This is a genomic window from Amycolatopsis halotolerans, assembly GCF_042647905.1.
GTDB lineage: Bacteria > Actinomycetota > Actinomycetes > Mycobacteriales > Pseudonocardiaceae > Amycolatopsis > Amycolatopsis halotolerans.
On record NZ_JBHRWI010000070.1, the window covers coordinates 170,231 to 252,293 of the forward strand.

General features: G+C 66.5%; 96 protein-coding genes, 5 tRNA genes and 2 pseudogenes (1 of these 103 only partly in view). 65 read left to right on the top strand and 38 right to left on the bottom strand.

Annotated elements, in window-relative coordinates:
* From ffh to ACFORO_RS42430, 17 genes and pseudogenes are all read left to right on the top strand, one after another.
* A protein-coding gene (gene ffh, locus ACFORO_RS42350) for a signal recognition particle protein (RefSeq protein ID WP_354737598.1) crosses the window boundary here: on the top strand, positions 1 to 1,135 show its 3' portion. The gene continues 407 nt to the left of window position 1, outside the view; only the last 1,135 of its 1,542 coding nucleotides appear in the window; the start codon falls outside the window, past its left edge; its stop codon occupies positions 1,133 to 1,135.
* Entirely contained in the window at positions 1,132 to 2,205 is a 1,074-nt protein-coding gene (locus ACFORO_RS42355) for an amidohydrolase family protein (protein ID WP_377870264.1), read from the top strand. The genes ffh and ACFORO_RS42355 overlap by 4 nt, the downstream gene beginning before the upstream one ends.
* Before the next feature lie 300 nt (positions 2,206 to 2,505).
* On the top strand, positions 2,506 to 3,228 hold the full coding sequence (locus tag ACFORO_RS42360; RefSeq protein WP_354737594.1) for a CPBP family intramembrane glutamic endopeptidase: 723 nt from the start codon (positions 2,506 to 2,508) through the stop codon (positions 3,226 to 3,228).
* A 105-nt stretch (positions 3,229 to 3,333) separates the two neighbouring features.
* The gene (locus ACFORO_RS42365) at positions 3,334 to 4,125 is read left to right on the top strand and encodes a CPBP family intramembrane glutamic endopeptidase (RefSeq protein ID WP_377870263.1); all 792 of its coding nucleotides are present in this window, start codon (positions 3,334 to 3,336) and stop codon (positions 4,123 to 4,125) included.
* Positions 4,126 to 4,315: 190 nt separating this feature from the next.
* Positions 4,316 to 4,759, top strand: coding sequence for a 30S ribosomal protein S16 (gene rpsP, locus ACFORO_RS42370; RefSeq protein WP_116205654.1), 444 nt, complete (start codon positions 4,316 to 4,318; stop codon positions 4,757 to 4,759).
* Entirely contained in the window at positions 4,756 to 4,995 is a 240-nt protein-coding gene (locus ACFORO_RS42375) for an RNA-binding protein (RefSeq protein ID WP_003103110.1), read from the top strand. The genes rpsP and ACFORO_RS42375 overlap by 4 nt, the downstream gene beginning before the upstream one ends.
* Before the next feature lie 27 nt (positions 4,996 to 5,022).
* The gene (gene rimM / locus ACFORO_RS42380; RefSeq protein WP_354737589.1) at positions 5,023 to 5,538 is read left to right on the top strand and encodes a ribosome maturation factor RimM; all 516 of its coding nucleotides are present in this window, start codon (positions 5,023 to 5,025) and stop codon (positions 5,536 to 5,538) included.
* A gap of 10 nt (positions 5,539 to 5,548) precedes the next feature.
* Positions 5,549 to 6,256, top strand: coding sequence for a hypothetical protein (locus ACFORO_RS42385; protein ID WP_377870262.1), 708 nt, complete (start codon positions 5,549 to 5,551; stop codon positions 6,254 to 6,256).
* Between the two features lie 4 nt (positions 6,257 to 6,260).
* Positions 6,261 to 7,007 carry a tRNA (guanosine(37)-N1)-methyltransferase TrmD gene (gene trmD / locus ACFORO_RS42390; RefSeq protein WP_377870261.1) on the top strand — a complete coding sequence of 249 codons (747 nt, stop codon included), beginning with the start codon at positions 6,261 to 6,263 and terminating at the stop codon, positions 7,005 to 7,007.
* A gap of 195 nt (positions 7,008 to 7,202) precedes the next feature.
* Positions 7,203 to 7,571 (top strand): 50S ribosomal protein L19, encoded by a 369-nt coding sequence (gene rplS / locus ACFORO_RS42395; RefSeq protein WP_067589193.1) that lies wholly within the window; start codon positions 7,203 to 7,205, stop codon positions 7,569 to 7,571.
* 31 nt (positions 7,572 to 7,602) lie between these two features.
* The gene (gene lepB / locus ACFORO_RS42400) at positions 7,603 to 8,529 is read left to right on the top strand and encodes a signal peptidase I (RefSeq protein WP_354737583.1); all 927 of its coding nucleotides are present in this window, start codon (positions 7,603 to 7,605) and stop codon (positions 8,527 to 8,529) included.
* Between the two features lie 92 nt (positions 8,530 to 8,621).
* Positions 8,622 to 9,410: a ribonuclease HII gene (locus tag ACFORO_RS42405; protein ID WP_377870417.1), complete on the top strand. Its 789-nt coding sequence runs from the start codon at positions 8,622 to 8,624 to the stop codon at positions 9,408 to 9,410.
* On the top strand, positions 9,407 to 9,730 hold the full coding sequence (locus tag ACFORO_RS42410; RefSeq protein WP_003096226.1) for a DUF2469 domain-containing protein: 324 nt from the start codon (positions 9,407 to 9,409) through the stop codon (positions 9,728 to 9,730). Before ACFORO_RS42405 ends, ACFORO_RS42410 begins: the two co-directional genes overlap by 4 nt.
* Before the next feature lie 238 nt (positions 9,731 to 9,968).
* On the top strand, positions 9,969 to 10,349 hold the full coding sequence (locus ACFORO_RS42415; protein ID WP_377870416.1) for a YraN family protein: 381 nt from the start codon (positions 9,969 to 9,971) through the stop codon (positions 10,347 to 10,349).
* Positions 10,349 to 11,287, top strand: a pseudogene (locus ACFORO_RS42420) (YifB family Mg chelatase-like AAA ATPase); the annotation flags it as partial. The gene ACFORO_RS42415 and the pseudogene ACFORO_RS42420, both read left to right, overlap by 1 nt.
* A gap of 16 nt (positions 11,288 to 11,303) precedes the next feature.
* The gene (locus ACFORO_RS42425) at positions 11,304 to 12,878 is read left to right on the top strand and encodes a recombinase family protein (RefSeq protein WP_377870260.1); all 1,575 of its coding nucleotides are present in this window, start codon (positions 11,304 to 11,306) and stop codon (positions 12,876 to 12,878) included.
* Positions 12,875 to 13,180: a recombinase family protein gene (locus tag ACFORO_RS42430; RefSeq protein ID WP_377870259.1), complete on the top strand. Its 306-nt coding sequence runs from the start codon at positions 12,875 to 12,877 to the stop codon at positions 13,178 to 13,180. The genes ACFORO_RS42425 and ACFORO_RS42430 overlap by 4 nt, the downstream gene beginning before the upstream one ends.
* A gap of 62 nt (positions 13,181 to 13,242) precedes the next feature.
* On the opposite strand, the gene ACFORO_RS42435 is transcribed toward ACFORO_RS42430, so the two are convergent.
* The 7 genes from ACFORO_RS42435 to ACFORO_RS42465 form a co-directional block, all read right to left on the bottom strand.
* Positions 13,243 to 13,401 (bottom strand): hypothetical protein, encoded by a 159-nt coding sequence (locus ACFORO_RS42435; protein ID WP_377870258.1) that lies wholly within the window; start codon positions 13,399 to 13,401, stop codon positions 13,243 to 13,245.
* Positions 13,401 to 14,369 carry a glycoside hydrolase family 25 protein gene (locus tag ACFORO_RS42440; protein WP_377870257.1) on the bottom strand — a complete coding sequence of 323 codons (969 nt, stop codon included), beginning with the start codon at positions 14,367 to 14,369 and terminating at the stop codon, positions 13,401 to 13,403. Before ACFORO_RS42440 ends, ACFORO_RS42435 begins: the two co-directional genes overlap by 1 nt.
* An 8-nt stretch (positions 14,370 to 14,377) precedes the next feature.
* Positions 14,378 to 14,641: a hypothetical protein gene (locus tag ACFORO_RS42445; protein ID WP_377870256.1), complete on the bottom strand. Its 264-nt coding sequence runs from the start codon at positions 14,639 to 14,641 to the stop codon at positions 14,378 to 14,380.
* Positions 14,642 to 14,658: 17 nt separating this feature from the next.
* On the bottom strand, positions 14,659 to 14,901 hold the full coding sequence (locus tag ACFORO_RS42450; protein WP_377870255.1) for a hypothetical protein: 243 nt from the start codon (positions 14,899 to 14,901) through the stop codon (positions 14,659 to 14,661).
* A 12-nt stretch (positions 14,902 to 14,913) separates the two neighbouring features.
* A complete protein-coding gene (locus tag ACFORO_RS42455; RefSeq protein ID WP_377870254.1) occupies positions 14,914 to 15,732 on the bottom strand; it encodes a hypothetical protein in 819 nt (272 codons plus the stop codon).
* A gap of 104 nt (positions 15,733 to 15,836) precedes the next feature.
* The gene (locus tag ACFORO_RS42460) at positions 15,837 to 18,281 is read right to left on the bottom strand and encodes a hypothetical protein (RefSeq protein WP_377870253.1); all 2,445 of its coding nucleotides are present in this window, start codon (positions 18,279 to 18,281) and stop codon (positions 15,837 to 15,839) included.
* Positions 18,281 to 19,090: a hypothetical protein gene (locus ACFORO_RS42465; RefSeq protein WP_377870252.1), complete on the bottom strand. Its 810-nt coding sequence runs from the start codon at positions 19,088 to 19,090 to the stop codon at positions 18,281 to 18,283. The genes ACFORO_RS42460 and ACFORO_RS42465 overlap by 1 nt, the downstream gene beginning before the upstream one ends.
* 61 nt (positions 19,091 to 19,151) lie before the next feature.
* Here ACFORO_RS42465 and ACFORO_RS42470 point away from each other — a divergent pair, with 61 nt between their 5' ends.
* Positions 19,152 to 19,535 (top strand): hypothetical protein, encoded by a 384-nt coding sequence (locus ACFORO_RS42470; protein WP_377870251.1) that lies wholly within the window; start codon positions 19,152 to 19,154, stop codon positions 19,533 to 19,535.
* Here ACFORO_RS42470 and ACFORO_RS42475 read toward each other — a convergent pair whose 3' ends face one another.
* From ACFORO_RS42475 to ACFORO_RS42565, 19 genes are all read right to left on the bottom strand, one after another.
* Positions 19,536 to 22,991 (bottom strand): hypothetical protein, encoded by a 3,456-nt coding sequence (locus ACFORO_RS42475; protein ID WP_377870250.1) that lies wholly within the window; start codon positions 22,989 to 22,991, stop codon positions 19,536 to 19,538.
* Positions 22,992 to 23,358: 367 nt separating this feature from the next.
* A complete protein-coding gene (locus ACFORO_RS42480; protein WP_377870249.1) occupies positions 23,359 to 23,883 on the bottom strand; it encodes a hypothetical protein in 525 nt (174 codons plus the stop codon).
* A 79-nt stretch (positions 23,884 to 23,962) separates the two neighbouring features.
* Positions 23,963 to 24,451 (bottom strand): phage tail tube protein, encoded by a 489-nt coding sequence (locus ACFORO_RS42485; RefSeq protein ID WP_377870248.1) that lies wholly within the window; start codon positions 24,449 to 24,451, stop codon positions 23,963 to 23,965.
* A gap of 198 nt (positions 24,452 to 24,649) precedes the next feature.
* On the bottom strand, positions 24,650 to 25,048 hold the full coding sequence (gp17, locus tag ACFORO_RS42490) for a tail completion protein gp17 (RefSeq protein ID WP_377870247.1): 399 nt from the start codon (positions 25,046 to 25,048) through the stop codon (positions 24,650 to 24,652).
* Positions 25,048 to 25,416 carry a hypothetical protein gene (locus ACFORO_RS42495; protein WP_377870246.1) on the bottom strand — a complete coding sequence of 123 codons (369 nt, stop codon included), beginning with the start codon at positions 25,414 to 25,416 and terminating at the stop codon, positions 25,048 to 25,050. The genes gp17 and ACFORO_RS42495 overlap by 1 nt, the downstream gene beginning before the upstream one ends.
* Entirely contained in the window at positions 25,413 to 25,814 is a 402-nt protein-coding gene (locus ACFORO_RS42500) for a DUF6093 family protein (protein ID WP_377870245.1), read from the bottom strand. The genes ACFORO_RS42495 and ACFORO_RS42500 overlap by 4 nt, the downstream gene beginning before the upstream one ends.
* On the bottom strand, positions 25,811 to 26,341 hold the full coding sequence (locus ACFORO_RS42505) for a hypothetical protein (protein WP_377870244.1): 531 nt from the start codon (positions 26,339 to 26,341) through the stop codon (positions 25,811 to 25,813). The genes ACFORO_RS42500 and ACFORO_RS42505 overlap by 4 nt, the downstream gene beginning before the upstream one ends.
* 239 nt (positions 26,342 to 26,580) lie before the next feature.
* Positions 26,581 to 27,405 (bottom strand): phage major capsid protein, encoded by an 825-nt coding sequence (locus ACFORO_RS42510; RefSeq protein WP_377870243.1) that lies wholly within the window; start codon positions 27,403 to 27,405, stop codon positions 26,581 to 26,583.
* A gap of 41 nt (positions 27,406 to 27,446) precedes the next feature.
* A complete protein-coding gene (locus ACFORO_RS42515) occupies positions 27,447 to 28,067 on the bottom strand; it encodes a hypothetical protein (protein WP_377870242.1) in 621 nt (206 codons plus the stop codon).
* A gap of 20 nt (positions 28,068 to 28,087) precedes the next feature.
* Positions 28,088 to 28,999: a VG15 protein gene (locus ACFORO_RS42520; RefSeq protein WP_446681597.1), complete on the bottom strand. Its 912-nt coding sequence runs from the start codon at positions 28,997 to 28,999 to the stop codon at positions 28,088 to 28,090.
* Positions 28,899 to 30,422: a phage portal protein gene (locus ACFORO_RS42525; protein ID WP_377870240.1), complete on the bottom strand. Its 1,524-nt coding sequence runs from the start codon at positions 30,420 to 30,422 to the stop codon at positions 28,899 to 28,901. Before ACFORO_RS42525 ends, ACFORO_RS42520 begins: the two co-directional genes overlap by 101 nt.
* A 7-nt stretch (positions 30,423 to 30,429) precedes the next feature.
* Positions 30,430 to 32,034 (bottom strand): hypothetical protein, encoded by a 1,605-nt coding sequence (locus tag ACFORO_RS42530; RefSeq protein WP_377870239.1) that lies wholly within the window; start codon positions 32,032 to 32,034, stop codon positions 30,430 to 30,432.
* A 14-nt stretch (positions 32,035 to 32,048) separates the two neighbouring features.
* Entirely contained in the window at positions 32,049 to 32,507 is a 459-nt protein-coding gene (locus tag ACFORO_RS42535; RefSeq protein WP_377870238.1) for a phage terminase small subunit, read from the bottom strand.
* A 24-nt stretch (positions 32,508 to 32,531) separates the two neighbouring features.
* Positions 32,532 to 32,637 (bottom strand) — tRNA-OTHER (locus ACFORO_RS42540).
* Between the two features lie 191 nt (positions 32,638 to 32,828).
* Positions 32,829 to 32,901 (bottom strand) — tRNA-Trp (locus tag ACFORO_RS42545).
* A gap of 81 nt (positions 32,902 to 32,982) precedes the next feature.
* A tRNA-Asn gene (locus tag ACFORO_RS42550) sits at positions 32,983 to 33,055 on the bottom strand.
* Between the two features lie 73 nt (positions 33,056 to 33,128).
* Positions 33,129 to 33,202, bottom strand: a tRNA-Lys gene (locus ACFORO_RS42555).
* Positions 33,203 to 33,206: 4 nt separating this feature from the next.
* Positions 33,207 to 33,279 (bottom strand) — tRNA-Asp (locus ACFORO_RS42560).
* 767 nt (positions 33,280 to 34,046) lie between these two features.
* Entirely contained in the window at positions 34,047 to 34,202 is a 156-nt protein-coding gene (locus ACFORO_RS42565) for a hypothetical protein (protein ID WP_377870237.1), read from the bottom strand.
* A 979-nt stretch (positions 34,203 to 35,181) separates the two neighbouring features.
* On the opposite strand from ACFORO_RS42565, the gene ACFORO_RS42570 reads away from it, so the two are divergent.
* From ACFORO_RS42570 to ACFORO_RS42700, 28 genes are all read left to right on the top strand, one after another.
* Entirely contained in the window at positions 35,182 to 35,562 is a 381-nt protein-coding gene (locus ACFORO_RS42570; protein ID WP_377870236.1) for a hypothetical protein, read from the top strand.
* 22 nt (positions 35,563 to 35,584) lie between these two features.
* Entirely contained in the window at positions 35,585 to 36,001 is a 417-nt protein-coding gene (locus ACFORO_RS42575; RefSeq protein ID WP_377870235.1) for a hypothetical protein, read from the top strand.
* Between the two features lie 67 nt (positions 36,002 to 36,068).
* A complete protein-coding gene (locus ACFORO_RS42580) occupies positions 36,069 to 36,443 on the top strand; it encodes a hypothetical protein (protein WP_377870234.1) in 375 nt (124 codons plus the stop codon).
* Positions 36,440 to 36,868: a hypothetical protein gene (locus ACFORO_RS42585; RefSeq protein WP_377870232.1), complete on the top strand. Its 429-nt coding sequence runs from the start codon at positions 36,440 to 36,442 to the stop codon at positions 36,866 to 36,868. The genes ACFORO_RS42580 and ACFORO_RS42585 overlap by 4 nt, the downstream gene beginning before the upstream one ends.
* Positions 36,865 to 37,305: a hypothetical protein gene (locus ACFORO_RS42590; RefSeq protein WP_377870231.1), complete on the top strand. Its 441-nt coding sequence runs from the start codon at positions 36,865 to 36,867 to the stop codon at positions 37,303 to 37,305. Before ACFORO_RS42585 ends, ACFORO_RS42590 begins: the two co-directional genes overlap by 4 nt.
* Positions 37,306 to 37,720: 415 nt before the next feature.
* On the top strand, positions 37,721 to 38,233 hold the full coding sequence (locus ACFORO_RS42595) for a winged helix-turn-helix transcriptional regulator (protein ID WP_377870230.1): 513 nt from the start codon (positions 37,721 to 37,723) through the stop codon (positions 38,231 to 38,233).
* Between the two features lie 309 nt (positions 38,234 to 38,542).
* A complete protein-coding gene (locus tag ACFORO_RS42600; protein ID WP_377870229.1) occupies positions 38,543 to 39,328 on the top strand; it encodes a RecB family exonuclease in 786 nt (261 codons plus the stop codon).
* 109 nt (positions 39,329 to 39,437) lie between these two features.
* Entirely contained in the window at positions 39,438 to 39,653 is a 216-nt protein-coding gene (locus ACFORO_RS42605; RefSeq protein ID WP_377870228.1) for a hypothetical protein, read from the top strand.
* 81 nt (positions 39,654 to 39,734) lie between these two features.
* Complete coding sequence (locus tag ACFORO_RS42610; RefSeq protein WP_377870227.1) at positions 39,735 to 40,643, top strand: hypothetical protein; 909 nt, start codon at positions 39,735 to 39,737, stop codon at positions 40,641 to 40,643.
* 15 nt (positions 40,644 to 40,658) lie between these two features.
* Positions 40,659 to 41,018: a hypothetical protein gene (locus ACFORO_RS42615; RefSeq protein WP_377870226.1), complete on the top strand. Its 360-nt coding sequence runs from the start codon at positions 40,659 to 40,661 to the stop codon at positions 41,016 to 41,018.
* Positions 40,999 to 41,439, top strand: a complete 441-nt coding sequence (locus ACFORO_RS42620; RefSeq protein ID WP_377870225.1) for an endonuclease VII domain-containing protein — start codon at positions 40,999 to 41,001, stop codon at positions 41,437 to 41,439. The genes ACFORO_RS42615 and ACFORO_RS42620 overlap by 20 nt, the downstream gene beginning before the upstream one ends.
* A 10-nt stretch (positions 41,440 to 41,449) precedes the next feature.
* Positions 41,450 to 41,626: a hypothetical protein gene (locus ACFORO_RS42625; protein ID WP_377870224.1), complete on the top strand. Its 177-nt coding sequence runs from the start codon at positions 41,450 to 41,452 to the stop codon at positions 41,624 to 41,626.
* Between the two features lie 12 nt (positions 41,627 to 41,638).
* Positions 41,639 to 42,034, top strand: coding sequence for a hypothetical protein (locus tag ACFORO_RS42630; RefSeq protein ID WP_377870223.1), 396 nt, complete (start codon positions 41,639 to 41,641; stop codon positions 42,032 to 42,034).
* Positions 42,035 to 42,045: 11 nt separating this feature from the next.
* Positions 42,046 to 43,701, top strand: a complete 1,656-nt coding sequence (locus tag ACFORO_RS42635; RefSeq protein WP_377870222.1) for an AAA family ATPase — start codon at positions 42,046 to 42,048, stop codon at positions 43,699 to 43,701.
* Positions 43,702 to 43,713: 12 nt separating this feature from the next.
* Positions 43,714 to 44,487 carry a hypothetical protein gene (locus tag ACFORO_RS42640; RefSeq protein ID WP_377870221.1) on the top strand — a complete coding sequence of 258 codons (774 nt, stop codon included), beginning with the start codon at positions 43,714 to 43,716 and terminating at the stop codon, positions 44,485 to 44,487.
* Between the two features lie 28 nt (positions 44,488 to 44,515).
* Positions 44,516 to 45,127, top strand: a complete 612-nt coding sequence (locus tag ACFORO_RS42645) for a hypothetical protein (protein WP_377870220.1) — start codon at positions 44,516 to 44,518, stop codon at positions 45,125 to 45,127.
* Positions 45,124 to 45,462, top strand: a complete 339-nt coding sequence (locus tag ACFORO_RS42650) for a hypothetical protein (protein WP_377870219.1) — start codon at positions 45,124 to 45,126, stop codon at positions 45,460 to 45,462. The genes ACFORO_RS42645 and ACFORO_RS42650 overlap by 4 nt, the downstream gene beginning before the upstream one ends.
* Positions 45,463 to 45,485: 23 nt before the next feature.
* Positions 45,486 to 45,671: a hypothetical protein gene (locus tag ACFORO_RS46690; protein ID WP_446681596.1), complete on the top strand. Its 186-nt coding sequence runs from the start codon at positions 45,486 to 45,488 to the stop codon at positions 45,669 to 45,671.
* Positions 45,672 to 46,103: a hypothetical protein gene (locus ACFORO_RS42655; RefSeq protein ID WP_377870218.1), complete on the top strand. Its 432-nt coding sequence runs from the start codon at positions 45,672 to 45,674 to the stop codon at positions 46,101 to 46,103.
* Between the two features lie 96 nt (positions 46,104 to 46,199).
* Positions 46,200 to 46,379, top strand: a complete 180-nt coding sequence (locus ACFORO_RS42660; protein ID WP_377870217.1) for a hypothetical protein — start codon at positions 46,200 to 46,202, stop codon at positions 46,377 to 46,379.
* Positions 46,376 to 46,618 (top strand): hypothetical protein, encoded by a 243-nt coding sequence (locus tag ACFORO_RS42665; protein ID WP_377870216.1) that lies wholly within the window; start codon positions 46,376 to 46,378, stop codon positions 46,616 to 46,618. The genes ACFORO_RS42660 and ACFORO_RS42665 overlap by 4 nt, the downstream gene beginning before the upstream one ends.
* Positions 46,619 to 46,633: 15 nt before the next feature.
* A complete protein-coding gene (locus ACFORO_RS42670; RefSeq protein WP_377870215.1) occupies positions 46,634 to 48,691 on the top strand; it encodes a DNA polymerase in 2,058 nt (685 codons plus the stop codon).
* A gap of 15 nt (positions 48,692 to 48,706) precedes the next feature.
* Positions 48,707 to 49,069 carry a hypothetical protein gene (locus tag ACFORO_RS42675; protein ID WP_377870213.1) on the top strand — a complete coding sequence of 121 codons (363 nt, stop codon included), beginning with the start codon at positions 48,707 to 48,709 and terminating at the stop codon, positions 49,067 to 49,069.
* Positions 49,066 to 49,575, top strand: a complete 510-nt coding sequence (locus ACFORO_RS42680) for a DNA cytosine methyltransferase (RefSeq protein ID WP_377870212.1) — start codon at positions 49,066 to 49,068, stop codon at positions 49,573 to 49,575. The genes ACFORO_RS42675 and ACFORO_RS42680 overlap by 4 nt, the downstream gene beginning before the upstream one ends.
* A 305-nt stretch (positions 49,576 to 49,880) precedes the next feature.
* A complete protein-coding gene (locus tag ACFORO_RS42685; RefSeq protein WP_377870211.1) occupies positions 49,881 to 50,069 on the top strand; it encodes a hypothetical protein in 189 nt (62 codons plus the stop codon).
* Between the two features lie 436 nt (positions 50,070 to 50,505).
* The gene (locus ACFORO_RS42690; RefSeq protein ID WP_377870210.1) at positions 50,506 to 51,084 is read left to right on the top strand and encodes a DUF6378 domain-containing protein; all 579 of its coding nucleotides are present in this window, start codon (positions 50,506 to 50,508) and stop codon (positions 51,082 to 51,084) included.
* 81 nt (positions 51,085 to 51,165) lie between these two features.
* Positions 51,166 to 51,405 carry a hypothetical protein gene (locus ACFORO_RS42695; RefSeq protein ID WP_377870209.1) on the top strand — a complete coding sequence of 80 codons (240 nt, stop codon included), beginning with the start codon at positions 51,166 to 51,168 and terminating at the stop codon, positions 51,403 to 51,405.
* A gap of 74 nt (positions 51,406 to 51,479) precedes the next feature.
* On the top strand, positions 51,480 to 51,710 hold the full coding sequence (locus ACFORO_RS42700) for a hypothetical protein (protein ID WP_377896761.1): 231 nt from the start codon (positions 51,480 to 51,482) through the stop codon (positions 51,708 to 51,710).
* A 62-nt stretch (positions 51,711 to 51,772) separates the two neighbouring features.
* On the opposite strand, the gene ACFORO_RS42705 is transcribed toward ACFORO_RS42700, so the two are convergent.
* The 3 genes from ACFORO_RS42705 to ACFORO_RS42715 all read right to left on the bottom strand — a co-directional run bounded on the left by ACFORO_RS42705 (position 51,773) and on the right by ACFORO_RS42715 (position 52,897).
* Positions 51,773 to 52,192, bottom strand: a complete 420-nt coding sequence (locus ACFORO_RS42705; protein WP_377870208.1) for a hypothetical protein — start codon at positions 52,190 to 52,192, stop codon at positions 51,773 to 51,775.
* Positions 52,189 to 52,533 carry a DddA-like double-stranded DNA deaminase toxin gene (locus tag ACFORO_RS42710; RefSeq protein WP_377896762.1) on the bottom strand — a complete coding sequence of 115 codons (345 nt, stop codon included), beginning with the start codon at positions 52,531 to 52,533 and terminating at the stop codon, positions 52,189 to 52,191. The genes ACFORO_RS42705 and ACFORO_RS42710 overlap by 4 nt, the downstream gene beginning before the upstream one ends.
* Positions 52,534 to 52,657: 124 nt before the next feature.
* Positions 52,658 to 52,897 carry a hypothetical protein gene (locus ACFORO_RS42715; RefSeq protein WP_377870207.1) on the bottom strand — a complete coding sequence of 80 codons (240 nt, stop codon included), beginning with the start codon at positions 52,895 to 52,897 and terminating at the stop codon, positions 52,658 to 52,660.
* Between the two features lie 693 nt (positions 52,898 to 53,590).
* Here ACFORO_RS42715 and ACFORO_RS42720 point away from each other — a divergent pair.
* From ACFORO_RS42720 to ACFORO_RS42745, 6 genes and pseudogenes are all read left to right on the top strand, one after another.
* A complete protein-coding gene (locus tag ACFORO_RS42720) occupies positions 53,591 to 54,610 on the top strand; it encodes an XRE family transcriptional regulator (protein ID WP_377870206.1) in 1,020 nt (339 codons plus the stop codon).
* Positions 54,611 to 54,696: 86 nt separating this feature from the next.
* Positions 54,697 to 55,299 (top strand): annotated as a pseudogene (locus tag ACFORO_RS42725) (ATP-binding protein); the annotation flags it as partial.
* 527 nt (positions 55,300 to 55,826) lie between these two features.
* Positions 55,827 to 56,042: a hypothetical protein gene (locus ACFORO_RS42730; protein WP_354737577.1), complete on the top strand. Its 216-nt coding sequence runs from the start codon at positions 55,827 to 55,829 to the stop codon at positions 56,040 to 56,042.
* Positions 56,039 to 57,208 (top strand): DNA-processing protein DprA, encoded by a 1,170-nt coding sequence (gene dprA / locus ACFORO_RS42735; protein ID WP_377870205.1) that lies wholly within the window; start codon positions 56,039 to 56,041, stop codon positions 57,206 to 57,208. The genes ACFORO_RS42730 and dprA overlap by 4 nt, the downstream gene beginning before the upstream one ends.
* Before the next feature lie 51 nt (positions 57,209 to 57,259).
* A complete protein-coding gene (locus tag ACFORO_RS42740; RefSeq protein ID WP_377870204.1) occupies positions 57,260 to 58,279 on the top strand; it encodes a tyrosine recombinase XerC in 1,020 nt (339 codons plus the stop codon).
* Positions 58,254 to 59,237, top strand: a complete 984-nt coding sequence (locus ACFORO_RS42745; RefSeq protein ID WP_354737571.1) for a FliA/WhiG family RNA polymerase sigma factor — start codon at positions 58,254 to 58,256, stop codon at positions 59,235 to 59,237. The genes ACFORO_RS42740 and ACFORO_RS42745 overlap by 26 nt, the downstream gene beginning before the upstream one ends.
* Positions 59,238 to 59,295: 58 nt before the next feature.
* Here the strand turns inward: ACFORO_RS42745 and ACFORO_RS42750 are convergent, their stop codons facing one another.
* On the bottom strand, positions 59,296 to 59,790 hold the full coding sequence (locus ACFORO_RS42750) for a murein hydrolase activator EnvC family protein (protein ID WP_377870203.1): 495 nt from the start codon (positions 59,788 to 59,790) through the stop codon (positions 59,296 to 59,298).
* A 968-nt stretch (positions 59,791 to 60,758) separates the two neighbouring features.
* On the opposite strand from ACFORO_RS42750, the gene rpsB reads away from it, so the two are divergent.
* From rpsB to ACFORO_RS42775, 5 genes are all read left to right on the top strand, one after another.
* On the top strand, positions 60,759 to 61,682 hold the full coding sequence (gene rpsB / locus ACFORO_RS42755) for a 30S ribosomal protein S2 (protein ID WP_354737567.1): 924 nt from the start codon (positions 60,759 to 60,761) through the stop codon (positions 61,680 to 61,682).
* A gap of 82 nt (positions 61,683 to 61,764) precedes the next feature.
* A complete protein-coding gene (gene tsf / locus ACFORO_RS42760; RefSeq protein ID WP_354737565.1) occupies positions 61,765 to 62,580 on the top strand; it encodes a translation elongation factor Ts in 816 nt (271 codons plus the stop codon).
* A gap of 96 nt (positions 62,581 to 62,676) precedes the next feature.
* Entirely contained in the window at positions 62,677 to 63,423 is a 747-nt protein-coding gene (pyrH, locus tag ACFORO_RS42765; RefSeq protein WP_037810316.1) for a UMP kinase, read from the top strand.
* Between the two features lie 49 nt (positions 63,424 to 63,472).
* Entirely contained in the window at positions 63,473 to 64,030 is a 558-nt protein-coding gene (frr, locus tag ACFORO_RS42770; RefSeq protein WP_344286019.1) for a ribosome recycling factor, read from the top strand.
* A 215-nt stretch (positions 64,031 to 64,245) separates the two neighbouring features.
* On the top strand, positions 64,246 to 65,175 hold the full coding sequence (locus ACFORO_RS42775; protein WP_377870413.1) for a phosphatidate cytidylyltransferase: 930 nt from the start codon (positions 64,246 to 64,248) through the stop codon (positions 65,173 to 65,175).
* A gap of 81 nt (positions 65,176 to 65,256) precedes the next feature.
* On the opposite strand, the gene ACFORO_RS42780 is transcribed toward ACFORO_RS42775, so the two are convergent.
* A complete protein-coding gene (locus tag ACFORO_RS42780; protein ID WP_377870202.1) occupies positions 65,257 to 66,099 on the bottom strand; it encodes a VOC family protein in 843 nt (280 codons plus the stop codon).
* A 102-nt stretch (positions 66,100 to 66,201) separates the two neighbouring features.
* Between ACFORO_RS42780 and ACFORO_RS42785 the strand changes: the two genes are divergently transcribed.
* A complete protein-coding gene (locus tag ACFORO_RS42785; protein WP_354737558.1) occupies positions 66,202 to 67,026 on the top strand; it encodes a class I SAM-dependent methyltransferase in 825 nt (274 codons plus the stop codon).
* Here the strand turns inward: ACFORO_RS42785 and ACFORO_RS42790 are convergent.
* Positions 66,960 to 67,631: a PadR family transcriptional regulator gene (locus ACFORO_RS42790; RefSeq protein ID WP_377870201.1), complete on the bottom strand. Its 672-nt coding sequence runs from the start codon at positions 67,629 to 67,631 to the stop codon at positions 66,960 to 66,962. The genes ACFORO_RS42785 and ACFORO_RS42790 overlap by 67 nt on opposite strands.
* Positions 67,632 to 67,802: 171 nt before the next feature.
* Here ACFORO_RS42790 and ACFORO_RS42795 point away from each other — a divergent pair, with 171 nt between their 5' ends.
* The gene (locus ACFORO_RS42795; protein WP_377870200.1) at positions 67,803 to 69,455 is read left to right on the top strand and encodes a glutamate--tRNA ligase; all 1,653 of its coding nucleotides are present in this window, start codon (positions 67,803 to 67,805) and stop codon (positions 69,453 to 69,455) included.
* Between the two features lie 262 nt (positions 69,456 to 69,717).
* Here the strand turns inward: ACFORO_RS42795 and ACFORO_RS42800 are convergent, their stop codons facing one another.
* Positions 69,718 to 70,362 (bottom strand): response regulator transcription factor, encoded by a 645-nt coding sequence (locus ACFORO_RS42800; protein WP_354737552.1) that lies wholly within the window; start codon positions 70,360 to 70,362, stop codon positions 69,718 to 69,720.
* Positions 70,347 to 71,522: a sensor histidine kinase gene (locus ACFORO_RS42805; protein ID WP_377870199.1), complete on the bottom strand. Its 1,176-nt coding sequence runs from the start codon at positions 71,520 to 71,522 to the stop codon at positions 70,347 to 70,349. Before ACFORO_RS42805 ends, ACFORO_RS42800 begins: the two co-directional genes overlap by 16 nt.
* A gap of 253 nt (positions 71,523 to 71,775) precedes the next feature.
* On the opposite strand from ACFORO_RS42805, the gene ACFORO_RS42810 reads away from it, so the two are divergent.
* Positions 71,776 to 72,183, top strand: coding sequence for a hypothetical protein (locus ACFORO_RS42810; RefSeq protein ID WP_377870198.1), 408 nt, complete (start codon positions 71,776 to 71,778; stop codon positions 72,181 to 72,183).
* Here ACFORO_RS42810 and ACFORO_RS42815 read toward each other — a convergent pair.
* Complete coding sequence (locus ACFORO_RS42815) at positions 72,167 to 74,527, bottom strand: penicillin acylase family protein (RefSeq protein ID WP_377870197.1); 2,361 nt, start codon at positions 74,525 to 74,527, stop codon at positions 72,167 to 72,169. The genes ACFORO_RS42810 and ACFORO_RS42815 overlap by 17 nt on opposite strands.
* A 177-nt stretch (positions 74,528 to 74,704) precedes the next feature.
* Between ACFORO_RS42815 and ACFORO_RS42820 the strand changes: the two genes are divergently transcribed.
* Positions 74,705 to 75,220 (top strand): DUF3558 family protein, encoded by a 516-nt coding sequence (locus ACFORO_RS42820; protein ID WP_377870196.1) that lies wholly within the window; start codon positions 74,705 to 74,707, stop codon positions 75,218 to 75,220.
* A 1-nt stretch (position 75,221) separates the two neighbouring features.
* Here the strand turns inward: ACFORO_RS42820 and ACFORO_RS42825 are convergent, their stop codons facing one another.
* Positions 75,222 to 76,478, bottom strand: a complete 1,257-nt coding sequence (locus tag ACFORO_RS42825) for an aspartate aminotransferase family protein (protein ID WP_377870195.1) — start codon at positions 76,476 to 76,478, stop codon at positions 75,222 to 75,224.
* Between the two features lie 87 nt (positions 76,479 to 76,565).
* Between ACFORO_RS42825 and ACFORO_RS42830 the strand changes: the two genes are divergently transcribed.
* The gene (locus tag ACFORO_RS42830) at positions 76,566 to 77,468 is read left to right on the top strand and encodes a LysR family transcriptional regulator (protein WP_377870194.1); all 903 of its coding nucleotides are present in this window, start codon (positions 76,566 to 76,568) and stop codon (positions 77,466 to 77,468) included.
* Between the two features lie 118 nt (positions 77,469 to 77,586).
* Here the strand turns inward: ACFORO_RS42830 and ACFORO_RS42835 are convergent, their stop codons facing one another.
* Positions 77,587 to 78,354 carry an LPXTG cell wall anchor domain-containing protein gene (locus ACFORO_RS42835; protein WP_377870193.1) on the bottom strand — a complete coding sequence of 256 codons (768 nt, stop codon included), beginning with the start codon at positions 78,352 to 78,354 and terminating at the stop codon, positions 77,587 to 77,589.
* A gap of 4 nt (positions 78,355 to 78,358) precedes the next feature.
* Positions 78,359 to 78,928 (bottom strand): papain-like cysteine protease family protein, encoded by a 570-nt coding sequence (locus ACFORO_RS42840; RefSeq protein WP_377870192.1) that lies wholly within the window; start codon positions 78,926 to 78,928, stop codon positions 78,359 to 78,361.
* A 387-nt stretch (positions 78,929 to 79,315) separates the two neighbouring features.
* Here ACFORO_RS42840 and rlmN point away from each other — a divergent pair, with 387 nt between their 5' ends.
* The 3 genes from rlmN (at position 79,316) to ACFORO_RS42855 (ending at position 81,722) form a co-directional block, all read left to right on the top strand.
* Positions 79,316 to 80,422: a 23S rRNA (adenine(2503)-C(2))-methyltransferase RlmN gene (rlmN, locus tag ACFORO_RS42845; protein ID WP_370939420.1), complete on the top strand. Its 1,107-nt coding sequence runs from the start codon at positions 79,316 to 79,318 to the stop codon at positions 80,420 to 80,422.
* A 30-nt stretch (positions 80,423 to 80,452) separates the two neighbouring features.
* A complete protein-coding gene (locus tag ACFORO_RS42850) occupies positions 80,453 to 80,728 on the top strand; it encodes a hypothetical protein (RefSeq protein ID WP_312872254.1) in 276 nt (91 codons plus the stop codon).
* A gap of 556 nt (positions 80,729 to 81,284) precedes the next feature.
* The gene (locus ACFORO_RS42855; RefSeq protein WP_377870191.1) at positions 81,285 to 81,722 is read left to right on the top strand and encodes a hypothetical protein; all 438 of its coding nucleotides are present in this window, start codon (positions 81,285 to 81,287) and stop codon (positions 81,720 to 81,722) included.
* The last annotated feature ends 341 nt before the right edge of the window (positions 81,723 to 82,063 follow it).

The following is an 82,063-nucleotide window of genomic DNA, read 5'->3' on the forward strand; positions in this document are numbered from 1 at the left end:
CGACCTCCAGCGGCCGAACGCGGTCAACCAGCTGCAGATCGTCGGCGAGCGCGCGGGCGTCACCACGTTCGCGCCGGAGCCGGGCAACGGCGTCGGCGACCCGGTCGACGTCGCCCGCCGCGCGATCGAAGAGGCCAAGCACGCGCAGTACGACATCGTCGTGGTCGACACCGCCGGTCGTCTCGGTGTCGACGAAGAGCTGATGAAGCAGGCCGCGGACATCCGCGAGGCCGTGCAGCCGGACGAAGTCCTGTTCGTGGTCGACGCCATGATCGGTCAGGACGCGGTCACCACGGCCGAGGCGTTCCGCGACGGCGTCGGCTTCACCGGCGTGGTGCTCACGAAGCTCGACGGCGACGCCCGCGGTGGCGCCGCGCTGTCCGTCCGCGAGGTCACCGGCCAGCCGATCCTCTTCGCGTCCAACGGCGAGAAGCTCGAGGACTTCGACACGTTCCACCCGGACCGGATGGCCTCGCGCATCCTGGGCATGGGCGACGTGCTGACCCTGATCGAGCAGGCTGAACAGCACTTCGACCAGGAACAGGCCGAACAGGCCGCGCAGAAGCTCACCAGCGGGCAGCTCACGCTGGAGGACTTCCTCGAGCAGATGCTCGCCGTGCGCAAGATGGGCCCGATCGGCAACCTGCTCGGCATGCTGCCCGGCGCGGGCCAGATGAAAGACCAGCTCGCCTCGGTCGACGACAAGCAGCTCGACCGGCTGCAGGCGATCATCCGCGGCATGACGCCCGCCGAGCGCGCCGACCCGAAGATGATCAACGGCTCGCGCAGGCTGCGCATCGCGAACGGCTCCGGCGTGACCGTCCGCGAGGTCAACGACCTGGTCAACCGCTTCTTCGAGGCGCGCAAGATGATGGCGCAGATGGCGGGCCGGTTCGGCTTCGGCGGCGGAGGCGGCGGAAGCAAGAACCGCAAGGGCAAGAAGGGGAAGAAGGGCAAGAAGGGACCCACGCAGCCGAGGATGCGCGGCGGGATGCCCGGCGGCATGCCGATGCTGCCCCCCGGCGGCGGGATGCCCGGCGGGATGCCGGACCTGTCCCAGCTCGGCGGCATGAACGACGTGCCCGGCTTCGACCCGTCCAAGTTCAAGCTGCCGAAGGACCCGAAGAACAATTGAGCCCGCTGCACCTTTCCGGCACCGTCCTGCCCGGCGGCGAACCGCGTGACCTCTGGATCCAGGACGGAAAGCTGTCGTTCGAGCCGGTTCCCGGCGCGGAAACGCTGTCCGCCGGCGGATTCGTGGTCCCGGGACTCGTCGACGCGCACTGCCACCCGGGCCTCGGCCCGCACGGCGGACTGTCGGCGGAGGAGGCCGCGGACCAGGCCGCGACCGACCGCGACGCGGGCACGCTGCTGATCCGCGACTGCGGCCTGCCGCTCGACGTCCGGCCGCTGCAATCGCGCGCGGACCTGCCCACGATCATCCGCTGCGGACGGCATCTGGCGCTGCCCAAGCGGTACATCCCCGGGTTCGCGATCGAGCTGGACGACCCGGCGCTGCTGCCCGAAGCGGTAGCCGAACAGGCCCGCGACGGCGACGGCTGGGTCAAACTCGTCGGCGACTGGATCGACCGCGGCGAAGGCGACCTCGCACCGCTGTGGCCGGACGACGTGCTCGCCGAAGCCATCCGCGTCGCCCACGACCTCGGCGCGCGCGTCACCGCACACGTGTTCGGCGAAGCCGCGTTGCCGGGCCTGATCGGCGCGGGCATCGACTGTCTCGAACACGGCACCGCGCTGTCGCCAGACCAGCTGGCCGAACTCGCGCGCCGCGACGTCGCGTTGGTGCCCACGCTCATCAACATCGAGAACTTCCCGGGCATCGCGGACAAGGCAGGCAAGTACCCGACGTACGCGGCACACATGCGCGCGCTGCACGCCGGTGTCGGCGAAATGGTGTCCTCGGCGGTTGAAGCGGGCGTAAGCGTCTTCGCGGGCACGGACGCCGGCGGCATGGTCGCGCACGGCCGTATCGCCGACGAGGTCGAAGCGCTCCATCGCGCCGGGATGTCGCGTACGCAGGCACTCGCGAGCGCGTCCTGGGAAGCCCGCGAATGGCTCGGCCACCCCGGCATCGAGCACGGCGCCCCGGCCGACCTGATCGTTTACGCGGACGACCCGCGCGCCGACCTCGCCGCCCTGCACCACCCGACCCACATCGTCTTGGGCGGCACGGTCTTCCACTGACCGCCCCAATGCCACATTGGGTGCGTCAGACGCACCCAATGCGGCGTTCGGTGCGTCACATGCACCCAACGCCACATTGGGGTTTTCCCGCAGTGCGCGGGTTCTCGTCCCTCCCTGCAGACCCGGCACGCGATGCCGAGGTCCGGCGCGGTTGAAGTCCGTGAGGGGAACCCTGCGGGAATCAGATTCCCTTAGGGTTCCCCTCACGGACGCGAGCAACGAGCAGTGAGCCACGGCTACGAGCGAGTGCGACGCGACCCCGCCTCGATGCGCCACAGCACAGGCACATAGCGTGAACCCGTGGCCGAAGACGGTGGGGGAAAGCGAATTCTGGGCGCCCATTGGGCCTTTGCCGCGTTCTTCTTCGGAGTCGCCGGCTACTACCTCGTCACCCTCCTCACCGCGGCCGCGTTCAACCGCCACGTCGGCGACGACGACCCGGTCGAGGCATACGCGGGACCGTTGCTGCTGCTGGCCTTCCTGCCGAACCTGATCCTCGGCCTGGGCCCGGCGATCGCCTCCCTGCGCTACGGCTCCGGGCTCGAACGCGACTTCGGGCTCCGCACGAGAGGCCGCGACCTCCGCATCGGCCTTGCCTGCGGCCTGCTCGCCCTCGTTGTCGGCTTCGTGCTGAACGCCGCCGAAATCGCCGTATTCGGCGGCGACGAGGTGTCCGACAGCCCGCTCACCGACCTGCCCGACGTGTCCGGCGGCAGCCCGGTCTGGCTCGTCACGACCGCGCTCGTGCTGGTGATCGCCGTCCCGCTCACCGAGGAACTGCTGCTGCGCGGGGCACTGTGGAACGCGCTGGCGCACTACAAGATCCCGCCGTGGGTGGTGCTCGTGCTCACCTCGCTGGTGTTCGCACTGCTGCACGGCGAGACCACGCGCACGATCGCGCTGTTCGGCCAGGGCCTCGTCCTCGGGCTGGCGCGGCATTACTCCGGCCGGACCTCGGCGAGCGTGCTCGCGCACGCGGCCAACAACCTGCCGCCCGCCGTCCTGCTCTTCACCGGGCACTGAGCGCGGGCGGGAAAACGCGGAAACCGGTGACCGGTCGAGTACTGTGCGAAACCATTTCGGCCGCTAGGCTCGACCGGTGAGCAGAGCGAGCACGGGGAGGCGGGCGTGACCACATCACAGCCCCGTGAACCCCTCCCCAGTGCGCTCTCCCCGGAGGACTTCGTGGCCGAACCGACCGCGTTCCCGCCACATCGCTGGGGATTCGGGGCGTTCCTGCTGGTCGAGGCGGTGTTGCTGGCGTCGGCCGCGTTCATCGGCGCGCTCGCCGGGCCGACGGCTCCCGGCCGGCCGCTGCCGATCAGCACGGTGCTGCTCGGCACGATGCTGCCCACCATGATCGCCGCCGGCGTCGCGGTGCTGGTCACCGTCGTCCGCGGCAACGGCCCGAAGCTCGACCTGCGGCTCGAATGGCGCTGGGCGGACGTCTGGACCGGGCTCAAATTCGGCATGCTCGGCCTCGTGCTCACCTCGCTGAGCGCCTACGTGTGGACCGAGCTGGTCGGCTCGGCGGACGCGACGTCGGCGATCAGCGCGCTGGTCGACGACCGCAAGATGTCCGTGCCCGCCGCCGCGGTGATGTTCGGCTACCTGTGGCTGCTCGGGCCGATCTGCGAGGAGATCATCTACCGCGGCCTGCTCTGGGGCGCGGTGGAACGGCTGCAGTGGCGCAGCGAGCGGTGGGGCCGCTTCGCCGCGTTCCTGCTCTCGACCGCGGTGTTCGCGGCCAGCCACCTGGAACCGCTGCGCACCACGCTCCTGCTGGTGATCTCGATCCCGATCGGGCTGGCCCGGCTGTCCACCGGGAGGCTGGCGGGCAGCATCGTCGCGCACGCGGTCAACAACTTCCTGCCCGCGGTCGCGATCCTGCTCGGGGCGCTCGGGCTCGCGTCGTTCTGACGCTGGTCGCGCACGCGTAACCGGGGCCTTGTGCGGGCTCGGCGACGGGCGTCTGGCAGAATGTTCGCTTGCCCGCTTCCGCCGGACCCTCTCGCCGTGTGGAAGCTCCTGACCTCCGGGCACCGCGAGCCTGTCCCCACGGGTTCCGCGCGCGCCCTGCACCACACAGCACTGAGGAGTACCCACACCCGTGGCCGTCAAGATCAAGCTGCAGCGCCTCGGCAAGATCCGTGCGCCGTACTACCGCATCATCATCGCCGACGCGCGCACCCGCCGGGACGGCAAGGCCATCGAGACGATCGGCAAGTACCACCCGAAGGAAGAGCCGAGCTTCATCGAGGTCGACACCGAGCGGGCGCAGTACTGGCTGGGCGTCGGCGCGCAGCCGACCGAGCCGGTCCAGCGCATCCTCGAGATCACCGGCGACTGGCAGAAGTTCAAGGGCCTGCCGGGCGCCGAGGGCACCCTGAAGGTGGCCGAGCCGAAGCCGTCCAAGCAGGACCTGTTCAACGCGGCGCTGGCCGCGGCCGGCGAGGAGCCCTCCACCGAGGCCACCACGCCGAAGAAGAAGTCGGCCCCGAAGAAGGCCGAGGCCGAGAAGGCAGAAGCCGCTGAGGGCGAGAAGTCCGAGTGAGCTTCCTCGCCGACTCCCTCGAGCACCTGGTGCGCGGGATCGTCGACAACCCGGACGAGGTCCGGGTCGAGCTGCTGACCACGCGTCGTGGCCGCACGCTCGAGGTGCACGTCCACCCCGACGATCTCGGCAAGGTGATCGGCCGGGGCGGGCGCACCGCGACCGCTCTGCGCACCGTGATGGGCGGCATCGGCGGCCGCGGCGTCCGCGTGGACGTCGTCGACACCGATCGCTGACCCCGAGATTCTCGGAAACGGTCAGGTATGGACGTCGTAGTCGGCCGCATCGCGAAAGCGCACGGCATCCGCGGCGAGCTCGCGGTCGACGTGCGCACCGATTCGCCGCAGCAGCGGTTCGCGATCGGTGCGGTCGTCACGACGAAGCTGCGCGACGGCAGCACGAGAGAACTCACCATCGCAGCCGCCCGCGAACACAGCGGGCGGCTGCTGGTGCGTTTCGAGCAGGTGCTCACCCGCGATGTCGCGGAAACCCTGCGCGGAGCCCTGCTCCTGGCGGACACGGACACGCTGCCGCCCACCGGCGACCCGGAGGAGTTCTACGACCACGAGCTGGCCGGCCTGAGCGCCGAGCTGGCCGACGGGACGGTCGTGGGCAAGGTCGTCGAGGTGGTCCATTCGCCGGCCGGGGAACTGCTCGAACTCGATCACGACGGGCGCTCGGTGTTGGTACCTTTCGTCCGCGCCATCGTCCCGGTGGTGGATGTCGCTGGAGGCCGGGTCGTGCTCGATCCGCCCGAAGGCCTCCTCGACGCTGATTGAGGGGGAGTTCGTGAAGTTCTGGACGAAGGCTGTCTTCGCAGCCGTTCTGGCCACCGCTTTCGCCGCGCCGCCCGCGCAGGCCGCTTCGCCGGTGTACGGCGACTTTTCGCTGATGTTCCAGCGCAGCGCGGGCCAGTACGCGCCGCCGGGGGAGAAGGCGTTCCAGTGGGCTTGGTCGCCGCAGTCGGCCACCGAATCGCAGATCACCTGGGGCGACCCGGTCACGTGGCCGCCGGCGACCGCTGAGCACTTCGTCCGCTCGGGCGACTGGGTGCTGCTCGACGGCTGGGACGGCAACGGCACGTACTACTCGCAGCGGGTCACCGAAGAGTCCGCCTGCGACGGCGCGACGTGCACGCCGATCCCGTCCGACGGCGGCCGCCAGCACTACGTGCGCTGGACCGTTCCGTCCACCGACTACCGGCTCGTCGCGCGCGGCACGATCACCGAGAAGAGCTCGGGCAAGGTCGTCCATTTCGAACATCTGCAGACCTGGGGCGCGCCCGCTCCGTGCTCGAACGCCCGCTTCGGGGCGCGCACCTGCGTCACGCAGACCGAGACGTGGTCGGACGACAACGGGCTGCCCGCCGGGTCGCCGATCCGCCAGACCCTGCACCGCAGCATCAAGATCGCGCAGGGGCTCGGCATGGCCTTCGCGATCGACCAGGACGTCCCGAGCCCGTGGCACGCCGAGGCCACCGAGTACTGGAACTGGTAACCGCTTGCGCATCGACGTCGTCACCATTTTCCCCGAGTACCTGGACCCGCTGCGCGCCGCGCTGCTGGGCCGGGCGATCGACCGCGGCCTCATCGAGGTCGGCGTGCACGACCTGCGCGACTGGACCCACGACGTCCACCGCGCGGTCGACGACGCCCCGTACGGCGGCGGTCCCGGCATGGTCATGAAGCCGCAGATCTGGGGCCCGGCCCTGGACGACGTGTGCGGCGAAGGGACCCGGCTCGTGGTCCCGACCCCCGCGGGCAGGCCGTTCACCCAGGAGCTGGCGCATTCCTACGCCGAGGAAAAGCACCTGGTGTTCGCCTGCGGCCGCTACGAGGGCATCGACCAGCGGGTCGTGGACGACGCGGCCCGCCGGATGCCGGTCGACGAGGTCTCGATCGGCGACTACGTGCTGGTCGGCGGCGAGGCCGCGGTGCTGGTGATCGTCGAGGCCGTGGTCCGGCTGCTGCCGGGCGTGCTCGGCAACGCGCGGTCGGCGGCCGAGGACTCGTTCTCCGACGGCCTGCTCGAGGGTCCCAGCTACACCCGCCCGGAGGTGTGGCGCGACCTGGCGGTGCCGGACGTGCTGCGCTCGGGCAACCACGCGCTCATCGACCGCTGGCGGCGCGACCAGGCGCTCGAACGGACGGCGTCGCGTCGCCCCGACCTGCTGGCCCAACTGCCGGAAGGCAGCCTGGACAAGCGGGACCGCGCGGTGCTCGAAGGGCTGGACGACCAGCCCGGATAGGCCCCGTGCGAGGTCCCCGGGGGCCTCTGCCATAATGGATTGGTTGGCGTGACGCGTAGTACTTGACAAGCGCTCACAGCGGCTGTCAAGCCGCGACGCCAGCCGTGAATGCCATCAGCCCCGGGCTAGTCGCAGTGAACTCCACTGCGCGCTCAAGCTGTACGTAAGCCACACGAATACGAGGACGGACCACCGATGAACACCCTGGACGCGCTGGACGCGCAGTCACTGCGTTCCGACATCCCGGCCTTCCGCCCCGGCGACACGCTCAAGGTGCACGTCCGCGTCATCGAGGGCAACCGCGAGCGCAACCAGGTCTTCCAGGGCGTCGTGATCCGCCGGCACGGCGGCGGCGTCCGGGAGACCTTCACCGTCCGCAAGGTCTCGTTCGGCGTCGGCGTCGAGCGCACCTTCCCGGTGCACTCGCCGAACGTGGCCGAGATCGAGGTCTTCAAGCGCGGCGACGTGCGCCGGGCGAAGCTGTACTACCTGCGCGAGCTCCGCGGCAAGAAGGCCAAGATCAAGGAGCGCCGCGAGAACCGCGAGACCACCTCTGCCCGCTGAGTGGCGAGTCGGTTACCGGTAGCCTGGCGACGTGGTCGAACCTGTGTCGCGGAACGCCGATGAGGACGGCCCCGAACGCCCGGAGGAGGACCAGGAACGGTCCGGCGGGCGTCGGGGGTCGCACCGGCGAGGCAAGTCCTCGAAAAAGCGGTCGTTCTGGAAGGAACTGCCGATCCTGATCGTGATCGCCCTGGTGCTCACGATCGTGATCCAGGCGTTCCTGGCGAAGGTCTACATGATCCCCTCGGGATCGATGGAGGCCACGCTGCACGGCTGCCCCGGCTGCACCGGCGACCGGATCCTGGTCGACCGCGTCACCTACGACTTCACCGACCCCTCCCCGGGGGACGTGATCGTGTTCAAGGGCCCGCCCGCGTGGACCGAGAACGAGATCGCGCCGCAGGAGTCGAGCAACATCGTCGTGCGCGCGCTGCGCGGTCTCGGTTCGCTGGTCGGCTTCGCGCCGCCGGACGAGCGGGACTTCGTCAAGCGCGTCATCGCCACCGGCGGCCAGACCGTCCAGTGCTGCGACGACCGCAACCGGGTGATAGTCGACGGCAAGGCCCTCGACGAGCCCTACATCCACTGGGAAGACAAGAACCACCCCGTTCAGGAGTCGTTCGCCCCGGTGAAGGTCCCGCAGGGCGCGCTCTGGGTGATGGGCGACAACCGCAACAACTCCGCCGACTCGCGCTACCAGGGCGGCGGCGGGCCCAACGGTGCCGTTCCCGTGGATGACGTCATCGGCAAGGCCCGCATCATCGTGCTGCCGCCGAGCCGCTGGGGCGGGATCTCGGACCACAATCCGCAGCAGAACGCTCAGCCGGTCGCGCTCGGCGCTCCCGCGTGGCAGCAAGGGCTGCCGCTCGGCATCGGCTTCGCCACCGCGGTGCCGACGCTCTTCGTCGGACGCCGGTTGAAGGCAGGCCTCCGCAAGGCGGCCGGCCGGAGACGGTAAGCGGTGCGCTCCGTCCGCGACTTCCGGGTGGTGCTTCGGTGACTCTCCCTCCTCCCCGCACTCCGGCGGAACCGCTGCGTCCGCCGCGCGCTGTGGTGCGCGGCGAGCTGTTCTGGGGTTTGCAAGGCGCTCTCGAACGACGTGGCCTCGGCCCGGTCGCCGGTGTCGACGAAGCTGGTGCCGGAGCCTGCGCAGGCCCGCTCGTAGTGGCTTCCTGCGTGCTCCGTCCGGGCGACGGTGCGCGATTGCCCGAGCTGACCGATTCGAAGATGCTCACCGCGAAAGCCCGGGACCGGGTGTACGACCGGGTCCTGCAACGCGCGCTCGACTACTCGGTGATCGTCATCCCTTCCGAGCAGGTGGACCTGTTCGGCATCCGGGTGATGAACCTGGAAGGCATGCGCCGCGCCGTCGCCGGCCTGCGCACCCATCCCGGGTACGTCCTCACCGACGGCTTTCCGATTCCCGGCATCCCCGCGCCGAATGTCGCGGTGATCAAGGGGGACCGCAGCGTCGCGAGCATCGCGGCGGCGTCGGTCCTGGCGAAGGTGACGAGGGACCGGATCATGGCCGGCCTGCACGAAGAGTTGCCGGCGTACGGCTTCGACGTGCACAAGGGCTACAGCACCTCGGACCATCTGGCTGCGCTGAGTGAGCACGGCCCGAGCCCGGTGCACCGCTGGTCCTACACGAATGTCGCCACCGTTGCCCTCGCGCACGGACTCACTGCCCCGCATCCGGTCGTGCTCACCTACGCTGCACTGGAGAATGCCCTGGAAAAAGCGGGCGGGCCGGTCCGTGCCCCGGGCCGCTCGGTGGGTAAGAATGAACGCTCCGCCGCCGGAGCAGGACGAACGCGAGGAGGGGCGCGGATTTCATGAGCGCAGAGGATCTCGAGAAGTACGAGACCGAGATGGAGCTCTCGCTGTACCGCGAGTACCGCGACATAGTGGGCCAGTTCTCGTACGTGGTGGAGACCGAGCGGCGGTTCTACCTGGCCAACGCAGTGGACGTGCAGGTGCGCGACGGCGGCGGCGAGGTGTACTTCGAGGTGCGCATGTCGGACGCCTGGGTGTGGGACATGTACCGCCCCGCCCGGTTCGTGAAGCACGTCCGGGTCATCACCTTCAAGGACGTCAACGTCGAGGAACTCGACAAACCCGACCTGCGGCTCCCCGAGGACGGCCCGTTCTCAGGCTGACCCCCGCTTCACCCACGAGGCCACCCGGCACCTGCCCGGGTGGCCTTCGTCGTCTCCGCCCCCGCACACCGCCCCGACAATTCCGCCGCGGTGTGCCTTCGCGGACCGGCCTCGATCCACAACCCCCCGGTTATCCACAGCTGACCGAAATCCCCCTGGCGCGGCTTCCGATCACGTTGCGATCGTGAAAGCACACGCACCGTGACCGACGGTGCTCACGCTGTCCGAGGGGGACACCATGAACGACGGCCCGCACCCCGGCGCGGCCTGGCGCCGGACGTTCGGCCGCTGGGGCGAGGACCTCGCCGCCCGGCACCTGCAGGCCGCCGGGATGGTCCTGCTCAGCCGGAACTGGCACTGCCGCGAAGGCGAACTGGACCTCGTCCTGTCCGAGGGCGACCGGGTGATCTTCTGCGAGGTCAAAACCCGCTCCAGCACCGAATACGGCAGCCCAGCCGAGTCGGTGACTCCCGAGAAGATCGACCGCGTCCACCGGGCCGCCATGCGCTGGCTGAAAGAGCATCGAGTCGGCTGGTGCCGCATCCGCTACGACGTAGTGACCGTCTACGCCCCAGCCGGCGAAGACCCGGTCGTGCGCCACCTGGTGGGAGCTTTCTGATGCCCCACGCCAAAACCTGGTCCGTCGCGCTGCTGGGCATAGAAGGCCGAGTAGTGGAAATCGAAGCCGACCTAGGCGGCGGCCTCAGCCGAGTCACCCTGGTAGGCCTTCCCGACGCCGGCCTGCGCGAGGCAAAAGACCGAGTCCGCTCCGCCGTCCGCAACTCCGGCCAATCCTGGCCGGACGGCAAAATCACGCTGGCCCTGTCGCCCGCCAACCTGCCCAAAATGGGCTCCGGCTACGACCTGGGCATCGCCGCCGCCGTCCTGGCCGCCATCGGCGCCGTCCCAGCCCGGAAACTCCTGCACACCATCCTCCTGGGAGAACTGGCCCTGGACGGCAGAATCCGCCCCGTCCGAGGCGTCCTCCCCGGCCTGCTGGCAGCCAAAGCCGCAGGCCACGAACGAGCCGTAGTACCCACGGAATCGTTGGTAGAAGCCGCCCTAGTGGACGGCCTGGAAGTCTCCGGCGTAACCCGCCTAGCCGAACTGATCGCCTGGCTAAAAGACGAAGCCGACCTAGAACCACCCGCCGCGCCGGTTCCGGCTGCCCCGATGGCAGTCCCCGACCTAGCCGACGTAGTAGGCCAACCGGAAGCCCGCTGGGCCCTGGAAGTAGCCGCAGCGGGCGGCCACCACCTCCTGCTGACCGGCCCGCCCGGGGTAGGCAAAAGCATGCTGGCCAAACGCCTCCCCGGCCTGCTCCCGGATTTGTCCCCGGCTGAATCCCTGGAAGTAACCGCCATCCACTCAGTAGACGGCTCCCTGTCGAAGTCATCGCCCCTGGTCACCGTCCCGCCCTTCGTCGCCCCACACCACTCGATCAGCCCACCAGCCCTCATCGGCGGAGGCACCGGCCTGGCGGCTCCAGGTGCCATCAGCCGCGCCCACCGAGGCGTCCTTTTCCTGGACGAGTCCAGAGAGCTGAATTCACACCGGAGGTATCGTGGTCAACATGACCCGCGTCTTGATCGTAGTCCGTCTGTCGAACCTGACAGACGAGACGACGAGCCCTGAACGTCAGCTAGGGGTCTGCGAGCGCTATTGCGCGGATCGTGACTGGACCGTAGTGGGGGTCGCCGAAGACCTAGACGTCTCGGCTAGCACTACGTCGCCGTTCGAGCGGCCGAGCCTCAAGAAGTGGCTGGATCGAGCGGACGAATACGACGTCATTGTCTTCTGGCGGGTCGATCGCCTGGTCCGTCGAGTGGTCCATCTGGCACAGATGATTGAGTGGTCCGAGCGGAACAGCGTCAACCTGATATCCGCGACCGAAGCTCACTTCGACCTGTCCACCTCGATCGGGCAGGCGTTGGCGATCTTCGTAGGCGTGTTCGCTCAGATGGAGTCTGACGCAACGTCCGAGCGGACCACGCAGACCTTTGCGCACAACATCCGGGCGGGCAAATACCGGGGCGGCTACCCGCCCTTCGGGTACCGCCCGGAGAAGGTCGACGGCGAGTGGAGGTACGTACACGACCCGGTTACCTCGGAACTGGCTCGATCTCTCGTCACCCGGGTTCTCGACGGCGAATTGCCGACGACGATTTGCCGGGATCTCAATGAGCGCAAGGTGCCGACCCCGCAGGACCACTTCAGGGCGCAGCAGGGCAAGCCGACGACCGGGGCCCTGTGGAGGACCAGCAACCTCGTGCGCGCCCTGCAGTCGCCGACGCTGCTTGGTCATGTCGTTCTCTCGGAGTCCGAGAAGAAGGGCGGGAAGAAGGTCTACACGGACCGCTCAGTCCTCCGGGGCGACGACGGCGCACCCGTGGTGCGTTCTGCCCCTCTAATCGACGCTGGGACGTTCGCACGGCTACAGCAGGCCCTGTCTGACCGGGCGGGCCAACGGACGCCGTACAAGAAGTCCAGGGCGTTGCTTCTCCGCGTCCTGTACTGCGGGGTCTGCGGCGGTCGGATGTACCAGAACAAGGGGCGAGCCCACGTCTACTACCGGTGCGTCTCAGCGTCGCTGGGGACCGCGTGTGGCAACGCCTCGATCGAGGTCGGGCAGGCGGACGACTTCGTCACCGGCCAGCTTATGGACGACTTCGGCGACGTGCAGATGACGCGGAAGATCTTCGACCCGGGCGAAGATCACGCGGTTGAGCTGGCGGACTTGGAGGCGGAGCTCATCGACGTGGCTGGGCTCATCGGGACCGGGGCGTTCCGTTCGGGCCCGGCGCGAGTCAGGCTGGAGGTACGGGCGATGGCGCTGGAGGACCGGAGGCAGGCGCTTGCCGCGTTGCCTTACCGGCCCGCGGGTTACAGGTTCGAGGCAACCGGCAAGACGTTCCGCGAGCACTGGGACTCATTGACAGGGCAAGGAAAAAACATGTTCCTCCGGGAACACTCGGTTCGCGCGGAAGCGCGGAAGCCAGAGGGGGAGGGGCTTTCATTGAGCGTGACGTTTGGGGAACTGCCGGAGTTAATTCGGGCGATCAATCCCGACTTGGCACCGCGCATTAAAGACGGCATGTCTTACCATGAAGTGCAAGCGGTCCTCGGGTCGACGGGTGGCGCGGAATGACAACCTACGGGTACGCGCGGGACACCGGTTCACCGCTGGCGACGGCCTACTTTTTCCGGCTCAGGAGAGCGCTGGAGGCCGTGGGATGCACGGAGATATTCTCCGAAGTGGACGTACGGTCAACCGGGATGCCAGGCCCCGAGTTCCGGCGGCTTGTCGACATGGTGCAGCGCGGTGACAAAGTGGTCATTCCAGACGCCACAAGGCTAACGCGGAAGCCTGAGACGCTGGACTTCATCGTCGGCGCGCTCAACGATTTGGGCGTAGGGGTCGAGTTCTTGCAAGCCCACTGGATGATCTGACCGCGCTGAAACGACGAAAAGCCCCCTCCCGGCCATGACGGCTAGGAGGGGGCTTCTTTGCGTTACGGGGTGTTCTTCGGCGCGACGCACGCGCCTACGGCTGCGAGCACGCCAGTGATGACGGTTGCCCACGCGGCCGGGAGACCGGGGACGAGGGTAGTAATCGGGACAGAGGTCAGAGCGCCGACGATCGCGCCGACGAGCTTGGAGTACTTGGACATCACGCGCACCACGCAGTGAACTCGTGATCTGCCGCGTACCGAAGACTCACGGTGCGGATGCCGCTGGGGAGCCCCACCGGACCCGGCTTGTCCGGGTCAATGTAGTTGGCGATCTTGATTTCCTTGTACTGCGGGCTGGCACCGGTGTCACAGATGCCCGTGACGCCAAGGATCTTGACCCGGCGGCCGTAGTGGGTGCCGATGAACAAACCCCCCTTCCCGTTGCACGGAACCGAGACAAAGTCGTCGCCCGTAAGGGTTCCGTGTCCGTCCGGCTCACAAGTGGCCTTAGCCTGTACTGCCATGTCGTCATCCTCGGTTTCTTGGGTGAGCGGGGCGGCGGAGCCGCCGATGAGCGCTGCGAGCTGCGCGCGCGTGCCGCGGAACGCGGAGGCGTCCAGCGGGGCGTAGCCGCCGATACGGGCGGAGCTGGTGAACTGGAGTAGGCCGACTTCCGCTCCGCCGTAGCCGTTCCAGTAGGACGCTGGAACCTGCGACCACTCGCTAGAGAGCGTGCCGACGAGGTTGTCTGGGTAGCGGCTGGACCAGAGCGGCGGAAGGCCGGCGAGCGAAGGGGAACCGAGCTGCTGCCAGTACCACCGCGGGATGTACACGAACGGAGTGCGGTACCCCTCCGCCTGGAGAAGGCGGAGAATCTCGCGAGTCAGCACGACGTTTCCGCCGTTGGCTTCTACGTCCATGATGACCGCGACGTCGCGCGGGACAACGGCCTTGATCTTTGCTACGTGCTGCGCGGCGCTCGCATTGGCGCGCTGGTACCAGTAGGCGGCAATCAGTTGTCCGGCGTCGCGCGCTTCTTGGAGGTTCGAGGCGAAGTCAGGGTCTACAAAGGACGAACCCTCGCCCGCCTTCAAGATTGCCAGCTCGCAACCGTCCGCGCGGGTGCGTGCGAGACTCAGCGACTTGTCTTGGTGGTGGCTGATGTCAACCGCGAAAGTGATGTCCACGGGACTCCTTAGGGCTTGACGATTGGCAAGACGACCGCGGCGATAGCGATAACCGTGGTAAGCACGAACATCGCGTTTGCCCGACGTAGCGCCCGTCCGGATTCGTCGTCGGCCTTCAGCTCATCGACTTCTTTGCGAAGCTGGGTGATCTCGGCACGGTGGGAAACGAGTTCTTCCGCGTGCCCGTCGAGCTTCTTTGAAATGCCGTCCACGGCCTCGAACAATCGGCGCAGCCAGTAGCTGGGTTCGTCTGGGAACTGGGGGAGAGTCACGTTGGTGTCCGTTCGTGTCAAGGCGTAGTGCCGTAGCCCTGGAGAAAATCGGATTCCGATGGGAAATCCGCGCGGGTTGCACCGCGGACAAAGTGAGCCCCGATCGGGAACGGCCCCCAGTACATTTCGCCCTGAGCGCCGTAGTACATGCCTGCGTCGGTGGTCCAGGTGTCTACGCCGAGGAACTCGGCGAGTTCCGGGAGGTTAGTGCCGTCCCACACCTCAAACCAGTTCAGCGGATAGCAAGGCGTCTTAGCCATTCGTGCTCTTTCTTAGGCTCGGTTGACGGTCACCTGGCACCAGTTGCGGGTACTCTTGGCCAAGGTTCCGGGAGTATTGGAAATGCCGCGCATGTACACGGTGGTTGCACCGGTTCGCGAGGTCGTATCGGTTACCTGGGGGATCTGGAACGCGGTCCAGGATTCCGGCATATAGCCCACGTCGAAAATGAAGGACGGCGTGTTGGTGGCTGCGCCCACCACAAACGAAATGTACCCGTATCGGGCCGTAGTGCCGCCGAATTGGATCGGGAAACCCGCGTTCATCGTGAGGGTGTACGCGTACCCCGGGTCGGGAATGGTCACGGTGTAGCACGTGACGTAGCTGGAGTAAGCGTTGAAAGCGCCGACGCCGAGTGTGACGTCCGTAGTCGAGGTCGCCCCCGCCCACGCCCCGGTGTAGAGCTTCGGGGCGACGCCGCGGGATTCGAGCGTGGAAACCCGCGAACCGAGCGCGCTGTTTCCGATGGTCCCGTCCTGCGTCACCGCGATCCGGGCGTCGTTGCCCTGGGCGATCGTGTTGGCCGCGGTGCCGTAGACCGGGGAAATCGTGCGGTTGGCGGAGAGGTCCCCGCCGCCCTGAAGGCCGGCCGAGGTCGCCACGGTGCGCGTGGTCGGGACCTTGCCCGACTCCACTGCGGACACTCGGGAACCGAGCGCCGCGTTTCCCGTTGTGCCGTCAAGGGTTCGGCCCTCAAGAACAATGGCGCGGGTGTTCAAATCGTTGAGGTTGTCCACAGTGGGATAGCCGTACGCCTCCCGGGAAACCTCGGGCCGGTCTACGGCCGTGTGGTCAATTGCCTTCCACGTCACTGGGTTCCTCCGGGTAAGGCCGACCCGGGATAAGCAGGTATCCCGGGTCGCCGTAGGTTTCTGGGGGTTGCGGGTCGCCCGGAGCTAGCTCCGCGGCAGCGGTATCAGGCATTCCAATTCGATTCCCATCCCTGGAGTACCGAGTCCCACAGAGCCGAACCGGGCGCAGCAAGGACGATCAAAGTCAGCGAGTCGCGGAAGCCCGCGGTAGAAAGCGTCGTGTCGATACCGACGATTTGCGCCGTGATGGTGCCGGTCAGCGTTGCGTCTCCGGTCAGCCCGATGACGTCGAACAGTTCGCGCGAAGGATCGTGTGGGAGCGTGATATTCGAGATCTGGATAAGCCCGTGCGTGTACGAGGTCACGAGGTTGAGCGCGAGCGCGGCGCACGACGCGTACGTCTGCCGCCAATCGGACTCGGGGAGCTTGTACGACTTGGTGCCGTAAATATCCGCGTCGGCTTGGGCTGTCTGCGTCTTCTGGATTAGCTGGACGTCGGAGTACTGCCGCCCGGCTACGCGGATGCTGGCTTGCTGCCCGCCCGCGTACGACCCGATGAAGACGGCTTCAGTGGTGTTTCCCTGCCCGAACAACGTAAAGCCGCGCTGTCCGTCGTACCCGCGAACGTTGAACGCCCAGCCGGGCCAAGCGGCTTGGCTGTTGTCCGATTGCTTGACGGCCGAAGCCGTCGAGAGCCGGACGTCCACGATGTCGGTGTTGGACGGGGGCGTGACGCCGACGGTCGAGAGCTTCTGGACAACCGCGGTGACGTTCGACAGCGGGTACGACGTGTTCCAGGACTGGTTAATCCCGGTCGGGTAGTCAAGCGCGCCTTGCGACCGCCACACGACGGTTTCAACCGCGTTGCGGAAGCGACCGGGCACGGTCACTGAGTTTCGCTTGGTGTCTGCCCGCGGAGTCAGCTCGATCTCACCGACTACGGAATCGTCGTACTGCGGGGTGTTCGGGCCGATCGAGTTGGACGCGGTCGCGGAGATTGTTGCCCGCGAGGCGACGTGAACCGTGCCGTTGCAATCCATCCAGAGCCCGCCGTACTCCGCGCCTACCTGTTCTTTCAGCGACTCCCACGCGCCGACCGAATGGACATCGGGAATCCAGGACAGCTCAGTCAGCGACCGGGTTAGCTGGACCATCGGGAAACCGTTGGGCAGCTTCGGCAACGTGATCTGCGAGGGCTGGACGAACCGGGCCGCACCGACTGAAGTCGGTGCCGACCAGATGGAAACGTGGTGCGACGGAAGCGAACCGACGAACCGGGCGAGGTTCGTACGGGCGTCGTCCGGATAGCCGCCTGAGCCCGACGCCGCGAAGTCCAACGTGTTCGCGGTGCCGCCCGTTGACGTCGGGGACACGGTGACGCCGTCGATCTGGATCGTGATGGCGATCGTGGTGGACAGGTCGAACACCGCGGCGTAGTGGTGCCAGCCGGCGGTGAGCGCCTTGGTGGACCGGTCCGCGCGGCGGAACGTCGGACTACCGCTAGCGGGCTGACCGGAGACCGCGGCAGCGGCCATAGAGCCATCCTGTCCGACCGCGAGCGCGAGCCGCATCCGGTTGTCCTGCTGGTTGACGTTGTCCAAGAGGTTCGTCTTTTCCAGGTACAGCAGGACATTCGACACGGTACCGGCGTCGCCGGTGGGGCTTACTTTGAACCAGCCGGACAGCCCGACAGATGTCGGAGTGTTGCCGGGGTTGGCCGACGTCGGGGCGACGATCGCGCTCTTGGTGGTGCACAAGGCGGTTGAAACGTCGCCCGGGGTGAGCGCGGTTCCCCAACCGAACGGCGCAGTGCCCTCGTAGAACTCCGGCTCGAACGCGGGCAGGTTGACGAACGGACCGGTTGCCCAGCCGTCCACCAGGCGGCCGACAGACGGCAGAAGCGAACCGGACATAGACCAGTGCGCCTGAGCGTCCGTGCGAATCGGCGGGGCGATCAGACGGCCCGCCTGGCGCAACGTTTCCTCCCAGCACCAGGACAGCAGAATGGAGCGCGCGGCCTTGGCGTTGCCGGAATCCCAAGTCGCGTAGGGGGAGTTGGTCCCGACGGCCCACAGGGGGAGCGTGACGTTGTCGTCCGAGATGTCGAGGTGATCGTTGGCAACGAGGGTTACCGTCCGCGCCTTGCGGCGCACGGTGAACTCCCGAACGAAGCCAGAGAAGATCCGCTGTTCCTGTGCGCCCGCCGAGGTAGCGAAGACCGCGAACGCCTCGATACGGCGATTCGTCAAGTCCTTGCCGTACAGGGGAGAGGTCGGCCCGGCGAACAGTTCGTACGCAGTGAAGCCGTCCCCGCCACCGAGTTCGAGCGTCAGTTCCCCGCTGCTGTAACCGTTTCCGCCTGCGTTGAGGTCTTCCGGGGAATACGTCGACGTGCCGCGGTTGAGCTTGACACTGGCCACCATCGAAGTGATGTCGGACTCCGGGTGGTCGTACTGGCCTGTGCCATTCCAGTCGCACACCACGCGGACCGATGGGGAGCGTTCGAGGCTGTCAACCGCCGCGCGGAAAGATGCGGGCAGGGTGAGCATTAGACCTCCGAGATGGTGACCGCGTTATCGCGGTAGGGCCATAGAAAAGAAGAGCGGTCCATTGAGGACACGTAGACCCGACAGACTCCGCCGCCCGGCCGCCACGGGGTAGCGGTCGCGCCCGCCTCAAGCTGAAGCGCCGCGGCCTGGAGCGTCGCGCCGACGGGCACAGAGAACATCGGGACGAGTGCGCCGGAGGACGACGTAGCAGACACCGTGACCCGCGTCCACGCGGACGGAGTTCCCGTGCTGCCCGCGCCGATCACAGAGGTTCCATCGGAGAGCAGGACCGACGCGTTCGCCGATGCCTTGACGTACACAGAAAACGTGTGGACGACGGGCCGCACCGGAACGGACGGAGACGACAGGATCTGTGTCGAGCCGGAGGCGTTCACCGACGTGAGCTGGTTCCGGTGACCCGGCATGACTGCGAACGGCGCAGCCGCGGCGACGATGTCCGCGCTGAGCCCGGGTGCCGAAGTCGTGAACGGATTCCGCCCGGGGGCGGATCCGGTCGTGGCGACAATGGGGGAGAGAAGATTGGTAGTCAGCGGGTCCACCAGATAAAGCGGACCGGCGAGAGCGCCGGAGAGCGCCATGGTGAGCATCGATTCCAGGTCCTCCGTCAGGCCCTTGTAATCGAGTTTCCAGGATCGCTTAGTGCCGAATCGCTCGACCGTCGCCGTTCCGTCAATGGACGAATTGACCGCCTGTACCGGAATGATGTCCGGGGTAACGGACTCCGCCAGCGGGATAGCCGTAAGCGCCCCTGCCGGGCCGAGGTAGTACGGGTGGTACGGAGCCGTCACGGCTATCTCCTCGTGATGGATGCGGGGTAACGTCTCCGGGCGGGAGTGCGAAGGGGGAGACATGGAACGAGTGCGCGTGCGGGCGCTGGCTGGCCTGGCGGCCGGCGCGGTGATGTTCGGCGGGACGGCCGTCATGGTCGTGGCGACGCTGATTGCCGCCCCGGGCAAACCGGCAACGGTCGAGGCCGTAGCGACCGGGCGGGACTACCAGGGGTATGCCGAGGCAAACGAGTTGCTGCGCCCCGGCTTCGGCGAGTACAGCGCCGCAATCGTCAACTCGGCCGGTTTCGCCGACGAGATGTGCGCGAGCATCAAGGGCACGGACAACCCGATCGGAGCGGCCCGCGGCTTGATGGCGGGCTATCACGTTGCCTACGACCGGCTCAGCGAGGCCGAGCTGTCGGGGATCGTAGGCAACGCGAAGGCGTTCGTTTGCTACCGCTGACTAGCGGACCGAGTTCAGCGCCGCGCCCCGGGTCTCGAGAGTCGAGATTCCGCGCGGGTCCAGGTTGATGGTCACCTGGGAGAATCCGGTCACCACTGCCGCCTGAAGCTGCGCGGAGAACGCTGCGAGCACCTGCGCCGGGACGTCGCTCGACCCCGAGGACTGCATTGGGATCACGATCCGCGGTGCCATCGAGCCCACCCACGCCCGGCCGCTGGTGACGTCCGACTGTAGGGCCGGGTCCGCCATGGCTTGCGCCAGGATCGCCCGGGAGCGAGCGGACCCGTTCGCGGGGATGTAGTACTCCGGATACCGGAGGTTGTCGCCCACGATGCGCCACGTGGCCGGGGCGACCCGCTGAGCGATGGGGCTCATCGGGCTGAGCTGCTGCCCGCTCGCGAGCCCGAGCACGCCACCGGACGCCATCGGCACGGCGACACCGCCCGCGGCGAAGTCCGCCCGGTTGGCTCCGCGCGGAAGCGTCGGAGCGCCGCGGACGTCGTACTTGACGGTAATCGTGGTGCTGCGCGGACGCGCGGCGTCGTTGATGGCGGCTTCAGCCGCGGCCGTGTGCGCGTCGAGGGTGGTCCATCCCCACGTGCCTTCGGCTGTCCGGACCCACGCCTGAACCTTCCCGGTAGCCGGGTCGATCCGGGTGTCTAGCGTGCTGTAGGCGTGGGTGCCGTCGGCTTGGCGAGTCCAGTACTGGAGCTTGCCGCTAGCCGGGTCTACCCGGCAGTCCAGGGTGGTGTACCCCGTGGTGCCGTTCGTGCGCTTCTGCCAGACAGTGACCGTCGTCTCCGCGGGTTCGTCTTCCGCCTGAATGTGCACGGTCCCGAACGTCGTGTCGATCGTCTTCTTGAAATCCGTAAGGCCCTTTCGGCCCTCGTCGGTATTCGCGAAAACCTGAAACTTCCCGTTCGGCAACTGGACGATTTGATACCCGAGGTCGAGCAACGTCTTCCGTGCGACGTCGGACATTACGTCAACCTGGATACCCTTGCTGTCCGGGAATTCCTTCAGCTTCCCGAGCAATCCCGAAAGCTCGGTTGAGGCGTCGTTATTGCCCTCTAGCCGGAGCTGAGTAACGATGTCCTTCGGGATCATCCCGTAGTGCTGGGTCAGGCTGCTGATTTGAGCTTCGGTGAGCCCGGCCGCCTTGAGCTGCTTAGCAAACTCGTCGTTCATCCCCGACAAGCGGGTCTGAATCTGGTCCGCCGGAACGCCCGCGTCCTGCCACGCCTGAGCCTGAGTCGCCCACGCGCGCGCCGTCTTCTGAACGGTGTCGTACAGCTTCGAGCCCGCTTCGGTTTGCGTCCGGATAGCGCCCGTGGCGTCTACAACGCCATCCTTGACCCCCTTGAGGTTCAGCCCCTTGAGGCTGGATTCAACCTCGCGGACAGCGTCGTTCCACCCCTTGGTGGCCTCTTCGACGCTCGGTGTCTCGCCGCGCAGCAGCCGAACCGCCAGGAGCAAGTCATTCGCCTTGGACGCTGCGTCTCCACCAGACTTGGCCAACGTGCCGAACGCGTCGGCCAGCGATCGAGTGGTCGTGTCCGCCGCTCGCTGTCCGTCGGAAAGCGTCTTGTGAGCGTCCGCCGCGCCTTGCATGGCAGCAGATTCCGCCCGCGCGGCGTCCGCGGCGTTCGCGAAGGTTCCGGCGTTGTCCTGCATGATGTTCAGCAGGTCCTGAGCGTTCTTCGCGGCGTTCGTCATGTGCTTCTCAGTCGAGCCGAGAGCCTGACCGTACGAGCCATAGGCGGCCTTGCCGGTGTCGGTACCGTCCCGGACGATCGCCTGAAGTGTCGCCTTCAGCTTGTCGCCGGCCGCCGCGTTGCCCAGGAACGCGTCCGTAAGCTGTTGTGCCCCTTGGGGGCCCGCGAGGTGGGTAACGTCCTGGATCAGGTTCCGGGTGCCTTCGTCCAAGACCTGGTACGCGCTGAGCGTCTTGACCGCAGAGGAACGCACGCTTTCGTCAATGACCCCGTTGGACGCCCGGAGGGCGTCGGTCAAGGTATTGACGCGGTTAGCTGCGTTCTGCGCGTTGAGCGCCATTTCCCTTTGGTGCTGGCCAAGGAGATCCAGGCCGACGCTAAGGATTCCGACCGCCAGAGCCGCCGGGTGCACCGCGCCGGAGGCGAGCCCACCAAGAGCGGACTTAGCCTGAGCGCTGGCTTTCGCGGTACCGGTCAGGTCGGTACCGGCCGCCCGGACCTTGTCGCCCAGTCCCCGCCACCCCTCGCCGATGTCGAGCCCGAACTTCGACGCGACCATAGCGGTAGAGGTGAGCGAACCGGCGAACTGCGTCACGCCGGAGGGCAGCAAGTTCAACACGGACACAACGCTATTGAGAATGGCGAGCATCCCGCTGGCAGACGAGGTGAAGCCGGAGAGGAACCCGGTTCCCGCCGCGCCCTGCTGAGTCAGCTTGATAAGCGCACTCGTGACGTTGTCCACCATGGCGCGGAGGTCGCCGAGCGGGCCGCCGCTGATGTTGGAAAGGTTGGCGAGCAAGGTGCCGAGACGGCCTAGGAGAAGCTGAACGACGCCACCGAGCTGGCTCATGCCCTGAGCCGAACTAACGGAACCGTTAGTCAGCTCAGAGAAAAAATCAGAGAGCCCGGAACCGGTCTGCGACAGCAGGGAAGCAAGACCTTCGACGGGCGGACCGGCCGCGGCCGTCGCCTTGGCGAACCCGGGCATCGCGTTCTCTGCAAGGTCGAGCACGCCCCGCGTCAGCGGAGCGACGTACGCAGTCGCGGTGCTCATGGAATTCTGAATGAGCGGGTTCACCCGCTCGAACGAATGCCCGATTTCGTCGATCGCGTCGGAAACCGGAGCCTCGAACTTCTGCCCGACGTCGTCGAACGACGATTCGATGTTGTTCACCATGCGGGTGAACTCGTTCGCGATATCGTCGTTCCGCGCGGCGAGGTAAACACCGAGTCCGGCGAACGCGGTAGCAATGCCGCCGATAGCAACGGCGGTGCCCGCCGCACCAATGGCAGCGGCGGCCGGGAGCCCGACAGAAAGCGCGGTGAACTTCAGCGCGTCGAACTGGGCATTGGCCCGCGAGGCGACGCGGTCTAGCTCGTCCCGGGTCTTCTTGCCGCCCTTTTGCTGTTCCTCGTACGACTTGCGGAGCGCTTCCTGGAACCGCTTCTCGGCCTGGGTCGAGTTCTCTAGCGCGGCGTCGAGCTTGCGGAGGTTGGTGTTGTGGTCCTCTTCGGCCGCGGCTAGCTGCGCCACGGTCGCCTTGGAGTTGTTGCGAACCTCTGCCAGCTTGGCTTCCGAAACCCGGGCCCGACCGGCGGCATCCTCGGCGGCGTCAATGGAGTTCTTAAGGTCGCGCTCCGCCTTTTCGAGGTCGCGGGTGACCTTCCCCGCTTCCTTCATTTTCGCGAAGTATTTAGCGATCTCCGCGTCGAGGATGACCTTTACTGTCCGGTCGGTCATTCGTGCTACTCCTTCAAGTGAACCGGCCAGAACATGAGCGCGCTTCGTTGCGGGGCATCGGCGTACGCCTCTTGCTGCTTGCCCAGGGCGTCACACCGGTGGCAACGGTGGGGCAGGTCGGCTTCGTATTTGCCTTCGTTGCCCGGGTCCGTGGTTTCCGGGATGAACCCGCCGCAACCACGACACGTAAGAGCCTCGTATTCGAGGAAAGCCTTGACCAGGGAACGGTCTTCGTTCGTCCACTCGGGACTACGAGTAGTGACCGAGCGGACCAGCCGACCGGATTTGTTGTACTCGTACTCGGTGACCTCGGCCGGTTCCTCGCCCGCGTAGCGCGAGGGCGAGATACCGAGTCGTACAGCCGCTTCTACTTCTCGTCTGAGCCGGGCATCAGTCGAGAGGCGGCCTGGCTGAAAACCGGGCCGTCCGCGTCCTTGCGGTTGAGGTTCCACGCAGCATCGGCCAAGAGGTCGAACTGTTTGGACGTCAACACATCCAGGAACGCGTCAAGCTGACCGCCGTCGAGTTCCGGCGACACCATGGATTCCCGTACCAGGGCCTCAAACATGCTGTCTGTGTTAAAGCCCATGATCTGGTCCGCGGGGCGATCCTTGCGCGGGGCGTTGTCGGCAACCAGCTTGAGCCACGGCTTACGGGTCAGCGCGCGGAAACGCACCTCAACGGTACTCTCCGTCATCTCAGCCTCAAGCGCCTTGATTCGCCGTGCCAGCTCCATATCCGCGTCTGACGGCGCGAGGGTTTCGCCCGCGGCCTGGTGCGCGGAAAGCTCGCGGTCGAGCGTTTCCCATTCGGACTGAAGGTCACTTCGGAGACACAGACGAACGGTGGTCTCAGGCAGCTTTGCCGCGGCCAAAAGGCTGTCAATACTCATTGGTCTTCTCTCGACTCGGGCTCGACTCGGAGGGGGAATGCGCCCGCCCGGGAGTCGAGGACCAGGCGGGCGCAAGCAATCACGCCCCGGCGACGACCGCGGCGTCATACGCCGGGGGAGCGGAGACAAACCACTTGCTCGCGAACTTCACAGCGTTGTTCGCTTCCGGCTTCTGGAGCTTCCGCTCACCAGCCGCACCCGGGAAGATGACGGGCTTGTCGCCGACCGCAAAAGCGGTCTTGGACGCAACGCCATACCGGATGACGAGATAACCCTTGGTGCCACGCAGAAGCGTGGACCACGCCTTGTCTTCCGCGACGTCGGTCTTCCGAACGCACGTCAGCTCGACACCGTAAGTCGCCCGGCCCGGGGCCTCGGCATTGCTGGTGTCGCAGAGCTTCGGGATCGAAATCTTCTCCTCGTCCACTGAGACGTCAAGGCCATCCGCGGTGATGAGGCAGGAAAGGTCAACGCCCGCGTTGAGCTCCGCAACGGTCGGCGCGGACGGGTCCGCAACGGTCGGAACGAACTGCACGCGGATCTGACCATCGGTGAGCATGTCAGACATAGGTCATTCACTTTCTTTTCTGCGGGGTCGCGCGGCTTTCCGGGGGAAAGCGGCGGGCTTAGGGCTGTCGGGAACGGGGCCGTCCACGGCAACCCATCCCTCGATATGGCCGAGTTCTAGTGCCGCTTTGGGAAGGGCAGCAATGTGCCCGGTCTCCGGACAGCGGGCACGAACGAAATCGCTGCCCATGGTTTCCTTTCAGTCCGCAAAAGAAGAGAAGTGGTACGTGTCAACCGCGTACATCGGATGCAAATCCGTGTTCGGGTTGGTGACCTCTTCCTGTGCGCGGACGGGAATCGCGGTCTCATGATCGATGCGGGTGCACACGCGGCCGGGCACGGCCGGGGCAACGTCGATTAGCTTTTTCCTCGCGGCGTCGGCGACAATCGCGACGCCTGTAGGCGACTCAGCAACCGAGGTGATCTGAAACCGGAACTCGGCGCGGTCGGACGAGCCCTCAAGTTTCGTAGCCGTCTCGGTGCCCGTGTCGAAATAGACGACCCGATACGGGTACGTCGGCTTGGGCGGCACCTGACCGTCGTAGAACGGAAGCGGCGCGAGAAGCGCGCGGATGGCGTCGTGGTGTTCGAGGATCATTAGAGGATGTCCTCCGCGACGTCGGCTAGAGCCCGCTCGAAACGCGGAGCCTCTTTGTCTAATGGCGGGTTGATGTTGAGAACACCGTTGGTGTCCTCCCGCCCGAAATACAGCAGGTTGCCAAGCGCACCCTGAATCAGGTCCTTGTCCGGGCCGATCTCCGCCCCGAGCCCGCCCTTGATCTCGCCATACGTGATCGACCGGGGGAAATGGCGATACGTCGGGTGGCCGGTCGCGTCGCGCCGCATGTCGTTCTTGATGTTCACCGCGCCCCGGCGGACGACCGGGGCGACATTTTTGCGGATGTCTTCCGCGGCTACGTCGAAATCTTCGGCGAGCTTTTCCACGTCGGACCAATCGACGCTCACCCGGTCACCTCTTCCACCTGTAGGCGGATAGCCGACTGAAGCGATTTCCGGTCGTCGGACTTGACCCGGAAAACCCTGCCGACGTTGTCCGACTCGATAGACGCGGTGATCCGGACGCGATGGTCCACGCTGATAGCCGCCGTGCCGTTGACCGGCACGTGAAGCTCAAGGCTTTCCAGCGTCCACAGGTGCTCGCCAGCGATCGGCGTCTGCGGGAAGCTGCCGCGCAGCCGCTGAATCTTGCACTTGCCCGCGTAGACCGGCGGGCCGTACGTCGGCGACACCGAGCCGTCCGGATTGGTGGTTCTCCCAGTGACGGCAACTACTTCGCACGTATCGGGCATCAGCGATTCAGCCGCGCGGCGAGCGCGGGCGACAAGCCCGCGGGTGTTCCTCATCGGAACCCCACGAACCCGGCCGCACTGCCGAAGCGCGCGCGGAGCCGGTTGCGGGTGGCGTCGGGGAGCTCGATAACCCCGGCCAGTCGGCCGGAAGCGGACGAGTTGTAACCCTCGCTGTAGTCGTCAATCCGAAGCTGCGTCAGGTCGCCCCGGGAGCTGTAGCCGCCGTCTTCGGCGTTCGCCATTGCCAGACCCACCAGTGAGCAAACCAAGTCCACGATGTCGGCGGGAACCGTTTCCAGACCACAGGTCTGGGTCACCGTGATGACGGACGGCTCACAACTGTGCGACCAGCCGAGCCGACGCCACAGACGGCCGTCAATCAGCTTGTAGTCCGTCACCGATACGCCGTCGATCGCCGCGGCGTCAACGGAAACGATCGGCTGAGCCGGGAGCGTGAGGTACTGCTCCGGCGTGCCCCCGCCGTCGAACGTGAACGTCCCGCGCGTGATCGGGACACCCGCGGCGTCCCGCACCGCCGCGGACACGGCGGTCAGAAAGGCGGCTGCGCCGTCGGTGCTCATCTTGCGGGCTTCGAGGTCTGCCGTGGTTGCCAAGTCAGGGAGCACGGCTCACCTCCGCTAGTTCTATTCGGTCTTGCGGGGACGGCCCGGCCGGCGCGGAGCGGGCTTGCCGCCCGGCGTCTCTGCGGGCGTTTCGTCTTCGGGCACAAGGGAGTAGCCCCGGGAGCCATCACCAACCAGACCGGTAGCGATGGCGTCCGGGACATCAACCACAAGCCCGTTAGGACCCGTGATCTTCATCAGGCGTTCGTCCAAACCGCGACGGCCTCCGGGAGGATGACCTTGCCGCCGTAGACGTGCAGGCCGCGGAGTCGGTCCGCAAACTTATTCTGAGCGCGAAGACCTTCGGTCTTCTCGATCTGCGACACGTACGCGATGGCGGGCTGATAGAAGGCCAGCGCCTGAGCCTTGTCGGTGTTCGGCAGGTTCTCAGTGCTGTAAATGTCGAAGTTCAGAAGGCGGCCGATGTGGGCGCTACGCAACGTCTGAGTGTCGCCCGCGGTGTTCGCGGCCATCAGCTTCGAGGACGCATCTTCCAGAAGCGCCTCAAACTCCGCATTGATCAGTAGAACTCGCTGAGTCTGCGGGATGTGCGCCTTGTTAAACGTCTTGCGAAGGTCGCGAATGACGTTGAAAGCTCCGTCACCGGTGCTGACAGCGGTAGTCGGAGTCGGGAGCACGTGGCCTGCGCCGGTCGCGCCCGTAGCCAAAATGAACTTGTCCGCGTCCTCCGCCATGCCGACGGACGCACTCCGGGTGTAGGCGTCCATCGAACCGGCGGCCTGCGCCTTGTCGATGTCGTCTACGAAAAAGTCGAAGTTCTTTTCCTGGTCGATCAGCAGATCGACCCGGGTGTCGGCGACCTCGTCCGCGGACGTGGTTCGACCGTTCGCCTTGTAGTCCTTGACCTTGACGTCCACAACGCCGGTGATGTGCACCGTGTTGCCCGAGGTCGCGTTACCCTCGTACTGGCGATTCACCAGGCCAGCCGCAATAACGGACTCGTGGAAATTCTCGAGCATCTGAGCGTTCCAGATCTCGGGAATAAAGTTCTTGATAGCCATTTACGGCCCTTTCTGAAAAACCGGCGACCGCCGGGTAAAGGTCAGTTGATCCCGAGAATCTTGTTAAGCCGACCGTCGGCGCGCGCCTTGTTGATCTCGGCGGCCGTCATCTTTTTCAGGTCGTCTCGGGTGAGTTGTGCCGTTGCCTTGCCGGGACGTGCTCCCTGGTCGGCAGTGCCCTCGAACCTCTTCCCCGTTGCGGTTGCGAGATAGGGCTTATCGCGGATGAGCTTTTCAATAGCCCCGGCGACCTCTTCCGCATCAACGTTGCCGTTGTCGTCAACGTCGAACTCGGAGATGTCGAGGTGGAGCAAGGCGTCAGCCGGATCGGTGAGCTTGCCCGCCGCCGCGGCCTTGATCTCCGCCTTCACGATCCGCGCGTTAGCGCGGGCGGTAGCGGCCTTGTCGGCTTCAGCGCGGATTGCCTCGGCGGTCGGCTCTTCGCCTTCGGCGGGAGCGGTCGCCTTCGCTAGCTGGTCTTCCAGTTCGCGCGCCCGCTTCTGCTCCGCCTTCCACTTGGCCTTCATGCTGTCGAGCGCTTTCTTGCCCGCGTCCCCGAGAGATTCGGCACCCTCCGGAGTGGCGTCGGTTCCCTCTTCGGTGCCCGCGGTGTTCTCTTCGCCTTCCGGCGAGGTGTTTTCCTGAGTGGTCGTGTCGGCCATTGCGGTCCGTATTCCTTTGCTCAGACTAGATATCCGTGCAACCGCAAAAGGCGGATTGCGTCCTCGCGCGACGTTGCGTCGCGGTAGATTTGCTCGGGCATAAGGCGGGGAGCGCCCTTGAGGCGTATCCCGGCGAGCCCGTGGCGGGTCGTGCCAATGCGGGTGAACTTTTGCCCACCCGCGACGTACATCCCGTTTTTCTTGTGGGCGTTGATCACCTGGGCGATATCCGCGCCGTCCCGGATTGCCCGGGTGTCGGCTTCGCTTAGCCCTTCGATCCGCCCGGCATCGAAAGCGATCCGGGGGTCGGTGGTTAGGTCGCCCGCGACGTCTTCCGTCGAAGGGATCATCGTGCAATCGCACTGCGGGTGACGCTTAAAGCCGGTGCTGTACTTGTAGAAACGGCCCGCGAGGATGGCGCAGCGGGGACACGAATCGCCCACCAGCATCCGCACGTAGCCCGTGCGCGGGCGGGCCGCGATGGCGATTCCGTCCGCCACGCGGCCGGCATCGGCAACTTGCGTCCGCGTGAGCATCTGGAGAGACGCACGGCCCGCGGCGTGTTGTTCGGCCCGAGTGCGCCCGTTTCTGGCGGCAATGCGGGCATGGGCCGCGGGCGTCCAGAGCAGACCAGCGAGCGAGCGCCCGTCGGACGCAACGCCGGACAGAGATCTCGGGTTGACCGTGCCCGCCGGTTCAGGCGAAACGCCCTGCGCCGACAGGACCTTAGAGGCGTAGGCGTCCGCGCCCTTCGCCGCTGTCATCTGTGCGGCCGAGAGGATCGCGAACGCCCGAGGCAAATGGTCCGCCCAAGCCTCTACGTAGCGCGGGTCAACCTGCGACCACAGGCCGAGCAGGGACCGAGTTACCCGGAGCCCGAACGCTTGCCGGGCCGCGGCCTGACGGCGAGCTATCTCCAGAGGCGTACGCATTCGAGCTGTCCTCCGGGGTCAAGCCGCGCGCCAAATCGGCGATCGGGTCCATAGCGGCCTGGCGCTTCTTCATCTCCAGAACGTCATCGATCTCTTGGGGCGTAAGCCCCTTCTGCGCCGCGAGCCACTCGAACGGGAAGCCCATCTGAGCGTCCTTGAGCAGCGAGTCAGAGAGTTGAGCTTCCGAGCGGAATTGCGGGTTGGTCCACAAGGTTCGACCTGCGCGGAGCGCCTTCGCCTTCGCGATGTTGTTCTGCGCCAACGCAATAAGCGCGTACATCTCGCGGAGACCCTGACCAAACCAGAGCTGTTTCTCCCGCGTGCGCTGGACAAGACCGGTTTCGGCAGCAATCAGGGCGTCCCCGGAAAGGTTCGCCATCTTGCCGATGAGATAATGCTGGGGCGTCCGCGTCTGCGCGGCGATGTGGCCTACGGCCACCTCGATAATGTCCGTGAACGCGTTCAGGTTCGCCGCGGACCACTCATCGATCTTGGCGCTTTCGCCCTCGAAAACCAGGACCTTGTCAACCGCGAGCTTGGCGAGATCGACAGCCTTTTCGCCGACAACCTGACCGTTGTGGTCGAGGATGGGGACAACCGGGCGCTCCGCGCCGAGCAACACCTTTTGCGGGAAGGCCGCGGAGTCGGACGCGGTGAACAAATGCGCCCAAAGCATGTTTATCGCGTCTTGCATCGCGATAACCCCGGCGACGTCCGATATCGGATCGCCGGTGAGCATCGGACGGTTACGCAGCTCGACCATGGGCACAACGCCCAACGGATTCGGGAAGACGCCCTTCTCAGTCGCGGTCTCCCGGAGAGACCAGCCGTCGAAAGCCTCGTCTACCGAGGACTCCTGAGGGCTCTTGGTCATCCGGGTAAACGGGCGCTCGAACTTCCACACCTCGTCAGGCAGGTACAGCGTCGCGAAAACCGAGTCGCCATCCTGCCAACGCTTGAGCGCCGCGCGGCGCTTGGTGCGGCTGCCCGGTTCGTAAGCGACGATGGCCTGCCCGGCGTCCTCAAAAGACACGATGGGCGTTTCGTCGTCGTCCGGGTCGCCCCAGACGAGCACGAACGACCGGCCCGCGGTGACAGCGCCGAGAAAGCCAAGCTGGGAGTCAGCCTCGAAACCGTTTACCTGGGCGACCCGCCACGATTCCTTATCGGCTTCCGTCTCGTCGTACGGCTGAATGCCGATGTTCGTTAGACGCTCTACCGGGCTGTCGGCGACAACCTGAATCCAGTTGTCGGCGAAGCCCGCGTACCGCTCGCCGTGAAACCGGCGGAATTCGTCTGACGCGAACTTCAGCGGCTGATCGCCGCGGTAGTACCCTTCATAAAGATCTGTCCAGGTCTGGCGGCGGAGTAGCTCCGATTCCAGGGCGTCTACCAGGCGGACGGCCTGTTCCATCGTCGCCATTGTTCTCCTAAGCCGAATAAAAGTAGTTCCGCTTCTTGGCGGCAAGACCCGCCGCGCGGACATCGCCAGCGGCCTCGTGCGTCAGCACGGACGTAACGCAGGCGTCGATTTTGAGTTTGTCGCTGGCTTTCACGAGCACGTATCGGTCAGCCGGGCGCGCAGCTGCGCGCGTATGCCCGACGTGAGCAGTCGTGATCTCGCAACCGTCGTGAGTGAAGCCTGAGTCAGCGGTCAAGACGTCTGTCTTCAGCCGCTCCGCGGCGTCGTGCATCTGCGCCGGACGCCTTGTGTACCAACGGATAACTCGCTTGGCGTCGAAGCTCTCGGCCCACGCGTCGATTTCGGATTCCCAGTACGGCGGGTCGCAGTACATCCGGACAACGTCGTACCGGGCGAACAACTCGCGTACCGCGGCGTCCACTTCGAGCCGCGGCACCTGGCCGTCAAAGTCGGCAGGGTTCCAGATCGTCTTACGGCCGTTCGGCCCGTACGTCGGAGTGAACTGGAAACCGTCCATGGTTTCGGCGCGAAGCGCGGTCCAGTCGTCAACGTCCGAACCGTCGAAGCCGAGCACGATCCGCGTGCGCGGCTTGACGACCCGGTCAGCCTTGTGGCTTTCCCACGCGGCGAGATCCAGCCACGTATCCGTACCAGCCGTAATCCGATTACCGAAAAATCGCTCAGCCTGCGCGGGATCGCGCGTGAGCAGCTCGGCGACCTCGGCCTCAATGCCGTCAAAGTCAATGTGGCTCGAACCGGCGTAGACAACCTTGTATATCTTCCGCCGGTCGGCTTTGTTCTTGAAAGACAGGTTCGCCGGGGCTTGCGGGAAGAACCGGAAAACGTCATCCACGGTGGTCTGATGGGTGAGCTGCGCGGTGGATTCCTCGGTCGGGTCCCACGCGTTCGTGGTCTCGATGACCCGGCCGCCCATACCAGCCGCGCCGCGGCGCTGAGTATCGGCGACCTTCACCATCTTGTTCTGTTTGGTGTAGGTACCGGTCTCGTCCTGGACCGCGAAGATAATCGGGTTACCGAGGCGCGATTGCGCCGACGAGGTAACGACCGTGATTTCGCCATCGCGGGGGAGCCGCGTGAATTCCTCGCCGACTCGGCAGACATCGCCGAGAGGGCCGAGCTTCAACATAGCTTTCAGCGGCCGGTAAACATTGTCTACCTGATCCTCCGACGTGGCCAGAAGCTGAATCAGCGGCGTCGTCCACGGGCGGCCCATTGGCTCGCCCGGTTCGTAGACGTACATCCAGCCGCACGGGCAACCCCAGTCGGCGCAGGCATAAACCTCACCGCCCGCGGCCCACCCGTCGAACACGACCGGGCCGAGGGCTTCCGCGATTGTCTGCGCCGCGGCAAACGGGCCCTTGCCGGACTTCTGTGGCATGACGATCTGCGACCGGCGGTAAAAGAACGCTGGGGCGAGCTGCCCGCGCTCAGCCGTCGGCTTCACACGGTAGTGGTTCGCCAGGCACCAGAGCTGCCACGGGTAAAGCTCAAGCTGAGCGCCCCGGGAGTCCCGGTCGGGGACCGGGCAATGAGCCTCGATCCAGTCCGGAACAATCCACAGAGTAGGGAAATCCACGGTGAACTCATCCACCGTGATCCCCCTGATTAGTCGTTTTTAACGACCCGCATCCGATTCTTTGCGGACGGCCGGGTCGGTTTGGTTTCCGTGGAAGCGGGGCCGGTTTCGGCCTCTTCGATCTTCCACCGGTTTCTGAGCATTCCCTGAACGGAGAGCCCGAGGGAATCGAGATACTGCCGGACGACTTTCTGAAGCTCTACGGACGCCTTCGGCAGTTCTGCCTCACAAAGCTTCCGGACGAACATCGCGACTTCAATCGTCTGGTCGAGCTGTCGCCACATGATCGCCTGCGGTCGCTGCCACAGGTCTAGCCAGAATTCGACCTCACGCGGCGACGCCTGAATAAGCGGCCATTCCGGAGGAGGCTGATACTCAGGCTCGCGGGGGAGCGTGGTCCAGCCCGCGGCGTCCGAAGGACGTTCGCGACGGAGAGCATTGGGATCGGGTGGCGGTCCGGAGACCGCGCGTGCGCCACCACTGGGCACGGGGCCTCCTTGGGTTGGAATGAGGTACGCGGACGGGATTCGAACCCGCGAGCGCGGGAGTATCGGGTTTCCGGACCCACCCCAGTGCTTTATCCGGTGTCAGCCTTAGGCCAGCCTCGGCAACCGCGTGTGCCGGTCAACGAATCCCGGCCCGCCCCTTCGCGTCGGGGGTTTCCGGGTAGCGACCCCGGCACGTTTGCGACCCGCCCTGGACTGCCGGGGGCAGCGGAACGGGTCTTGCTAACGCGGTAGCTCTGCCGATTGAGGCTTACAGAAGGCTTTCGCCAACCGGTGGGACTCGAACCCACACACACCGCTACGCCCGAACGCCAGGACTCGAACCTGGAACCGGCGGTTTTGGAGACCGCTGCTCTGCCAATTGAGCTACGCCCGAATGAAACCCGATACTTTTAGCCCGCGTCGAGGTACATAGCGCGGTGAGCTAGACACCCGATACCTAGGACGGGCGTCCGCGCTGATCTCCCTGGACTCGAACCAAGAACCGGCGGATTAACAATCCGCTGCTCTGCCAATTGAGCTAGAGACCACCAGGGCGAGAGCCGGTCAGCGGTCAAGTGGAGTCGCCACCCGTGGGTTGTGAGCCCGACCGGTTCTCGCTAGTGCCCCTCCCTGGACTTGAACCAGGAACCCGCCGAGTAAGAGTCGGCTGCTCTAGCCAGTTGAGCTAGAAGGGCATTGCGCTCCGTACGGGATTCGAACCCGTAACCTCCCGCTCGACAGGCGGGCGCTCTGGCCGTTGAGCTAACGGAGCAAGCGGACGCGGCCGTGCCGTTCGTGGCTGTCCTACGACTGTGTGCGAGGCGGCCAGCTGACGTGCTGGCACTTTCAGGGCATCCCACCTCGCGGCCCGTTTAAGCGGCGAGCGACCCGCGTCCCGGTTCATCGGCGGGACCACCCTCGCCGGATCTGAAGCGTGAAGGCACCAAGCCGCTTACGCCCGAAGGCTGGGTATGGCCACTTTTCTCACCGGCTAGCTTGTATAACGACGGTTACGCCTGGTCGCAGCGCGCTTTCAGCGCGCGGCCGTTATCTAAGGGACACCTTTTGAACCTGACGGACCGCGGAGAGACCTCCCCTGCGGTCCAGAAGTGGATCACCGAAGGGGTTACCCCCCATAGGTATCACGAATCCGTGAGCGAGAAACGGACCGCTCGGTATGCTTGGTGACCTGTCAACCGAAACTCGAGCCCTGGTTCAGCACGGTCTCCCGCGAGTGGCACGAGTGACACAAGCCTCGACCGCGCTCGGGATCGTTGGGGTCCAGGCCCTTGAGTGCGAGTTGATCCCTGCTCAGTGGCCAGTGGTCCGCGTGTGCTGAGCGTCTGCGTCGGCACAGCACGCACACTGGATCACGAGCGAGCACCGCACGCCTGAAGCCTTGGTGCCCGCGTCCGCCGTAGCCGCGGGCAGCGCTGGTGCCCCGTGCCCTGTCTGCCTGTGCTCGGTGGTCCTGACATCGGCCGCCGCGCTCGGTTAGCTCTGGGCACCCGGCCACCGTGCATACCCGGTAGCCCGGTCTCACGGGAGGGCGAACCCGCAGGGGACATCGTCGTCCCGGTCGTCATCCTCGGCTAGCTCGGCAACCGACCCGAGCGCGAGTGATACCGAGCTGTCCTCGCGGGCGAGGCTGAACGAGAAGACCTCCCGACCGAAGAGGCAGACGCAGATGACCACGGTGGTATCCCTCCGGGGGAGTAGGTAGGGGAGGCAGGGCGTCAGCCCTGCCGTACACCTAGCCGACCGGCCGGCCTTCGCGGGCCGGTTCGTTTATGGCTGGTGCCCAGTCAGCGCGGGGAGCTAGCTCGGTACCCACGATGACCGGGGGTTGTCATCCGTCTGTCAGCTCGGTGGTGCGATAACTCTTAGTCCACGGTGGACAGACGGAAGCTGAACCCGACCGGGGAGCACGGGGATACCGTCGATCGCTTGGCACACCAGCGGAGTGGAGGACGCTGGCGGTCGTCGGCTACTGCGGAAGCGGCTCGAACCCGGTCGGAAACCTAGTTAACGAGAGTCAACCTTGGCCGTTCGGCTGACGCCGACGGCTTAACTGTGCTGACCTCGGCGAACACGGCTAGCAAGCGCTGTGTTCGCTGTGTTCATCCTATAGACACTGTTCCAACGGCCAATGTGGAACACGAGGTGACCCAGTTCACTCGTATGGCCGATTCGGCCTGGTCCTCGCGGTCGCTCTCGGCGGCCCGTGAAGCGCGGAGGCGTGCCGAATCGCGAGCTTGCGACCTGCGTAAACGCTGAAAACTATCCCCCGCGTGGGGGAGTCTCCGATATTCGTACTTCACAAACGATCCGATCGTCTGTTAAGTTTCTCGTGTCAGGCCGAGAGGCCAGGCAAACCGGAGACACGGACTGCGCCGCGAGGTAGAAGCAGCGACGGTCACCGGGGAACCGTCGCCAAAGCGGAGAAGCATTTACCAGGGCCTGAGAAACCCGGGGGACTTCGCGGAGGGGGCGAGCGGGGCGGCGACTGTCGGGAGACAGATAGCGCCCGCTGAATAGGTAGCCATCGGCTTGGTAGCCGGGACTTCCGCAGGCTCTGTGTGGTACCGCGAACAGCGGACACCCTGTGGTGCTCGTGAGGGTTCGATTCCCTCGGGTGGCACTCGAAAAGCTTAGGAGCAAAAGGGGCAAGATCATGCAGACACTCACTTACGGTAACAGCAAGGTCCATCACGCGAGGTACTACGGCTTCCGCCACCGTTATGCGACGCTCTGTAGCAATGAAGGCAAAAGCGAGAATGCCCGTCTTCACGACAACGCCGAGGTGACCTGTAAGAGGTGCCTGAAGCTGGTGCCCCACAAGGCGGACGGGCTGAGCGACGACGAGCTGACCGAGATCCTCCGGTCGATCGTGCCCTACTGCTTGAGCGCCTCAACTACAACTTTCGATGATGGGCGTCGTCATAGTTCGGTCCACTACTGGGATACGAATCGGCTTGGACGCGACCTCGCGTCGAACCTGCCGGGCATTGAGGTAATGAACATCGGGAACTACAGCTATTTGATTTGTTGGTAGCACCTGAGAGGGCATGGTGATCATGATGGTTCGGCGTACGGCTACCCCGGCGGATATCTGGGTCGGGGCTCATGTGTTCAAGGGCAACGGCAAGACCCTGTACCGGGTGTGGGCGGTTCGGGGCGACCACGCCGGAGTGGTCAAGGCGACCACACGGAAGGACCCGACGCGGGGCACGTTCTACCCGATCGACACGTACACCGTGGAAGAGGGGGAGTTCTTCGATCCCGAGTTCGGCGCCAAGAATGAGACTGAGTGGTTGGCGGATCGGCTGTGTCTGGTCGCGTTCAACGCCAGAGACAAGCCGGGCCGGTTCAGCGGGAGCGGTGCGGTTGCCGCTCTGCTGCGCCGCCTGGCCGAGGTTCCGAACCTCACGCCGGAACTGCTCCGGGCTATGGCCGAGCGCGCCGAACTGGAAGACCGAATAAGCGGATGTTAGGGGACCGGCTTTGAGTCGGTCTCCTTTTTTAGGCCCACAAACTTAACAAACGATCACGGGAGCAAAAATGATCGACGTAGCTAAGGCGCTTGAGCTTCTGGAGCGCGCTGTGAAGGAAAAGGGCGCTGATTACGAGTACCAGCGCGTTTACGAGGGTAACCTTCCTGTCTGCGCTTACCAGCGCGGAGGGTGCCCCTCGTGCCTGGTCGGCACTGCGTTGGCCTATGCCGGGGTAACCGTGGACGAGCTCCGCGCCATGGACGCGGCCGGGTTCGCCGGAATCGGCGCGCTGTACATGGGCGACCGGTTGCCCATCGAGATGACCGACGACGCGGTAGACGTTTTCCAGGCGGCGCAGACCGCGCAGGACATCGGACACACCTGGGGAACGGCGCTGAAGCGCGCCCGGGAAGAGGCCGCGGAGCTGGAGGGGAAGCGGTGACTCAGAAGACGTGGCACGAGGTCAACGGGACCCTCTTCGGGTTCCCGGCCCTGCCACCAGATGAGGACTGGACCAAAGACCCGTACGCCAAGATCCTTGCCGGACAAGCGGCGATTCTCGAGACCGCGGCCAAGGTGAAGTACCGCAAGCCGACCAAGCCGCGCGGGTTCAAGGGACCCAAGCCGGGTGACGGTGTGTTCACGCCGGAGCGCGGCAAGCCGGGTTCGGTGCTGGAGGTGGACGGCAAGCGGTTCGAGGTGTGGGCCGACGCGCCCGCGTGGGGTGGGAGTAAAGCGATATGGGCCGTCTGTGACGGCCGGTACTACCGCGTCAACAAATACGGCGAGTACGCGGAGTTCGCCGCGGCGGGCTATCAGATCGGCGAGGCGCGCCGAGGCGACTACGCGGGCAAGGCTGCCGCATGAGCGGCACGGCCGAGCGGCGTTGCAAGCGGAATCACGAGCCGAACTGGCACAAGCCGCCCGGCGGTTGGCCGTACTGCCGGACGTGCAAGAACGAGAGCAAGGCGGCACGGCGCAAGCCGCGGTGCACCCACGACGGGCCGCACCTGATTGCCCGGGACGCCAACGGGCACCGCTACTGCCGCGTGCAACGGGCACAAGGGCTCCGCGCGGCTCTCGCTTCCCATGCCGACAAGACGGCGGCCGTCCCGGTTGACGGCCTGGAGAACGAATACGGCCCGTGCCCGCCGAGGGTGCCCGATCACGTGTGGGTTGACCGCGTGGCGCTGGAACGGCATCTAGCGGGCGAACCGGTGAACCTCACGGCCGGAGAACGGCGGGCGCTGGCGCTTCTGCGAGCGATCCGCGGGGAGAATGCGGAAGTGACCCGGGTCGCATGACAGCTGACCCGCGCGGGTTCCCCCGACCCCGTCAAGGCCGGCAACTGCCCCGGGCATTGCCCTCCGGGCACGGGTAGACCCTGGTGCAAACGGGTGACCTTTAACGATTGTTTACGCCGGAGTAGTGGCCGATTCGTTACCGTCACCCGGTAACGATGCAGGTCACAGCGCTGGGCCTGGGGATCTTTAGCCGCTGGTCTAGACCTCGCTAACCCGGTTACATCGGTCGCACACCTGTTCGACGTTACGCGTTGTTATTCGGTCGTTAGGTGACGCTCAACACTGTGTGAACAACTTTCAGATTCAACTAACGTGGATCTCGCTGGCCGAAGAGGGGGTGTTTAAACGGGTCGGCCGCTTGACGACGCTCTGATCGTCTGTAAAGTAGGGCGCACCAAAACCGGAGGGCGGCCCAATGCCACGCAGCGATCTTACCCGGGAAATAATTGTCGAGTTGCTTAAGCAGCCTGGCATAAAACAAGCCGATATTGCGCGCATGTATAACGTGAGCCCTGCGGCTGTTAGCCAGAAGCTTAAGAAGCCGGGGCCTCCGGCCCCTACGAAAGGGGCTTACAAGCTAACGGAGACGGTTCCGTGGAGCGTGGATCGGCAATACAGGGTGTCCCCGTTTTACCGGAAGCTTCTCAATCACCTTGAGTACATGGAGAACGGGGAGAAGGACCTCACGAGGGACAAGCGCAAGCGTCTGAGCCTGTTCTACAGAGAGTTAGAGGAATACAGCGTAGTAGTCGAGTTTGACCCGTCTATACCGCCGGGACCGGGGAATGCTGGCGGTGGGTGGAGGTACGTACCGCGCACCGAAGCTGACGGGGATCTCATTATCCGCGTGAACGAGCATACGGAGATGACGCCACGAGACTACACGTTGTGGAAAATGCCGAAGATTCGGCCGGTGTACGAGGGGTAGAAATGACTGGGGATACCGTCGTCTCTGAACGCGGGGTTATCAACGCCACCAAAGAAGGCGACGGAGTTTGGTTGCTTATCGTGGATCGTTCCATTCTGTGCGAAGAGGGCGACCCTCTTTTCGCTCCGGTAGCCAAGATACTTGAAAACTCGTGCACGAGCCTTGTCCTGGTGGGCGAGCGGGAAGACGAGAGTTTCCTTTTCAATCGAGCTGTGACCACGGTCTACCGAAGTTTCCAGGCTTGCCCGGGAAGCGGTGTGGGGCACAGGTGCCGCACCAGTCGCGGTGTAGACGAGGAGGTGAGGAACTATGACGGAAGCGAGTGTAAAGCGGCCTAGGTATTCGGTCAGTCAGCACAAGCAATACCGGCAGTGCCCGCAACAATGGTACCTACAGCGAAAGGTGCGGGCGTGGCAGCGTCCGGCCGCGTGGTTGGCTCACGGGACGGCCGTCCACGCGGCGGCTGAGTTCTGGGAGCGGTCGGTTCGGACGGCCAGTGTCGCCGACGCGCAAGCCGAGTTCGCCCGGGTGTACGCGGCGACGCTGGCCGAGGACATGGAGGAGACGCCGAACCTTGAGTATTGGTTCAGCTCGGGTCCGTACGGCGGAGCGGCGGACATCGAACGCCGGTTCGGCATCGGCCTGGAGCAGGTCGCCAAGTACATCGAGTACTACACGGGCAAAGGGAAAGACGAGGCTATCTGGATTACCCCGGACGGCACGCCCGCCATCGAACTTCGGTTCGATATCGAGCTAGACGGCGTGTCCATCATCGGCTATATCGACCAGGTGGTTAACGGTGAGGCGCGGGACATCAAGACCGGTCAGCCGCCGAAGGATACGTTTCAGCTCGGGACGTACAAAGTCGCCCTTGAGGAACAATGGGGCCTGAAGTCCGATCAGGGCTCGTATTGGCTGGCTAAGTTTGCCCGCCCGGTGCGGACGTTCGACGTGACCGACTGGACCAAGGAACGCGTAACCGACGAGTTCGGCCGGTTGCACGAGGACATCACCGCGGAGCGGTTCGACCCGGTTATTGGGGACCATTGTCAAAGATGCCCAGTGGCGAACGCGTGCCCTTTTTTTGCCCGCTAACTTAACAAACGATCAGATAGGTTGGTAAGTGGAGAGACGAATCATTGTGGGGCCCCTCGCCGTAGGGGCCCTTTTGCTTGCCGGGTGTAGCTCGATCACCTCGGGAACCGTGACCGGCAAGGCGTACGAACCCGAATCGAGCTACTACGTGTCTCAGTGCATGGCGTACGACACCAAGGCGTCATGCACGTTTTCGTACCCGGTGGAGTACGCCGACCCGGAGTGTTGGCGGCTCGACCTCGTGAGCGGCGAGGACACGGGGAGCGTGTGCGTCTCCCGCCAGGACTACGACGCGTACCGGTCCGGCGATCGATACCCGCGATGACACCCGTATTCGCGGTTTTCTTTGTGCTCGCGTTCGCTTTTTGGTGGGCGGCCGAGCGACCCGATAGAGAGGAATGAGGGAATGCTCAGCAAGGCCAACGATTTCGCGGTCGGCGACCGTGTTCGGTTCATCAAAGAGAACCCGGAACGCCGAGGACCCTGGTCGTCTGGCGAGGCCGGGACCGTTATCGGTCACCGGTCCTCGCGATCGGTAATGGTCCGATGGGACGGTGACCTCGGAGTTTACAACCACTGGGCTGACAATCTCGCGAAGATCGCGAAGATCGCGAAGACCGAAGGGGAGAAGATGACGCACAAGTTCGAGACGACGTACCGGGGTGTCAAGGTTCCGGAGGGGCTGACCAACAACCTCGGTACCCAAGAGGCGGCTTGGTTCAAGCGCGGTGTCGATGCTGCGATCGAGGCGCGGTCGGTGGCGCGGAGCGCCAATTTCGGTTGGCTGATCAACGATCGCACGCCCATTCAGCGAGCCGCGCTGTTCGCAGCATCCAACCCGTTCGCGTTCGCGCCCCCGGTGAGCGGGCCGCCCGCGCCGAAGTACCACTACTTCCGTACCCGGTCGCGGTCGCGGGCGAGCGGGCAGCACCACTACTGGCGGACCGCGGACGGCGCGACGGAGCTTTACTCGCTGTCGGATAAGCAGTGGCGAGCCGCGTCGGTCACTGTCGACGCCCTCCGGGCGGCCGCGCAGATTTTCGAGGTGGCATCCGTCGACGTGCCCGAGCACATCCGGAACGCCTCCAAGGCGACGAGTCCGAACACGCGGTACTTCCGCGTCACGGGCGGCCTCTACGGCTTCGGGACCTGGTACCGGTTTTCCGGCGGCAAGCTTGAGGTCTGGGGCGATCGGAACGGTTGGGAAAAGAGTTCGGTCGACCGCCCGGAGGGGCTGAAGGCGTTCTGGCCGGACCGCCATGTCAGCGAGGTTCAGTCTCGTGACGTCCCCTTCCGCATCCTGAACGCCAACTGAGATAGGGGAACAACGATGACTGATCACAACCTGACCTACCGGGGCGTCGAGGTGCCCGAGCGGTATTCCACGCTTACTCGGCCCGATGTGCTCGGCCTCCGAGCGTTCGCCGCGGGCGTTGATGCCGCGCTGGACAAGCCGACCGAGGCAGCCCCGGAGTACCGCTACTTCCACGACACGGACACCCCGGGTTACCGGATTTACTTCCGGGTGACGGCAAGCGGAAAGGCGGAATCGTTGTACGAGCGCGGTCGTCCCGTGCTTTGGCACTCCTCCTCGCGCACGATTGAGGAGCTGACGGACCCGGACAACTTCGCCGCGGTTCCGGCGGAACAGGTGCCGGAAAGCGTCCGCAATGCCGCAGTCGAGGAGTAGCGGCAAGCCGTGCAAGGACTGCGCGGCCGAGGGCTTGCCGCTCACTCGGCCCGCGGATTACCCGGGCCCGCGGTGCTACACCCACCACAAGGCGGTTAAGAAAGCCCGGAAGGAACGGGCTCAGGCGCAGCGGATCGAGCGCGTGTACTCGATCACCGAAGAGCAGTACCAAGAGCTGTACCGGGCGCAAGACGGCGCGTGCGCCATCTGCCAGCGGGCGACCGGGAAGACGAAACGCCTTGCGGTAGACCACGATCACTCGTGCTGCTCCGGCCCGGTCTCGTGCGGCAAGTGCGTTCGCGGCTTGCTGTGCGGCTCGTGCAACAAAGGCGTTCTCGGCCATCTGAGAGACGACGTACACGCGCTATGGCGCGCACAGGATTACCTACAGAACCCGCCCGCGAGGCGGGTTTTTTCGTGAGAGGGAGCGAATGAGCAAGGTCGAGGTTATCTCCGCCGGTTGTACCACGTTGGTGCTGAACGTCGCGGTAAAGACGCTGTGCGTCTGGGGCATCGTGGCGATTCTCGGTCTCTCGCTGGGCTTCTGGCCGCTGGTCGGTCTCGGGGCCCTGGTCTACGTGCTTCTGCCCGCGTCTTCCAACGACTGAAAGGAACGAACGATGTACCGCTATTTTCAGCACGAGCGCGGCGGCTTGTACCGAGTGGTCAGCGGGGCAGGCCCGGACGCCGGGGCCGAGTACTCGGCCCCGGCGTCCGGGTGGCGTCCGTCCTATTTCTACCCGACGTTCACCGACTTGTACGGGTCCGAGCGTGTCGAGGAGGTGACCGAGGCCAGCCATTCCGCGGGGAACAAGCGCGCGCCGCAGTTCGATTACTTCTCCAGTCGGCTGACGATTTGGCGATTCCGGCCCGGCAGCAGCCGCGGTGAGCGTATCGGAATCAGCTACGCGCGAGACCGTTGGACCCCGGCCGTTTCCACCCGGGAGACGTGCGAACGACCGTCGTCCGGCGTCCGACCGGTCGAGTACGGCGACCTGCCCGAGCACGCCAAGTAAAGGGGGCACCCATGAACCCGGCCGCTGAGGCCGCAGTCAGGTACACGGCGCTCGGGTATCGGGTGTACCCGGTCAATGTGTCCTACGTAGACGGGAAAAAGCGCCCCTCGTTCAAGGGGGGCGCTTGGGACCCGGCCAAGGGCGCGGAGTACCCGACGGAGCCGGACGAGATCCGGGAGCACTTCGAGGGTTTCTCCGGCGTCGCAATCAATACCGGACTGTCCGGCGTCGTCGGGATCGATATCGACCAGGGCAACGGGAAATCGGGCATGGACAACCTTCGGGCCGCCGGAGTCCAGCTCGACCCGACGCCCATGGTCGCCATGACGCCTTCCGGCGGGCGGCACCTGCTGTACCGGGCGCACCCGGACCACCCGGCACCGACCAAGAAGGACATCCCGGTTCCCGAGGTGGACGTACGTGGCGTCGGCGGCATCTTGTTCGCCTACCCGACCGCCGTGGGCGACAACGTCTACGGATTCGTCGGGGATGACTGGGTCGGTCCGGAGGACCTTCCGGTGATCTCGGAACAGTGGCTTGAGTTTTTCCGGGAGCGCGAGCAGACGTACGGCCACCGCCGATCGCTGCCCAGCGATCCGGGGGAGCTGCTACAGCGGGTCCGGGATCTCCCGCCCGGCGGTAGCTGGGATGAGCTGGGGCCGCTTTCGATGCGGTACGCGGCCGTCTGTCTCGGGCGGGGTCAGGATGACGACGAGATCGCCGCGGCGTTCGTAGACGCGTTCAGGGACCGGGGGACCGGCGACCCGAAGGACGCGGAGAACTCGATCCGGTCAGCGCTGAAGAAAGTCGAGCCGTGGGAGCCGGACGACGGAGAGGGAGCGTACGAGCGGGCCGTAGCCGACGAGTTGCAACGGCTCCGCGTCAAGGCCGAGGCGCTCCGGCGGCACCAGGCGGCCGAGGCACCAAAGGTAGACGAGGGGGCCGACGTCGTCTCGATCGACGGGCAAGACGAAGGCCGGCAATGGGTTGTCCCGGAGATGTTCCCGCGCGGGGACTTCATGATGATGTACGGGCCAAGCCGGGCGGGTAAATCGGCGCTTCTCATTGACCTTGCCTGCCAGCTCGACACGGGCGGGGCCTTCATGGGGCACCAGCTCAACCGTACGCGGGTGCTGTACCTCGCCGCGGAGTCGGCAAACGGTGTCGCGTCGAGGTTCCGCGCCTGGCAGGCGTACCACGGGACGCGGGTGGACGTGACGGTCCGGAAGAAAGGCGGGCTGTCGCTCGACAACCCGGCATCCGTCGAGAAGTTCGCCGAGTACGTCAAGGCCGAGGGGTTCGGCGTCGTCACCGTGGACATGGTGAAGCACGTCGCGGGGTCGCTCGAATTCGACAAGAACGCGGGCGCGAACGGCGCGCTTATCGCGCTGAACGACGTCGCCCAGTACACGGGCGCACTCGTCATCGGCACCCATCACAGCAAGTCGGCCGCGCCCAACCAGATGGAGGGCAACCACGCGGCACTGTACGGCACCAGTAACTACGTGATGCTTGTCCAGCGCGAAGAGCACGGCGAATTCACGGCCGAGTTGCTGAAAGACAAGGACGGCCAAGACGGACGGCAATGGACGGGGCACGTAGTCCCGGGCCCCAACGGGGTTCCGGTCTACGTATCCGATCGAGCCGTCGGGGGCGTGTTCCGCTAGGAAAGGCAAGCAATGTCAGACACGACTACCGTAGTAGTCCCGGACGCACAGATTCCGTATCATAATCGGAAAGCGCTCCGGGCGCTCATCGGCTTTATCGGCGACTTTCAGCCGAGCGCCGTAGTGAATATCGGGGACCTTGCGGACTTCCCCCAGCCGTCGCGCTGGAACAAGGACACCCGCGGTGAATTCGAGGGCAGCGTCTACCGGGACGCGGAGATCGTTGCCCGCGACTGGTCCGAGCCGCTCCGAGAGGTGTACTCCGGGCCGGTCGGGATTCACGAGGGTAACCACGATGAGCGCCCTCGGGTCTACCTGGAGAAGTACGCTCCGGCGCTCTCGGGGACCAAGGCGTTCCACATGGAAACGCTGCTCAGCTTCGACGCGTACGAATTCACCCGGCTACCCGAATTCCACGACATCGCCCCGGGGTGGCTCTCGACGCACGGGCACCGCGGCGGAATCCGGCTGACTCAGGTCTCCGGGATGACCGCCTTCAAGGCGGCCGAACGGTTCGGGCGCTCCGTCATCATGGGGCACACGCACCGACTCGGCAAGGTGTCCAAGTCGTACGGCTACGCCGGGGAGATCAAGAAGACCCTCACCGGGGTCGAGGTCGGCAACGTCATGGACATGAAGCGCGCGAATTACCTCAAGGGCGCTACCGCCAACTGGCAATCCGGGTTCGCCATTGTGCGGGCCGCGAAGAAATCCGTTCAGGTAGACACGATCGAAATCACCGGCGGCCGTTTCCAGGTCGACGGGGTTTCTTATCAGGTCTCGTAACTTAACAAACGATCAGAGGGGATAGAAAGTGTCGGAACATGGCGCACTTGTAGACGAGGTCAAGCGCGCCGCGCGGTCGGCGGCGCGTAGCTGGGACGGCGTCGTCGGCGCTGACGACGTCGAGCAAGAGATCTGGGTCCACCTTCTGGAGAAAGACCGCACGGCGACCGTGTCTGCGATGGACGCCGACGACCGCCGCAAGGTCCTCGGGCGCATCGCCGACCAGGTGGCGCGGCAGGAACGCGCTGACTACGAGGCTTTCCGTGGCAACTTTCACTACAGCACCGACGAGGTCCGGGCGATTCTCGAGAACGCCGGCAACGTGCTCGATCCGGATTCCCGGGCGGGCTCTTGGTTCGTCGCGTCCGGTGGAAAGGAAAACGTCGCGGACGCCGAGGACACCCCGGGCTCCGAGACTCACGCGGAACGGATGGACCTGGTGACCGGGCTCGCCCGGCTCCGCGAGGCCAACCCGCGGTACGCGGAAATCCTTGTGCGGCATTACGTCCACGGGGAAGAGGCCGCGTACCGGGTCGAGCTGACGCGTGCCCGGGACGCGCTCACTCGCGAGATGAACACCGCGCGACGTGAGGCGACGGCCGACCACGACGGCCCGAAGAAAGGAGGGCGCAAGCCGTGAGCGAAGGGGAGTGGGACCCGTTCAAGAACCCGGGTCAGCCGCGCCCGGCTAGCGAAGAACCTCCGGCACGAGACGTGCCGGTTGATGATCAGAAAGAGGGAGGGCCCGAGTTGGCCGAACTGCCGAATGGCAACGTCAAGGTGACCTTTAAGGCTACGGGGGGCTATGAGGCCCCTTGGGTTGTCGCCGAGGGCACGGCGGGCTATCTCGCTGGCTTGTTCGCAATCGAGAGCTTCGACGGCAAGATTTCCACCCTCATGAAACAGGCCATCGCCATTGACGCGTACTACAAGAAACAGTACGTGAAGGCGGCGGAGACCAACCCAAAAGCCTAAAGCCCGGTCAGCCCCCGGGCAGCGTGGAACCGCCCGCGTGGGCGGGAGAAGCGCCGGTGTGCGAGCACGGTGTACAGCGTCGGTACAAGACGGTCGTGAAGAAAGCGGGCGGCGTCTCGCACCTCTTCGAGTGCGTAGCCGTCCGCTACCCGGACCCCAGACAGTGCGACGCGAGTTGGATCAATCCCCCGAAGAAAGGAACCAAATAAATGGCGTGGGAAACGGTCGGCGGTAACGGCGAGTACGAAGAGCGCGAGACGCTCTCCACTAATATCGGCGAGAAGTTCGAGGGGACTTACGTCCGCCGTAGCAAGCTGATGCCGTCCAAGTTCGGCGGTGACTACTGCTACGTGGACATCGATCTCCCGGACGGCACCAAGGGCACTTTCCCGGCTGCGGGCATCTTGCTGGAGCGGGTCGAAGAGGCGGGCATGATCGGCGGTGACGCGTTCCGCGTCGAGTTCTTCGAGTCCGAAAGCAAGGCGGGCCGGAAGTACAAGAACGTCCGCCTTCAGGTCAACCGAGGTGGCGGCACGGTCGCTGCGAGCAAGCCGAAGACGGCCGCCAAGCCGAAGGCAGCGAGCAAGCCGCGGCCTGCCGAGGCGGCCCCGGTCGCCGATGACGACGAGCCGCCTTTCTGACGTCTTCTAACTTAACAAACGATCGGGGAGGCCGTAGCTAAGCGGCCTCCCTGACATCGCTTGAGGGGAAACCATTTGTCACACAAGGAACTTTCGGTGCTGCACACCGAAACGGCCGCCGTCGAAACCGAAACCCAAGACGGGGACAAGTCCGTCACGGTGTCGCTTCGGTTCTCGGACGGCAACTACTCGTCCGGAAGTCGGGCACACCTGACGTGGGCCGCGGGCCGCGCCCTGCTGCGCCGGCTCTCCGAGATCTACGGGGAGGCCAAGTGACCGACGTTGCCGCACTCGTCCGCGGAGTCACTGACCTTGCCGCCGAGAACCGACGGTTGCGGGCGACGCTCGCATACCGGGAAACGGCCAACCGAAAGCGGTTGACGCCCGCCGAGGTCGCCGAGATTCGCCGCCTGTGGGAGACGACTTCCCTTACGCAGGCGGCCATCGCGGCGTCATTCGACGTCAACCGGGCGACCGTGTCCCGCATCGTTCGCGGCATCTACTACGGCAATTAGGGGAAGGGGCAGGGCGTGAAAGGAACTGTCTCTTTCGACATCGAGACGCACTCCGCGAGTCTCTTGCACGTCTTGCCCCCCGAACGGTTCTTCCGGATCGGCGGGTACAAGTGGGCCGGGGCTGACGAGGTGCACCTAACCACCGACCTTGACGAGATGCGCGACGTTCTCCGGTCCGCTCGGTGGATGATCGGGCACAACATCATCAGCTACGACTTGCCCGCCATCTTCGGCACCAAGTCCGACGAGCCGCTGGAGTTCGCCGAGGCGGGCCGGGTGATCGATACGTTCACCCTTGCGGCGCTTAGGAATCCGGCCCCGTACCAGTACACCAATCGGCACGGGAAACCGGCGTACGCCGACAAGCCCGAGCGGATGCTGGCGTGGTTCGGGCTGGACGAGCAAGCGTTCCAGCTTGGCGTACAAGGGAAAACCCACGACCTCAAGGCGCTCGCCTACGAGTACGGGGACCCGTCGCTGAGCAAGGCGGACCGCATCGCCGATGGATTCGGCAAGATCCCGGTAGACGATCCGCGGTTCCAGGACTATCTACGGGGCGACGTCGACGCGTCGGAGGCCGTGTGCCGCGCGCTTCTCAAGTGCGGGAAGCTAACCCCTTACGAGCTGCGGGAAATGCGGATCGAGAGCCGCAAGGCGATCATCTCGGCCAACGGTCTGCGGGTGGACAAGGAACGCGCGGAGGCGCGCGTTGCCGAGCTGGCCGAGCGCCGCGCGGTCATCATGGCAAACCTTGTCGAGTGGTACGGCCTGCCGACCGAGGGCGATGCACCGTGGTCCACCACCGAGGGCAAAGCGGCGATCCTGAAAGCCTTGGCGGACTACGGGATTACTCCGGAGTCCCGTCCGGATTGGCCGAAGACGCCCGCGTGGGAGAACGCGGCGGCCAAGCGCGCGGAGAACCTGGCGAAGGCGGCCAAGCTACGGGAGAAGGTGCGAACCTGGCGGTTCGAGCTCAAGAATGGCAGGCAACGCGAGGACCGGACTTACAAGCCGCTCACCAAGAAACAGGCTGAGGCCCGGGACAAGTGGATTGCCCGGGACCTGGCGGCGGCCGAGGAGATCGAGGCCAACCCGTTGCCGGTCGGCTTCGGGCTCAACCTCGGTGGCGACACGCTCAAGGCGTTGACCGAGGGCACCCCAGCCGCGGAGCTGGGTGCCGCGCTCGCGGAGCTGAAGGGGCAGCGGTCGCTAGCGCAGCTCGCGCTTGACTCGATGTACCCGGACGGATTCGTCCACCCGGATATCACGATGCTTCAGCGGTCCGGCCGTTGGTCCACAACGAAACCCGGGCTGACGGTCTGGACCAACAACGGGCCGGGCGCAATCGAAAAGGCGTATTACCTGCCGGACTCGCTAGACGACGTGTTGCTTGAGTTCGACTTGTCCAATGCGGACGCTCGGGCACTAGCAGCGGAGAGCGGCGACAAGAAGTACGCCGAGCGTTTCGAAGAGGGCGCGGACGGCCACCTGATCAACGCGTGGGCCGCATGGGGCAAAAACATCGTCGGCACCGACAAGCACAACCCGGTGACCCACGACTATCGCCAGAAAGCAAAGCCGCTCGGTCACGGGTGGGGTTACGGCGGTCAACCGAAGGCTCTGGCGCGGGTGTCGGGCCTGCCGTTGAAAACGGCGGAAGAGTTCTGCGCCGGTATGAACGCCACCTTTAAGGGACTCGTCGCCTGGCAGGACCGTATCCGGCAGTTCGCCCGGCGGCACGGATACGTCGTCAACGGGTGGGGCCGGATCATGGCCGTTGAGAAAGGGCGCGAGTTCACCCAAGCGCCCGCGCTTATCGGACAGTCCACTACGCGGGAGATCATCTGCGATTTCCTGCTAGCTCTGCCGGTGCACATTCTGCGCCGCGTGAAAGCGCAGATTCATGACGCGGTGTTGATCTCGATTCCGCGCGAGAACTGGGAAGAGTGCCGGGACTACATCCTTCGCAAAATGCAAACAAGTTACGAGCCGGACCACGGGCGCGGGCAGTACATCGAATTTCCAGCGGACGCCGGGCCCGCCGGGAACAACTGGTTCGAGGCTATCCACTGAGAGGGGACATCAGAAATGGGAACCAAGTACAACGAGAAGTTCACGACCACGGACCAGCTTGGTGGGTCGGATACGTTCGAGGTCGAGGCGATTCAGTACGACTTCCGGAAGTACGTAAGTCTAGACGTCTCAGACGGCGAGTGCGCCTTTATCGCGGGGCTCACGGCTGAAGATGCTAACCGCTTGGCGCTCGCGCTCGGCGAGGCAGCCGCGGCGCTGGACGACAAGCCGCCCGCCCCGCTGCCTCCGGCCGACGAGACGCGGGCAACGGCGATCCAGGAGGCAATCGAGGCGCTTGGGCTGCTGGACCAGGTGCCATACGGGGAATTCGCGGCGGCCGTTGGCACCGTGGTTGAACGGCTGAAGGCTGTGTTGTGATCGAGCTGGATCTATCGGAGCCGGAAGGAATCGGCTCCCTCTGTACCGGATATGGCGGCCTCGACTTGGCCGCCATATCTGTGTTCGGGGACAAATTGAAATGGTGGTCTGACATAGACCCCGGGCCCATAAAGGTGATGAGCCATCATCACCCGGACGTGCCGAACCTTGGCGATCTGCGCGAAGTCGATTGGACCAAGGTCCCGAAAGTACGAATCGTCACGGCTGGCTATCCCTGTCAGCCCTTCTCGAATGCGGGTAAACGACTTGGCACGGAAGACCCCCGTCACCTCTGGCCCTGGATCTCGGACGCCCTTGGCGTACTTCGACCCCGTTACGTCGTCTTGGAAAACGTCGCCGGACACCTCCGGCGAGGCTTCGACGTTGTCTCCGCAGATCTTTCCGCAATGGGGTATCGCTTCGCGTGGGGAGTTGTTTCCGCTTCCGAAGCCGGTGCTCCCCATCTCCGAAAGCGTCTCTTCGTCGTTGCTGAAAACACCGACTAGCAACCTTGGGGCGAACGGAGGGCCGCAACTTCCGGAAAAGAGAAAGGCGGGCGGGCACGGCCCGACCCTTGAAGACGAGGTGTACGAACTTGCTGTTACTGCCGTCGCCTCACGCGAACATGTCAACCGGGCCGTGGCACAAAGGCCGAGAGGGCGGCCTGAACCTTCAGACTGCGGTAGCGAGGTTATGGCCGGTGGAGGCTGAACCAACCGACTGGAAACAGTACGAGCCCGCCATCCGGCGATGGGAACAAAGCCTTGGCGTGCCCGCTCCGCATCCATCGACACGGGGACCGCGAGGGGGCGTGAAGGTCTCGCCGGCCTTCGGGGAATGGCTGATGGGTATCCCGGGACGGATTACCTCTGTTTCCGGATTGCCGATTAACGCGCAACTGAAGCTAGCGGGGAACGGCGTGGTCCCCCAGCAAGCGGAGATAGCCATTCGTGAACTACTGGCGATCCTGTCGGCGGATGAAACGGAGCAGGCAGCATGAGGGGGACTGCCGAAACGGTGCGGAGTCTGCTCCCGACGCCTCGGGCAACGGACGGAACCAAGGGGAGCCCAAACCAGCGGGGCAGCAAAGGTGATCCGATGCTGCCCCGCGTCGCTGTGGCCATTCTTCCGTATGAGCCGATCGCGGAACGGCAGGACTGGCGAGACTACGCCGCGGCGGTTCGGCACTGGGAATGCGTAGTCGGTACCCCCGCGCCGTCGCCCACGGTCGTCAGCATTCGGGGAAGTCGGGTACTAAGCCCGTACTTGGTTGAATGGATGATGGGAATCCCCGTCGGCCACGTAACAGGGATATCTGGGATAAGTCGTAACGCTGCCTTAAAAGCACTCGGTAACGGTGTCGTCCCCCAGCAAGCCGAATTAGCCATTAGTCAGCTATTGGCGATCCTGGCAACAGATGAAGAGGAGAAAGCGGCGTGAGTGAGAACAGCAACCACCGTAAGAGCTTGCTCCGCAAAGCGGAGTCTCTGGTGAACGGCGACCGCAATAACCAGTACGGTCCGCCGCACCAAGATTTCCAGCGAACCGCAGATGTACTGTCGTCCCTCGGGTTCTGCTTCACTGAGGGGCGCGGAGCGACCCGGGATATCGAGGCTCACGACGTCGCAATCATCCTCGCGGCAGTGAAGCTCTCCCGTCTCGCGTGGTCTCCGGAGAAGGAAGATAGCTGGGTTGATCTCGCGGGTTACGCGGCGTGCGGACGCGAGGCTTACGAGCTGACGCACCCGAAGCCGGAGGAACCGGAACCGGCGAGCAGGCACCGGGAGGTCAAGACGCTGGGCGGTGTCACGGTCGGCACGTTCGGCAATGACGGCAAGCGGGTGCGGTACTTCCGGATGCCGAACGGCATGTTTTACCGCCTGGCGGACGGCGTGATGACGTTCGTCGCCAACGAAGGCGGCCCGCGGAAGCCTTCGAGCGGCAAACACAATTCGACTTGGGACGAGCACGAGGTTCCGTACCGGGACACGCCCGAGTGGGCGCGCGTTGACTGAGGTTCAACGGATACCCGCCGCGTTCGTCGCGGCGGCCGTCTCGGTCGTTTTCCTTTTCCTGCTACTGGATTGGTGGATGTGATGGACTCCGAAACGTACGAGTACCGAGTGATGCACCGGTCGCCGACGACGCGGGCGACCAATGAGGACCCGCCGGGTTCGTGGGTTCAGTTCAAGCCCCGCTCCGGAGGGTCGACCGGCGTCTACCCGACGTTGTCCGGTGCCCAGCGCGGAAAGCGCTACGTCGAGACCGACTATTGGTACCAGGGGCACGACGTCAAGATTCAGCGGCGGCCGGTCAGCCCGTGGGCGGACATGTGACGGCCGCGGGCGACCAGCGAATCGCTCAGTACGAACGGGAGCGCTCCGAAGCTATCGAGATCGCTCACCGGGCGATGACGAGTAGCTACATCGGCGCTACGCCCCCGGGCCTGCGGGGCGACGCTGACCGCATGGTCGCCGCGTTGATAAATGCCGGGTGGACTCCGCCGCAATCGGCGGGCGAGGTCGACCAGGTGGCGACCGCGCTACAGGAACGCGACCGGGAGCACTCGGGGGTAGAGGAACCGAGAGACTTCTACGAAGACATGGCGGCCGTAGCTATCGCGGCCGTACGTGGGTACTGAGACAACAAAGCCCCCTCCGGGTGGCCCTTCGCGGGCTGCCTGGAGGGGGCTTTTTTTGCGTTTCAGGGTTGTGCTACGACCAGCTTGGGTGCGACCCACTTCAGCGAGGCGGGCGGCTCCGGCTCGCGGAGGAACTCCCCGATTGCTTGGTAGACGGTTTCCGGTGGGACCTCGGAGCCGGGGAGAGTGCGCTTCGGTTTGGCGGCTTCCTTTCCGACGTGGACCCACGGGAGCCCGTCGCCCTCACCGGTTGCCGGTACGCGCAGGATTCCGCCGTTCACGTAGTAGATAGCTGCCTTGGACCCGTGTAGGGCGACGATGAGGGACGGGAACGTAACCTCGTCATCGCCGATAACCTCAGTCTGGATAATCCAGCCGTGCGCCTGGTCGTGGTCCCTGCCGTTGAACCGTCGCAGCTCGCTGACAAGGTCCGTGTCGGCGGGCAGGCTGCCGACCTCTACCACGGGGGTATTGAGGATCATCGTTGCTTCCCTTCGTACGTCCGCTTGTACGGTCGGCCCTGGGAGTCTGTCCCTAAGACTGTGAGTCTACAGCCTGGCGGGAGAATGGTTTCCAGGTGCGCGTGACAGCCGCCAGTCTCGCCCGCCTCCGAGCCGCATGGAGCGTGGTTAATTGTCACTTCGGCGTCTGTTGCGCCCGTCTGAATGGCCATCATCGCGGTTTTAACTTCCACGTGGTTCGCCAGGCCGGGCGGAGCCCCTACCTCGTTGAGTCTTTCTTTGGCCGTGTCCGTCCACGTGTCGTTTTGTGTGGCTGTGATTCGACCGAAGGGCATTCCGTCGACAACTGCGTACCCGGTCATCTGGGAATTCCCCTGTCCCTTTAAGACGCGCTTCGGGAGAGAGTCCGCGTAGTCGGACTCTTCTGGGTATTCGTCCCCGTGTCGGTTTTTCCTGATGGACGGTTGCGGGACAGACGGGCCGCCGCTAAATGCTTTGAAGGCGCTCCTGTATGCTCTGGAGAACCCCGCTGAATTCCGATCCCGTCTGTGCGGTGGTCGTCACGCTTGCCTGCATCTGTTCCATAGACTGAATGGTGCTCTGATGCAGTTCGGTGTTTGCGAGCGCGTTGCCTATCATTTGCTTAATCTCTTCAGCGATATTGGCAGCGTTCATCATGACGGCCTGGAAGTCATTGCACTTGGCTATGGCGTTGCCAATGGCCACGATTGTTTCTTCATGGAGTGACATTGTTGCCCCCTGGTTGTTTAGTTAGCGTTATAGTGCCGCGTTTGATTGGGCAAGGGCACCCGGGCGGGCACATGCTCTTGTGCCACCGTGAACAATTACTGCGAGCCTCTCGGAGTTTCCGGAGATCATCGAGATTGAAGGTCTCTTTCTTCTCCGTCATTCCGCCTCGTGCTTCGGCCATTGCTGCCCCCCTTTGGAGGCTATCGAAATGCGGTAGTCGCACATTCCGATGAAGGCCACCGCGGCTCCGATGAGCGAGATAGCAAACCCCTTTGCCATCTCGGCATCTTGGTATCGCGGACCCGCATAGAATATGAATTGTCCGTTCCCGTCATCGAAGACAATGGACGGTACTGTGTTGTTCCTGAGGGCTGCGCGGACATGGAGCGCGCCGGATACTCGTAGTGTCAATGGTTCATTTGCGCGGCTCACTCGTCCCCCTCGTTCGCTGGGGCGGGGACGAGAGCCAGCGGGCGCGATTGGGTTAAACCAGCGCCAGCCCTCGTCCCCGCAGGCCACCGCCAACCGGGCGGGAAGGCTCAGAGGATGGGAGAAGGTTTCCTCTGAGCCGGGGTGGTTAACGGGTGCCATGTCCCTAGCGTCGTGATTGCACGACGCTGTGTGTAGGGAAGGGGCGCGGGAAGACGGGGGAAGATTTAGGATGGCCGTATGGCCAACGACGCGCTACGGCTCGCCCGCGAGGCTAAACCCTCCCAGATTCACCCCGGTATGCCCATGAGTCGTGAGGAACTGGCCGGACTGGTCGCCGAGCGGATCGCGCTCGACCTCGGGAAGCCCGCGCCGTTCGACGCTAACCATCTGGGGAAGCTTGAGCGGGGGGCCGTTCAGCGTCCCTCGGCTATCGTCCGGGCCGCGCTGTGTTCCGTGTTGGACGCCGGAGAAAGCGAACTCGGGTTCACGTCCCACGGGGAGCGGGAGCGCGTAGTAGCCGCCTTGTCCGGCAAAGTCGCCACCGACGCCGATGCGCTCCGGGCTATCGCGGGTGTTCTGGCAGGCGTGCGCCGACTGGAGGACGCAACGGGGGCCGCAGACGTCTTACCGACAGTGCACGCACAGCGATCGATGGTCGACCGTTTGGCGCAGAACGCGCGCGGACAGGTGAGGGCGGAAGCCGTTGGATTGCTCTCCGAGTTGGAACAGTACCTCGGATGGCTGAGTATCCCGCTCGATCGGTGGAGCCAATCCAGGCAGCACCTCGACCGGGCGGCCACGTTGGCGCTGGAAGCAGGAGACCCGGACCGTCTGTCTACGGCGCTGTCGTTCTCCGCCTACCGCAACCTCCGACGGGACAACCTCCAGAGCGCGGAAGCGCTCAACGAGGCCGCGGGACGGGACACCCGAGTCAACGTCGGGTTGCGGACGTACACGAAGTTTCAGCGGGCGGAGGTGCTCGCCAGAGATGGCCAAAGCGCGGAGTCCCGTCGGGTGCTCGCGGACGCCGAGCGGCTGACCGAGGGTCTTCCGATCGATCCGGAGGAACTGCCCACGGCCGGGTACTGGTACATCCCGTCGTTCTTCCTCGGTCAGCGCGCCTTTGTGCTCGCGGCGCTCGGGGAGAAGCAAGAGGCCGCGCGAACCGCGCGGGAGGCTATCGCCGAGATGCCGCCCGCGTGGCGTACGGCGGAGTGGGCCGGACGGCGTCTCAAGCTTGCGGAGCTTGACTCTTAGCAAAAAGCCCCCTGGTCAGACGGCGTGTCACCGGCCCGCCTGCCCACAGGTAGAGCCACGGAGTACGGTGTGAATTGGGCTCGCGGGACGAGGCCTGCGAATTCGGCAACCAACGCCTCGACTCGCTCCGCACCGTCATGGAAGAAGGCGAAGTCCGCATCGCCCGCGCCAAAGGCGTCGTCCGCTATCCAGCCCAGTTCCAGCTGGTCCTGGCCACGAACCCATGCCCCTGCGCCCCGCCCCGGGAAACCGACTGCACCTGTTCAGTAACCACCCGCCGCCGCTACCTGTCGCGGTTGTCGGGCCCCCTCCTGGACCGGGTAGACCTCCGCGTCCGCCTGCGCCCCCTAACGGCGATCTCCGCCCACCAATCAACCGCCCCCGAACCGACATCGGCCGTCCGAACCCGAGTCCTGGCCGCCCGAGACCGCGCCAAACACCGCTGGCACGAACACGGATGGCAATCCAACACGGAGGTGCCCGGCCCAGTCCTGCGCCGAGATTTCGCCCTGCCTCCACCGGCGACCGCGGTCCTGGACCGAGCCCTCGACCGAGGCCTCCTGACCGCGAGAGGAGCCGACCGATGCCTGCGCATCGCCTGGACCCTGGCCGACCTGGCCGCCCTGCCCGAGCCGGACACCGACCACGTCACCGCAGCCCTTGACTTCCGAGAACGCAAAACCGGCTAACCCCGGCTGCTCACCCGAACCCGAAGGGATTCCTCGCCACGGCAGTCGTCAGTTCGCTAGGACCACAGCGAATGGCACCGGTGCCGGGCCCCGACCTCGTGAACGGCCCGGCTCTGGCTGCCGCCTGCTCACCTGAACCCGAAGGGATTCCTCGCCACGGCAGTCGTCAGTTCGCTAGGACCACAGCGAATGGCACCGGTGCCGGGCCCCGACCTCGTGAACGGCCCGGCTCTGGCTGCCTTCCGCTCACCGGGGCCACGGCGAACTGTCCTTCACCGGACTGGTGTTCCGTCGCTCGAGCCCGTTCGACGAGTTCCAGCTCAGGTCGGTGCCCCGTTCGTCATGCCAGCGTCGAGCGGTCCGGGCTCCCCAGGGCCGATGCGCCGTCCCGCTCCCGGTCGAAAGCCGCTCGCCCGGAGCGCGCCGGTAGCCCGCAACCAGTCCGCCGCTCACCCAACCCCCGGCCCAGATGTCCCGCCCGGACAGGCAAACCCGCCCGTCCGAACCTTCACCGAAAGGAACCACCCATGTCCAGCCGAGCCATCCCGTCCGCCACCCCGCGCACCCGGCACCGCAGGCCGAAAACGCCGCAGCACAAGATCGTCCGGCATCTGCATCCCGTCCGGCGCGGGGAGATCCGCCCCGAACACGACCCCGTCCGGGTTCGGGAACGGTTGGCGCTGCACCGGCATCTCGCCGTCGTCCGCTCCGAGAACCCCGGTTGCCGAAGAGGTGCGGCGTGAGCGTCGCCGTCGAGGACCAGACCGCGGCGACCGATTCCGAACGGCTCGCCCGCGCGTATCTGCTGGGCGTCGTCGAACCACCGGCACCGCACCTGCTGGAGTTCGTCGGCGAACACGGCCCGATCGTGGCAGCCGAGCGGGTCCAGGCCGGAGACTGTCCCGAGCGGGTTCTCCGCGAAACGGCAGCGCGGCGGGAATCCACGATCGCGGAACAAGATCTCGAGGCGGCCGCCAAAGCCGGTGCCCGGCTCGTGATTCCCGAAGACTACGAATGGCCAGCGTGGCCGCTGCTCTCGCTGGCCGTAGCGACCGGCAACGGCGTGAAGCACGTCGCCGCGCCGCTCGGGTTGTGGGTCCGCGGCACCGCGAACCTGGCCGAAGCCGCCGACCGCGCGGTGGCGGTCGTCGGCGCTCGGATGGCCACGGACTACGGCGAGCACAACGCGCTCGAGATCGGCCACGCGTTGGCAACTCGCCAAGTACCGGTCTTCTCCGGTGCGGCCCTGGGCATCGACGCCGCCGCTCATCGCGGCGCGCTCAGCGGTGGCGGGGTCACGGTCGCGCTGCTCGGATGCGCAGTCGACTATTCCTATCCCGCGGGGAACGTCGACCTGTTGAACCGCATCGCCGACGGCGGCGCGCTGGTCAGCGAGTACGCACCGAAGACTCCGCCCGCACGCCATCGATTTCTGGTGCGTAACCGCCTTATCGCAGGTCTCACCGACGGCACAGTCGTTGTGGAAGCCGGAATCCGCAGCGGCGCACGCAACACCGCCACCATCGCGGGCGCGCTCGGCAAGGTCGTGATGGCGCTGCCGGGATCAGTGCATTCGGGCAGTTCAGCGGGTTGCCATGCGTTGATCCGGGACTGCAAGGCCACGTTGGTCACCTCGGTCGACGAGGTGCTCGAAACCGTGGGGCGGTTCGGTACCGCGGCTCCTGCGGCTGAGTCCAGCCGACGGCCCACCGACAGTCTCGGCCCGGAGGCGTCGCGGGTTTACGACGCGCTGCTCCCGCGAGCCGGCCGGGCTCCGGAGGAGGTCGCGGAAAGTGCTGGAGTGCCGGTTTCCCGAGTTCGCGCCTTGTTGCCGGCACTGGAAATCGACGGCTTCGCGATGCGCGGCGACACCGGCTGGCGGCAGATCGTTCGAACGGCCAACCGATGATGGGCGTGGCGATGCTTGACCAATGGCGATGGTTCGCGCAGCGTAATCGCCATGCCCTCAGCGAGTGCACGCAAGGACGCGGTCCCGCGTCCCGGTGGACACCGGAAACGCCCGCCACGACCCGATCTTCGTGCTCTTCGCGCCGAATTGCCGGAGTCAGCCGAGTCGGTGGTGGCCGGTTACGAACGGCATCTGTCGCTGGAGCGCGGGCTGTCGCCGCACACCGTGCGCGCGTACGTCGGCGACGTCGTTTCGCTGTTGGCGTTCGTGACCGTGGGGGAGGGTGACCGTCCCGCGCGGAGCTTTGAGGACTTGGACGTCACGCAGCTGCGCGCGTGGCTCGCGGGGCAGCGCTCGGACGGCGCTGGGCGCACCACCCTCGCGCGCCGCGCCGCGGCCGCGCGCACGTTCACCGCTTGGGCGCACCGCACCGGTTTGCTGAAGTCGGACCCGGGCGGTCGGCTGGCCGCGCCGCGCGCGCACCGGACCTTGCCCGGCGTGCTTCGCGCCGAACAGGCTGACGCGCTCATGGACGCCTCCGCGAAAGGGGCAGCCGAACGGGATCCGGTCGCTCTGCGTGACCGCGCGTTGGTCGAATTGCTGTACGCAACCGGCATTCGGGTGTCGGAGCTGTGCGGTCTGGACATCGGCAGCGTGGACTTTTCCCGCCGCGTGGTTTCGGTGGTGGGCAAGGGAGACAAGGAGCGGACAGTTCCGTTCGGCGTCCCGGCGGCCGAGGCGCTGACCGCGTGGCTGGAGGACGGACGGCCTGCGCTGGCTGGGGAAACGCCGGGCCCGGCGCTTTTCCTGGGCGTGCGCGGCAAGCGCCTGGACCCGCGCGCGGCGCGCCGGGTGGTGCACGAGGCGGTGGCCGCGGTGCCGGGCGCAACGGACATGGGGCCGCACGGGCTAAGGCATTCCGCCGCGACGCATCTGCTCGAAGGAGGTGCCGATCTCAGGAGCGTTCAGGAACTGCTTGGTCACGCTACGCTGGCCACGACCCAGCTCTACACTCATGTGACCGTCGATCGGCTGAAGGCGATCCATGACCGAGCACACCCGCGGGCCTGAAGAGGCCGGCGGTGGCTCGGCCGGGGACGGCAGGGCCGAACCGCCGGCGCACGCGCATCCGCACGAGCACGGAGACCACACTGAGCAGCACGCCGAGAACGACCGTGCGATGACTTCCACGTCGCAGGTCACGGAAGCCGGGGCGGAACGCCCCGGCGTGCAGGACGCCGTCACTGGGGACGGTCGTCCTGGTCAGGACGTCGACGCGGGGATCCAGGCGCTGTGGCAGCAGTTCGCCGACAAACCGGACCAGACGTCGCGCGACCGGCTGGTGCTGCACTACGCGCCGCTGGTGAAGTACGTCGCGGGCAGGGTCGGCACCGGACTGCCGACACACGTGGATGTCGGCGACCTCGTGCAGTCTGGAATATTCGGATTGGTCGACGCGATCGAGAAGTTCGACCCGGAACGCGGCCTGCGCTTCGAGACGTACGCGATGCAACGCATCCGCGGCGCCATCCTGGACGACCTGCGCTCCCAGGACTGGGTCCCGCGCGCGGTGCGCAGCAAGGCAAAGGAAACGGCCCGCGCGCTGGAACGCCTCGGCGCCCGCCTGCACCGAACCCCGACCGACGCCGAACTCGCCGGCGAGATGGGCATCAGTCTCGACGACCTGCGCGACTTCTACGGCCAGCTCCGCCTGACCAGCGTGGTGGCCCTGGAAGATCTCGTCGCCGCGGGCAAAGACGCCGGCTCGCTGGTCGACACCCTCCCCGACGACGGCGCGGTGGACCCGGTGGCCGTCCTGGTGGACCAGGACAACCGCCGCCAGCTGGCGGAAGCCATCGCGCAGCTCACCGACCGGGACAAGATCGTGGTCAGCCTCTACTACTTCGAAAGCCTGACCCTGGCCGAAATCGGCAAGGTCCTGGGCGTCACGGAGTCCCGCGTGAGCCAGCTCCACACCCGCGCGGTGATGCGGCTGCGCGCCAAGCTGATGGAGCAACCGCCCGGCTGACCCCTGCCGAGGACCGGCCGGGCGGCGACGGCCTGGCCGGACGGGATCGGGCGCGGTGTCACGGACCTTCTGCCCAGGGTTTGAGGCGGACTCGGCTCGGGTCGCCGACCAAGGCGAGCGGGTCGATGTATTCCGTGCCGCGGCGGGCGCCCCAGTGGAGGCAGGCGGCGGTCGGGCAGCCGGGATGGCCCGGCGTGGCTGTTCCTAATGGCTGGCCTCGGTAGATCTGGTCTCCGGGGGCGACTGCCGGGGCGATGGGGAGATAGGTCGTGTGCAGGCCGCCGTCGTGGTCTAGGGCGACTACTCCCTGGCCTGCTACTTGACCGGCGAAGATCACGACGCCCATGTCTGCCGCCAGGACCTGTTGTCCGGCGGCGGCTTCCAGGTCGACACCGCGGTGGCCTGGGCCGAATGGGGTCGCGGGTGGTTCGAAGTTGCGGGTTACGTGGGGGCGGGGCGTCAGGGGCCAGGCGAGGCGGCCGGGTTGTTCTGGGGTGGGCTGGGCGTCGGCTTGGTTGTCGAGCAGGGCTGCTGAGGCTGCGGACAGGGTCAAGACTGTCGCCAGGATTAGCCACGTACGGGTGGTGTTTCGGTGGCTGCGCAGGCCAATCAGCGGGAGATCACCCACTGCCCCGGCCAGGCGTAGCGGTGAGCGGCCCCAGCTGAAATCGCACGGCAGGGAGATCCTTGGCAGGAGGGTCGCTGGGGTTCGGGGTGGGCGGAGGAGTCTTCGGGAGGCGAACACGGCGTAGCGGGTGATTGCGCCTGCGGCGGACTTCGCGCGTGTCCAGGCACGGCGGATTCTGGGCGGTCTGGCTGGAGTTCTGCGGTGACGGCCGCTCCGAGGGGGTGCGGCAGCGGGCGGGAGTGTGTCGTCCGGGGCCAGCAGAATGGCGGCTGTGGGCGGGTGCTGGGCGAGCAGAGCGGCGGTCGCCAGGACTACTGGGTGAGGTGTCTCCGGCGAGGGTTCGGCTCGGCTGCTCGCCTCCCTGTCCGGGCGGGGGAAAGGCGAGGGCGTCGAGCTGGGAGTACGTCGGGCGGCAAGGGAATCGGCAGGGGAATCGGCAGTTCGGGCAGAAGCGGCGACAGCGGGAAAAGCTCGCGTAGTGGTCATGCCTCCATCGTCATCCACCGGCCGACCGGAACCGGCTCCTCAGCGGCAGTTGTCCACAGGCGGACACAGTTGTGGACAACCCCGGGCCGGGCGAAGGCTGCCCGCAGGGGCGGGCCTGGTGGCGGGGAGTAGAATCAATCCCGCAGTCCACTCGCTGGACTGACTTCGCGTGCACGTGCGCGCGTCCCCGGACGGGCCGCTTCGGCGGGAACCCGGACGGAGGGGCGCACGGTGTCCGGCGGTCCCTGGGGTTTCGCACTACCGAACCCGCGGGTCCGGGCATCGGCTACGGCACCAGGGCCCACGACCTCCCGGTCGCGGGCGACTAACCGGAACAGCGCCTCCGCGGGCGGATCGAAAGACCGGCGGCGGGAGCGCGCGAGTACAGAGAAGGTGTGATTCCGGCAATGGCCGTCGTCACCATGAAGCAGCTGCTCGACAGCGGCGTGCACTTCGGGCACCAGACCCGTCGGTGGAACCCGAAGATGAAGCGCTACATCTTCACCGAGCGCAACGGCATCTACATCATCGACCTGCAGCAGACGCTGACGTACATCGACCGTGCGTTCGAGTTCATCAAGGAAACCGTCGCGCACGGCGGCACCATCATGTTCGTCGGCACGAAGAAGCAGGCGCAGGAAGCGATCGCCAACGAGGCCGCGCGCGTGGGCATGCCCTACGTGAACCAGCGCTGGCTCGGCGGCATGCTGACCAACTTCCAGACCGTCCACAAGCGCCTTCTCCGCCTGAAGGAGCTCGAGGCCCAGGAGCAGACCGGCGGTTTCACCGGACTGACCAAGCGCGAGATCCTCACGCTGACCCGCGAGAAGGACAAGCTCGAGAAGACCCTGGGCGGCATCCGGGACATGGCCAAGGTGCCGTCCGCGGTGTGGATCGTCGACACCAAGAAGGAGCACATCGCCGTCGGCGAGGCTCGCAAGCTCAACATCCCGGTCGTCGCGATCCTCGACACCAACTGCGACCCGGACGAGGTCGACTACCCGATCCCGGGCAACGACGACGCGATCCGTTCCGCCGCGCTGCTCACGAAGGTCGTCGCCGAGGCCGCCGCCGCCGGGCTGATGGCCCGCTCGGGCCGCAACGGCGCTTCGGCCGACGCGAAGCCGGAGACCGGTGCTTCGGACGAGCCGCTGGCCGAGTGGGAGAAGGAGCTCCTCGCGGGCTCGGAGACCGCCGCCGCCGACGCGACCGAGGCCGCCGCCGCGACCACCGAGGCCGCCGCGACCGAGACGGCCGCGACCGAGGCCCCCGAGGCCGCCGCGACCGAGACCGCGGAAGCGAACGGCGAGCAGGCTCCGGCCAACTCCTGATCCACCCCGTCCGGGCGGTCCGCGCAGGGCCGCCCGGACGGCGCTCACCGCACACGTACCTGAAACGGACGGATTCAACACGATGGCGAACTACACCGCCGCTGACGTGAAGCGCCTGCGCGAGATGACCGGCGCGGGCATGATGGACTGCAAGAAGGCCCTCGAGGAGAACGACGGCGACTTCGAGAAGGCTGTCGAGTTCCTGCGCATCAAGGGCGCCAAGGACGTCGGCAAGCGCGCCGAGCGCGCCACCGCCGAGGGCCTGGTCGCCGGCGACGGCGGCGTCATGATCGAGCTCGACTCGGAGACCGACTTCGTCGCCAAGAACGACGAGTTCCAGCAGCTCGCGGCGAAGATCGTCGAGGCCGCGAAGGCGCTGAAGTCCAGCGACGTCGAGGCCCTCAAGGCCGCCGACCTGGGCGGCAAGCCGGTCAACGAGGCCGTGCAGGAGCTTTCGGCCCGCATCGGCGAGAAGCTCGAGCTGCGCCGCGTGGTGTCGTTCGAGGGCAAGACCGCGACCTACCTGCACCGCCGCGGCTCCGACCTCCCGCCGGCCGTCGGCGTGCTGGTCGAGTTCACCGGTGACGACGTCGACGCCGCCCGCGGCGCCGCCATGCAGGTCGCCGCGCTGCGCGCGAAGTACCTGACCCGCGAGGAGGTGCCGGCCGAGATCATCGAGAACGAGCGCCGCATCGCCGAGCAGACCGCCCGCGAGGAAGGCAAGCCCGAGCAGGCGCTGCCGAAGATCATCGAGGGCAAGGTCAACGCGTACTACAAGGACAACGTGCTGCTCGAGCAGCCGTCGGTCAAGGACAACAAGAAGACCGTCAAGGCCCTGCTCGACGCGGCGGGCGTGACCCTGACCCGGTTCGCCCGGTTCGAGGTCGGCCAGGCCTGAGCGAGGCACTGGGACTAGGTTCTGGCACTGTGCCCCGTCTCCGCGCATCGGGGACGGGGCACAGTCGGGTCTACCGAGGGGCAGGAGGCGACAGACATGGGTGAGGACCGGGTCGAGGGCGGGTACCGCCGGGTGCTGCTGAAACTGGGCGGCGAGATGTTCGGCGGCGGCGCGGTGGGCGTCGACCCCGACGTCGTGCACTCCGTCGCCCAGCAGATCGCCGACGTCGCGCGCACGGGAGTGCAGATCGCGGTGGTGATCGGCGGCGGCAACTATTTCCGCGGCGCGGAGCTCTCCCAGCGCGGCATGGACCGCGACCGCGCCGACTACATGGCGATGCTCGGCACCGTGATGAACTGCCTCGCGCTGCAGGACTTCCTCGAAAAGGAAGGCCTTCCCACCCGCGTGCAGACCGCGATCACGATGGGCCAGGTCGCCGAGCCCTACATCCCGCGCCGCGCGGAACGGCACCTCGAGAAGGGCCGCGTCGTGATCTTCGGCGCCGGCGTCGGCATGCCGTACTTCTCCACCGACACCGCCGCCGCGCAGCGCGCGCTCGAACTCGGCTGCGAAGCCGTGCTGATGGCGAAGGCCGTGGACGGCGTCTACACCGCGGATCCGAAGACCGACCCGGACGCGAAGATGTTCACCGACATCACCCACCGCGAGGTGCTCGAGCGCGGCCTCAAGGTCGCCGACGCCACCGCGTTCAGCCTCTGCATGGACAACAAGATGCCGATCATCGTGTTCAACCTGCTCACCGAGGGCAACATCGCCCGCGCGGTGGGCGGTGAGAGGATCGGCACGCTGGTCTCGACCCCCGCCGACGAGGCGTCCGCCTAGACCTGCTGGGATCAAGCTCAGGTCCGACAACACAACACCGGGAGTAGCCGTGATCGACGAGACCCTCCTCGACGCCGAGGAGAAGATGGAAAAAGCGGTGTCCGTCGCGAAGGAAGACCTCACGTCGGTGCGCACCGGGCGGGCCAACCCGTCGATGTTCTCCCGCATCGTCGTCGAGTACTACGGTGCGCCGACCCCGCTGAACCAGCTGGCCAGCGTCAACGTGCCGGAAGCCCGGATGGCGTTGATCAAGCCTTACGACCAGACGCAGCTGAACGCCATCGAGAAGGCGATCCGCGAGTCCGACCTCGGCGTCAACCCGAGCAACGACGGCAACGTCATCCGCATCGTCATCCCGCAGCTCACCGAGGAGCGGCGCAAGGAGATGGTGAAGGTCGCGAAGGGCAAGGGCGAGGACGCCCGCGTCTCGATCCGCAGCATCCGCCGCAAGGCCAAGGAAGAACTCGACCGCATCGCCAAGGACGGCGAAGCGGGCGAGGACGAGGTCGCGCGCGCGGAGAAGGAGCTGCAGAACCTCACCGACACCTACGTGCACCAGGTCGACGAGCTGGTGAAACACAAGGAAGCCGAGCTGCTCGAGGTCTGATGAGCCAGGTGAGCGAGGAACGCGACGAGCGGGTGAGCGACATCCCGCCACCGGACCCGGCCGCCGAGCCGGACCCGGTGTCGCGGCCGGAACCGGCTACGGAAAACCCTGCCGTGCAACGGAAAACAGACACCGCGGCCGCTGCGCGCGCGGAATCCGGTGCTGCGTCGGGGAAACCGGCGGAAACCGGGAACGGCGCGACGACTGCCTCTTCAGTGGGAGAGGGCGCGAAAGGCGTTCCCGCGAAGGGTTCCTCCGCGAGCCAGCAGGCGAACGGCGAATCGGTCGCGTCCGGGAACACGCCGGAGAACGACGGGAAAGCGGAGAAGAAAGCGTCCCGGGCCGGGCGCAACCTTCCCGCGGCGATCGGCGTCGGGCTGCTGCTCGGGGCCGCGATCATCGTTTCCCTGGTCACCGTCCGGTTCCTCTTCATCGGGGTCATCGCCGCCGCGATCGCGGTCGGCACGTTCGAGTTCTCCGGCGTGCTGCGCCGCGTCGCGGACACCAAGGTCGCGCTGATCCCGGTGCTGGTCGGCGGGCAGGCGATGATCTGGCTGGCCTGGCCGTTCGGCCGGGAAGGCGCGCTCACCGCGTTCGTGCTCACCGTCCTCGCGTGTCTGCTGTGGCGCTTGCCCGGCGGTGCGAAGGGCTACGTGCGCGACGTCAGCGCCTCCGTTTTCGCCGCCGCGTACCTGCCGTTGTTCGGCGCGTTCGCGGCCATGCTCGTGCCGCCGCACGACGGTGTCGGCCGCGTGCTCACCTTCCTGATCGCCGTGGTCGCCTCCGACACCGGCGGCTACATCGCCGGCGTGCTCGGCGGCAAGCACCCGATGGCGCCCACGATCAGCCCGAAGAAGTCCTGGGAGGGCTTCGCCGGTTCGATGATCGCGGGCATCGCCGCGGGCGTGCTCACGATCAGCCTGATGCTGGACGGCCACGCCTGGCAGGGCGTGCTCTTCGGCGCGGCCATCGTGCTCACCGCGACGCTCGGCGACCTCGTCGAGTCGCTCATCAAACGCGACCTCGGCATCAAGGACATGGGCACGCTGCTGCCCGGTCACGGCGGCATCATGGACCGCCTCGACTCGCTGCTGCCCTCGGCCGTCGTGTCGTGGCTGCTGCTGTCGGCCTTCGTTCCCGCCTGAGTCTGTCTTCGGCGGGCGGCAAGAGAGCTTCCCGGTGACCGGCGCGCCCGGCTGAGCCAGCGGGGGCGAAAACAGCAGAGTTTAGTCGTCGTACGGGTCGTCGACCTCGGCGCGGCCCACGTCTTCCAGCACCCGCGAGTGGTCGATCACCGCGAACACCGCGCCGTCCGGATCGGCGAGGATCGCGGTGCGGCCGAACGGCGTGTCGTACGGCTCGATCACCACCGAACCGCCCAGCATCAGCGCCTGGCCCGCCGTCGCGTCCGCGCCGCGCGCGGGGTCGATCTCGAAGTACACGAGCCAGTGCGGGGGAGTGTCCCGGCGGTATTCGGGACCCATGACGTAGCGGTACAGCACTGCGGTGTGCTCAATGGAATATTCGGCATAGTCGACGCTTTCACCGTCGCCGACCTGACGGCTCGAGTAGTTGAACAGCTTGGTGTAGAAGTGGTCCGCGGCCACGCCGTCGTGCGTGTTGAGGTCCGCGCCGCTGAACGTGTTGGGCACGCCGCCCGCGAACTGCCAGTCCGGCGGGGCTTCCCAGAACACCACCGGCGCGCCGCACGCGTCGATCGCGTGCACGATGCTGCCGCGGCCGGGAATCGCGACCGGTCCCAGCGTCACCTGCCCGCCGAGGTGCTCGACCCATTCGGCCGCGCTCGCCGTGTGCGGCACCGCGAGCTGCATCGTCCAGCCGGGCGCGCTGCGGGCGCCTGCTTGGTATAGACCACCGGCGGCCACCCCGTCGCACGAGGCGATGGAGTACCGGCCGGTCGGCGACGCGGGATCGCGCCGGGTTTCGTATTCCCAGCCGAAAAGGCGGGAGTAGAAGTCTTGGGTCCGGGCTTCGTCGTGGCACGCCACCTCGACCCAGCAGGGCAATCCTGCCGGGATCGTGCGGGCGCCGGGCCAGCCGATCGACATTGCGTGTCTCCTCCCCGATGAGGGAGAAGTGTATTCGGCGGGACGGGGTTCTACGCTCTGAGCGGGAAAGCCGACGGCGTCCCGTGACCGGAGAGGAGTGCAGTGCGCTGGTTCTTCCGCGGTCCGGCGGGGTCCGGAGAAGTCGTTCCCAGCCCGAACATTTGGTACTACCAGGACGTCTACGACGTCGAAAACCGGGCGCAGGACGCGGACGGCGAGATCTGGCGCGTACTGCGCGAAGAGTGCGATTGGACCGGCCGCGACGTTCTCGATCTCGGCTGCGGTGACGGATACCACCTGCCGGTCTTCGCCGCCGACGCTCGTTCAGTGCTCGGAATCGAACCGCACCCGCCGCTCGCGCGGGACGCGGAGCGACGGGTGCGGGATCTGGGGAACGTGCGGGTTCGCGTGGGCCGGGCACAGCGGTTGCCGGTGGACGACGCCAGTGTGGACGTCGTGCACGCGCGCACCGCGTATTTCTTCGGCCCTGGCTGCGAGCCCGGATTGCGCGAAGCGGAACGGGTGCTGCGGCCCGGAGGATCGATCGTGATCGTCGACCTCGACGTGACCAGTGAGCCGTACGGCGGGTGGATGCGCGCGGATTTGCCGCACTACGACCCGCCTGCGGTCGAACGCTTCTTCGCCGCGCACGGCTTCAACTGTCGGCGCGTACGCACGCGTTGGCGCTTCGCGGACTTCGCCGCGGCGGAATCAGTACTGAAGATCGAGTTCAGCGCGAAGGTCGCGCAGCGGGCGATCGCCGACACGCGGCAACTGAACCCGGGGCCGGGCGAGGTGACGCTGCCGGTGGGCTATCGCGTGCATTGCCGCGTCAAACCCACCGGCCTCGTCCTGCCCGGTCACTCGGCTGCCTCTCCGGACTCCGCGGAATCATCCGAGTCCTCGACCTCGCCGAGGATCGAGTAGATCGACCGGCGTGCCTCGTTGAGTACGTCCACCGCACGGGCCTGCTGGTTCTCGCTGCCCGCGCGCATCACCTGCACGACGGCCGCGGCGAGCGTCGCGCCCGCCTTGCGCAGGTCGTGCTCGACCGGTTCGACGTCGTCGGTGAAGTGCTCCCACGGCGGCGTTCCGGTCTGCTGCTCGGCGGTGGCGCGGCCCTCGTCGGTGAGCTCGAAGAGCTTCTTTCCGCTCTCGTCGCGGCTCACGACCAGGCCTTCGTCGGCCAGCATCTGCAGGGTCGGGTAGATCGAGCCGGGGCTGGGCTTCCAGAGCCCGCCGCTGCGCTCGCCGATCTCGCGGATGATCTCGTACCCGTGCCGCGGCTGTTCCGCGAGCAGGGTGAGGATCGCCGCCCGCACGTCGCCGCGCCGGCCGCGCCGGGAGCCCCGGCGTCCGCCGCCCGGGCCGTGGCCGCGTCGTCCGCGCCCGCCGGGCCCGAACGCGAACTCGCCGAATTCCCGGCCCCAGGGGCCGAACGAGGACCGTCCGTGCTCTTCGTGTTCTCCGTGTTCGTGATGTCCGCCGGGGAAGGAGCGTCCGCCGGGGAACGGGTGTCGTCGTCGGTTCATGGTCTTGATGTCCTTTCTCGAACTGTTGCGACACGTTCACGATATATCGGAAACGGTCGGTTGGCAACCGTCGCGACAACCCGGGGACCTGAGCGACCGGCGGAGACGGCGGTCGGCGATACTCGAAGCACTAGCGAAAACACCCGAACGACCTGGGAGACCCGACCTCCGATGCTGGACCGTGCGGTCATCGACGCCCTGTTCCCCGCGGATCTGCCCGAGCCTGAGCACTGGGAACAGCGCTATCCGGCCCGGCAGCTGCCCGACGGCGCGAAGGTGACCCGGTTCGGCCCGTCGCCGACCGGCTTCGTGCACATCGGCGGCATCTACGTCGCGACGATCGACCAGGACGTCGCGCGTCGTTCCGAGGGCCGCTACCTGGTGCGCGTCGAGGACACCGACCAGTCGCGCGAGGTCGAGGGCGCGCTGGAGCAGTTCGAGCGCGGCTTCGCGTACTTCGGGCTGCAGGCCGACGAGGACGCGGTGCGCGGCGGCGAGTACGGCCCGTACCGGCAGTCCGAGCGCGAGCAGATCTACCTCACCTACGTACGGCACCTTCTGCGCGAAGGCCGTGCGTACATCGACTTCGCGACGAAGGACGAACTGGCGTCCATCACCGCGCGGCAGCAGGCGACGAAGCTCCCGACGGGCTACTACGGCTCGTGGGCGATCTGGCGCGACGCCGACGCGGCCGACGTGCAGGCGAAGCTCGACGCTGGCGAGCCGTGGGTGGTCCGCTTCCGCGCGCCCGACGACACCGGGCAGCGCGTGCGCTTCACCGACGCGATCCGCGGCACCATCGAGGCCGAGGCCAACCGCAACGACGTGGTGATCCTCAAGAGCTCCGACCAGAGCCCGCGGCTGCCGACCTACCACTTCGCGCACGCGGTCGACGACCACCTGATGCGGGTGAACCTGGTGATCCGCGGCGACGAGTGGATCTCGTCGGTGCCGACGCACCAGCAGCTCTTCGAAGCGCTCGGGTTCGAGCCGATCCAGTACGCGCACATCGCGCCGCTGATGAAGCAGGAGGGCGGCAGCAAGCGGAAGCTGTCCAAGCGCAAGGACCCGGAAGCCTCCGTCGACTTCTACCTCGAAGCCGGCTACCCGGTCCCGGCGGTGCTGTACTACCTGCGCGGCCTGGCGAACGGACGGCTCGCCGAGATGCCGCTCGCCGAAGCGCTCGACGCGCCGATCAACCTCGACGAGTGCGGCGTCGCCGGTCCGCTGGTGGACCTGGTGAAGCTGGACGACCTCGCCGCCGACTACGTCGCGACGCTGTCCGGCGAGGAGATCCTCGCGTCGGTGCTGGAGTGGGCGGAGCGGTTCGACCCGGAGCTGAAGGCGGTCCTGGAGTCTTCGCGGGAGCTGGCGCTGCGCGCGCTGGAGGTGGAGCGCGAGGGCGTCGAGAACCCGCGTAAGGACCTGAAGAAGTGGAGCGAATTCCGCGCCGTCTACGGGTTCTTCTTCCCGCAGCTGCACCAGGCGGCGACCGGTCCCGAGGACGAGCGGATCGCGGCACTGGGCGTTCCGGCGGATGTCGTGCGTGCGGTGGCGTCGGATTTTGTGTCGGCGTATCAGCAGCTTGACGACGGTCAGGAGTGGTTCCAGCAGATCCGCGACGTCGCGGCCAAGCACGGCTTCGCCAAGAACGCCAAGGAACTCAAGAAGGATCCGGAGGCTTATCCGGGTTCGATTCGTGAGGCGTCGCAGATTATCCGGATCGCGATCACCGGGTCGACCCGCAGCCCCGATCTGCACTCGATCACGCTGGCGCTGGGCGCTGAGGAAACGTTGCGGCGCTTCGACAATCTGGTCAACTGACCCCGTCGTGAGTGGCGATGCCGGTTCTAGCCGGGCTCTCTTCGCTCCCGTTGACCGTCCGTGAGGGGAACCCTGAGGGACTCTGAGTCCCTCAGGGTTCCCCTCACGGACGTGCCCGCAGGGCGGGACGAGGTCAGGCGAGCGGGGGAAGGCGTCGCGTTCCTTGTCATAGCGGCCGCTGCCGAGAAAACCCCGATGCGGCATTCGGGCAGCGGGGTCCGTAGACAGCCGGAACGCTGTGCGCCCTAACCGGGATCAGCACTCACGAGTTGAGGTAGGTCAGCACCGCCAGGACGCGCCGGTTGCCGGTTTCGTCGTCGGTGATGCCGAGTTTGCCGAACAGCGACGTCGTGTACTTGCTGATCGCGCTTTCGCTCAGGAACAGCCGCCCGGCGATCGCGGTGTTCGACAGGCCTTCCGCCATCAGCTCCAGCACCGAACGCTCGCGGTCGGTCAGCGTGCCGAGCCGTTGGTCCGGCGATCCGCTCGTGAGCAGTTTCGAGATCACCGCCGGATCCATCGCGGTGCCGCCAGCGGCGACGCGTTCCAGGGCGTCAATGAACTGCTCAGCCTCGAAAACGCTGTCCTTCAACAGATATCCGACGCCGCTCGCCCCGTCGACCAAGAGTTCGCGGGCGTAGAGCTGTTCGACGTGCTGCGACAGGATCAGCACCGGCAACCCGGGCGTCTCGCGCCGCGCGGCGAGGACCGCGCGCAGGCCCTCGTCGGTTTGCGTCGGCGGCATCCGGACGTCGACCACTGCGACGTCCGGCCGGTGTTCCCGCAGTACGGCGACGGTTTCCGGACCGGTCGTCGCGGTCGCCACCACCTCGTGGCCGTAGGCCTGCAGGAGCCGGACCAATCCGTCCCGCAGCAGGTAGAGGTCCTCGGCTACGACGATGCGCATGGCACCATCATCCACGCTCGGGTCGGCCCGCCTTCCGGGCTGGTGACATCCAGCGTGCCGTCGAAGACCGCGAGGCGGCGGCGCAGCCCGCCGAGCCCGCCGTCCGGGTGGATTTCGGCCCCGCCTCGACCGTCGTCCTCGACCTCGGCGCACAGCTGATTTCCCTCCTGCAGCAGGGAAATCCGGACGTGGGACGCGTGCGAATGCTTCACCGCGTTGGCGAGCAGTTCGGCGATCCCGAAGTACAGCGCGGATTCGATCGGCGGATCGAGCGGCTGCGGCAGGTCGGTCTCGACGGTCACGTCCACCGGCATGTCCATCGCCATCGCGCGGACAGCGTCGGCGAGGCCGCGTTCGTTCAGCACTGGCGGGCTGATGCCGCGGACCAGTTCGCGCAGTTCCGTGAGCGACGTGGCCGCGCCGGCCCGGGCGTCGCGCAGCAACTCCTTGGCCTGCTCGGGATTGGTCTCCATGAGCTTCTCCGCGGTCGCCAGCGCGAGGCCGAGCGCGACCAGCCTGGCTTGCGCGCCGTCGTGCAGATCCCGTTCGATGCGGCGGATTTCCGCGGCCTGCGCGATGGTCGTGTCCGCGCGCAGGGCGGTCAGCGTGTCGACCCGGTCGGCCAGCTCCATCGTGGCGGACGCGCCCAGGAAGCGCGTGGCGACCGGGATGACGCTTCGCCACGCGTACGGCGCGGTCGCGGCCGTGACCAGCAGACCCGCCAGGTATCCGGCGGGGAGAGCCGTCAGCGCCAGGACCGTCGCGACGACGCCGAGCAGCGGCACGAGCGCGACCAGGCCGAACGAGACCGGCGCGAGGAGGACGAACCGCAGGTCCCGCCAGGTCGCCGGGTCGTAGCGCCAGTTCTTCATCCGCTGCTCGCGCCGGGCGTCTTCGCGGGTGCGGGAGTAGGAGTGGCCGTTCCACCAGAATCCGGTCGAGAGCTGGGTGATCGGCGGCGGCTCGCGGTATCCGGGCGGGAGCACGATCCCGGTCCAGTTCGCGACCATGGTCCGGGTCATCCGGCACACCGGCTTCGCCAGCAGCAGCGTCCCGATCGCCGCCCAGATGAACGGCGCGATCCACGACCACGCGGTGCCGCCCCACAACTGCCACAGGCCGGCCGCGGCCGCCCACACCACCGGGACCAGCAGGGCCACGCCCGCCGCCTGGGCAGCTCGGACAAAACCCACCCCGCAACCGCGCAACCAAGACCGTAGTAGCCGCATCGTTTCTTCCCCCTGTCCGTCCGGTGTTCCGCGGTCCACTGTGCACCACGAAACGCCGGATTCCCGCCGCCGCGGGACAGGAGTGGGTCCAGGCCCACCCCCTTGTGCGGCCAGACCCATACCGGGCCGGGCCCCGGCTTTCTAGCGTTGCTGGCACAACGGGAAACCACAAGGGAGAACAGCAATGCAGACCATCGAACGCCCCGCCGCCACCGCCGCCCAGCGTCCGTTCGGCCTTGTGAAGGGGTTCGTCGTCGCTTACGGAGTGGCGGGCGTCGCCGTCTTCGGGACGATCGTCGCCCTGGCGGCCTCCTCCGGCACGGCGACCAGCTTCATGTGGACGCGGTCCGCGCTGGTGCCGGTCAGCGCCGTGATCGTGTACTGGCTGGTCTCGCTCGCGGCGAAGGGGTCGAACCGGGCTTATCAGCGGGCGCGGCTCGTCTCGATCGTCGCGCCGGTCGCTCTCGTCGGCGTCGACCTGATTCCGGGCGCGTGCCCGTTCTGGTTCCTGCTGCTGCAGACGGCCTGCGCCGTGCTGCTGGCCTGCGCGGCGGTCCCGCTCGCCCGGCTGCGGGCTAGCTTCCCGAAGTGAGCCTCGGGACCAGCCGGATCCGGGTGTCGAGGTTCCGTTCGACCGCCGCGCGGCTCGAGAGCAGGGGGAACGAGCCGCCGGACGCCCACAGGTCGTTCAGGTCCCGGTAGTGCGGGCTGCGCGGATCGCCGGACTGGCCGGGCGCGTTGATCGCTCGCGACGCGTCCCAGTCGCCGACGTCGAGCGCCATCTTGAAGGTCGCGCCGATGATCTGCTGGTAGGTGAGCGGGTGGAAGAACGATGGGTGGACGGTCTGGTAGTCGCCGCCGACCGGGGTCGGGCCGACGTCCGGGCCGCCCGCCGGGTGCGCGAACTCCTGGTACTGCAGGGAGCCCCAGCGCCACTTCGCCGGGTCGCCGCCGAGCTTTCCGGCGACGTCGCGGAACGCGAGCGGGAGCGTGTCCAGGATCAGCTTGTCGCGCTTGGCCGCGCCGCCCGGGCCGAACCACGCGTCGGGGTCGGCGAAGGACGCGAGGACGAGGCTGAAGTCCGGATTGATGGTGCGGGACAGGACGTCCGCGGCGGCTTGCGGGAGCATCGTGTGCGCCCAGCCGCCGTGGAGGTACTTCAGCAGCCAGGTTTCGTACAGCGCGGCCGGGGCGGAATCCACCGAGGCGACGCCGTCGAAGCCGCGCAGGAGCTCGAGTGCCTTCGCGGTGTCCGGATCGGTGGACGACAGGTTCCGCAGGAAGGGGGCGAGCCGGGTGGCGAGCAAGGACTTTTCGTCGCGTTGGATGGCGAGCGAATCGGCGACGCGGGCGCGCGGCGTGGACTTGATCAGCTCGTCGATCCGCTCCTTGCGGTACGGCAGCTGCCATTCGTAGTTGGACACCACCGGGAAGCCGGGCGGAAGGTTGTAGTCGTTGGCGGAGGCGAAGAAACCCGCCGGCGGGTTGTGCTGCCACGGGAGTTCGGAGTTGGCGTAGAAGCCGCTCCATTCGTAGCGGCCGTCTCCGGGGACGGGCAGCAGACCGTCGTATCCGATCCCGGTGCGGCGCGGGGTCAGCGCGCCGGGGACGTAGCCGATGTCGCCGTGGACGTCGGCGTAGACGAGGTTCGATCCGGGCGCGCCCCACTTGCGCATTCCGGCGGTGAACTCGGCGAAGTTGCGGGCGCGCTGGTAGTTCAGGCTGCCGAGGTAGGCGGCGCTGCCGGGTTCGGTCCACGCGGTGCGGACGGCGAACGCCCGGTTCGCCGCTTCGTCGACCTTCACGATCGGGCCGTGCCGGGTGAACGACAATTCGCGGGTGACCGGCTGGCCGCCCAGCACCGGGATGGTTTCGGTGACCGTGGTGATCGGCTCCCAGCCGCCGCGGTAGCGGTACCGGCTGTGGTCGGCGGGGTCGAGTTCGTAGACGTAGAGGTCGGTCTGGTCGACCGGCAGGTTCGTCAGCCCGAACGCGACGGAATCGTTGTGGCCGATGGCGATGCCCGGGTTCCACGGTTCGCCGGCCCCGGTGAGGTTCAGGCCGGGCGCGGAAAGCTGGGCGACATAACGGCCGGACGGCAGAGCGTCGGCGCCGCGGTGCGGGTCGTTGGCGAGGATCGGCCGTCCGGTGGCGGTGCGGTCCGGGCCGATCGCCCACGAGTTGCTGCCGCTGGTGGCGTCGGCGATGTCCTTCGGCCCGGCGACGCCCTTCGGGAACGTGACTGCCGCGGTTGCCTTGTTGTACACGGAAAGCACGTCGCCGGGGATTGAACACGGATCGAGGCCTTCGGGCACTGCGGCCTCGTGGTCGGGGTGCAGGCTGCGGAGGTACTTGCTCGCGTTCGGCCCGGCCTGGCACACCATCTGCGCGCGGGCGACCTCCCACATCAGGTTCTCGCCGATCGCGTGCGTCCGGATGCGGACGACGTCCTCGGGCTGCCAGTGCGACGGCTGGTAGCCGAGCTTGCCGAACTCCGGCGGGGCCGCTTCGGGATGTTTGGCGAGCCAGTCGACGTAGGAGTTGATCCCCTCGGCGAACCGGGTGGCGGCGAGCTTGGCCTCGGGACCGTAGGAGGCCCATTCCTTCTTCATGTCGCCGCGGTAGAGGAACAGCCGGGCGGCGCGGTCCTGGTCCACATAGGACTCGCCGAGGACCTCGCTGAGCAACCCGAGCCCCCGGCGGCGCCAGGTGTCGAGCTGGAAGAGCCGGTCGCGGGCGACGGTGAATCCCTGTGCGTAGAACAGGTCTGAGGTGTTGGCCGCGTAGATGTGCGGGACGCCCCACTTGTCGACGAGCAGGTCGACCGGGCGGGAGAGGCCGTCGAGGGCGACTGTGCTGGCGGCGTTGGCGGGTGCGGCTGGTGTGGTGCCGAGCAGCGTCAGAATGAGTATCAGGACGGTAGCTTTGGACCGCATTTCCCCACCCCCGGGCATCAGCGACGACAAGGCGCACGCTAATCGCGGCGATCGGCGGGACCCACCCCTGAACCGGGACGAGTAGGGGGAACCGGACGCCGGGCACGGCCGTCCAAGGTGCCGCGAAGAAGGTTCTTCAGTACTGTCCCGGCTCAGACCGAACCCGTGGGGGATGCGATGCGACGTATGGTGGCGACGACGGCTGCGGTACTGGCCGGTGTGCTGGGGCTGGCGGCCTGCGGCAGCAGCACCGAGGCTGGAGACAAGAACGTCGTGACCGCTGAAAGCAGCGCCGCACCGGACGGCAAGACTGGCACCCCGCTCGCGAACACCGATCCGTGCAGCCTGCTCAAGCCCGCTGACGTGCCCGAACTCAGCCAGGACAGCAGCGCCGCGCCCAAGGCCGACGGCCGCCGGTGCGAGGGCAGCGACTACTCCGTCACCATCGCGGAGGTCGATGCCGACGGCTATGCCGTCCAGTTCGAGGGCTCGATGGTCAAGCCGATCTCCGACATCGCCGGGTACAAGGCGGGCACCGTGGACACCCGCGACTCTTGGCAGAAAAGCTGCGCGGTCCTCCTCGCCGTGACGACCAACGAGCTGGTGACCGTCGCCGTGAAGGACAAGGGCTCGGACACCTGCGACATCGCGAAGAAGGCGGCGACCGCCATCGCGGGCCGCATTCCGCGCTGAGCTACGAGACGTCCCCGATCGCTTCGTCCAGAATGGACAGTCCGAGGTCGATCTCGCTGTCGGAGGCCGTCAGCGGCGGCGCGATCCGGAACACCCCGCCCATCCCGGGCAGCTGCACGATGTTCATGTGCAGCCCGAGTTCGAGGCACCGCTGCGTCACGCGGGCGCCGAGCTTGTCCGCGTCCGGGCCGCCGCCGCTCAGTTCCAGTCCGGCGAGCAGTCCCCGGCCGCGGATCTCGCCGACCGACTCGTGCCGCGCCGCGATTTCGTCCAGGCCGGTGCGCAGGCGGTCGCCGAGCTGACGGGCGCGTTCGTCGAGGCGGTCGCGGATCAGGACGTCCAGCACCGTGTTGCCGACCGCGGCGGGAAGCGGGTCCGAGACGTGCGTGGTGAAGAACAAATACCCGCGTTCGTGGGCTTCCTGCTCGATTTCCGCGCTCGTCAGCACGGCGGCGAGCGGCAGTCCGGCACCGAGCGTTTTGGACACTGTGAGGATGTCCGGGACGACGCCGTCGTGCTCGAAGGCGTACCAGGTTCCGGTGCGGCACAAGCCCGTCTGCGCTTCGTCGAGGATCAGCAGCATGCCGCGTTCCCGGCATTTCCTTTGCAGCGCTTGGAAATAACCGGGCGGTGTCACGAGGATGCCGCCGGAACTGAGGATCGGCTCCACCAGACACGCGGCGAGGCTGCCGACCGACTGCGCGTCGATCAGGTCGAACGCCATGTCCAGTTGGCGCTCCCAGTCCGCGCCGGGCACCGGGATGGCGAAGTTGCCGGGTGCGCCGGGGCCGTAGCCCTTCCGGCCCGCGCTGTAGGTCGCGCTCGCCGCGGCCTGCGTCATCCCGTGCCAGGACCGGGCGAACGAGACGATCTCGTGCTTGCCGGTCACCAGCTTGGCCATCCGCAGCGCGGCCTCGTTGGACTCGGCGCCGGTCGTGAGCAGCAGCGCCTTCTCCAGCGGGTCCGGCAACGTCTCGGCGAGTCGCCGCGCGAGGTCGACCACCGGACGGCTCAGCATCCCGCTGAACAGGTGGTCGAGCTTCGCGGCCTGCTTCCGGACGGTCTCGACGATCTCCGGATGCGCGTGCCCGAGGATCGCGCTCATCTGCCCGGACGTGAAGTCGAGGATTCGCCGTCCGTCCTCGGTGAAGACGAAGCTGCCCTCGGCGCGGTCGATGATCTCGCCGGTGAACGAGCCGGGGCCGGCGTAGCGGACGAGGTGCCGGTCGACGTCGGACCAGAAGGTGTCGGTGGCCATGGCTTCGACGGTAGAGCCGGGTCGAGCGCCGCGTCCATCTCACAGTTTGCGCTTGCCTGTGCGATGGCATCGAACAACGATGGGGCCATGTTGAACCCGTGGCGGCTGCGGCTCCTGAGTCGCCTTGCCGTGCTCGGCACTGTTCGCGCGGTCGCGCAGGACGTGAATCTCAGCGCCTCCACGGTGTCGCATCAGCTCGCGTTGCTCGAGACCGAGACCCGCACCCGGCTGCTGGAACGCACCGGACGTCGCGTCCGGCTGACGCCTGCCGGGGAGAAACTGGCCCGCCAGGCGCGCGCGATCCTCGACCACCTCGACGCGGTCGAGGCCGAACTGCGCGGCGACGAACCATCCGGGCTTGTTCGGATCGGCGCGTTCCAGAGCGCGATCCACACCTTCGCCGTGCCTGCCACGACCCGGCTCGCGCAGACCTATCCGCGGCTGGAAACCGAAGTGGCGGAACGGGAACCGCACGAGAGCGTGCCCGCGCTCCGGGCCGGGGACAGCGACGTCGTCATCACCACCACCGATTTCGCCGACCTGCCGCTCGGTCCCGACCTGGAGATCATCCGGCTGGCGACCGACCCGATCGTCCTGGTCACCGCGCTCGACCGGCCGGAGCCGACCGGTCCCGCCGTGCTCGCGGACTACTCGGGTGAACCGTGGGCGCTCGACATTCCCCCGTCCTACATGGCGAACCTGACGCTGCGGCTGTGTCGCGAATCGGGGTTCGAGCCGCGCGTGGTGTGCCGGTTCAGCAATTACCTGATGACGCTGCAGCACGTCGAGGCCGGGCTGTCGATCGCGCTGCTGCCCGGGCTGGCGGTGGATCCGCGGTACCGGGTCGCGACGAAACCGCTGGCGACGCCGGTGACGCGCACGATCGTCGCGGTCACCCGCCGAGGTTCGCCGCGCCGGGCGGCGGTCAACGCGGTGCTGGACGCGTTGCGGCAGCCGGTCGAGCTTCCGGCGGCGGTGACGCAGGCTTAGGGCTTGGGCAGGACCGCCAGGGTTTTCGCTGCTGGGGCTGCGTTTCAGACCAATGCCGCGGCTCTCGATGGCGACTGATCGCGGCAGGGGCGCGACGGCCGCGCCCCTGCCGGGGTGATCACTTGCCGTGCTGGGAACGGCGGCGCAGGAAGAACGCGCCGCCCGCGGCTGCCGCGGCCGCCCCGCCGATGCCGAGCGCGATGGCCGGGCTGCCGTCCGAGCCGGTGTTCGGGGCGGGAACGGCGTAGCCGCCGCCCGCGCCGGTCTTGTCGTAGGTCGAGCCGGGCAGCTTGTCGCCGTAGCGTTTCTGCAGTTCGGCCCGGTAGGCCGCCAGGGTGACCCGGGTGCCCGCCGGGACGCCGGAGACGGCGCCGTCGAGGACGGTCACGGTGTCGCCGTTGACCGAGTACCAGGCGTTGACCTGCGGTTCGTGCAGCAGGTAGCCGCCGTGTGCGGCAGCCGCGTGGGCCTGCTCGTCGTTGCCGGAGGCGACGTTGATGACCTGCCAGCCTGCCTTGCTCGGCTGTGCCCAGACGGTCGCTTCCCGGCCGTCGGCGAGGCGGGCCGGAGACGCGACGTAGGCGAGCGCGGCGGGGACGTCGGACTCGCCGTTGATGAAGGCCGCGGTCGGTTCGTAGACCGGGATCTGGGTCTGGGCATCGGCGGCGGCGCGGCTGGCGTGCGCTGCTGCCGGCGCCGCGCCGGGGAACTTGGTGTGCGCGAGGCGGGCGGCGGTGCCGGGGCTGGTGAGCAGCCCGGAGATCGAGGCGGTGTCCGAAGGGGACGGGCCGGTCGGCGACTCCGCGGCGAACGCGGGGTTCGCGGCGAAGACAGCGGCGGCGACGGCTCCGGAAAGGACTGTGGTGCGGAGGATGGTTCGCAGCATCGTCTCAGCCCACCATTCCGTAGACGGTGTGGGTCCAGTCGAATTGGTTGTTGGACACGTAGGAGCTGTAGTTCATCGAGTTGTAGCGGTTGTTCGACGGCCACGGATCGCCGTATTCGACGATGTTGCCGCCGTTCGAGTCGTCATAGCCGTAGAGGACGTGCATGTGGCCGCCGCCGGAGGTCCAGCCGATCCGGGTGCCGATCGGCTGCCCGGCGTCGATCTGGTTCTTGATGCCGGAGAAGGAGAGCCGGTAGCCGTTGGAATTGTAGGAGCCGACGTTGCGGAACCCGAGGTAGCTGAAAACTCTCTGCTGGTCGCTGAGGTAGCCCTGGTTGTTGGCGCAGTCGCTGCCGGACTCGTCGTGCGCGATCTGGCAGAACCGGGTCTGGGTCAGGGAATAGCCCCAGAACGAGGCGATCGTGTTGCCGCTGGCGTCCCAGCACCACTGGTCTTTCTGCTGGGCCTGCATCGAGATGTTCGTTTCGCCCGCGTCCGCCGCGGCGGGAACGGCGAGCGCGGCCGAGGCGACGGTCGCGGCCACCGCGATTCCGCGCAGAATCGAAGAAGGCACTTTCACGGGATCCTCCAAAGGGGAAGACCGGCCGGGCCGGGGAATTACCGGACCGGTGGGGAAGGGTGAGACGCACAGAACGGTACGCGCGCGAGGAACGCGGCGACTACCGACTAACGGCGGTATTCCGCCGCCGATTGGCCGCGGGTATTTCTACGCCGGTGGATTTTGTTTGCGCCCCGCGAAAGGCGGCTGCCGTCGATTATAGGGGAATTCATCTCGGAAAGCATTCGGCAATCCGACCTTCGTAGGGTGTTTTTCCGTTGATCCGGCGCCGTCGTTCGTCGGTCGCCGTACCGCGCCGGCGCCCGACGCTGACCCGCTTCGCCCGTCGCGCGGCGAGGGGGAGGAGCGCGGGTTTCACGCGTATGAGACACTTGATCGGTCATGACTGCCCTCCCTCTTGTTTTCGACGCGCCCAAGCGCGGCCTGCCGCCGCGCCATCTCGCCGACCTCACGGTGGCCGAGCGAGCCGAGGCCGTGGTCGAACTGGGGGAGAAGGCGTTCCGCGCCAAGCAGTTGTCGAACCACTACTTCTCGCGGCTCACCGTCGACCCGGCGGAGATGACCGACATCCCGGCCGCCTCGCGCGACAAGCTCGTGGCCGACCTGATGCCGCCGCTGCTCACCGAGGTGCGCGCACTGGCCGCGGACGGCGGCGCGACCCGCAAGACCCTGTGGCGCGCGCACGACGGGACGCTGCTGGAGAGCGTGCTCATGCGCTACCCGGACCGCGCGACGCTGTGCATCTCGAGCCAGGCCGGCTGCGGCATGGCGTGCCCGTTCTGCGCGACCGGCCAGGGCGGCCTGGACCGCAACCTCTCGACGGCGGAGATCGTGGACCAGGTCCGCGACGCCGCAGCGGTCATGCGAGACGGCTCGATGCCCGGTGGTCCGGGACGGCTGTCGAACATCGTCTTCATGGGCATGGGCGAACCGCTGGCGAACTACAAGCGTGTGGTGGCTGCGGTGCGTCGGATCACTGATCCTGCTCCGGGTGGTCTTGGTATTGGTCAGCGTTCGGTGACGGTGTCGACGGTGGGTTTGGCTCCGGCGATTCGGAAGCTGGCGGACGAGCGGATGCAGGTTCGTTTGGCGGTGTCGCTGCACACTCCGGACGATGAGCTGCGGGACACGCTGGTGCCGGTGAACAACCGGTGGTCGGTGGACGAAGTTCTCTCCGCTGCCCGGTATTACGCGGACACTTCCGGCCGCCGCGTCTCGATCGAGTACGCGTTGATTCGCGACATCAACGACCAGCCGTGGCGGGCCGAGCTGCTCGCGAAGCGGCTGCGGAAGCACTTGGGCCAGTTGGTGCATGTGAACGTGATTCCGTTGAACCCGACGCCGGGTTCGAAGTGGGATGCGTCGCCGAAGCCGGTGGAGCGTGAGTTCGTGCGGCTGGTGAACGCGGGCGGGGTCGCGTGCACGGTGCGGGACACGCGCGGTCAGGACATCGCTGCGGCGTGTGGCCAGTTGGCTGCTGAAGGCTGAGTTTGTTCATTCGATGATGGAGTGTCTGTCGTGATGTATGCCCCCAGCCTGCTGGAACCGGCTGCGGAGGAGCTGCGGCTCGCCGATGTGGTGGGTCGTGGCGCGACCGAGGTGGCTCGCGAGGCGCGGACCTTGCTGGGCGAGCGGTTCAGCTCGGTGACGTTCATGTACGTGCTGATGCGCGCGTTCGAGGTCGACTACACCGCGGCCCGGGACGCGTCGCGCTGGCACGAGTTCCACGGTGGTCCGCGGGCGTTGTCGGATGCTGATCTGGAGAAGCTGCTCGCTCCGTGGCTTGCCCGCTGACCGCTTCGATCAGCTGGTCGGAGAGCGTGCCCGGCGAGTGGCTGGTCTTCTCCGGATCCTTCGAAGCGTGGTGGCTCCTTGAAGCCAAAGACTTTCGTCCCAAGCGATGGATGCGAGTAGGGCGTTACTCGGTTGGTGGTGGCTCGCTGAGGTGCGAGCGTCTCGCGGCACTTCCCTGGCGTAGCCGTAGCGACAGCTCGAAGCGCCCCTCGGCTCAGCGCTTTGCAATACGCGCAGAAACACGGAATCGCGTGCGTGCGACTGATCGATGAAGCCTGCTTTGCGGTGGCTGGTGCAGGTGCCGGGCATGGAGACCGGTTCGAGGTACTGACGAGGCTGGGCGGCCACGACATCGGGCTCCTCGGGGATGCGGGTGCCGAGGGTTGACGAGAATGCCGGACACTCTGAGTGATCACGTCTATACTCGCAACTGATCGCCCGAAGGACGGAAGGGCCTGGTCTTCGATGACGACGGAGCGAGGGTATGGCACAGAGCCAGGGCGCGGCGCCTGCGGAAAAGCACTCTGACATCGTCGAACTCCCACACAGACATCCGGTGCGGTTCTACTGGTTGACCGCAGGAATCACGACGGTCGTCTGTGCGATCGTGACGGTGGCGTTGACCAGTTCGAGTCATTCATCGAACCAGTCGGCGGACACCGGCGGTGTCGCGACGAGCGGCTTCCAGGGGCAGTGGCAGGGGGTGCTCTCCGGCCCTGGCTACAGGTCCAGCCAAGTCGAACTGGATTTGCGGTCCGCCGGTCCGCGACAAGTGGCCGGACAGTTTGTCAGCAAAGCGAGCGGCTGCACGTCCGACGTGTCCGGCACGGTCACTGGCACGACGTTGACGCTGTCCCTCGACCGGAGGTGGATTACGGGCCATTGCGGGGGGCAGTTCACCGCCGAGGTGCAGTGGCTGGGCGTCGACTCGGTCCGGTTCACGCGCGGGGGCGGGGCGGCGCCGATGTCCGGGGACCTCACCCGCGTCGGCTGAGATGCGACCATCAGGCGCGTCCGGATAGGGGCGCACGGCTACCGAGCTGCCGCCAGAATTAGTGCGCACGTCAGCACCAGATGATCAATGAAACCGTTGATCAGCTTCGCGCTCCTAGCCAGATGCCGTAATCGTGAGCCAAGTCAGGTATTCCTTTGTTCGGGTTGGCTGTGAGGATCGGTGACTCGTTCGGCGATGTAGGCGGATCAGCCGTGCGCGAATCGAAAACCTTGGCTCCGAGAGACATGCGAGTGCGGTTCGCGGCGCTCAGGCTGCCAGCGTGCGACCCTGTCATGATTTCCGTGTAAGCCACGGATGGTTTCTTCTTTTATTCTAGTGGA

Coding starts and splice junctions, on each gene's coding strand:
- ACFORO_RS42825 (WP_377870195.1), bottom strand. CDS start 76,478: ATGGCCACCGACACCTTCTGGTCCGACGTCGACCGGCACCTCGTCCGC.
- ACFORO_RS42570 (WP_377870236.1), top strand. CDS start 35,182: ATGCAGACACTCACTTACGGTAACAGCAAGGTCCATCACGCGAGGTAC.
- ACFORO_RS42425 (WP_377870260.1), top strand. CDS start 11,304: ATGACCCGCGTCTTGATCGTAGTCCGTCTGTCGAACCTGACAGACGAG.
- ACFORO_RS42795 (WP_377870200.1), top strand. CDS start 67,803: ATGCTGGACCGTGCGGTCATCGACGCCCTGTTCCCCGCGGATCTGCCC.
- ACFORO_RS42435 (WP_377870258.1), bottom strand. CDS start 13,401: ATGTCCAAGTACTCCAAGCTCGTCGGCGCGATCGTCGGCGCTCTGACC.
- ACFORO_RS42590 (WP_377870231.1), top strand. CDS start 36,865: ATGAGCGGCACGGCCGAGCGGCGTTGCAAGCGGAATCACGAGCCGAAC.
- ACFORO_RS42705 (WP_377870208.1), bottom strand. CDS start 52,192: ATGATCCTCAATACCCCCGTGGTAGAGGTCGGCAGCCTGCCCGCCGAC.
- ACFORO_RS42500 (WP_377870245.1), bottom strand. CDS start 25,814: ATGAGGAACACCCGCGGGCTTGTCGCCCGCGCTCGCCGCGCGGCTGAA.
- ACFORO_RS42625 (WP_377870224.1), top strand. CDS start 41,450: ATGAGCAAGGTCGAGGTTATCTCCGCCGGTTGTACCACGTTGGTGCTG.
- ACFORO_RS42700 (WP_377896761.1), top strand. CDS start 51,480: ATGACGAGTAGCTACATCGGCGCTACGCCCCCGGGCCTGCGGGGCGAC.
- ACFORO_RS42730 (WP_354737577.1), top strand. CDS start 55,827: ATGTCCAGCCGAGCCATCCCGTCCGCCACCCCGCGCACCCGGCACCGC.
- ACFORO_RS42580 (WP_377870234.1), top strand. CDS start 36,069: ATGATCGACGTAGCTAAGGCGCTTGAGCTTCTGGAGCGCGCTGTGAAG.
- ACFORO_RS42520 (WP_446681597.1), bottom strand. CDS start 28,999: ATGCGTACGCCTCTGGAGATAGCTCGCCGTCAGGCCGCGGCCCGGCAA.
- pyrH (WP_037810316.1), top strand. CDS start 62,677: ATGGGTGAGGACCGGGTCGAGGGCGGGTACCGCCGGGTGCTGCTGAAA.
- ACFORO_RS42615 (WP_377870226.1), top strand. CDS start 40,659: ATGACTGATCACAACCTGACCTACCGGGGCGTCGAGGTGCCCGAGCGG.
- ACFORO_RS42815 (WP_377870197.1), bottom strand. CDS start 74,527: ATGCGGTCCAAAGCTACCGTCCTGATACTCATTCTGACGCTGCTCGGC.
- ACFORO_RS42600 (WP_377870229.1), top strand. CDS start 38,543: ATGACGGAAGCGAGTGTAAAGCGGCCTAGGTATTCGGTCAGTCAGCAC.
- ACFORO_RS42655 (WP_377870218.1), top strand. CDS start 45,672: ATGGCGTGGGAAACGGTCGGCGGTAACGGCGAGTACGAAGAGCGCGAG.
- ACFORO_RS42630 (WP_377870223.1), top strand. CDS start 41,639: ATGTACCGCTATTTTCAGCACGAGCGCGGCGGCTTGTACCGAGTGGTC.
- ACFORO_RS42790 (WP_377870201.1), bottom strand. CDS start 67,631: ATGAACCGACGACGACACCCGTTCCCCGGCGGACGCTCCTTCCCCGGC.
- ACFORO_RS42675 (WP_377870213.1), top strand. CDS start 48,707: ATGGGAACCAAGTACAACGAGAAGTTCACGACCACGGACCAGCTTGGT.
- gp17 (WP_377870247.1), bottom strand. CDS start 25,048: ATGATCCTCGAACACCACGACGCCATCCGCGCGCTTCTCGCGCCGCTT.
- ACFORO_RS42505 (WP_377870244.1), bottom strand. CDS start 26,341: ATGAGCACCGACGGCGCAGCCGCCTTTCTGACCGCCGTGTCCGCGGCG.
- ACFORO_RS42710 (WP_377896762.1), bottom strand. CDS start 52,533: ATGACCGGGTACGCAGTTGTCGACGGAATGCCCTTCGGTCGAATCACA.
- ACFORO_RS42460 (WP_377870253.1), bottom strand. CDS start 18,281: ATGCTCACCCTGCCCGCATCTTTCCGCGCGGCGGTTGACAGCCTCGAA.
- ACFORO_RS42515 (WP_377870242.1), bottom strand. CDS start 28,067: ATGGCCGACACGACCACTCAGGAAAACACCTCGCCGGAAGGCGAAGAG.
- rpsB (WP_354737567.1), top strand. CDS start 60,759: ATGGCCGTCGTCACCATGAAGCAGCTGCTCGACAGCGGCGTGCACTTC.
- ACFORO_RS42640 (WP_377870221.1), top strand. CDS start 43,714: ATGTCAGACACGACTACCGTAGTAGTCCCGGACGCACAGATTCCGTAT.
- ACFORO_RS42740 (WP_377870204.1), top strand. CDS start 57,260: ATGCCCTCAGCGAGTGCACGCAAGGACGCGGTCCCGCGTCCCGGTGGA.
- ACFORO_RS42635 (WP_377870222.1), top strand. CDS start 42,046: ATGAACCCGGCCGCTGAGGCCGCAGTCAGGTACACGGCGCTCGGGTAT.
- ACFORO_RS42695 (WP_377870209.1), top strand. CDS start 51,166: ATGGACTCCGAAACGTACGAGTACCGAGTGATGCACCGGTCGCCGACG.
- ACFORO_RS42480 (WP_377870249.1), bottom strand. CDS start 23,883: ATGAGTATTGACAGCCTTTTGGCCGCGGCAAAGCTGCCTGAGACCACC.
- ACFORO_RS42525 (WP_377870240.1), bottom strand. CDS start 30,422: ATGGCGACGATGGAACAGGCCGTCCGCCTGGTAGACGCCCTGGAATCG.
- ACFORO_RS42820 (WP_377870196.1), top strand. CDS start 74,705: ATGCGACGTATGGTGGCGACGACGGCTGCGGTACTGGCCGGTGTGCTG.
- ACFORO_RS42470 (WP_377870251.1), top strand. CDS start 19,152: ATGGAACGAGTGCGCGTGCGGGCGCTGGCTGGCCTGGCGGCCGGCGCG.
- ACFORO_RS42485 (WP_377870248.1), bottom strand. CDS start 24,451: ATGTCTGACATGCTCACCGATGGTCAGATCCGCGTGCAGTTCGTTCCG.
- ACFORO_RS42610 (WP_377870227.1), top strand. CDS start 39,735: ATGCTCAGCAAGGCCAACGATTTCGCGGTCGGCGACCGTGTTCGGTTC.
- ACFORO_RS42745 (WP_354737571.1), top strand. CDS start 58,254: ATGACCGAGCACACCCGCGGGCCTGAAGAGGCCGGCGGTGGCTCGGCC.
- ACFORO_RS42835 (WP_377870193.1), bottom strand. CDS start 78,354: ATGCTGCGAACCATCCTCCGCACCACAGTCCTTTCCGGAGCCGTCGCC.
- rimM (WP_354737589.1), top strand. CDS start 5,023: ATGGACGTCGTAGTCGGCCGCATCGCGAAAGCGCACGGCATCCGCGGC.
- ACFORO_RS42620 (WP_377870225.1), top strand. CDS start 40,999: ATGCCGCAGTCGAGGAGTAGCGGCAAGCCGTGCAAGGACTGCGCGGCC.
- ACFORO_RS42410 (WP_003096226.1), top strand. CDS start 9,407: ATGAGCGCAGAGGATCTCGAGAAGTACGAGACCGAGATGGAGCTCTCG.
- ACFORO_RS42810 (WP_377870198.1), top strand. CDS start 71,776: ATGCAGACCATCGAACGCCCCGCCGCCACCGCCGCCCAGCGTCCGTTC.
- ACFORO_RS42830 (WP_377870194.1), top strand. CDS start 76,566: ATGTTGAACCCGTGGCGGCTGCGGCTCCTGAGTCGCCTTGCCGTGCTC.
- ACFORO_RS42450 (WP_377870255.1), bottom strand. CDS start 14,901: ATGGCTAAGACGCCTTGCTATCCGCTGAACTGGTTTGAGGTGTGGGAC.
- rlmN (WP_370939420.1), top strand. CDS start 79,316: ATGACTGCCCTCCCTCTTGTTTTCGACGCGCCCAAGCGCGGCCTGCCG.
- ACFORO_RS42720 (WP_377870206.1), top strand. CDS start 53,591: ATGGCCAACGACGCGCTACGGCTCGCCCGCGAGGCTAAACCCTCCCAG.
- ACFORO_RS42780 (WP_377870202.1), bottom strand. CDS start 66,099: ATGTCGATCGGCTGGCCCGGCGCCCGCACGATCCCGGCAGGATTGCCC.
- ACFORO_RS42575 (WP_377870235.1), top strand. CDS start 35,585: ATGATGGTTCGGCGTACGGCTACCCCGGCGGATATCTGGGTCGGGGCT.
- ACFORO_RS42475 (WP_377870250.1), bottom strand. CDS start 22,991: ATGACCGACCGGACAGTAAAGGTCATCCTCGACGCGGAGATCGCTAAA.
- ACFORO_RS42430 (WP_377870259.1), top strand. CDS start 12,875: ATGACAACCTACGGGTACGCGCGGGACACCGGTTCACCGCTGGCGACG.
- tsf (WP_354737565.1), top strand. CDS start 61,765: ATGGCGAACTACACCGCCGCTGACGTGAAGCGCCTGCGCGAGATGACC.
- ACFORO_RS42510 (WP_377870243.1), bottom strand. CDS start 27,405: ATGGCTATCAAGAACTTTATTCCCGAGATCTGGAACGCTCAGATGCTC.
- rplS (WP_067589193.1), top strand. CDS start 7,203: ATGAACACCCTGGACGCGCTGGACGCGCAGTCACTGCGTTCCGACATC.
- ACFORO_RS42415 (WP_377870416.1), top strand. CDS start 9,969: ATGAACGACGGCCCGCACCCCGGCGCGGCCTGGCGCCGGACGTTCGGC.
- ACFORO_RS42800 (WP_354737552.1), bottom strand. CDS start 70,362: ATGCGCATCGTCGTAGCCGAGGACCTCTACCTGCTGCGGGACGGATTG.
- ACFORO_RS42595 (WP_377870230.1), top strand. CDS start 37,721: ATGCCACGCAGCGATCTTACCCGGGAAATAATTGTCGAGTTGCTTAAG.